At 54.4% G+C, this 115343-nt stretch carries 98 protein-coding genes, 1 tRNA gene and 1 pseudogene (2 of these 100 running past the window's edge); 45 read left to right on the top strand and 55 right to left on the bottom strand.

From position 1 onward, the window contains the following. Positions 1-571: the 5' portion of a glycosyltransferase family 4 protein gene (locus tag HMJ29_RS09610; RefSeq protein WP_171591276.1), read on the bottom strand. 632 nt of this gene lie to the left of the window's left edge; 571 of the gene's 1203 nt are visible here — the first part of the coding sequence; it begins with the start codon at positions 569-571; the stop codon falls past the left edge of the window. Positions 572-630: 59 nt separating this feature from the next. Then, on the bottom strand, positions 631-1662 hold the full coding sequence (gene gldB, locus HMJ29_RS09605; RefSeq protein WP_262922229.1) for a gliding motility lipoprotein GldB: 1032 nt from the start codon (positions 1660-1662) through the stop codon (positions 631-633). 89 nt (positions 1663-1751) lie between these two features. Between gldB and HMJ29_RS09600 the strand changes: the two genes are divergently transcribed. Further along, positions 1752-2423, top strand: a complete 672-nt coding sequence (locus HMJ29_RS09600) for a porin family protein (protein ID WP_171591274.1) — start codon at positions 1752-1754, stop codon at positions 2421-2423. 190 nt (positions 2424-2613) lie between these two features. On the opposite strand, the gene HMJ29_RS09595 is transcribed toward HMJ29_RS09600, so the two are convergent. From HMJ29_RS09595 to HMJ29_RS09585, 3 genes are all read right to left on the bottom strand, one after another. Then, a complete protein-coding gene (locus HMJ29_RS09595) occupies positions 2614-4221 on the bottom strand; it encodes an Rne/Rng family ribonuclease (RefSeq protein WP_171591273.1) in 1608 nt (535 codons plus the stop codon). Positions 4222-4622: 401 nt separating this feature from the next. Continuing rightward, positions 4623-5519: a tetratricopeptide repeat protein gene (locus tag HMJ29_RS09590; RefSeq protein WP_171591272.1), complete on the bottom strand. Its 897-nt coding sequence runs from the start codon at positions 5517-5519 to the stop codon at positions 4623-4625. 80 nt (positions 5520-5599) lie between these two features. Next, positions 5600-5905, bottom strand: a complete 306-nt coding sequence (locus HMJ29_RS09585) for an HU family DNA-binding protein (RefSeq protein WP_171591271.1) — start codon at positions 5903-5905, stop codon at positions 5600-5602. Positions 5906-6103: 198 nt separating this feature from the next. Between HMJ29_RS09585 and mutY the strand changes: the two genes are divergently transcribed. From mutY to HMJ29_RS09560, 5 genes are all read left to right on the top strand, one after another. Continuing rightward, on the top strand, positions 6104-7195 hold the full coding sequence (gene mutY / locus HMJ29_RS09580) for an A/G-specific adenine glycosylase (RefSeq protein ID WP_171591270.1): 1092 nt from the start codon (positions 6104-6106) through the stop codon (positions 7193-7195). 94 nt (positions 7196-7289) lie between these two features. Further along, entirely contained in the window at positions 7290-7718 is a 429-nt protein-coding gene (locus HMJ29_RS09575) for a single-stranded DNA-binding protein (RefSeq protein WP_171591269.1), read from the top strand. A gap of 192 nt (positions 7719-7910) precedes the next feature. Then, positions 7911-8507: a gliding motility lipoprotein GldD gene (gldD, locus tag HMJ29_RS09570; protein WP_171591268.1), complete on the top strand. Its 597-nt coding sequence runs from the start codon at positions 7911-7913 to the stop codon at positions 8505-8507. An 80-nt stretch (positions 8508-8587) separates the two neighbouring features. Next, complete coding sequence (gene recG / locus HMJ29_RS09565; RefSeq protein WP_171591267.1) at positions 8588-10687, top strand: ATP-dependent DNA helicase RecG; 2100 nt, start codon at positions 8588-8590, stop codon at positions 10685-10687. Between the two features lie 772 nt (positions 10688-11459). Beyond that, a complete protein-coding gene (locus HMJ29_RS09560) occupies positions 11460-12911 on the top strand; it encodes a hypothetical protein (RefSeq protein ID WP_171591266.1) in 1452 nt (483 codons plus the stop codon). A 97-nt stretch (positions 12912-13008) separates the two neighbouring features. Here the strand turns inward: HMJ29_RS09560 and HMJ29_RS09555 are convergent, their stop codons facing one another. The 6 genes from HMJ29_RS09555 to HMJ29_RS09530 form a co-directional block, all read right to left on the bottom strand. Then, positions 13009-14433, bottom strand: a complete 1425-nt coding sequence (locus HMJ29_RS09555; protein ID WP_171591265.1) for a Glu/Leu/Phe/Val family dehydrogenase — start codon at positions 14431-14433, stop codon at positions 13009-13011. Positions 14434-14597: 164 nt separating this feature from the next. Further along, positions 14598-16385, bottom strand: a complete 1788-nt coding sequence (locus tag HMJ29_RS09550; RefSeq protein ID WP_171591264.1) for an acyl-CoA dehydrogenase FadE — start codon at positions 16383-16385, stop codon at positions 14598-14600. 331 nt (positions 16386-16716) lie between these two features. Beyond that, on the bottom strand, positions 16717-17895 hold the full coding sequence (locus tag HMJ29_RS09545) for an acetyl-CoA C-acyltransferase (RefSeq protein ID WP_171591263.1): 1179 nt from the start codon (positions 17893-17895) through the stop codon (positions 16717-16719). Positions 17896-18065: 170 nt separating this feature from the next. Next, positions 18066-20474: a 3-hydroxyacyl-CoA dehydrogenase/enoyl-CoA hydratase family protein gene (locus HMJ29_RS09540; protein ID WP_171591262.1), complete on the bottom strand. Its 2409-nt coding sequence runs from the start codon at positions 20472-20474 to the stop codon at positions 18066-18068. 146 nt (positions 20475-20620) lie between these two features. Continuing rightward, positions 20621-21097, bottom strand: coding sequence for a MarR family winged helix-turn-helix transcriptional regulator (locus HMJ29_RS09535; RefSeq protein WP_088845435.1), 477 nt, complete (start codon positions 21095-21097; stop codon positions 20621-20623). 182 nt (positions 21098-21279) lie between these two features. After that, positions 21280-23046: an AMP-dependent synthetase/ligase gene (locus HMJ29_RS09530; protein ID WP_171591261.1), complete on the bottom strand. Its 1767-nt coding sequence runs from the start codon at positions 23044-23046 to the stop codon at positions 21280-21282. A gap of 198 nt (positions 23047-23244) precedes the next feature. On the opposite strand from HMJ29_RS09530, the gene HMJ29_RS09525 reads away from it, so the two are divergent. The 4 genes from HMJ29_RS09525 (at position 23245) to HMJ29_RS09510 (ending at position 26314) form a co-directional block, all read left to right on the top strand. Then, on the top strand, positions 23245-24396 hold the full coding sequence (locus HMJ29_RS09525) for a formimidoylglutamase (protein WP_171591260.1): 1152 nt from the start codon (positions 23245-23247) through the stop codon (positions 24394-24396). A 61-nt stretch (positions 24397-24457) separates the two neighbouring features. After that, on the top strand, positions 24458-24727 hold the full coding sequence (locus tag HMJ29_RS09520) for a cytochrome b5 domain-containing protein (protein WP_171591259.1): 270 nt from the start codon (positions 24458-24460) through the stop codon (positions 24725-24727). Positions 24728-24782: 55 nt separating this feature from the next. After that, on the top strand, positions 24783-25583 hold the full coding sequence (gene murQ / locus HMJ29_RS09515) for an N-acetylmuramic acid 6-phosphate etherase (RefSeq protein WP_171591258.1): 801 nt from the start codon (positions 24783-24785) through the stop codon (positions 25581-25583). Positions 25584-25747: 164 nt separating this feature from the next. Then, positions 25748-26314, top strand: a complete 567-nt coding sequence (locus HMJ29_RS09510) for a hypothetical protein (RefSeq protein ID WP_171591257.1) — start codon at positions 25748-25750, stop codon at positions 26312-26314. An 84-nt stretch (positions 26315-26398) separates the two neighbouring features. Here the strand turns inward: HMJ29_RS09510 and HMJ29_RS09505 are convergent, their stop codons facing one another. From HMJ29_RS09505 to era, 3 genes are all read right to left on the bottom strand, one after another. Beyond that, complete coding sequence (locus tag HMJ29_RS09505; RefSeq protein ID WP_171591256.1) at positions 26399-26656, bottom strand: hypothetical protein; 258 nt, start codon at positions 26654-26656, stop codon at positions 26399-26401. Between the two features lie 211 nt (positions 26657-26867). Further along, positions 26868-28190: a ribosome biogenesis GTPase Der gene (gene der, locus HMJ29_RS09500; RefSeq protein ID WP_171591255.1), complete on the bottom strand. Its 1323-nt coding sequence runs from the start codon at positions 28188-28190 to the stop codon at positions 26868-26870. Positions 28191-28347: 157 nt separating this feature from the next. Beyond that, complete coding sequence (gene era / locus HMJ29_RS09495) at positions 28348-29247, bottom strand: GTPase Era (RefSeq protein ID WP_171591254.1); 900 nt, start codon at positions 29245-29247, stop codon at positions 28348-28350. Between the two features lie 233 nt (positions 29248-29480). On the opposite strand from era, the gene hemH reads away from it, so the two are divergent. Beyond that, a complete protein-coding gene (hemH, locus tag HMJ29_RS09490) occupies positions 29481-30527 on the top strand; it encodes a ferrochelatase (RefSeq protein WP_171591253.1) in 1047 nt (348 codons plus the stop codon). A 66-nt stretch (positions 30528-30593) separates the two neighbouring features. On the opposite strand, the gene HMJ29_RS09485 is transcribed toward hemH, so the two are convergent. The 4 genes from HMJ29_RS09485 to glmM all read right to left on the bottom strand — a co-directional run bounded on the left by HMJ29_RS09485 (position 30594) and on the right by glmM (position 34730). After that, complete coding sequence (locus HMJ29_RS09485) at positions 30594-31082, bottom strand: PRC-barrel domain-containing protein (protein WP_171591252.1); 489 nt, start codon at positions 31080-31082, stop codon at positions 30594-30596. Between the two features lie 66 nt (positions 31083-31148). Then, positions 31149-31796, bottom strand: coding sequence for a hypothetical protein (locus HMJ29_RS09480; protein ID WP_171591251.1), 648 nt, complete (start codon positions 31794-31796; stop codon positions 31149-31151). A 215-nt stretch (positions 31797-32011) separates the two neighbouring features. Continuing rightward, on the bottom strand, positions 32012-33163 hold the full coding sequence (locus tag HMJ29_RS09475; RefSeq protein ID WP_171591250.1) for a cysteine desulfurase family protein: 1152 nt from the start codon (positions 33161-33163) through the stop codon (positions 32012-32014). A 178-nt stretch (positions 33164-33341) separates the two neighbouring features. Continuing rightward, positions 33342-34730, bottom strand: coding sequence for a phosphoglucosamine mutase (gene glmM / locus HMJ29_RS09470; RefSeq protein WP_171591249.1), 1389 nt, complete (start codon positions 34728-34730; stop codon positions 33342-33344). Between the two features lie 166 nt (positions 34731-34896). Between glmM and mazG the strand changes: the two genes are divergently transcribed. The 9 genes from mazG (at position 34897) to HMJ29_RS09425 (ending at position 43081) form a co-directional block, all read left to right on the top strand. Further along, complete coding sequence (gene mazG / locus HMJ29_RS09465; RefSeq protein WP_171591248.1) at positions 34897-35736, top strand: nucleoside triphosphate pyrophosphohydrolase; 840 nt, start codon at positions 34897-34899, stop codon at positions 35734-35736. A 281-nt stretch (positions 35737-36017) separates the two neighbouring features. Further along, positions 36018-36884, top strand: coding sequence for a MotA/TolQ/ExbB proton channel family protein (locus tag HMJ29_RS09460; protein ID WP_171593297.1), 867 nt, complete (start codon positions 36018-36020; stop codon positions 36882-36884). A gap of 114 nt (positions 36885-36998) precedes the next feature. After that, on the top strand, positions 36999-37583 hold the full coding sequence (locus HMJ29_RS09455; RefSeq protein ID WP_244678945.1) for an ExbD/TolR family protein: 585 nt from the start codon (positions 36999-37001) through the stop codon (positions 37581-37583). An 11-nt stretch (positions 37584-37594) separates the two neighbouring features. After that, entirely contained in the window at positions 37595-38122 is a 528-nt protein-coding gene (locus tag HMJ29_RS09450; protein ID WP_171591246.1) for an ExbD/TolR family protein, read from the top strand. Beyond that, entirely contained in the window at positions 38119-38952 is an 834-nt protein-coding gene (locus HMJ29_RS09445) for an energy transducer TonB (protein WP_244678944.1), read from the top strand. The genes HMJ29_RS09450 and HMJ29_RS09445 overlap by 4 nt, the downstream gene beginning before the upstream one ends. Before the next feature lie 209 nt (positions 38953-39161). Then, positions 39162-39989, top strand: a complete 828-nt coding sequence (locus HMJ29_RS09440) for an energy transducer TonB (protein WP_171591245.1) — start codon at positions 39162-39164, stop codon at positions 39987-39989. 218 nt (positions 39990-40207) lie between these two features. Next, the gene (locus tag HMJ29_RS09435; protein ID WP_171591244.1) at positions 40208-40462 is read left to right on the top strand and encodes a hypothetical protein; all 255 of its coding nucleotides are present in this window, start codon (positions 40208-40210) and stop codon (positions 40460-40462) included. After that, positions 40446-41411, top strand: a complete 966-nt coding sequence (locus HMJ29_RS09430) for a PstS family phosphate ABC transporter substrate-binding protein (RefSeq protein ID WP_171591243.1) — start codon at positions 40446-40448, stop codon at positions 41409-41411. Before HMJ29_RS09435 ends, HMJ29_RS09430 begins: the two co-directional genes overlap by 17 nt. A 50-nt stretch (positions 41412-41461) precedes the next feature. Further along, entirely contained in the window at positions 41462-43081 is a 1620-nt protein-coding gene (locus tag HMJ29_RS09425) for a tetratricopeptide repeat protein (protein WP_171591242.1), read from the top strand. A gap of 104 nt (positions 43082-43185) precedes the next feature. Here the strand turns inward: HMJ29_RS09425 and HMJ29_RS09420 are convergent, their stop codons facing one another. The 14 genes from HMJ29_RS09420 to HMJ29_RS09355 form a co-directional block, all read right to left on the bottom strand. Beyond that, entirely contained in the window at positions 43186-44256 is a 1071-nt protein-coding gene (locus HMJ29_RS09420) for an RluA family pseudouridine synthase (protein WP_171591241.1), read from the bottom strand. Between the two features lie 84 nt (positions 44257-44340). Further along, positions 44341-44970: an OmpH/Skp family outer membrane protein gene (locus tag HMJ29_RS09415; protein ID WP_253805672.1), complete on the bottom strand. Its 630-nt coding sequence runs from the start codon at positions 44968-44970 to the stop codon at positions 44341-44343. A 44-nt stretch (positions 44971-45014) separates the two neighbouring features. Beyond that, positions 45015-45692, bottom strand: coding sequence for an OmpH/Skp family outer membrane protein (locus tag HMJ29_RS09410; protein ID WP_171591239.1), 678 nt, complete (start codon positions 45690-45692; stop codon positions 45015-45017). Between the two features lie 41 nt (positions 45693-45733). After that, entirely contained in the window at positions 45734-48253 is a 2520-nt protein-coding gene (gene bamA, locus HMJ29_RS09405) for an outer membrane protein assembly factor BamA (RefSeq protein WP_171591238.1), read from the bottom strand. 9 nt (positions 48254-48262) lie between these two features. After that, positions 48263-49009: an undecaprenyl pyrophosphate synthase gene (uppS, locus tag HMJ29_RS09400; RefSeq protein ID WP_171591237.1), complete on the bottom strand. Its 747-nt coding sequence runs from the start codon at positions 49007-49009 to the stop codon at positions 48263-48265. A 165-nt stretch (positions 49010-49174) separates the two neighbouring features. Then, the gene (gene porG / locus HMJ29_RS09395; protein WP_171591236.1) at positions 49175-49948 is read right to left on the bottom strand and encodes a type IX secretion system protein PorG; all 774 of its coding nucleotides are present in this window, start codon (positions 49946-49948) and stop codon (positions 49175-49177) included. A 42-nt stretch (positions 49949-49990) separates the two neighbouring features. Continuing rightward, entirely contained in the window at positions 49991-50872 is an 882-nt protein-coding gene (locus tag HMJ29_RS09390) for a DUF6089 family protein (RefSeq protein ID WP_171591235.1), read from the bottom strand. Positions 50873-50998: 126 nt separating this feature from the next. Next, positions 50999-51892 carry an NAD kinase gene (locus HMJ29_RS09385; RefSeq protein ID WP_171591234.1) on the bottom strand — a complete coding sequence of 298 codons (894 nt, stop codon included), beginning with the start codon at positions 51890-51892 and terminating at the stop codon, positions 50999-51001. Between the two features lie 37 nt (positions 51893-51929). After that, a complete protein-coding gene (locus HMJ29_RS09380) occupies positions 51930-53240 on the bottom strand; it encodes a POTRA domain-containing protein (protein ID WP_171591233.1) in 1311 nt (436 codons plus the stop codon). A 179-nt stretch (positions 53241-53419) separates the two neighbouring features. After that, positions 53420-54097 carry a CBS domain-containing protein gene (locus HMJ29_RS09375; RefSeq protein WP_171591232.1) on the bottom strand — a complete coding sequence of 226 codons (678 nt, stop codon included), beginning with the start codon at positions 54095-54097 and terminating at the stop codon, positions 53420-53422. Between the two features lie 173 nt (positions 54098-54270). After that, positions 54271-55053, bottom strand: coding sequence for an alpha/beta fold hydrolase (locus HMJ29_RS09370; protein WP_171591231.1), 783 nt, complete (start codon positions 55051-55053; stop codon positions 54271-54273). 4 nt (positions 55054-55057) lie between these two features. Further along, positions 55058-55675, bottom strand: a complete 618-nt coding sequence (locus HMJ29_RS09365) for an anthranilate synthase component II (protein ID WP_171591230.1) — start codon at positions 55673-55675, stop codon at positions 55058-55060. Between the two features lie 70 nt (positions 55676-55745). Then, positions 55746-56267, bottom strand: a complete 522-nt coding sequence (locus tag HMJ29_RS09360; RefSeq protein WP_171591229.1) for a CvpA family protein — start codon at positions 56265-56267, stop codon at positions 55746-55748. A 97-nt stretch (positions 56268-56364) separates the two neighbouring features. Beyond that, a complete protein-coding gene (locus tag HMJ29_RS09355) occupies positions 56365-56829 on the bottom strand; it encodes a GatB/YqeY domain-containing protein (protein ID WP_171591228.1) in 465 nt (154 codons plus the stop codon). Between the two features lie 282 nt (positions 56830-57111). Here HMJ29_RS09355 and HMJ29_RS09350 point away from each other — a divergent pair, with 282 nt between their 5' ends. The 8 genes from HMJ29_RS09350 to HMJ29_RS09315 all read left to right on the top strand — a co-directional run bounded on the left by HMJ29_RS09350 (position 57112) and on the right by HMJ29_RS09315 (position 64766). Next, on the top strand, positions 57112-57825 hold the full coding sequence (locus HMJ29_RS09350; protein ID WP_171591227.1) for a pyridoxine 5'-phosphate synthase: 714 nt from the start codon (positions 57112-57114) through the stop codon (positions 57823-57825). A 121-nt stretch (positions 57826-57946) separates the two neighbouring features. Then, positions 57947-58999, top strand: coding sequence for a tRNA 2-selenouridine(34) synthase MnmH (gene mnmH, locus HMJ29_RS09345; RefSeq protein ID WP_171591226.1), 1053 nt, complete (start codon positions 57947-57949; stop codon positions 58997-58999). After that, on the top strand, positions 58989-59378 hold the full coding sequence (locus HMJ29_RS09340; RefSeq protein ID WP_171591225.1) for a VOC family protein: 390 nt from the start codon (positions 58989-58991) through the stop codon (positions 59376-59378). Before mnmH ends, HMJ29_RS09340 begins: the two co-directional genes overlap by 11 nt. Positions 59379-59404: 26 nt before the next feature. Continuing rightward, positions 59405-60463 carry a selenide, water dikinase SelD gene (gene selD, locus HMJ29_RS09335; RefSeq protein WP_171591224.1) on the top strand — a complete coding sequence of 353 codons (1059 nt, stop codon included), beginning with the start codon at positions 59405-59407 and terminating at the stop codon, positions 60461-60463. 6 nt (positions 60464-60469) lie between these two features. Beyond that, the gene (locus HMJ29_RS09330; protein ID WP_171591223.1) at positions 60470-61063 is read left to right on the top strand and encodes a PH domain-containing protein; all 594 of its coding nucleotides are present in this window, start codon (positions 60470-60472) and stop codon (positions 61061-61063) included. Positions 61064-61245: 182 nt separating this feature from the next. Next, positions 61246-63144, top strand: coding sequence for a tetratricopeptide repeat-containing sensor histidine kinase (locus HMJ29_RS09325; RefSeq protein WP_171591222.1), 1899 nt, complete (start codon positions 61246-61248; stop codon positions 63142-63144). A gap of 61 nt (positions 63145-63205) precedes the next feature. Further along, the gene (locus HMJ29_RS09320; RefSeq protein ID WP_171591221.1) at positions 63206-63988 is read left to right on the top strand and encodes an alpha/beta fold hydrolase; all 783 of its coding nucleotides are present in this window, start codon (positions 63206-63208) and stop codon (positions 63986-63988) included. A gap of 70 nt (positions 63989-64058) precedes the next feature. After that, on the top strand, positions 64059-64766 hold the full coding sequence (locus tag HMJ29_RS09315; protein ID WP_171591220.1) for an SAM-dependent methyltransferase: 708 nt from the start codon (positions 64059-64061) through the stop codon (positions 64764-64766). Between the two features lie 100 nt (positions 64767-64866). Here HMJ29_RS09315 and feoB read toward each other — a convergent pair whose 3' ends face one another. Further along, on the bottom strand, positions 64867-67050 hold the full coding sequence (gene feoB, locus HMJ29_RS09310) for a ferrous iron transport protein B (RefSeq protein ID WP_171591219.1): 2184 nt from the start codon (positions 67048-67050) through the stop codon (positions 64867-64869). A 9-nt stretch (positions 67051-67059) separates the two neighbouring features. Next, positions 67060-67323 (bottom strand): FeoA family protein, encoded by a 264-nt coding sequence (locus HMJ29_RS09305; protein WP_410780002.1) that lies wholly within the window; start codon positions 67321-67323, stop codon positions 67060-67062. A gap of 218 nt (positions 67324-67541) precedes the next feature. On the opposite strand from HMJ29_RS09305, the gene HMJ29_RS09300 reads away from it, so the two are divergent. Beyond that, a complete protein-coding gene (locus tag HMJ29_RS09300; RefSeq protein ID WP_171591218.1) occupies positions 67542-68444 on the top strand; it encodes a carboxypeptidase-like regulatory domain-containing protein in 903 nt (300 codons plus the stop codon). A gap of 213 nt (positions 68445-68657) precedes the next feature. On the opposite strand, the gene HMJ29_RS09295 is transcribed toward HMJ29_RS09300, so the two are convergent. The 3 genes from HMJ29_RS09295 to HMJ29_RS09285 form a co-directional block, all read right to left on the bottom strand. Continuing rightward, positions 68658-69308 (bottom strand): OmpA family protein, encoded by a 651-nt coding sequence (locus HMJ29_RS09295; protein ID WP_171591217.1) that lies wholly within the window; start codon positions 69306-69308, stop codon positions 68658-68660. Positions 69309-69411: 103 nt separating this feature from the next. Further along, a complete protein-coding gene (locus HMJ29_RS09290; RefSeq protein WP_171591216.1) occupies positions 69412-70830 on the bottom strand; it encodes an alpha/beta hydrolase family protein in 1419 nt (472 codons plus the stop codon). A gap of 412 nt (positions 70831-71242) precedes the next feature. After that, positions 71243-73756, bottom strand: a complete 2514-nt coding sequence (locus HMJ29_RS09285) for a bifunctional UDP-N-acetylmuramoyl-tripeptide:D-alanyl-D-alanine ligase/alanine racemase (RefSeq protein WP_171591215.1) — start codon at positions 73754-73756, stop codon at positions 71243-71245. 205 nt (positions 73757-73961) lie between these two features. Between HMJ29_RS09285 and HMJ29_RS09280 the strand changes: the two genes are divergently transcribed. The 3 genes from HMJ29_RS09280 to HMJ29_RS09270 all read left to right on the top strand — a co-directional run bounded on the left by HMJ29_RS09280 (position 73962) and on the right by HMJ29_RS09270 (position 78818). Next, entirely contained in the window at positions 73962-74855 is an 894-nt protein-coding gene (locus HMJ29_RS09280; RefSeq protein WP_244678934.1) for an EamA family transporter, read from the top strand. Between the two features lie 198 nt (positions 74856-75053). Next, positions 75054-77663 carry a YfhO family protein gene (locus HMJ29_RS09275; protein WP_171591213.1) on the top strand — a complete coding sequence of 870 codons (2610 nt, stop codon included), beginning with the start codon at positions 75054-75056 and terminating at the stop codon, positions 77661-77663. Between the two features lie 240 nt (positions 77664-77903). Further along, positions 77904-78818: a 1-aminocyclopropane-1-carboxylate deaminase/D-cysteine desulfhydrase gene (locus HMJ29_RS09270; protein ID WP_216634104.1), complete on the top strand. Its 915-nt coding sequence runs from the start codon at positions 77904-77906 to the stop codon at positions 78816-78818. Here the strand turns inward: HMJ29_RS09270 and HMJ29_RS09265 are convergent. Next, positions 78815-80020, bottom strand: coding sequence for a hypothetical protein (locus tag HMJ29_RS09265; RefSeq protein ID WP_171591211.1), 1206 nt, complete (start codon positions 80018-80020; stop codon positions 78815-78817). The genes HMJ29_RS09270 and HMJ29_RS09265 overlap by 4 nt on opposite strands. Before the next feature lie 82 nt (positions 80021-80102). Between HMJ29_RS09265 and HMJ29_RS09260 the strand changes: the two genes are divergently transcribed. Beyond that, positions 80103-80732 (top strand): DUF4230 domain-containing protein, encoded by a 630-nt coding sequence (locus tag HMJ29_RS09260; protein WP_171591210.1) that lies wholly within the window; start codon positions 80103-80105, stop codon positions 80730-80732. Positions 80733-80758: 26 nt separating this feature from the next. Here HMJ29_RS09260 and HMJ29_RS09255 read toward each other — a convergent pair whose 3' ends face one another. Beyond that, entirely contained in the window at positions 80759-81262 is a 504-nt protein-coding gene (locus HMJ29_RS09255) for a regulatory protein RecX (protein ID WP_171591209.1), read from the bottom strand. A 374-nt stretch (positions 81263-81636) separates the two neighbouring features. Here HMJ29_RS09255 and HMJ29_RS09250 point away from each other — a divergent pair, with 374 nt between their 5' ends. The 3 genes from HMJ29_RS09250 (at position 81637) to HMJ29_RS09240 (ending at position 86183) form a co-directional block, all read left to right on the top strand. Beyond that, a complete protein-coding gene (locus HMJ29_RS09250; RefSeq protein ID WP_171591208.1) occupies positions 81637-82398 on the top strand; it encodes a ferritin-like domain-containing protein in 762 nt (253 codons plus the stop codon). Between the two features lie 45 nt (positions 82399-82443). Further along, the gene (locus HMJ29_RS09245) at positions 82444-83436 is read left to right on the top strand and encodes a ferritin-like domain-containing protein (protein ID WP_171591207.1); all 993 of its coding nucleotides are present in this window, start codon (positions 82444-82446) and stop codon (positions 83434-83436) included. 128 nt (positions 83437-83564) lie between these two features. Then, complete coding sequence (locus HMJ29_RS09240) at positions 83565-86183, top strand: DUF5686 family protein (protein WP_171591206.1); 2619 nt, start codon at positions 83565-83567, stop codon at positions 86181-86183. A gap of 238 nt (positions 86184-86421) precedes the next feature. Here the strand turns inward: HMJ29_RS09240 and HMJ29_RS09235 are convergent, their stop codons facing one another. The 3 genes from HMJ29_RS09235 to HMJ29_RS09225 all read right to left on the bottom strand — a co-directional run bounded on the left by HMJ29_RS09235 (position 86422) and on the right by HMJ29_RS09225 (position 88063). Then, positions 86422-86712 carry a DUF4834 family protein gene (locus tag HMJ29_RS09235; protein ID WP_171591205.1) on the bottom strand — a complete coding sequence of 97 codons (291 nt, stop codon included), beginning with the start codon at positions 86710-86712 and terminating at the stop codon, positions 86422-86424. Further along, positions 86712-87488, bottom strand: a complete 777-nt coding sequence (locus HMJ29_RS09230; protein WP_171591204.1) for an FkbM family methyltransferase — start codon at positions 87486-87488, stop codon at positions 86712-86714. The genes HMJ29_RS09235 and HMJ29_RS09230 overlap by 1 nt, the downstream gene beginning before the upstream one ends. Positions 87489-87607: 119 nt before the next feature. After that, the gene (locus HMJ29_RS09225) at positions 87608-88063 is read right to left on the bottom strand and encodes a hypothetical protein (protein ID WP_171591203.1); all 456 of its coding nucleotides are present in this window, start codon (positions 88061-88063) and stop codon (positions 87608-87610) included. A 160-nt stretch (positions 88064-88223) separates the two neighbouring features. Here HMJ29_RS09225 and HMJ29_RS09220 point away from each other — a divergent pair. Next, a tRNA-Thr gene (locus tag HMJ29_RS09220) sits at positions 88224-88299 on the top strand. 60 nt (positions 88300-88359) lie between these two features. Here HMJ29_RS09220 and HMJ29_RS09215 read toward each other — a convergent pair. After that, positions 88360-89091 carry a hypothetical protein gene (locus tag HMJ29_RS09215; protein WP_171591202.1) on the bottom strand — a complete coding sequence of 244 codons (732 nt, stop codon included), beginning with the start codon at positions 89089-89091 and terminating at the stop codon, positions 88360-88362. A 308-nt stretch (positions 89092-89399) separates the two neighbouring features. Beyond that, positions 89400-89768 carry a hypothetical protein gene (locus tag HMJ29_RS09210; RefSeq protein ID WP_171591201.1) on the bottom strand — a complete coding sequence of 123 codons (369 nt, stop codon included), beginning with the start codon at positions 89766-89768 and terminating at the stop codon, positions 89400-89402. A 318-nt stretch (positions 89769-90086) separates the two neighbouring features. Here HMJ29_RS09210 and HMJ29_RS09205 point away from each other — a divergent pair, with 318 nt between their 5' ends. Beyond that, a complete protein-coding gene (locus HMJ29_RS09205) occupies positions 90087-90698 on the top strand; it encodes a C40 family peptidase (RefSeq protein ID WP_171591200.1) in 612 nt (203 codons plus the stop codon). A 450-nt stretch (positions 90699-91148) separates the two neighbouring features. After that, positions 91149-91227 (top strand): annotated as a pseudogene (locus HMJ29_RS09200) (YkvA family protein); the annotation flags it as partial. A gap of 382 nt (positions 91228-91609) precedes the next feature. Here HMJ29_RS09200 and HMJ29_RS09195 read toward each other — a convergent pair. From HMJ29_RS09195 to HMJ29_RS09175, 5 genes are all read right to left on the bottom strand, one after another. Then, positions 91610-91870 carry an acyl carrier protein gene (locus HMJ29_RS09195; protein ID WP_171591199.1) on the bottom strand — a complete coding sequence of 87 codons (261 nt, stop codon included), beginning with the start codon at positions 91868-91870 and terminating at the stop codon, positions 91610-91612. Between the two features lie 123 nt (positions 91871-91993). Continuing rightward, positions 91994-95407, bottom strand: coding sequence for an efflux RND transporter permease subunit (locus HMJ29_RS09190; RefSeq protein ID WP_171591198.1), 3414 nt, complete (start codon positions 95405-95407; stop codon positions 91994-91996). Positions 95408-95470: 63 nt separating this feature from the next. Beyond that, entirely contained in the window at positions 95471-96589 is a 1119-nt protein-coding gene (locus HMJ29_RS09185; protein ID WP_171591197.1) for an efflux RND transporter periplasmic adaptor subunit, read from the bottom strand. Positions 96590-96683: 94 nt separating this feature from the next. After that, on the bottom strand, positions 96684-98378 hold the full coding sequence (locus HMJ29_RS09180) for a TolC family protein (RefSeq protein WP_171591196.1): 1695 nt from the start codon (positions 98376-98378) through the stop codon (positions 96684-96686). Positions 98379-98407: 29 nt separating this feature from the next. Next, the gene (locus tag HMJ29_RS09175) at positions 98408-99022 is read right to left on the bottom strand and encodes a TetR/AcrR family transcriptional regulator (protein ID WP_171591195.1); all 615 of its coding nucleotides are present in this window, start codon (positions 99020-99022) and stop codon (positions 98408-98410) included. 220 nt (positions 99023-99242) lie between these two features. Between HMJ29_RS09175 and ispF the strand changes: the two genes are divergently transcribed. The 5 genes from ispF to HMJ29_RS09150 all read left to right on the top strand — a co-directional run bounded on the left by ispF (position 99243) and on the right by HMJ29_RS09150 (position 106144). Then, on the top strand, positions 99243-99722 hold the full coding sequence (gene ispF / locus HMJ29_RS09170) for a 2-C-methyl-D-erythritol 2,4-cyclodiphosphate synthase (RefSeq protein WP_171591194.1): 480 nt from the start codon (positions 99243-99245) through the stop codon (positions 99720-99722). A 151-nt stretch (positions 99723-99873) separates the two neighbouring features. Then, on the top strand, positions 99874-101559 hold the full coding sequence (locus HMJ29_RS09165) for a M28 family peptidase (RefSeq protein ID WP_171591193.1): 1686 nt from the start codon (positions 99874-99876) through the stop codon (positions 101557-101559). A 149-nt stretch (positions 101560-101708) separates the two neighbouring features. After that, complete coding sequence (locus tag HMJ29_RS09160) at positions 101709-103334, top strand: M28 family peptidase (RefSeq protein WP_244678897.1); 1626 nt, start codon at positions 101709-101711, stop codon at positions 103332-103334. A gap of 278 nt (positions 103335-103612) precedes the next feature. Then, the gene (locus HMJ29_RS09155) at positions 103613-105007 is read left to right on the top strand and encodes a LutB/LldF family L-lactate oxidation iron-sulfur protein (RefSeq protein WP_171591192.1); all 1395 of its coding nucleotides are present in this window, start codon (positions 103613-103615) and stop codon (positions 105005-105007) included. 87 nt (positions 105008-105094) lie between these two features. Next, a complete protein-coding gene (locus tag HMJ29_RS09150; protein ID WP_171591191.1) occupies positions 105095-106144 on the top strand; it encodes a hypothetical protein in 1050 nt (349 codons plus the stop codon). A 64-nt stretch (positions 106145-106208) separates the two neighbouring features. Here the strand turns inward: HMJ29_RS09150 and sdaAA are convergent, their stop codons facing one another. Both sdaAA and msrB read right to left on the bottom strand, forming a co-directional pair. After that, positions 106209-107114 carry an L-serine ammonia-lyase, iron-sulfur-dependent, subunit alpha gene (sdaAA, locus tag HMJ29_RS09145; protein WP_171591190.1) on the bottom strand — a complete coding sequence of 302 codons (906 nt, stop codon included), beginning with the start codon at positions 107112-107114 and terminating at the stop codon, positions 106209-106211. Positions 107115-107301: 187 nt separating this feature from the next. Continuing rightward, positions 107302-107763 carry a peptide-methionine (R)-S-oxide reductase MsrB gene (gene msrB, locus HMJ29_RS09140; protein WP_171591189.1) on the bottom strand — a complete coding sequence of 154 codons (462 nt, stop codon included), beginning with the start codon at positions 107761-107763 and terminating at the stop codon, positions 107302-107304. Positions 107764-107928: 165 nt separating this feature from the next. On the opposite strand from msrB, the gene HMJ29_RS09135 reads away from it, so the two are divergent. Continuing rightward, positions 107929-109449 carry an NAD(P)H-hydrate dehydratase gene (locus tag HMJ29_RS09135; RefSeq protein ID WP_171591188.1) on the top strand — a complete coding sequence of 507 codons (1521 nt, stop codon included), beginning with the start codon at positions 107929-107931 and terminating at the stop codon, positions 109447-109449. Here the strand turns inward: HMJ29_RS09135 and HMJ29_RS09130 are convergent. The 4 genes from HMJ29_RS09130 to pafA all read right to left on the bottom strand — a co-directional run. Beyond that, positions 109432-111717, bottom strand: coding sequence for a GH92 family glycosyl hydrolase (locus HMJ29_RS09130; protein WP_171591187.1), 2286 nt, complete (start codon positions 111715-111717; stop codon positions 109432-109434). The genes HMJ29_RS09135 and HMJ29_RS09130 overlap by 18 nt on opposite strands. Before the next feature lie 44 nt (positions 111718-111761). Then, positions 111762-112670, bottom strand: coding sequence for a UbiA family prenyltransferase (locus HMJ29_RS09125; protein ID WP_171591186.1), 909 nt, complete (start codon positions 112668-112670; stop codon positions 111762-111764). Between the two features lie 528 nt (positions 112671-113198). After that, entirely contained in the window at positions 113199-113780 is a 582-nt protein-coding gene (locus tag HMJ29_RS09120) for an inorganic diphosphatase (RefSeq protein WP_171591185.1), read from the bottom strand. A gap of 138 nt (positions 113781-113918) precedes the next feature. Continuing rightward, positions 113919-115343, bottom strand: the 3' portion of a protein-coding gene (pafA, locus tag HMJ29_RS09115; protein WP_171591184.1) for an alkaline phosphatase PafA. 291 nt of this gene lie beyond the right edge of the window; the window shows 1425 of its 1716 coding nt (coding positions 292-1716); its start codon lies beyond the right edge, outside the window; its stop codon occupies positions 113919-113921.

Raw genomic sequence — 115343 nt, 5'->3', positions numbered from 1 at the left:
TCCAGATAGTAGTGACTTTAGACTCCGGCAGGCCTAGGCCACGCACGTAGTCCGTCATGTCGGGGGAAAGCGTTACCGTATGCTGCGCCGACTCATACAGGCCCCTCTCCAGAGCAAACAAACGCTCCTGAGCCAGCTTACTCGGCACTGCTCCCATAGCAATCGGGAAGGATGGCCACAGGTCCTGCACCTCAAACACCCACGGCACCCGCCGCCACCGTGCCACCTGTGCCGCAGCCCACGCCGCCGTCAGGGGCGTGCTGATACCCCAGATTACATCGGGCTTATCTATTTTGAGCCCTTCTTTCAGGGCATACGCTGCGTACTTTCCAAAGGATAGTACACGCCGCGCAACGCCCATACGGTTGTCGTAGGCCACATCTGCGGCCCGCATTTCTACGCCATCGGGCAGCCAGGGATATTGCTGCGTAAGGCGCTGCGCCTCCCAGGTGCGCGTGGTAATCAGCGTAATGCGGTGGGTGCGGGCAATATGCTTTAGCAGCGAGTAATGCCGACTGGTAGCGGGGCAGTCGGGGTTGGTGTGATACTGGCTGAAGACGGCAATGTGCACGAGCGGTCAGGTTAACCGAAGAAAAGAGAACCGCACCAAGGTGCTGCCATTCAAGTGGCCTAGCGCTCGGCGCGGCGCGGCTTAGGCCGGTACTTCGACTGCGTAAGGATGCGTTGAGAGTTTTGCTCGGCCATCAGCTGCTTCAGCGTCACGTTGGGGTGCTCCGCCATGTATTTACGCACAATTTGCCAGCCAATCCACGCCCCTACCCTACCAGGGCAGGTTTTATCAATCTCAGGAATGTTGGGCCGCTCACCCACGTATTTCTGGATAGTAAAGGGAGCCGTATTATACAGCAGATTCTTCTCGATAAAGTGCGCCCAGATTTTACCCTCGTTAAACACTACTCCTGCCATTTCTTTATCGGTGTAGCCTATCAGCAGGGAATCAGGAGTGCAGGGCAGCATCTTTTCGGCGAAATACAGCGACTTTCCAAACTGCACCATCTCGCCCAACATGGTCTGGTTGGTGAGCTGCTTCTGATTGTATTTGCTGCTGATGGCCAGCGCTACGGTAGGCACTACGTAAGGCTTGGTGTAGCGGCGCAGAATATAGCCGGGCACATTAGGCCGATAGGCAGCCTTCGGGCCCACAAAAAAATCGGTGCTGATGACCAGCAGACTGTCATTCACAAACAAATCCTGGCTGAGCCCGCTAACGAATGTTTTCACGGGTGGCACCCGGAAATCTGGGAAGTAGAACCGGATGTGCTGAAACAGTGGCTTCAGCTCTGCCGCTAACGCGCCCGTATCCTGAAACGTGCTATCGGCCTGGTGGCCTAGCTTCCGCAGGCCTGGGTTGGTAGCCAAACGAGCAAGCGTGTTGCTGAGCACTCCGGCCGGGTACTGGCTGCTTTGCAGAAACTGCCGGGCAAAAAGGCCATTTCGCGCAATGAAGGCGTTGGCATCAGCGGGGGTTTTAATCTGAAAAAAGGGGTTTTCCAGCCGCTCAATCTGTAGCGACACATCAATTTTCGCAACCTCCGGGTTTATTTCGCACTTCTCCGTTTTGGAGGTGCAATTAGGCAAAGCCAGTATCGTTAAACTCAGGACGGCCGCCAGCCAGGGGCGTATACGGGCAGGAATGTGCATTGCGCTTCTATATTTACGGCGAAATTAGCCAAAACGAAACGCCGGATGGCTGTCTTTCGTGTTTTGCTCATCGTACTTCTGCAATTGATATGAAAAAAGCACTGCTCGCCCTCTTTTGCATCGGCGCTTCTGCCGGGGCTGCATCCGCGCAAGTTGAAATAGGGTTGAAGGTTTCGCCCTCCATTACCAGCCTCCGCACTGATTCTCCGGCCCAGTATGGCTTTCAGAGAAATGGCAGTAAAGTAGGCTTCGGAGGCGGCCTGATTGTAGACTATTTCTTTGGTCAGAACTACGCCTTCAGCACAGGCCTACAACTCACCGGTAAGGGTGGTAAGTTCTTGTTCCTCGACCCCGACACGGGCCGCCGGGTGGAGCAGAAACTAGGCATTCAGTACCTGGAGCTGCCGGTTACCATGAAGCTCTTTACCAACGACATTGCCACCGATACGAAGCTGTACTTTCAGCTGGGTGGCACAATAGGCGGTGCTATTGCGGCTAAAATCGACGGCGACAAGCGGTATACCGATCCTTCCACTGGTAAAGAAAGCAAAGCCTTCGACCACGTTATCATTCCCGACGCCGGGGTTTTGCTGGGCTTTGGTACCGAGTACCAGGTAGGCCAGAGCACCAAGGTATTTGCGGGGGTGAGCTACCACCGCGGCCTCGTAAATATTGAGAAGTACTACGACAAGCAACGTAACTTCTCAGAGGTCAGCCTGAAGAACAGCGAATTTGCCCTTGACCTGGGTATTAAGTTTTAGACCAGTCAGGCTGTTATTGCGAGTAGAGCGAGGAATCTGGGTTTGGCCTCTAGGCCTGTTGTCTGAGTACTCGCTCTGGTCGCAAAGGTAGTTTTAGGCCACTCTAGGCCACTAAACAAAAAGCCCGCGTTGCTCTCAGCAGCGCGGGCTTTTCTTCTATCAGGAGGAGTTTTCTCGCAGAAAAAATCCGTCAGTCAATTATTTCAATTTCCCGGTCCTGCAACCGGCTCATGGCCGCCGCGGCTGAGTGCAGCTCGATTTCCTCGCCGTGCTCATCCTCGATGCGGTAATCTGTGAGGCCCAGACTAGTGTCTTTCATCACTTTTACCCACTTATAATACTTCAAATACCATTTCATCTGTCTGCTTACCAAGCCTTTGGTGTAGTAAGCGTGCAGGAATGGGTGCACATTGAGCGTAATACCCGACTGATTCTGGGTTACCAGTAGGTCCTCAATGCTGTTCTCAATTTCGTCGGTTACTAGGATAGACGCCGAAATCTTACCCGTGCCGCCGCAGGTGGGGCAAACCTCACCGGTCACGATGTTTTCGACAGGCCGAACGCGCTGCCGGGTAATCTGAAGCAGGCCAAATTTCGTGATGGGTAGAATTGTGAAGCGCGCCTTGTCGTGCTTCATGATGTCGCGCACGGCATCTTCTACTTTCTTGCGGCTCTCCGCCGACTTCATATCAATGAAGTCAACGACGATAATACCGCCCATATCGCGCAGCCGAAGCTGGCGGGCTACTTCCCGGGCGGCTGAGAGGTTCACGTGCAGGGCTGTGGCCTCTTGGTCGCCTTCTTGGTTGCTCTTGTTACCGGAGTTCACGTCAATGACGTGCAGGGCCTCCGTATGCTCAATTACGAGGTAGCCGCCACCGGGCACCGTTACGGTTTTGCCAAACAGGGTCTTGAGCTGTTTCTCAATTCCCTGGCTTTCAAACACCTTCACTTTGCCGGTGTGTAGCTTCAGCAGGCCAAGCTTATCGGGCGCAATCTGCTGCAGGTAACTCCGCATTTCCTCGTACATGGGCGCCGCATCTACCGTAATGGCATCAAACGACTCGTTGAGCATGTCGCGCAACATGGAGCTGGTGCGGCCCAGCTCCCCCAGCACCTTATCGTTCGGCTTGGCTGTACGCAGGGTTTGGAAGAGCTTGTCCCACTTCTCCACCATGTTCTGCATATCCTTGTCGAGCTCAGCCACCTCCCGGCCTTCGGCCACGGTGCGGATGATTACGCCAAAATTATCGGGTTTAATAGAAGCAATGAGCCGCTTAAGCCGCTCCCGCTCCGATTTGCTGACGATTTTCTTGGATACGCTGATGGTATTGGAAAATGGCACCAGTACCAGATACCGGCCCGCCATGGAGATATCCGTGGACAGGCGCGGGCCCTTGGTAGAAATAGGCTCCTTTACAATTTGAACCAGCATCTGCTGGCCCTTCTTAAGCGTGCTGTCGATTTTACCGACTTTGTCGAGCGTCCCATCAAACTGGAAAGTTTTCAGAGGGCCGACGGTTATTTTCTGCGATTGAACGCCCTTTACCCACTTCGTCAGGGAGGGATAATTCTCTCCCAGGTCGCCGTAGTGTAAGAAGGCATCCTTTTGGTACCCAATGTCAATGAACGCGGCGTTCAGACCGGGCATAACTTTCTTGACCGTGCCCAGGAAAATGTCACCAACTGAGTAAGCGGTGTCGTTGCGGTCGAAATGATATTCGATGAGCCGCTTGTCCTGTAGCAGGGCAATCCGTTCTCCGTCCTGAGTAGAATTAATGATTAATTCGTTACTCAATGGATTAAGCGGTTAGAGCAGTATCTGGCAAGTATGGCCTAGCGGTTATGGATTCCCCCGAAACCCGCAAAGGGAAGCCAGCGCACAAGGCGCCGGCTTCCCTTTCGAGCCACGGGGAAAGCATACATCTGGCCACTCTCTGGATACTAAGTGAGAGATAGAAGAGTGCTTTTTCTATGTTAGAAAAGCACCAACGAGCAAACCCCGGAAGGATTACTTCTTCTTGTGACGGTTCTTGCGCAGACGCTTCTTCCGCTTGTGAGTGGCAATCTTATGACGCTTTCTCTTTTTACCGCAAGGCATGATGTTGTGGGTTAGATGAGTGAATTGATTTGATTTCTTTTATTGTTGACTGCTCCTGTGCAGGTACACTTACCTGCCTGAAGAATAGCTAACAAGTACTATTGCAGCTTTTGAAGTTGCTCATCCACTGAAGCGGCTAGGCCCGGATCGGTGCTGAGACTCTTGGCTTTCTGGAAGGCCTGACGGGCTCCCTCTTTCACGCCAGTTTGAGCTAACGCGACGCCAAGATAAAACTGTCCGTTGACGTTTTCAGGATTTACTTTAGTTAGCTCTTGAAAACGTTCAACCGCTTTGTCGAACTGATTGCTCTGAATAGCCAGTAAACCAAGGTTATACAATACCTTTTCGTTGCGCGGATCCACGGCCAGCACTTCGCGTAGCAACGTGATACCCTGCACCGGGTTAGAGCTAGCCATCAGCGCCATACCCAAATTGGTTTTGGCGTCGAGGTTGTCGGGGTTGTTCTTCAACACTCGCCCGTACAGTTCCTCACACTTGGCACCCAGCATTTTCTGCCGCTCCTCCGTAGTTGCAAAGCTATACGCTTCGAAATACTGATCGGCGGCCCGCTTCCAGGCCTGCTCGCCGGGGCGAGTCAGGGCTACTTGCTCCAGATAGTAGCCAGCACTGTCAAAACGCTCAATGGCTTTGTACTTGTCGGCCAGTTCAGTAGCCAGCCGTAGCTTAGCGCCTAATTCTGCTTCCGCGTTGTACTTGGCAAGCAGCGTGTTAATTTCCTGACGTTTAGCCGGAGCCACCGTCATGTGCGGCTGCTCGGCTGTTGCCCCTTCGGGCTTGCCCATCATATCCACAGAAGCCGTAGAGGGAGCTGCTGCGCCGTTATCGCGGTTAGCTGTACGGGCAGCGTCCTGAGCAAGTTCACCTTTTCCTGCTTTGGGCTTCACAATCACCTTGGGCAGCAAAAACAAACCGGCCACTAGGGCCACCGCCAAGGCGAGAAGTATTAGTTGATGCTTTGAGGAGTTACGCGCCATTAGCAGGGAAAAACGCAGACCGCCGGGCCTCCGGAAAAGGAGGCCCGGCGGCACTGCCGACATCGAATAATAAAAGCGACTTAGGCGCTAGCCAGTGCTTTGATTTTCTTGCTGTTCTTGATCTTGCCGATGAAGGTCTTGGAGGGCTTAAAGCTCGGGATGAAGTGCTCGTCGATAATGATCGACGTGTTTTTCGAGATGTTGCGGGCTACTTTCTTCGCGCGTTTCTTGTTAACGAAGCTGCCAAAGCCGCGCACGTAGATGTTGTTGCCATCGGCCATCGAATCCTTCACAACTTTGAAGAAGGCTTCTACGGTAGCCGAAACGTCTGCTTTCTCAATGCCGGTTTTGTCAGCAATTTCGGCGATTACTTCTGCTTTAGTCACGCTGGTAAGTGTACTAGGGAGGTGAAAAATATGTGCTTGGCAAATGTTGCCTTCCTCAAAACGTAAGCACTTGCCCGGTAAGGCGTTGCTTATGTTTTGAGGGGCACAAAGGTAACCCCCTTTTTTGGTTTTACAACAGATTTCGCAGCATTCGCCACCGCTTCCTAGGTTGCATCCAACTATTTCTTTCTCAAAGCCTTGAGTTCAATTCTTTCTACCTCCCCCCAACCCTGGTTTGCGCAACGTTTATTGGACTGGTACCCGCGCCACCGCCGCGACCTGCCCTGGCGGAACACGCGCAACCCATATGCCATCTGGCTTTCCGAAGTAATCCTGCAGCAAACCCGTGTGAAACAAGGGCTACCGTATTACCTCGATTTTATTACCTCCTACCCAACCGTACAGGAACTGGCAGCCGCCCCCCCGGATGAGGTGCTGCGGCACTGGCAGGGCCTGGGCTATTATTCGCGGGCCCGGAACATGCACCATACGGCCCAGCAGGTAGCGGGAGAATACAATGGCCAATTTCCTAGCTCTTATGCTGAGTTGCTGAAGCTACGCGGTGTAGGCCAGTATACCGCTGCGGCTATTGCCTCGTTTGCCTATGATGAGAAAGTAGCCGTGCTCGATGGCAACGTGTTCCGGGTGCTGGCCCGCGTGTTTGGCGTAACGCAGGATATTGCCGCTCCCGCCAGCCGCAAGATTTTCCAGCAGCTCGCCGATACGCTCATTCCGGCCGACCAGCCGGCGGAGTTCAACCAGGCTATTATGGAGTTTGGCGCTATTCAGTGTACGCCCGCCAAGCCCGATTGCCTGTTTTGTCCGCTCCAGACGGAGTGCTATGCTTTTCAGCACGGCATGGTGCAGGAGCTTCCCGTCAAGAGCAAGGCCAAAGCCGCCCGCACCCGCTATTTCCACTACCTCGTGTTGCGCCACAACGATACCGTTTATATGAGGAAGCGTGGCCCCAAAGACATCTGGGAAGGCCTATACGATTTCGCACTTCAAGAAACAGGCTCAGCGGAGTTGTCTGTGGCCTCCGTAGTCAACGCAGTAGAAGCAGTAGGGGGCCGGTTGGCTACGGATCGGGCAGAAGAGCCTACCACTGCTATGCGTCACATTCTAAGTCATCAGAAAGTAGAGGCTCGCTTCCACCCTATATGGCTTTCAGAACCCTTGGACGTAAAGGCGGCCGGGGCGGCCGGCTTAGTGGCCTACAGTGCTACTGATATTGAACGGCTGCCTAAGCCCGTAATCATCACTAATTTTATTAGCAATCTATCGTTTTAACTTGCCAAGTATATTGGAATAAAGCTGTGATTTTTGTATCTTTATACCTGACAATTATCTCTCTTTTCTCTTCTAACGACTAATTATTTACATCATGGCAAGCGTCAACAAAGTCATTCTCGTAGGCCACTTAGGTAAAGACCCCGAAGTTCGTCATCTGGAAGGTGGCAACTCGGTGGCGAACTTTACCATGGCTACTAATGAGTACTATAAAGACAAGCAAGGCACCCGAGTAGAGCGTACTGAGTGGCACAACATTGCCGCGTGGCGCAATCTGGCGGAGCTAGCTGAAAAGTACCTGCGCAAGGGCCACCAGGTATATGTGGAGGGCCGGATCCGGACTCGTCAGTACCAGGATAAGGATAATCAAACCCGCTACATCACGGAAATCATTGCGGAGGAAATTACTATGCTGAGCAGTGGTCGTGCTGCTGGCGCTGAAGCCCAGCCGGTTACTGCCGCTGCTGCCGAGGAGCCTACCACTTTCCGGCAGGAACCAGAACTGAATCAATTGCCGTTTTAGAGATCTAGCGCCCTGCATTTCATAAGCCCCGGCCTGGCGCCGGGGCTTTTTGCGTGATAAGAGCAATATATATTGTGCTAGGCCAGTTGAAGCAGCCTCTGCTTAAAGATCACGGCTAACTGGCCTAGTGAGGCTATACTGCTTCGCGCTGCAAGTGTGCTACCTTTGAGTATTCATTCTGATTTGCTTGGCATGGCCGATTTTCGAATTCTGCGCGGATGGGGCGCTGTACTTACGCTGCTAGGCTTAGCGGCGAGCTGCACCTCTGCCCCGGACTTTACGCCCAAGCCGAAAGGCTACAACCGTATTGATTTGCCCCCGCACGCCTACCAACAGCTGGCGCCCGGCCACCCGTACACGTTTCAGTATTCGCGCTACGCCAAAATCCTTCGTGATTCCTCTTATCTGGCGCAGCCGCACTGGATCAATGTGTACTACCCGCAGCTACATGCCAACGTACAGATTACCTACGCCAACCTCCAGCGCAACAAGCAGCTCAGCAATAAATTACTGGAGGATGCCCGCAAGCTTACCAGCAAGCACCAGATTAAGGCCACGGCTATTGATGAAAGCGTGCTGAAAACGCCTAATGGCATGCGGGTAGCGGTATTCGAGTTGCAGGGTGATGTTCCCAGCCAGTTCCAGTTTTACACCACCGATAGCACGAAGAACTTTTTCCGCGGAGCCCTTTACTTCCGGACCGCCACCGCCAACGACTCCTTGGCGCCGGTCATCGACTACGTGAAGAAAGACATTGTGCAACTGCTCAATACGCTGAAGTATCAATGAGCAATGGGCAATGAGTAATGAAGAGCGGCCAAATGGTACAGTTCATTACTCATACCTCATTCCTCATTCCTCACTGATTCATGAGTAACTTCTTTCAAACCAAACTCGAGTATCTGCGCGGAGTAGGATTGCAGCGGGCTCAGCTTTTGCAAAAAGAGCTAGGCCTCTTCACCTACGGCGACCTTATTCAGCGGTACCCGTTCCGCTACCTCGACCGTACTCAGTTTTATAACATCTGTGACCTGCACGACGACCTCCCCTATGTGCAGGTAAAGGGTATTCTGCGGAACCGTGAGGTGGTGGGCGAAGGCCCCAAGAAGCGCATGGTAGCCAAAATTGCCGATGCCAGTGGGGAGCTGGATCTGGTATGGTTCAAGGGCGTGAACTATCTGGAGAAGATCATCAAGAATCATCAGGAGTACATCGTGTTCGGTAAGCCCACGATGTTTAACAGCCGCCCCCAAATGGCGCACCCTGAGCTGGAGGAAGTAACGGAGGCCAAAGCTGGCCAGAGCTACCTGCAGCCCGTTTACAACACTACCGAGAAGCTCAAGAACTATCACCGCGTTGATAGTAAGGCCATTGGCCGGATGGTATTCGACCTGCTCAAGATTGCCCTGCCGCAGGTACACGAGAACCTCTCGCAGGATTTGATTCGGCAGTACGGACTGATGGATAAGGCTATGGCCTACCAGCAGATCCACTTCCCGCAAAGCACCGATTTGCTGCAGGCCGCGCGGTTCCGGCTGAAGTTTGAAGAGCTGTTTTACGTGCAGCTAAAGCTCCTGCGCCAGAAAACCCAGCGCAAGGTGGAGCTGGCGGGCCAGATCTTCAGAGAGGTACCATCTCTGGTGCACTTCTATAAGAACGTGATGCCTTTTGACCTCACTGGAGCTCAAAAGCGCGTAATCCACGATATCTACAAGGATTTCTGCTCTGGCAAGCAGATGAACCGCTTGCTACAAGGCGATGTAGGCTCGGGCAAAACCATTGTGGCCTTCATCAGCATGCTCATGGCCGCCGACAACGGCGCGCAAAGCTGCCTGATGGCCCCCACCGAGATTCTGGCCGATCAGCATTACGTGGGCCTCAAGGAATATGCTGATTTGCTAGGCCTGCGCATTGGCAAGCTCACCGGCAGCACCCGCACCGCTGAGCGGCGCGTGCTGCACGAGCAGCTGCGCAGTGGCGAGATGCACATGCTGGTGGGCACCCACGCCCTGCTAGAGGATGTGGTGCAGTTCCGCAACCTGGGCCTCACCATCATGGATGAGCAGCACCGCTTTGGGGTGGCTCAACGCTCAAAGCTGTGGCAAAAGAACCCGCACGTAATTCCGCACGTGCTCGTAATGACGGCCACGCCCATCCCGCGCACGCTGGCCATGACGCTCTACGGCGACCTGGACGTATCAGTAATTGATGAGCTGCCGGCCGGTCGTAAGCCCATTGTCACGGTGCACCGCTTTGATGCCAACCGGCTTAAGGTGTTCCAATTCCTTCGCGACCAGATTAACGTGGGCCGCCAAGTATACATTGTGTATCCGCTGATTGAGGAAAGCGAGGCCATGGCCGACTACAAGGACCTGATGGATGGCTACGAGAGTATTGCCCGCGCCTTCCCCGAGTTCCAGATCAGTATTGTGCACGGCCGCATGAGTGCCGCCGAAAAGGATGCTGAAATGCAGCGCTTCGTGAAGAAGGAGACCCAGATTATGGTGGCAACCACCGTAATCGAGGTAGGCGTGAATGTGCCCAATGCTTCCGTAATGGTCATTGAAAGCACTGAGCGGTTTGGTCTTTCCCAACTGCACCAGCTACGTGGCCGCGTGGGTAGGGGCGCTGAGCAGAGCTACTGCATCCTGATGTCGGGCTATAAGCTAAGTAAAGACTCCCGCACCCGCATTGAGACCATGGTGCGCACCAACAACGGGTTTGAAATTGCCGACATCGACCTGAAGTTACGTGGTCCCGGCGACCTGATGGGCACCCAACAAAGCGGGGTGCTTGACCTACTTATTGCTGATCTGGCCAATGATGGGCGGATTCTCACCGAGTCGAGAGCCGCAGCTCAGGCCCTGCTCAACGAGGACCCTGGCCTAGACCGCCCGGAGAATCAGCCCATTCGGCGGCACATTGAGAGTTTACCTGCTACGGCCGTCAACTGGAGCCGTATTAGCTAGTCTCTGGGTCAGCGCCCTATTCACACCAACAGCTTGCCAAGTAATATTCTCAGCAAGCCGTTGATGCGTAAAGAAGTATCAAGCATAAAAAAAGCGACCTTAATAAGTCGCTTGCCGAAGAACTACTTCAATGAAAGAGTACCGGAACTGGTTGCCTGCCAAACATTTCGGTCTATATTCTGGCTTGAGGTTTTTGGAACTGACTCACCAATAAAGTAAGAAGCACTCCGAACGGGAGCCTGCAACACCGAATGAGCCGACTTGGCAGCAGTATCAATGAGCACGCTTGACTCTTTGGTAAGCTTACCGATGACAACAAGTGAAACGAGTAGAAAAAGGCGTAGTAAAGATTTCATAGCATTCGTGCGGATAGTAGGCGGGCTACAGGCAAGCAATTATGAGGCCAGATGGGCCAATGTGAAAGAAATACTGCGGGGTAGCTGGAACTTTTTGTTTCTCTTCTTCTGCTTAACAACTAGCAAACGGAACGCGATACTGAGGAGTTTGGCACAAAATATCCAATAACCAGGATATATGTTTAAACCAAAATATTCCCTCTATTATTCTAGCCCGTTGGCATATCCTGATGCAAAGGAACAGTATTTGTATCAGTAAATGAGCTTCTTTCGCGTTAAGAAAGAATGAAGAATGACTTTGAGGGGCCAACTGCCCTACAAGAACGACGGCATATACGGAGTAGTGTAGAAGTTGGATACCTTTGGAGAGTACATTTTTCGGATTTTTTTCCTGTTCCTCCTAACTGTCTATATCTGTGCGTTTTTCTTCTGCTTTAACCACTGGTATTTTAGTGCTAGGCCTGCTCCAAGCGCCAGCGGTAGTACTTGCCCAGAAAGTAAAGTCGGCTCCGTTTAGCTATGTTCCGGAGCAATCTGATGACCGTTATAATCAGCGTGTGCTGCGTAAAACCCTGCCCCTCTCTACAGGTGGCTTTGTGATACTAGCGCATAAATCGGCCACTGAATATGCAGTAGAGCGCTACACCACCGATCTGAAACGCACCTGGAGTACCGCCTTACCCATCTCGGCGGGCCAAGCGGTAGATGCGTTTGCTGCCTCGGGCAGCCAGGCCACGGTCGTTATCCACCAAACAAGTGGGGCGGCTCAGAATCTCTCAGCGCTAACCTTTGATTTGGCTACTGGCCAGAAAGGCCCGCTTAAGAAGCTGTTAGACGCTAACGCCCGAGACAGACGTTTGGGCGTTACGTTTTCCCCAGATGGCACCAAGCTGGTAGCCTGGCGTTACCTCACCCGCGACGTACAGATTCGGGCCATTAACGCGGCAGTGTATGATGAAAAGTTAACCAAGCTGAAAGACCGCACCTATGATTTCCACGATCAGGGCGGCTTCTTCTCTACTACCATCCATGTCGGCAACGATGGCACCCAATACGTCACGCTGGTCGCCGATGAGATGAAGAAACTATCAGTACGCCGCTATCTGAACACTTCACCCGAGATTAAAGTAATGTCGGTGGCTGTGGGGGGTACGTTTGGGGGCAAAGCGGTAAACGTATTTGACTCGCGCTTTATGCTTCAGGGCAATAATACGCTGTATGCAGCGGCCATCTGCAACGAGCGGGAAACGGGGCTTTACCACAGCCTTAAACTGGTGAAGTTTGATTTTAATGGTGATGGTGACCTGAAATTTGCCCCTGAAGTTAAGTTCACCCCCGAGTACTTGGCTGACGTCAACAAGGCCAGCAACACCAGCGCTAAGCGCTTAGAAGATATTTATCTCACTGATCTGCTCCTCACCGATGAGAAGCAGCTGGTGGTGGTAGCCGAAAAGAAGTTTGAGGAGGGCGGTGATGATTCGCCGGGCCACACCCGCGAGCTGCACCTATTTGGCTACAATGAGTACCAAGCGCCTACTTGGCACAGCATTATTGCCAAAGACCAAGTGGCGCCGGCCGCTGAAGGCTTCAGCAGTATTGGATACCGCGCGGCAGTGTTTGGAGAGGATGTGCAGTTGGTAACCTGGGAGAAAATCAAAAATAAGTCTGACCTGTACTTGCGGCAGGTGAATGCCCAAACGGGCGTAGTACAAGAGCCCGAAGCCTTGGGTCTGAACGTAGCCGCTGACCAGAACCCCTCCTACGTAAAGGACTTCACGGCCTGGCTCGATTCTAAGACGCTCATTGGAGTAAGCCGGCCCAACAAAAAGTCGGCAGCCCTTATGCTCAATAAAATTGTGGTGAAATAGGCGCTAGGCCACTTCTTACTGAGCCTGCAAAAAAACAGCCAGGCCGCTCTATGATAGGGAGCGGCCTGGTTGTTTTTTTGGGAATGACACTACTGGCCTACGGGAAAATACCCAGCGACTGATAGCTCACTCCTATTTTCTCGATGGCCGCGTAGAAGGCCGCCGTGCGCAGGTCAGTAATACCTTCTACTTCATCCATCACCTTCCGGATAGATTGGTAAGCCGTAATCATGGTGTCTTCCAGGCCGGAGCGCACCAAGTCAATTTCGTCGGCGCCATGCACAATCTGCTGGCGCTCTTCGGGCGTAATGGATTTGCCTGTAGTGCGCTCAATAGTGGCTACTAAGCGGCGCATAGCACCTTCTTCAGCGCGCTTGCCCATTCGGCCAAAGCGCACATTTGAGAGATTTTTAAGCCACTCAAAGTAGGACACCGTTACACCACCCGCGTTCAGGTACAGGTCGGGCAGAATGATAATACCTTTTTCCAGCAGGATTTTCTCAGCTCCCTGCGTGGTAGGGCCGTTGGCACCTTCGGCAATAATTTTAGCCTTGATCTTGGTTGCGTTGCCTTCATGGATCTGATTTTCCAGGGCTGCCGGAATCAGTACGTCGCACTCATACTCAAGCAGATCCAGCGACTCTGCAATATCTTTCGCACCGGGGAAGCCTAGCACCGAGCCGGTTTCCTGACGGTGCTTGAACACTGCCGCTACGTCTAGGCCACCTTCGTTGTAGATGCCTCCCTCCCGCTCCGCAATGCCCGTAATTAAGGCGCCATCTTGCTGGCAGAAATGAGCCGCATAGTAGCCTACATTACCCAGGCCCTGCACAATGATGCGCTTACCGGCCACGCCACTGCTCAGGCCTACCTTTTTCAGCATTGGCTCATCTAGCAGCAGCTCACGCAAGCCGTAAAACACCCCTAGGCCAGTGGCCTCGGTCCGGCCCCGAATACCCCCCTGGCCTACTGGCTTACCGGTTACGCAGCCTAGGGCACTGGTATCGCCGTACTTGAAGGTCATATAGGTGTCAGCAATCCAGGCCATTTCGCGGCCGCTGGTGCCATAGTCAGGCGCAGGTACATCCATACCGGGGCCAATAAGGTTCTTCTTAATCAGCTCCGTGGCATAGCGGCGTGTTACGCGCTCCAGCACATGCACGGGAGTAGTACGAGGATTGATTTTCACCCCCCCTTTGGCTCCCCCAAACGGCACATCAACCAGCGCACACTTAAAGGTCATGAGCGTAGCCAGTGCCATTACCTCCTCTTCATCCACGTACACGCTGTAGCGGATACCACCTTTACTGGGCAGTTTATGGTGGCTGTGCTGCACCCTAATTCCCTCAAAGACCTGCACGTGGCCGTCTATCTCTACCGGGAAGTTTACCTTGTAAATGCTGTTGCACGCCCGAATTTGGGCAATAATGCCGGGGTCCAGCTTCGAGAAGCTTGCTGCATGGTCATAGAACCGCAGCACACTTTCATAAAAGTCTTTACCCTGTACCTGTTCGTTAGCCATATGGGTATGGAGATGTAGGTGGGAGTATCTTCCTGCAAACGCATAGCCTAGCAATCAGTTGTGCTAAAAAACAACAAAGCCGCTCCTACAAGAGGAGCGGCTTTGGTTCAAGGCGCACGCAGGATTATTCTGGGCAATCCATGAAATCCGCTTGAACGCGTGATTTAATAGGTGTACTCGTTGGCGGCAATCAGGTGGTCGGCAATACGACGACGGGCTTCTTTAGCATTGTAGAGGTCTGCCTTGGTGAAGCGCTTCAGGCCCATAGCCAGCAGGCGCTGCTCGTCGCCCTCGGTCATGGTAGCAATAGCGTCTTTACCAAACTTGTTTACCTGATCCACGGTGTCGTAGAGGTACACGCGGGCAATGTCGATCTGGGTCGAAACTGCTTCTTCGCCCTGTACGCCAGCCTCTTTCTCCACGCGCAGGAGGGTGCTCTCCGCGGTGTACACTTTGATGGCCATGTCAGCAATGTTCATTAGTACCTCCTGCTCTTTAGCGAGCGAGTTCATGTACTTCTGCACGGCCGTGCCAGCCACCATCAGAATAGCCTTCTTCAGCTTCTGAATGGTCTTTTTCTCAGTGGCAAACAAACCGGTTTCTTCCTCCAGATTGAAGTCAGGAATAGCCATCAGCTCCTGCTGCACAGCCTGGGCGGGGCCCATCAGGTCCAACTCGCCTTTCATGGCCTTCTTCAGGATCATGTCAACGGCCAGCATGCGGTTGATTTCATTCGTGCCTTCAAAGATGCGGTTGATGCGGGAGTCGCGGTAGGCGCGGTCCATGGGGTAGTCGGCCGAGAAGCCGTAGCCGCCATATACCTGCACGCCTTCGTCTACCACGTAGTCGAGTACTTCCGAGCCTTCTACTTTCAGAATGGCGCACTCCACGGCAAACTCGCGGGCGGCACCCAGTAGGGCCTCGTTGTGGCTCTGGCCTTTCGCCAGCAGTTCCTGCTCCATGCGGGCAATGTCCATACCGGCGCGGTAAATAGCCGATTCTACGGCGTAGATACGTACGGCCTGCTGGGCCAGCTTGTGCTTGATAGCGCCAAACTTGGCGATGGGCAGCTTGAACTGCACTCGCTCGTTAGCATACTTAATGCTCAGCGTAGACGCCATTTTGGTAGCACCCAGGCAAGCAGCAGCCAGCTTAATGCGGCCGATGTTCAGGATGTTGAACGCAATGAGGTGGCCTTTGCCAATCTCACCCAACACCGCTGATTTTGGCACCTTCACGTCTGACAGGAACACCTGACGGGTAGACGAGCCTTTGATGCCCATCTTGTGCTCCTCGTTGCCGAGGCTCAGGCCGGGCGTGTTGCGCTCCACAATGAAGCCCGTGAATTTGTCGCCGTCTACTTGCGCAAACACAATGAATACGTCGGCGAAACCGCCGTTCGTAATCCACATTTTCTGCCCGTTCAGTACGTAAAACTCGCCGTCTTCGGTCGGAATAGCTTTGGTTTTAGCACCCAGCGCATCAGAGCCCGAGCCGGGCTCCGTGAGGCAGTAAGCACCCATCAGCTCACCGCTGGTCAGGCCGGGCAGGTACTTGGCTTTCTGCTCCTCGTTGCCGAAGTACAGAATAGGCAGCATGGCAATACCCGTGTGGGCCGCGAAAGCAACCGGGAACGAGTGGCCACCACCCACGCCTTCGGTCACGCGCAGGGAGGTAGTGAAATCCATATCCAGTCCGCCGTACTGCTCCGGGATGCTTACCCCGAACAGGCCTAGCTGGCCAGCTTTCTCCATCAGGCCGCGCATCAGGCCTTCTTCGTGGTTATCGAGGCGCTCCAGCAGGGGCTGCACTTCTTTCTCCACGAAGTCCAGAGCCGTCTGGTGCATCATGTTCTGCTCCTCCGAAAAATCGGCGGGAGTAAATACGTCCTGAGCGTCGGTTTCTTTGATGATGAACTCGCCGCCTTTCACAAGCTTGTTGGTTACTTCCATGACCGGGTGAGATGTATGGGTTGTAAAAATCGATGTCAAAAAGAGAAAGAAGATGCTCGGCATACCTACTAATTGGCCGCCAAGAGCCCCTTCTATATGGGATACCGAAAGATAACAAATTATGTTATGCTTGCCGAGTACTTTCTGAAAAAGAAACCCCGTATGCTGGGGTTTCTAATCCTTAGAAGCAGAACAGCTTACTTAAGTAGCTGGTTCTGAAAATGGAGCGTAACCGATGGTCGGTGGCGTGGGTCAGGTGAGTTTTCCGATAGAAAACGCTGCCACGTTTCCCGAGAGACGCACGCCACCGACCATCGGTTATGCTGCCTGCTTACTTCAGCAATTCGTAGATGCCGGCTACGCCCTGACCACCGCCTACGCAGGCGGTTACCATACCGTACTTCTTGCCTCGCGCGCGCATCTCATGAAAGAGCTGAATGCTGAGCTTGGCGCCGGAGCAGCCGAGTGGGTGGCCTAGCGCAATAGCGCCGCCATTCACGTTCAGCTTGCTCTCGTCAATGTCTAGCTCGCGGGTAATAGCAATCGACTGCGACGCGAAGGCTTCGTTCAACTCAATCAGGTCGATGTCTTGGAGCTTCATGCCGGCTTGCCTAAGCGCCTTCGGAATAGCCTTGATGGGGCCCATACCCATGATGCGCGGGTCGATGCCTTCGGTGGCATAGGTAATCATGCGGGCAATCGGCTCCAGGTTTAGCTCCTTCACCATGCGCTCCGACATCACCAGCACGAAAGCCGCGCCATCAGAAGTCTGAGAAGAGTTACCCGCCGTTACTGAACCGTTAGCGGCAAAGACCGGACGCAGCTTGGCCAGCGCCTCCAGCGACGTATCGGCACGCGGGCCTTCGTCGGTATCTACTACGTAGGAGCGGTTTTTCTTCTTGCCGGTAGCCTGATCGAGGTAGGTTTCCTCTACGGTGATGGGCACAATCTGCTCCTTAAACTTGCCTTCCTGAATAGCTTTGATGGCCTTCTGGTGCGAGTTGTAAGCAAACTGATCCTGGTCCTCGCGCGACACTTTATAATCCTGCGCTACAGCTTCGGCCGTGAGACCCATGCCGAGGTAGTAGTCGGGGTGCTGCTGAGCCAGTTTATAGTTAGGCACCGTTTTCCAGCCTACGGTGGGCACCATGCTCATGCTCTCGGTGCCACCAGCCACGATGCAGTCGGCCATACCCGCCGTGATTTTGCTGGCAGCCATGGCAATGGTTTCTACACCGGAGCCGCAGTAGCGGTTCACGATGAGGCCCGACACGTTCATGGGCAGCGCCAGCAGCGAAATCAGGCGGCCCATTTGCAGACCCTGCTCTGCTTCTGGTACCGCGTTGCCTACCATCACATCGTCGATGCGCGTGGGGTCGAGAGCAGGCACAGAGGCTACTAAGTGCTTGATGACGTCGGCGGCGAGATCATCGGGGCGGGTGAAGCGGAAACCGCCGCGGGTGGCTTTGCCAACTGCCGTGCGGTAACCAGCTACGATATATGCATTCATTGTAGTGAGTCTTGAAGAAAGTAGTGGAATTAGAGCTGATCTAGGCCTAGTTCCCCTTGAAGGTTAGAGCAGTTGCTTATCCTAAAACACCTAGCACTACTAGGTTTGTTCTAAGCCAGTCAACCACCCCTAGCCCCTCCTCAGCTGAGGAGGGGAACTAGTTCTTAGCTCTAGTTTCTCAAGGGTTTGCCCGTCGTCAGAATCGACTGAATTCGCTCTAGTGTCTTCCGCTCGCCGGTTAGTGAAAGGAAGGCTTCGCGCTCCAGATCCAGCAGGTACTGCTCCGATACTTCGGTGGGGCTGCTTAGGTCGCCGCCGCACATGATGTAGGCCAGTTTGTTGGCAATCTTCACGTCGTGGTCGGAGATGTAACGGCCTTCCTTCATGGCGTGCACGCCGGTCAGGAACATGCCCAGGGCACCTTTGCCTTGCACCTTGATATTGGTTTTCTGCACGGGCTGGGTGTAGCCATCTTCGGCCAGCTCGATGGCAGCAGCTTTGGCCTGCGCGATTACGCGGTTGCTGTTTACCACTACCTCATCGCCGCGGCGCAGAAAACCCAGGTCGAAGGCCTCAGCCGCGGAAGTCGAAACTTTGGCGGTGCTGATGGTCATGAAGCTGTTACGGAGCAGGTTGTACTCGGGCTCCCCTTCTTCGTACTTGGCTGCGGTGCGCAGGGTCATTTCCTTGGTGCCACCGCCGCCCGGAATCAGGCCTACGCCAAATTCTACGAGGCCCATGTAGGTTTCCGCGGCTGCCACTACCCGGTCGCAGTGCAGGTTCAGTTCGCAGCCCCCGCCCAGAGCGAGGCCGTGCGGAGCGCCTACTACTGGAATGCTGCTGTAGCGCATGCGCATCATGGCCTGCTGGAACTGGGCAATCATCAGGTTCAGCTCGTCGTACTCCTGGTCTAGCGCGAACATGTACACCAGGCCTAGGTTGGCACCGGCCGAGAAGTTCGGCGCGTCGTTGCCGACAACCAGTCCGCGGAAATCCTTTTCGGCAATTTCCACGCCCTTCATCAGGCCCTGGATTACATCGGAGCCTAGCGCGTTCATCTTGCTGTGGAACTCCACGTTCAGGATACCGTCGCCGAGGTCGAGCACCGAAGCCCCCGCGTTTTTCCAGATGACCTTACCCGTGGCGCGCAGATTGTCGAGGATGATGAAGTTCTCAACACCCGGAATAGCTTTGTAGTCCTTCGACTCGATGTCGTAGAACTGCTTTACGCCCTGCTCGCTCACTTTATAGAAGGTAGTGTTGCCAGCGGCCAGCATCTCCTGTACCCAGGGGGCTACGGTTTTGCCTTCCGCCTGCGCCAGTTCTAAGCCTTTCTGAACACCCAGGGCATCCCAGGTTTCAAATGGGCCCATCTCCCAGCCGAAGCCAGCACGCAGCGCGTCGTCAATCTTATAGAGGGAGTCGGTGATTTCCGGAATGCGGTTGCTCACGTAGGCGAAGAGGCCCGCGAAGGTTTTGCGGTAGAAGTCGGCGGCTTTGTCTTTACCGGCTACCAGTACCTTGAATCGGTCAGCCAGCTTCTCAATCGGCTTAGTGGTTTCCAGGGTCGCGAACTTCACCTTGGCGCCGGGCTTGTACTCCAGCGTAGCAAGGTCAAGCGCCTGAATTTCCGACTTGCCTCCTTCGCCCTTTACCTTCTTATAGAAGCCCTGGCCGGTTTTGTCGCCTAGCCACTTGTTCTCCGCCATCTTCTTGATAAAGTCGGGCAGCTGGAATACCGCCTTGGCTTCGTCGTTCGGTAGGTTCTGGGCGAGGCCGTTGGCTACGTTGATCATCGTATCCAGGCCTACCACGTCGGAAGTACGGAAGGTAGCCGACTTGGCGTGGCCGATAACTGGGCCGGTGAGCTTATCTACTTCTTCTACCGACAGGCCTAGCTGGCTCATCACCTGCACCACGTCCATGATGGCGAAAACGCCTACGCGGTTGGCAATAAAGGCGGGCGTGTCTTTGGCGAGTACGGTGGTTTTACCCAGGTACAAGTCGCCGTAGTGCATCAGAAAATCCACTACCGCCTGGTCCGTGTCCGGGGTCGGGATGATTTCGAGCAGCTTCAGGTAGCGCGGCGGGTTGAAGAAGTGGGTGCCGCAGAAGTACTTCTTGAAGTCGTCGGAGCGGCCTTCCGTCATCATGTGAATTGGGATGCCGCTGGTATTGCTAGTAATCAGCGTGCCAGGCTTGCGGTATTGCTCTACGCGCTCAAACAGGCTCTTTTTGATATCGAGGCGCTCTACTACCACCTCAATCGTCCAGTCGCAGGTGGCAATATCCTTGAGGTTTTCGTCGAAGTTGCCGGTTTTGATGCGGCTGGCATCGGCCTTGCGGTACAAGGGCGAAGGGTTAGCGGCCACGGCGGCCTGCAGGGAGCTGTTTACAATGCGGTTCTTCACCGCCGGGTTGTCCAGCTTCAGACCTTTGGCTTCTTCGGCGGGCAGCAGTTCCTTGGGCGCGATGTCGAGCAGCAGCACCTGCACACCGATGTTGGCGAAGTGGCAGGCAATGCGCGAGCCCATCACACCGGAGCCCAGTACGGCTACTTTTTTGATGGTACGATTCATTCTTGGGGAGGAATGAGTGGGTGAGAAATGAAAGAATCAGACAGAAAAACCGGCAAGCCAACTACTCGTCATGCCGACTTTATAGCCACATAAAAGCTCCTTACCTAGGAGCACTTTTAAGTAGCAAAAAGCCCCGAGCTACTGGCCTAGGCCGGCGACTCGGAGCGTAAGGGTTTCGGCTTGAAGTCGTCGTAGAGGGTTTTGCCCTCAATCATGCCGGTAATCTGGCCAACCACTTTGAAGAACACGTTTAATTCGCTCTGCGGGATTTTTTCACGCACCTTCAGGTTGAAGTGACGCACCGTTTGCCGGGAAATCTCTTTTCCGCGCAGCCCTTCCTCGGTGAGGAAAATTCGCACAGAGCGTTTGTCTTGCGTATCAGCCTGCTTATAGATTAGCCCTTTTTCCTCCATGCTGCGTAAAATACGCGTCAGGGAACGGGTTTCCAGCCCCAATAAAGGTGCTATCTTGGTAGCAGGGGTACCATTCTCCTGGTCGATGTTTAGCAGCACGAAGCCAATGCTCGTGGTAATGTCGTGCTTAGCCGCCTGCGTATTGTACATGCGCGAAATGGCGTGCCAGGCAACTTTAATGTTATAATCGACGGTTTCTTCGGGTGTCATGGGTGAGGGGAGCAAGTCCGGTAAACATACAGAAATATGTTATGCTTGCATACTAAGTTATGCAAAAAAAGTTTAGCCTGCCGTGTCATGGGGTAAATGATCAGGCAGGCTAAACGTGGTGGAAGTTTTCTTGGGCGAAGACCCAACGGGACCAGCCTTACCTCAAACTAGTGGTAGGCTTCCTAGTGATAGAGGCTCTCGATGATGTCTTTGTTGTTAGCGGTGATGACTTTGCGCTTCACCTTCATGGTGGGGGTCATTTCGCCGGTTTCCACGGTCCAGAGCTGGGGCAGCAGTACCACTTTCTTCACCTGTTCCCACTGCGCAAAACCGCTGTTATACTTGTGTACCAGGTCCTGGTACATCTTCACCACCTTCTCGTTCTTAACGAGCTCTTCGTTTGAGCAATTGCAATCCACACTATTACGCTTGCACCAGCCTTTCAGGTCATCGAAGGAAGGAATAACGAGGGCCGAAGGAAATTTCTGACCGTCGCCGACTACCATGCACTGCTCTACCAGCGGCGACTCCTTGAGCTTGCCTTCAATTACCTGAGGGGCAATGTACTTACCACCCGAGGTCTTGAACATCTCCTTCTTACGGTCGGTAATTTTCAGGAAACGGCCTTCTACCATTTCGCCAATGTCGCCGGTATGGAACCAGCCCTCCTCATCAAACTCCTTGGCCGTTAGCTCGGGCTGGTTGTAGTAGCCTTTCATCACCGACTCCGACTTGGTCAGAATCTCACCATCGGTGGCAATTTTTACTTCGGTGTTGTCGATGATGGGGCCTACGGTGCCAATCATGTTGTTCTCAGGCTCGTATCCACCTACCGCAATAACCGGGGAGGTTTCCGTGAGGCCGTAGCCCTCCATTACCGGAATGCCAGCCGACCAGAATACCCGGGCCAACCGTGGCTGCAGGGCCCCACCTCCGCTCACGATGCAGCGCAGGTTACCTCCCAGGGCCTCACGCCATTTGTTAAAGATCAGCTTGTTGGCCAGCGCTAACTGCGTGTTGTACAGAAAGCCGTGGTCTTTCTGGTTGTCGTACTTCAGGCCGAGATTGAGAGCCCAGAAGAACAGCTGCTTCTTTACCCCTTCCAGCTCATGGCCCTTGGCAACAATCTTATCATATACCTTCTCCAACAACCGCGGTACGGTAGTGAAGATCTGGGGCTTCACTTCGCGCAGGTTATCGGCAATGGTTTCCATGCTCTCGGCATAGTAAATACTCACCCCATTGATGAGGTAGATATGCGTTACCATGCGCTCAAAAATGTGGCAGAGCGGCAGGAAGCTTAGGGCCCGGTCTTCTTTTGTGACGGGCACAAACCGCTGGGCATTGCGGCAGTTGCTGAGAATGTTGTTATGCGTTAGCATTACTCCTTTGGGCTGCCCGGTAGTGCCTGAGGTGTAAATGAGCGTCAGCAGGTCATCAGGCTGTACGGCAGCTTTCAGAGGCTCCAGGTCGGCGGGGTTGCCCTGCTTGCCCAGGTCCAGCAGCTCCGAGAAGTGACGGGCGCCTTCTACTTTATCAAACGTGAATACGTTATCCGACGGAATATTCAGCCCTTGCGTAGCTTCACGCACCTTGTCCAGCAGCTTTTTATCTGAGACGAAAACGGCCTTGACGCCGGCATCGGAGAAGATGTATTTGTAGTCTTCTACTGTAATGCTGGGGTACATGGGTACGCTGGTAGCGCCCAGTTGAGCAATACCAAAATCTGCGAACATCCACTCAGGGCGGTTCATAGAGATAATGGCCACTTTATCATCTTTGCCAATCCCGAGACTACGCAACCCCAGACTGACTTGGTTTATTTGCTCTATTGCTGCCTCGGTACTGACGGGAACATACTGCCCATTGCTCTTGGCAGCAAAACAGTCGGGTTTATTGTACTTCTGCTGTAACTGAGGCAGAATATCGAAGGTGCGACGAATGTCCATACGGAGATAGCACGGGGGTGGGAGAGGCAAATAGAGACGGGCAGCAGTTCCGGAAGCGTAGTAGCTGAGTACGCCAAACAGAAACCGCTGCTTAAATAACTACTTTTTTACGGTAAAGCTCCTATCTATATCCGAAACCTCATAGGCCTATGGTTGGCTTTTACGTAGCTTTGTACACGTCCGCACCTTCCGCGCCCGATGAATCTGGCCATCTTTTTTGATCCGCTCCGCGAAGAGCTGATTTCTGCTTCGTCTGCCACTACCACTACGCTAGCTGCGTACGTTTCACCTTTTCTGGATACGTTTCCGGACTGGCGCGCAGCTGACCTGGCCCTTATTGGCCTTGATGAGTGGCGGGGTAGCGCCGCCGGAGCCCCTGTTACGCATGGTGCCGATGCAGTGCGGAGCCATTTCTATCAGCTTCAGAAAGGCACCGGATCAATTCGGCTGGTAGACCTAGGCAATCTGCGCCCCGGCCTTACCCTCGAAGACACGTACCATCGCCTCCGCGAGATTATTGCGGCCCTGTTAGAGCATAACACGGTTCCTGTTCTGCTGGGTGGTTCTCATGACCTAGACTACGGTCAGTTCCTGGCCTATGAAACGCTGGACCGAGCCGTAAGCTTTGCCACCGTAGATGCCCGCGTAGATATGGGGGAGCAGGATGGCATGCCGGCGGAGAAAAACCACTTGCGCCGAATGCTGATGCATGAGCCCAGTTTCCTGTTCAACTTCGCTCAACTGGCTCACCAACAATATCTCGTGGCGCCCGATGTGCTGGCCGCCTTGGAGAAGCTGCACTTTGAAACCCTGCGCGTAGGCCAGGTGCGCGACGACATCCGGCAGGCGGAGCCCCTGCTGCGACAGGCCGACTTCGTGAGTTTCGACGTGGCAGCCCTGCGCTGGAATGATGCTCCTGGTTACTACCCACCCAACCCATTTGGGCTGACCAACGAGGAAGCAGCCAAGCTGGCCTGGTACGCCGGCCACAACGACCAGCTCAGCTCTTTTGGCCTCTACGGGTACCGCCCCGACCACGACCATCATGGCCTCGCGGCCATGGCGCTGGCTACCATGCTGTGGTATTTTGTGGAAGGGTACTACCACCGCCGGGGCGAAACCGATTTCCAAAGCAAGCGTTTCATCCGGTACGCCGTAGGCCTGCCGGGCACTCCCGCCAAGCTGGTTTTTTACAAAGGCAAGCGCACCGAAAAGTGGTGGCTGGAGGTAGAAAGCCTGGCCGACAGCGACATTAAACGCATTGTGCCATGCAGCTACCAAGACTACCTACGTGCTGCCCAAGGTGACCTACCCAACCGCTGGATTCTTACGCAGGCCCTATTGGGGTAAACGCGTATTCTCAGTTAGCAGGGAGTGATGCCAGATGGAGAATACCTGATTTGCTTTCCGCATGAGCCTGCCCCCCGCTAACCAACCTCTGGCATCATCACTTCCCACATACAGCCGCGCCCAGCTGGCTCTACGCAACGGCCAAGACCGCGACGAAGTATGGGTGGCCTACCAAGGACTTATTTATGATGTTACCCGCTCCCGGCTCTGGAAGCGTGGCAACCATTATGAGCATTGGGCCGGCCAAGACTTAACCAAAGAACTAGATCAAGACGCCCCGCATACCCCGCACGTCTTCGATAAGTTCACAGTTATTGGCCGACTGGCCTAGCCTGCATCCCTTCCAGCCTAAAACATATACTTGCCCCTCTACCACCTTTCCGCTCATGAGCACCACCGAAACTCCTTCCCTCTTCAATAATCTGGAATCCCTCTCCACGCAGGAACTGCTGGTGGGCATGAACAGCGTAGATCAGACCGTACCCCAGGCAGTTGCCAAAGCATTACCGCAAATTGAGGCTTTGGTAGATGCTACGGTGGCCCGGCTGGGTAGTGGCGGCCGGCTGTTCTACATTGGCGCTGGCACCAGCGGGCGGCTTGGCATTCTGGATGCCTCAGAGTGCCCGCCCACGTTTGGAGTACCTCACGGGGTGGTTATTGGCCTGATTGCCGGTGGCGACACCGCCATTCGGAAAGCAGTAGAAAACGCCGAAGATGACGCCGAAAAGGCCTGGCAGGACTTGCTGGCCTATGACATCACGAACCAGGACATTGTAGTGGGCATTGCAGCCTCAGGGCGTACCCCTTACGTGATAGGTGGCCTAGAGCAGGCCCGCCGGCACGGCTTAGCTACAGGCTGCATTGTGTGCAACGCAGGCTCAGCAGTAGCCGCCGTCGCCGAGTATCCGGTAGAGGTAGTAACGGGCCCTGAGTTTGTCACGGGCAGCACTCGCCTGAAAGCAGGCACAGCGCAAAAGCTGGTGCTGAATATGATCACTACCGCCACCTTTATTCGGTTGGGCCGCGTGCGGGGCAATAAGATGGTAGATATGCAGCTCTCCAACGCTAAGCTGGTTGACCGGGGTGAGCGAATGCTGATGGATGAACTGCAGATTTCTCAGCCTGAAGCGGCTGAATTGCTACGGCAGCACGGCTCAGTGCGGGCGGCTCTGGTAGCCCGGCAGTAAGGCTGTGAGTAGCAGAGGCCGGTAGAGCTGCTTTATCAGGGTTTAGGAAACCTGGCTGGTTTATCCTGAGTTTAGGGCTAAGAGTGGTTGCTTTGACAACTGCTTGCTTCACCATGGCACAAGCAGAAGCGTGTGCTTTATTCCCTTATAGCCAGCTTACGCCTATGCATACCATTGAGCCGCACTACGCCTGGATGGAGCAGTACTCGGCCTCCGAAGACCCCCGTTCTCCCTTATTCGAGGCTGAAAACAGTCTCGACAGCTACGTGAATACCATCTACGGGTATTACATCCATCCGCAGTGGGACAGCCTGGATTCTGATACGCTGTTCCTGAAAATTCTCTTCGTCGACTACGAGCTGGGCATCGCCATTATCGAGTTCATTGGAGAATGGAATGATGCCATAGAGAACGACATCATGCACCTCAAGCGCAACATTGTGGATATGATGACGCACGAGGGCATTCGTAAATTCATTCTGATTGGGGAGAATGTCTTCAATTTTCACGGTTCCGAAGACGACTACTACGAAGAGTGGTTTGAGGATGTGGAAGACGGCTGGATTGCCGCCATCAACTTCCAGGAGCATGTAACCCGGGAAATGCGCCAATACAACCTCGACAGCTACATCAACTTTGGCGGGCAGCTCGATGACTTACCCTGGCGAACCTACGCCCCTCGCAAGCTATTTACTATAGTTGATGGCTTACTCCAACGCCGGTTGGGGTAACGCTTGCTATTGCTATGTAGCCAGACATAAAAAAAGGCTTCCCGTTGCCGGGAAGCCTTTTTTTGCGTCCTAGACGCGCTCTAATTACTGAGCAGGAGTCGTAGCAGGAGCAGTAGTGGTAGCAGGAGCGTCGGTAGCGTCAGCAGCATCCTCCATTTTGTCGGCGGTAGCGTCAGCTGAGTCACGAACCATGTCAGCCTTCTCTTCCATAGCGTCAGCCTTAGCTTCGCCAGCATTTTCTACGTTGTCAGCAGCCTGCTCGGTAGCATCTTCTTTCTTGCTGTCGCAAGCGGTGAACGAGAACGAAGCGGCAGCCAGAGCGAGGAACAGTACTTTTTTCATGATGGGGGGTTGTTTGAAAATGGAATGTCTGATTAAAAAGACTTCACTGCAATCAGGAGAGAGTACCAGTGAAATTCGGGTCTTTATACTCAGCCCTGCGAAAGGTAACCCGGCAGTAGGAAAACTTTTTTTACATCCTTTTTCAACGCAAAAGTGGCCCAGCGCCTTCCCTGGGGAGGTGCTAGGCCACTTTGCTTAAAGCCAACAGAAATTATTTCTTCCGGAAGACGATACCAATAGGAGTACCCTCAAAACCGAAGTTCTCGCGTAAGCGATTCTCCAGATAGCGGGTATAGCTTTCCTTCACGTACTGGGGTAGGTTGCAGAAGAACGCAAACACCGGGTTGTGGGTGGGCAGCTGGGTTACGTACTTAATGCGCACCATTTTGCCCTTCGTGATGGGTGGCGGATATTTTTCAATCTCCCGCAGCATTACCTCGTTCAGTTCTGAGGTAGGTACTTTCTTGCGCTTGTTGTTGTACACTTCAATGGCCGTTTCAATGGCTTTGTGTACGCGCTGCTTCGTGAGTACCGACGTGAAAATGACCGGAGGATAAGCAATGGGCGCAATCTTCTCCATGATCTTCGCCTCGAACTCCTTGGCCGTGTTGGTTTCCTTGTTCTCAATCAGGTCCCACTTGTTCACCAGAATCACGATGCCCTTCCGGTTTTTGTCGGCTAGGCCTATAATGTTCACGTCCTGGGCTTCAATGCCGCGGGTAGCGTCTAGCATCACCACGCACACATCAGACTCTTCCAGTGCCCGAATGGAGCGCAACACCGAGTAGAACTCTACATCCTCGTGCACCTTGGTTTTCCGGCGAAGACCAGCAGTATCTACCAAGATAAACTCGTTGCCGAAGGCATTGTAACGGGCCTGAATAGAGTCGCGGGTGGTGCCGGCAATATCCGTCACAATGCTGCGGTCAGTGCCCAGCAGCAGGTTCACGAACGAGGACTTTCCTACGTTCGGGCGGCCTACTACAGCAATTTTTGGGATACCCGCATCGGGCTCTTCCACGCCTTCTTCCTCAAAGTGCGCTACTACCGCATCAAGCAAGTCGCCGGTACCAGAACCGCTCTGGCTGCTGATTGGGTATATTTCGCCGTCGCCCACACCTAAGGTATAGAACTCGCCGGCGGCGTGAATCCGGGCGTTGGTATCGGCCTTGTTAGCTACAATATAAATAGGCTTCTTACCCTGGTAACGGCGCAGCACGTCGGCAAATTCTTCATCCAGGTGATGAACGCCCGCATCCACGTCTACCATAAACAGCACCACGTCGGCCTCATCAATAGCCAGCTTCACCTGCTTATTGATTTCGCCTTCAAAAATATCTTCCGAGTTGTGTACGTACCCACCCGTATCAATTACAGTGTAGTACTTGCCGGTCCACTCGCCGTAGCCGTAGTGCCGGTCGCGGGTTACGCCCGACTCGTTATCCATGATGGCTTTGCGCTGGCCTACGAGGCGGTTAAATAGCGTAGACTTGCCCACGTTGGGGCGGCCTACAATGGCAATGGTATTTTTCATGTGTCTGACTCCAGCCGCCGGCCCGACCAGTTTCGGCAGTGCCCGGAGTAGTTAAGTGAGTGTGAGGTCGGAAATGGGTGAAGCTGTGAAACGTGAACTGCTAGTTAAGTGGCCTAGCAGGTACTGCCGAACCACTCATTCACCTTTCACAATTTCGCTATTGATTATAGCCGAAGCGGCTCAGGGCTTTCGGGTCGGTACGCCAGTTTTCGTTGACCTTCACGTGGATTTCGAGAAATACTTTTTTCTGAAAGAACTTCTCCATTTCCTCGCGGGCCCAGGTCCCTACTTTCTTTAAAGCGGCGCCTTGCTGCCCAATAATGATACCCTTCTGGCTGGCCCGCTCAACATAAATGATGGAGCGCATCCGGATGATATCTTCATCCTCTTTAAACTCCTCAATTTCTACCTCACAGCTGTAAGGCACCTCTTTTTTGTAGAGCTTAAAGATTTTCTCCCGAATCATTTCAGCGGCAAAAAACCGCTCTGGCTTATCGGTTAGCTCATCCTTTGGGTAATACGGTGGGTGCACGGGCAGGTATCCCAGAATCAGATCCAGCAGCTCGCCGGTACCAAACTTCTCTAGGGCCGAAATTGGCAGAACCCGCGTGGCATTAGGCAAATGCTCACGCCAGTACTCCACCTTGGCTTCTACTTCGGCCTGATCGGCCTGGTCAATTTTATTGACGAGCAGCAGAATAGGTGTATCCACCATTTTGCGCAGACGCTCTACCACCGGCTCCTCATCATGCTTCTCGTAGATATCCGTTACGAACAGAATCACATCAGCATCTTCCAACGATGAGTACACGAACGACATCATGGCGTTGTGCAGCTCATACTTGGGTTGAATAATGCCGGGCGTGTCGGAGTAAACGAGTTGGAAATCATCACCGTTCAGGATGCCTAGAATGCGGTGGCGCGTGGTCTGGGCCTTGCTGGTTACGATGCTGAGCCGCTCGCCCATCAGGGCGTTCATAAGCGTAGACTTGCCCACATTGGGCTTGCCGATAATGCTCACAAAGCCAGCGCGGTGCGGAGTTGGTTCGGTATTCACTTCAGAATCTGAAAATTGGCCTGCAAAGGTACGACTTTCCGGCGGCTAGGCCACCTGTGCTCTAAACATCCGTGAAGGCAAGATTGTCTGTAACTCAAATTGAGAGAAGAAGAAAGTCATCTCGCAATTTCTGATTCGTTGGCGACCTTTGCACTTCCGTAGAGCAACCAGTCTGCGTTCTGCTACGTTCCCGACGGCTCGCCTCAGTACCACTCACGGCGTTACAGTATTCTATGCCCACTACTCCTTCTTCTACTAAAGGGCGCATTGGCGTCCTGCTCGTGAACCTTGGTACCCCCGACTCGCCCCAGACGGGGGATGTGCGCCGCTACCTCAATGAATTCCTGACGGATGCCCGCGTGATTGATATGCCGGCCGCCGTGCGTTACCCGCTATTTCGGGGTCTGGTAGTACCCTTGCGGGCCCCTAAATCAGCCAAAATCTATCAGCAGCTCTGGACGGAACGCGGCTCCCCGCTGCTCTATCACGGCCTTGATCTGCAGAAGCTGGTGCAGGAAATGCTAGGCCCAGACTACCTCGTAGCGTTTGGTATGCGCTACCAGAAACCCAGCATTGAGAGTGCGCTACTGCAACTGCGCGATGCGGCCGTAGACCGTATCATTGTGCTGCCCTTGTTCCCGCAGTATGCCGCCGCCAGCACGGGCTCAGTGCAGGAGAAAGTAATGGAGATTGTGCGTAAGTGGTGGGTGGTTCCCAGCATCAGCTTCATTAGCACCTTCGTGGATGTACCCGGTTTCACGGGCACCTTCGCCACCTTGGGCAAAGAGGAAATGGCGAAACATACCTACGACCACGTAGTATTCAGCTACCACGGTATTCCGGAGCGCCACGTGCTAAAGGGTAGCCACAAGGGATACTGCAAACTGGCCAACTGCTGCAACAGCTACAATAAAAACAACCGCTACTGCTACCGGGCCCAGTGCTTTGAAACGTCACGCTTATTGGGGGCAGCACTAGGCCTCTCCCCCGAGCAGTATACCACTACCTTCCAGAGCCGCCTGCAAAGCCGCCTCCGCGACCCATGGCTGCAGCCTTATACCGACGAGGTAATTAAGGAGTTCCCCGCGAAAGGCATCAAAAATGTGCTGGCCTTCTCCCCCGCGTTTGTAGCCGACTGCCTCGAGACGACCATTGAGGTAGGCGAAGAGTTCAAGGAAATATTTGAGGAGGCCGGTGGTGAGCATTGGCAGCTTGTGCCTTCTCTCAACTCGCACCCGCAGTGGGTAGCCACGGTGGCCGAGATGATTCGGGAGAACTAAGCTCTCCTATAAAGCACAAACAAAGGGGCCCGCAACACTTATGCTGCGGGCCCCTTTGTTTGTGCTTTATTCATTCAGTTGCTGGCCGCGGCGCCTAAACGCATCCGATGATGCTGGCCTACGGCTTTGATAGAAGGTTTGCTCATCATAGCCCGGCTGGTCATAGAACCGCTGAACCGGTGCGGCTGGCAGGGGTAAATTCAGGGCCCTGAGCATCGCCTCTTCATAGGCCCGGGTTACCTGGATTTCATTATATGGCGGGTACTGCAGCACGGTTTCGCTGTTGAGCGAGGGCACAAATACACTGTCGCTTTCCTCATCAATGGCCGCCACCCCAATGGGTAGCAGAATGTGCCGGTCATATTTGCTGATCTTCAAGTCAGCGGAAAGCTCCACATCCAGATAACGGACTTTGAGGGCTTCTACTTCTACAATGAGTTCATACACATCACCGAAGGGTTTCCCGTCGCCCCCACGTACGGTCCAGCCGCGCACATCCGGGCTGTTATCGGCAACCTCAAACTCAGCCAGATCACGCAGACGTTGTAGGTGCATGCCTTCGCTTGAAGGAATAGATTCAGAGGTATTTTCCATTGCTACAATGCGTGAGGTGAATAATGCTTAGCGTGCCGGCTGGCTTATCTCCCCTACTATATCGGCGGCCCGGCGTAAAAACTCCTGCACCTGCTGCTGCTCTTGCGGACTGGTGGTTCTGCCGGTTAGCTCGTTGGCCCGGCCTACCAGCTCATTTGCTTTTGTTTCCAGCGCCGGATAGCCTTTTTGCTGCATGGCCTTTATAAGGTTAGCAGCGGCTACATAGCCCGGCCGTAAGCTGGTGCCCTGCTCCTGTAAGCGGCTGGTAGCACTGGTAAGGTCGTCGCGCTTTTCGCTTACGGTGGCGTCGCGTAAATCGTCGCGGTCGGCGAGGGTACGCAAAGTGGCCATGAGCATCTCTAGGCCACGTCTGCCATAAGTAGGGGTAGTAGCATCAGAAGCGGCGAAGGCAGCCAGTTCTTCAGGGGAGCCCCCCGGCTCTTCCGTGGCCATTTCTGCTACGGCCGGATCGTTGGTAGGCCTAGGCGCCGTTTCGGCACCCGTGGTGGAGTCAGCCGCCGGCTCAAGGCTAGGTACCGCAGGCGCAGTGGTTGGCTGATCACTATCGGCTCTGAAAGCATAGTACCCCACGGCCGCCAGGCCTAGCAATACGAGCAGAACAAGGAGCCACGGGCTAGGAGAAGACTTTTTTCGTTGAATATTGATATCGGCCATGAGAGCGGGTAAAAGAAGTTGGACAATGATACGGATGCCAACTCGATTACGATACGCGCTCCGTTGGTTAGGCCACGCGCAGTACGTACCCTCGTATTGCTTCTACTCACAATGAAGTTTTAGATTCTCAGCTCACGCACGCACCTATGTCAAAACACAACCGCCCCCATTAGTGCTACCTAATAGGGGCGGTGGTAGTAAAAGCATGGCCTTTCTCAGATTTTTAGGGGTTCCTTCCGGTACATTTTCGCCAGCTGCTCTACGGCGTAATCTACTTCCTCGGCAGTGTTGTACTTGCTCATGGAGAACCGGATGGCGCCCCGGTTCTGATCAGCTCCCAGCGCATGCAGCACGTGCGAGCCGGCATTGGCGCCGCTTGTACAGGCAGATCCGCCCGAGACCGATACCCGGTTGATATCAAGGTTGAAGAGCAGCATCTCGTTCATGTCGGAGGGCGGCAGGCTCACATTCAGCACTGTGTATAAGCTATGGTCGGCCTCCGCGGAGGTACCATTGAAGGCAACACCATCTATCTCAGCCCGCAGCTTCTGAATAAACCGGTCTTTCAATCCCTGAATGTGGTGCTGATGCTCTGCCATGCCCCGGCAAGCAATTTCCAGGGCTTTGGCCAAGCCTACTATGCCATACACGTTTTCGGTACCCGCCCGCTGGTTGCGCTCCTGCGAGCCGCCATGAATCAGGGAATCAACCAGCACCCCCGACCGCCGGTAGAGAAAGCCCACTCCCTTTGGGCCATGAAACTTGTGCGCCGAGCCCACCAGGAAATCAGTTTTTATTTTCTGCACATCCAGCTGGTAATGGCCCATCGTCTGCACCGTATCGGTATGGAACACCGCGTTGTGCCGCTGGCAGACTTCCCCAATGGTCTGGATGTCATTCAGATTTCCAATCTCATTGTTGGCGTGCATCAAGCTCACAAATGTGCGGCCCTGATGGCTAGCTAATAGGTCTTCGAGGTGCCCTAGGTCTAGGCGGCCTTGCTCATCATGCCGCACGTAGCTAAGTTGAATATCACCGGCTTTTTCCAGCGCTTGCAGCGTGTGCAAAACCGCGTGGTGCTCTAGCGGTGAGGTGATAGCATGACGTAGGCCTAGTGTACGAATGCTACCGAAAGCCGCATAATTATCGGCTTCAGTGCCGCAAGAGGTGAATACAATCTCCGCGGGCGCTGCATTAATCAAGTGCGCAATAGTCTTTCGAGCATTCTCAATTGCCGCCCGCACCTGTCGGCCATGCCCATGTATACTGCTAGGGTTACCAAAATGGTCACGCATAAAAGGCAGCATGGCGTCCAGCACCTCCGGATCCAGGGGAGTAGTGGCGGCATTATCGAAATACACAGTCATGGGCAAAACGGCTAAGCGGAAGGGAATAGGCAGAAAGGTTTACAAAAATAAAGGATTCCAGCGGGGTAGCCGGAATCCTTTATTTCGATAGTTGACTGTAGTTGGTCAAATAATTACGAGATGTGCAACAGCCGCAATTATTTGTTAACCCTCTTTTGCCGAAAAAGCCCTAAAGGACTTATTGGTTGATAATTTCTTTTATATCACCAATAATTTTATTGGCCAGGTGGTCAGCAGTGGCGTTAGAATCTGATTCTGCGTAAATACGGATAATAGGCTCCGTGTTCGACTTACGCAGGTGTACCCACTCTTTATCAAACTCGATTTTTACGCCATCAATTGTGTTGATGGGCTGCTTGGCGTAGCGCTTCTGCATTTGCACCAATACTTCATCGGTATTGATTTCGGGCGTCAGCTCAATCTTATTCTTAGAAATGAAGTAGTTGGGATACGTTGCCCGCAGGCGCGTCATGGTTAGCCCAGTAGCTGCCAGGTGACTCAGGAACAAGGCAATACCCACCAATGAGTCACGGCCATAGTGCAGTTCCGGATAAATGATACCGCCGTTTCCTTCGCCCCCAATCACAGCGTTGGTGTCCTTCATTTTGTTCACCACATTCACCTCGCCCACGGCAGCAGCAGCGTAGCTTCCGCCGTGCTTCTCCGTTACATCGCGCAGGGCACGGGTGCTGCTTAAGTTGCTCACCGTATTGCCACCGCCATTCTGCTGCAGAACGTAGTCAGACACGGCTACCAGGGTGTACTCCTCCCCGAACATAGTGCCGTCCTCATTTACCAGCGCCAAGCGGTCAACGTCGGGGTCAACTACAATCCCCACATCGAAGCCGCCTTTGGCCAGAATGCGGGAAATATCACGCAGGTTCTCGGGTAACGGCTCGGGATTGTGCGCAAAATCTCCGGTGGGCTCACAATACAGCTTCTCAATTACCTCTACCCCTAATGCTTCTAGCAGCATAGGTACAGCAAAGCCACCCGTTGAATTCACCGCATCAACTACCACCCGAAAATTGCGGGCCTTAATTGCCTCCTTATTTACTAAGGGTAATTGCAGAATAGCGCTAATATGCTCCTGCAAGAATGTATCGTCAGTGGTATAGTGGCCTAGCTTGGTAACGGGGGCAAAATCAAATGCCTCAGAGTCACCAAGCGCAAGCACCAGCTTGCCATCCTCATCAGATATGAACTCGCCCTTGCTGTTAAGCAGTTTCAGAGCATTCCACTGCTTTGGGTTGTGCGAAGCCGTTAAAATAATACCGCCGCCCGCCTGCTTCGCGGGAACTGCCATTTCAACCGTAGGGGTGGTGCTTAGCCCCAAATCTATCACATGAATGCCCAAGCCTTGCAGCGTGGCGGAAACCAACCGGCTAACCATGTCGCCAGATAGGCGAGCATCCCGACCAATGACAATCGTATTATTATCGGTTTGATTTAGAACCCACGTTCCGAATGCCGCGGCATATTTCACCACGTCAATGGGCGTTAAGCCATCACCGGCCACACCGCCAATGGTTCCTCGGATACCCGAAATTGATTTTATTAATGCCACAGTTCTTATCTATTTAGGAATGCGCAAAAGTAGGCAATGCCCCCTGCTTTCCCTACGAAAGTTCTGCTAGGCCGGGCTGCCCATACCCAGTACCAGAGCGCTAGGGGTGATGGTAAGCTGGAGGACTGGATTTAGTGTAAGCTTGATAAAATGTATATTTGGCTTAATGGAATACACTAATGCCACTCGACGGGCGGAGCAGCTAGCCGCCTTTGGTCGCCTTCTCGATGTGCTTGACCGTTTACGGGCGGAGTGCCCCTGGGATCGGAAACAGACGCTACAAAGCCTGCGCCACCTCACCATTGAAGAAACCTATGAGCTGGGCGATGCTATTCTGCGTAATGATTTGCCAGACCTTAAAAAGGAGTTAGGCGACGTAATGCTCCATCTGACTTTTTACGCCAAGATTGCCAGTGAACAAGGCGCATTTGATATTGCTGATGTCTTAAATGCCCAGTGTGAAAAGCTTATTTTTCGGCACCCGCACATTTACGGAAATACCCAAGCCGAAACAGAAGAAGACGTTAAACGTAACTGGGAGCAGCTGAAACTCCAGGAAAAAGGAAACACATCTGTACTAGGGGGCGTACCTGTGTCGTTACCCGCTCTCGTAAAGGCGATGCGTATACAGGAAAAAGCCCGGGGGGCAGGCTTTGATTGGGAAAAATCTGAGCAGGTGTGGGCCAAAGTGCAGGAGGAATTAACCGAATTCTCTGAAGAATTTGCTCAATCTGATCCTGCAACTATCAATCAGGAGCGGGCCACTGCTGAATTTGGAGACTTAATTTTTTCTCTGATAAATTTTGCCCGCCATGCCGGCATTAACCCGGAAGAGGCGCTGGAACGTACCAATCGAAAATTCATCCAAAGGTTTCAATACCTTGAAACTGAATCTACTCGTGATGGCCACAGTCTAAAAGACTTAACTCTTGCGCAGATGGATCGTTACTGGGAGCAAGCCAAAAAATTGGCAATTACTCCACCTGAGGATACCGCAATAAAATAGCCTTTTTTCGGGCTATGGAGCGTTTAAAAGCTTCTAAAGCCATTTTTCATTTGGCGGCACACATGTTTTTACTTAGGTTTGCCAAGGCTAGCCCTACTTTTGGAACAGGCCCCGCACACGAGCAGACCCATGTTTTAAGACCTTTTTTGGTCGAGCGTGAGGGTGAGCGGGGCTTCACTGTCTGTAGGCTTGTCAGACCAATTGTTCACTTTTTCACAGTCAACTTCAACCTTTCACCAACAACCCACTAATTCTCCGGAACAATGGAACAAAAGAATGCCATGAACAAGCCCGCGGCTCGGCCCGCCGCTGCTGCTGCGCCGCAAGGTGAAGCCAAGGGTGGTGGTTCGTCCCTATTTGCCGTACTCGCCATCATTTTGGCTTTTGTAGTAAGTGTAGTCGTTTTCATTTTCGTACTAGGTGACGGTAGCCACTTCCAAGGCGGCAACCACGACAACAACCCTCTGCCCGGTGACTACTTTGGTGTAGTATACAAAGGTGGTCCGGTAGTACCCGTACTGATTACCATGTTCCTGTGCGTAATCATCTTCTCTATTGAGCGTGCTTTGACCCTGGGCCGTGCAAAAGGCAGCAAGAGCATTGAAGCGTTCGTACGTACCATCCGTCAGAAACTGAACGTGAATGACATCACGGGTGCTATTGCCGCCTGCGATCAGCAGAAAGGTTCGGTAGCTAACGTAGTAAAAGCTGGTCTGGTGAAATACCAGGAGATGGCTCGTGAGCGTCACATGGAGAAAGACCAGAAAGTACTGGCTATCCAGAAGGAAATCGAAGAATCGACGGCTCTGGAGCTGCCAATGCTGGAGAAAAACCTGGTTATCATCTCTACCCTGGCTTCTATCGCTACGCTGGTAGGTCTGATTGGTACGGTACTGGGTATGATCAAGGCCTTCTCGGCTCTGGCACAAGGTGGTGCTCCTGACGCAGTAGGTCTGGCTAACGGTATCTCGGAAGCCCTTATCAACACTGCTCTGGGTATCAGCACCTCGGCTCTGGCTATTGTTGCTTACAATTTCTTCACTAGCAAGATTGACGAGCTGACCTATAGCATTGACGAGGCTGGCTTCAGCATCATCCAGACCTTCTCGGCCCAGCACGGCGCGACTGAACACAACACCACTGTGTAATTACTTAGTGCAGCAGTGCACTAATACACAGGTTCATTCGTTTCCGAATTAAGCCACTTAACTACACCAGCAATGCCCAAAGTAAAGCCTCATAGAACGTCACCGTCGTTGGATATGACTCCGATGGTAGACTTGGCCTTCCTGCTGGTGACCTTCTTCATGCTCACCACGAAATTTGCCCCGGAAGAGGCGGTAGTGGTGGACACGCCTTCCTCAACATCAGAAATTCGTTTGCCCGAGTCGCACGTAATCACCATTGCGGTTGACAAAGACAAGCGGGTATTCTTCGGAATGGATGATGATGAGATTAAGGCTGATTTGCTCAAGCAGGTTGGAGCCAAATACGGGGTAAGCTTTACCGCTCCCCAGGTTCAAGCCTTCCGAGGCGTAGCTTCTAGCTTCGGCACTCCCATCGAAAAGCTGCCCGCTCTCCTCAACCTGGATAGCGAACAGCGTAAGTCGGTCAAGCAGGAAGGTATTCCTTCCGATTCGCTTAATAACCAGCTTATCGAATGGATTGTCACCGCACAGTCGCTTAGCCGTAAGCAATTTGGTAAGCCCGCTTATATCGCCATTAAAGGTGATGGTAATGCGGACGTACCAACTGTGAAGAAAGTCATCAGCCTGATGCAGGACAAGAACATTAACCGGTTCAACCTAATTACCGACCTCGAAACCAAACCGGTGGCCGGTAACTAACCCGCACAGACATGGCAGAAATCCAACAACAAGCCTCCGGTGGCGGAAAAGGTGGAAAGAAGCGGGCCAAGAAAATGTCGACCAAAATCGACATGACTCCCATGGTGGACTTGGCCTTTCTGCTCCTCACCTTTTTCATGCTCACCACTACGTTCAGCAAGCCTACCGTAATGCAGGTAACCATGCCTGTGAAGGAAAAGGAGCCGAACAAAGACCCAACAGTACTAAAAGCATCTGATGCTTTTACGGTTCTTCTGGGTGAGAACAACAAGATCTACTATTACGAAGGCTTACTGGATGCTACCACGAAGCCAGAGTTGAAGTTGAGCAGCTACGATGCCAATGGTATTCGTAAAACGTTGCTAGACCGTCGGCGGGCTAACCCCGGTACTGTGGTACTGATTAAGCCCGACGACAACTCGAACTACAAGAATATGGTCGACATCCTCGACGAAATGAACATTACCGACCAAAAGAAATATGCGTTGGTTGACATTTCGAAAGCGGATCAAGATCTGATTAAAAACTCAGGGTTATGATGGACAACACGCAGTTGGCCAAGGCTTCCCTCGACGACATCGTCTTCGAAGGTCGCAATAAGGCCTATGGAGCCTACGTAATCCGGCGGGTGTATGGTAAGCACGTAACCCGTGCAGTTCTTCTTGCGGTTGCTTTCTTTGCTTTAATGATTGCGTTCCCACTTGTGGCGCGCATGATGAAGAAAGAGGAAGTAGTAGTAGACGACAAGATGCTGAAGGTGAACGAGCTTATGGAAGCACCTCCGTTGGATGCTACAAAGCCCCCACCCCCACCACCGCCGCCACCAGACGCGCCACCACCGCCGCCGCCCAAACTCACCACTGTAAAGTTTACTCCTCCCGTTGTGAAGAAGGACGAGGAAGTGAAAAAGGTGGAAGAGATTCCTGACCAGGAAGATCTGAAAGAGAAAACGGTAGCTACAGTGACCGTGAAGGGCAACACCGATAACCCAGCTGACTTGGCTGGTTTGGAACCCGGTGAAGGCACTAAGGCGGTAGAAGAAGTAGTTGAAAGCAAGCCTTACACCTACGTAGAGCAGATGCCGGTTTTCCCCGGTGGCACGGAAGCCCTGTTGGCTTACATTGGTAAGAACATCAAGTATCCTGCAATGGCTCTTCGCAACCAGGTTGAAGGTCGCGTGTTCATCAAGTTCGTGGTAGGTGCCGATGGCTCCGTTACGAACGCTGAAGTTCAAAAAGGTATTGGTGCTGGCTGCGACGAAGAGTCGCTCCGCGTTATCAAAAACCTTCCGAAGTTCACGCCAGGTAAGCAGAACGGTCGTGCAGTACCAGTTTACTACACCGTACCAGTAACGTTTGCTATCAAATAATTTCTGGTTACAGTCAGAAATAAATTAGTCCCCGAATCGAGCGGCTGCTTGGTTCGGGGATTTTTTGTATAAAAAATAGTCGGCTGACATACTATATAGTAAACTATACTCGTTCAATCATTGAAAGCCAGCGGGTAGCCGTATAGACATTGCAGGGGGTTCTGGCTTGGGGAATTGCATAGGCCATTGTTCACTTTATCTATATAGCCATGACCAACACCACGCACACCCCACTCCTCTCCCTCGACGACATTGTCTTTGAAGGGCGCAACAAAGCGTATGGCGCTTATGTACTACGCCGTATTTATGGCCGCCACTTATACACGGCCGTGCTGTTGGCCACTGCGCTCACAGCGTTGCTCATTGCCTTCCCCATTCTGATTCAGCACTTCTGGCCTAGCAAAACTGTTTCTCCGGGTATCATTGAATTACCGCCGCCCATTATTGAGCTGCAGGACATTACTTTACCCAAAGACAAGGTAGCCCCTCAACCAGCGGCACGGCCAAGAACAGTAGTAGTGCGCCCCCCGGCAGAAACGGTACCTACCGTTGTGCCCGACGCGCTTGCCAAGCCTCCTATTGAAAAACCCCAAAGTACGGTTGATGTGGAGGGCCCTGTAGTTGTAGGTCCAGTAGCTACTGATGGTACTGGCCTAGGGAATGTATCTAATGTGGGCTCTGGTAAAGATACCTTTGCAACTCCAACTGCTCCTGCCGAAGTAAAGCCCTTTATCCATGTTGAGGAAATGCCCGATTTTGTAGGAGGTCAGGCTGCCTTAGCTAAATACTTACAACGGCATTTACGGTACCCTGCTTCAGCTCTGCGCTCCAGCATTTCGGGCCGGGTGTTTGTTGCCTTTACGGTCAATTCAGACGGAACCATCAAAGACGTAGAAATTCTGAAAGGCTTAGGCTACGGCACTGATGAAGAGGCCACCCGAGTTATCAGTGCAATGCCGGCTTGGAAGCCTGGTCGCCAGAACAACCGGGCAGTTCCAGTGCGCTACACCTTGCCTATTACTTTCCGCTATGAATAAAGCGGAAAGTAGCATTCCGTCAAGCCATCAGAAATAGTCTCATTGAGTAGTATCACAAAGGCAGTTCAGCGACGTGTGATTCCGCGGAATCACACGTCGCTGAACTGCCTTTGTGATACTATTTTTATAAAATCTACGTTGGCGTAAATCCTTATTCGAACAAATAAGCCAATAAATTATGTTTGTTGAATATCATCCTGTTTACCTTGCTTCCTAGTATGCTTGATCTCACACCTACAGAAGAGCGCTTGGGCACCAGCTCAAAACAGCGCTTTACGCATTACTTCATGCTGGTAATGGCCATCATTTATATGGGCCTAGGCATTTTCTTATGGACGGAAGCGGCTAGTGTGATTACCATCTCTACTGGTAAACGCCAGTTGCTCGGAGCCATCTTTGTGATTTACGGAATCATTAGATTTGCTCGCACTTATCAGCAACACTTCAAAAAACGCCATGACGATGCACGCTAACTTCCGTAATGCCGGTGCTATGTTAGCGCTGAGCGGGCTACTGGCAGCTTGCAACGGCGGTGGATCCTCTTCTACCACCTCGGCCACCGATACTCCTACCAGCGGGTCGATACGGGTAGGGGTGGATGAGACGTTTGAGCCTATTCTGAAATCCCAGGTCGATACGTTTCAAAAGCTATATCCCGGCGCGCATATTCAAGCGGTATACAAGCCCGAGCAGCAGGTGATTCAGTCGTTTCTGGCTGATAGTACGAGGTTGGCGGTGGTATCACGTGACCTTACTGCCCAGGAGAAAGGGGTGCTTGAGAGACTCCAGCTTTCACCTCGCACCATAAAAATTGGGGTTGATGGTGTGGCCATCATTGTACATCCCAGTAACCCTGATTCGCTCTTAACGGTAGCGCAACTGAGGGGCATATTTACGGGCCAGCAGCAGCAGTGGGCTCAGGTGAGCAGCAAAAACAAGCTTGGCCCTATTACTATTGTCTTTGACAATAACAACTCCAGCACCGCACGTTTTGTGCAAGACTCCGTAACGCGTGGTGCAGCCCTGACTAAAGCAGCTTTTGCTTCGAAATCGAACCCAGCGCTCATAGATTACGTTGCTACTCATCCAAACGCTATTGGCGTCATTGGTGTCAACTGGATCAGTGACCGGGATGATGCTTCCGTGCAGAAATTTTTGAATCGAGTACGCGTTGTGGGTGTGAGCTCTAAACCAACCGGCTCCACTCCCGACGACTACGTGCAGCCTTACCAGGCCTACTTAGCCCAGAAGACTTATCCGTTGCGCCGAGAGCTTTATGTTATCAGCCGAGAGGCTCGCGCAGGACTTGGCACCGGTTTTGCATCCTTTATTGCTGGTAACAAAGGACAACTCATAATGCTGAAATCAGGCTTAATGCCTGCCACTGGCCAAGTGAGACTTATTGAAGTTAAATCTCAATAGCCTTTTTACCCCTTTCCGTTCCACACGCTTTTTCACTAATCCTCTTGCTCATGAACTTCAAGCCCTGGAAGCTAACGCTCCTCGCTGCCTTGTCTGTTTCCGGCTCTGCCGCACTCGCTCAGAATACCTCAAGTGTCCAACGGGCTTTTGATTTGGAGCGTTACGGTGAGGCCCGCTCTACGCTGCTTAAGCAAGGTGGCTCAACAGAGTCGAACTTTGAGTTAGGTCGTCTGTACCAGTTGCGTGACATGCCTGACTCGGCAGCCTACTACTTCAACCGTATTTCGCTGAATCAGAAAGACCCTGTTACGCTGATAGCAGCTGGCCGTGCAGCCTTGGCCAAAGGCAAAACTGCTGAAGCCGAAATTCAGTTTGACAGCGCTGTAAAGGCCTCTAAAGGCAAAGATGCCAAGGTCTATACAATGATTGCACAGGCCTACGCTGAGTCTGATATCAAGGATATCACAAAGGCTCTCACGTACGTAGATGCTGCGCAGAAACTCAACAAGGGAAAAGATGACCCCACGCTAATGATTGCTCGTGGCGACATCTATCTCAAGACTGAGCAAGGTGGCGGCGAGGCAATGAACAGCTACGAACGTGCCACTATGGCAGATCCTAACAACGTGAAAGCGTACGTTCGGAAAGGCCAGCTCAATATGCGCGCCCGGACTTACAACGAGGCCAAAACTAACCTCGACAAGGCTATCAGCATAGATCCTAACTATGCTCCTGCTTATAACGCTCTGGCTGAGACCTACTACTTTGCTGGTCGTTACGACGATGCGTTGGCACAGTTCCAGAAGTTTACCTCGTTGGCGGAGAAGTCTACGAACACGGATGCCAAGTACGCGTCGTTCCTGTACCTGACCAAGAAGTACCCCGAGGCCTTGACTGAAATCAACAAGGTTTTAGCCGCCAACCCCAACGATTTGACCATGAATCGTTTGAAGGCTTACTCGTTGTATGAGCAGGGCCAGAACGAGGAGGCACTAGCCGCCATGCAGAAGTACATGCAGATTGCTAACGCCAGCAATAAAGTAATCACCGAAGACAACGTGTACTACGGTAAGATGCTTATTAAGAGCGGTAAGACAACTGAAGGTGCTGCCATCATTAAGAAGGCTATTGATGCTGATCCGAAGAAAGCTTCTGAGCTGCAGAATGAGCTTGCCCAAGCTTACATTGCAGCCAAAGATTACCCCAATGCCATTGCAACCTACCGTGCTCGTATGAAAGCGAACGATGGTGGTGAGCTAACGGATAAGGTATACCTAGCCCGCGCTTACGAGCTCAACGACCAGTATGCACAGGCAGATAGCCTTTATGGCATGGTTCTCACGGAGCGTCCCACGTACGTTCCTGGCTACCAGATGCGTGCTCGTGCTAATGCCAACCTCGATAAAGACTCTAAGCAAGGGCTGGCTAAGCCTTACTACGAGAAATACATTGAAGTGGCCTCTGGTGCCGATGCTGCCAAGTATAAGACTGGCCTGATCGAAGCTAACAAGTACTTGGGTTCTTATTACCTGTTCACTAAGAACGACAAAGCCGCCTCATTGCCCTACTGGCAGCAGGTGCTTGTGCTTGACCCCGCTGATCAGCAAGCCAAAACAGCTGTGAGCGAAATCAACAAGCCAGCTACCAAAGCTCCGGCTAAGCGTAAGTAATTCGCTTTCTTATAGAAAAGCCCCGCCATTAGTTTATGGCGGGGCTTTTTTGTGTTTACCCAACTCTAAGCTATTACTTGGTAAGTGGCCTAGCTTACCTGCTGTTATCTAGTATACTGCTCCCAGGCTGCCAACAGAGCTTCAAAATCAGCTGGTAGCTCAACCTCGAATTGCAGCTGCTGGTGAGTTGTAGGGTGCACAAAGCCCAATGATTTAGCATGAAGCGCCTGGCGAGGCATCATCTCAAGAGCTTTCTCCGCAAACGCTTTATATGCGCCAGTACGTTGGCCATATACCACCTTATCTCCCCCATAGGTAGCATCACCAAACAGCGGGTGGCCTATGTGCTTCATATGAGCTCTTATTTGATGCGTACGCCCTGTTTCCAGGTTACACTGCAGCAAAGCTGCGGTACCAAATGACTGTAATACCCGGTAATGAGTCACGGCATGCTTCCCCTGCTCACCGTCAGGATATACGGCCTGCACTTTACGGTCTTTCATACTGCGCCCGATGTGCCCTCTGATGGTGCCTACTGCCTCTTTGGGCACTCCCCATACCAGCGCTAAGTATGTGCGCTCAATAGTGTGATGAAAGAACTGCTGGGAGAGGTGAGTCATGGCCCACTCCGTTTTGCCGACTACCAGCAACCCCGAGGTGTCCTTATCAATGCGGTGCACTAGGCCAGGTCGGATTTCCCCATTACGCCCCGTAGGTAAGTTCTGCAGATGGTAGGCCAGTCCGTTCACAAGGGTGCCCTGCCAGTTCCCGAAAGCCGGGTGCACTACCAAGCCAGCAGGCTTATTCACCAGCAGCAGTTCATCATCCTCATAGCGGATATCGAGCTGCATAGGCTCGGGCACCACTTTGAACTCACGCGGGGGCTCCGGTAGCGTAATGGTGATAACATCGAGGGGCTTTACCCGATAGTTGGATTTAACCACCCGATCATTCACCTGCACCGCCTCTGCCCGAATAGCATTCTGAATGCGGTTACGAGAAGTATTTGCTAGCCGGTTAAGCAGAAACTTATCTAGGCGTAAGAGCTCCTGCCCCTTATCAGCCCGAATACGGTGATGCTCATACAGTTCGTCTCCTCCCTCCTCTTCTTCATCGAGGTCAGGAGCTGAAAGGGGGTGCGTGTGCTCTTCGCTATAATCGGGCTCCGGCGTCATAGAATGTAGGTAATCATGAGGTCTTCTATAAACAAGAACAGCCGAGGCGTAGGCCTCGGCTGTTCTCATTAAAGGCATTACTGCCTATTTTTTGCTCTTCGTTTTAGTTTTGGTAGGTGCTGCTGGAGTTGCAGCAGTAGTAGCTGCTGGAGTAGTCACCTTGGGGGCTGCCTGGGCTGCGCCGGGCGTAATGCCCATTTTCTTCAGGATCAGGTCAGACACATCACCCTCCTTAGGACCATGCAGTAGCACAGGGCTAGCCCCATCAGAGTTCAGGATGTAAGTAAAGCCATTCTCTTCGGCTACAGCATCAATGTTCTTTTGCAGCTTATCCAGGGCGGGCTTAAGCAAAGCCTGCTGCTTCTGCTGCAACGAGTTTTCAGCGTTCTGCTGAAACTCTTGAATTGACTGCTGCATGTTTTGCAGTTCACGCTCCTTATCTGTGCGCACCACGTCGGTCATGGTTGCAGCACCCTTCTGGTAGGCCTCTCCTTTTGTACGGAACTCAGCAGCCTTGGCATCGAGCTGGTTTTTCAGCTGCGTGCTATAATCTTTCAGTTGAGACTCGATCTGCTTGCTCTCGGGCATCTGGCTTAATACGTACTCAACGCTGGTGTAGCCAATTTTCAGCGGTGCGGCCGTTTGAGCCATAGAAGCCGTAGCCGTAGTGAAAGTAAGAGCGGCAACAGCCAGTGCAACGCGGAATTTGTTCATGATGGTCATTAAAAGAAAAGGTCAGAGAGTAAGAGGGTACAAAGTTATTTTTTTCGGCTAGCCGGCCGCGGAGTAGTACGGGCTGGCGTTTTAGCTTTGGCAGGAGCATCTTCGGCTACTGTCTCATCGGCGCCAGCGGGAGCCTGAGGAGTAGTTACCGTGTTAACCGCTCCTTTTTGCGCCGCCTGGTTACGCTCGGGTGAGGCTAGACCTAGCTCCTCCAGTACAAACTCCGTGTAATCATGCGCCGGATTTGTGTATAGCATTGTTAGGTCACCGGACTTATCGAACACTACAGCCAGCTGCTTTTTCTTAGCCACTTTCTCAATGGCTTCAAATACCTGGTCCTGCACTGGTTTTGTCAGCTCCTGCCGCTTTTTGAAGAGTTGCCCTTCAAAGCCGAATATCTTGTTCTGGTAAGCTTTAATGTCCTGCTCCTTCTTCAAGATTTCGTCCTGACGCTTCTTCTTCATCGGCTCAGTCAGAACGACTTCTTCGGCCTGATAATTCCGGTAAAGCTTATCAAGATCTTTTTTTTGACTCTCAATGTCTTTTTGCCAGTTGGCCGAGAGCGTATTTAGCTCCTGTTGAGCCTGTCCGTACGCCGGCATTTTACCCATTATAAATTCAGAATCAACATATCCGAACTTCTGGGCCTGCGCCACCGGAGCCATTACACATAGCAGCAAGGCTGCCATCATCCACGTCAGTAACTTACGCATTGAGTATGAAGGATAGGTAGCCAACTGTTACTCCGCTGGGCTTAACGGATCTGCTGGCCAATGATGAAGTGGAAACGCCCTGTTGTCTGCTTTTGCCCCGCTGTATAAACCGGAACATTATCAAAGCCCCAACCATAATCAAAGCCAAGCAAACCAAATGCCGACATGAAAATACGAGCTCCCAGGCCTGCCGAACGGTACAGCTTATAGGGGTTGTAATCGGTGTACTTTTCAAACGAGTTGCCTGCCTCAGCAAAGCCCAGAACATAGACAGTTGCTGCCGGGTTCAAGCTCACCGGATAACGCATCTCCAGCACGTACTTATTGTACACTACGCCACCATTAGAGCTCTGGCGTGAGGCCGGCAATGACTCAGTACCATTAGGGTCATCATAACCGCGTAGGCCTACGTATTCAGTACCTACCAAGAAGTTGGAAGCTCCACCATAACCTAGGCCAGAACCGCCGAGCTTAAAGCGTTCAAACGGACCAATCTGGCGGCTGCTGTTGTAGCTGCCGATAAAGCCGAAGTGAGCCCGTGTGTTCAGAACCAGTTTGCCTACCAATGGCGAGAACCACGAGGCATCAAACATCCATTTATGGAACTCTACCCACTCGTTCACGCTTGGGTGCGAGCCTTTAAAGACAGAGTACGGAGGTGTTAGATTTACGCTTAATGAAAGCGTTGAGCCCCGGCGGGTAAAGGTGGGGTTGTCAATGCTATTACGCGCCAGGGTAGTGTTGAACGTGAAGTTATTCGCGTTGCCGTTGTTGAAGTTCTCAAAGTACGTGTAGTTCTGCAGTTTGTACTGGCTAAACGACAAGGAGTTGCTCAACGTGAAGTAATCATCTGGCCAGCGCAAACGCCGACCCAGGCTCACAGAAGCACTGTTTACTTTAATGGAGCTACCCGTTTTAGGATCGAAGTTGGTACCTAGCCGCTGGATGCTCTTGTTGAGGCTGAAGGAGAAAGAGTTAGGCTTCCGTCCGCCTAGCCAAGGCTCCGTGAAGGAGAACGAGTATGCCTGGTACTGTAGGCCGTTAGCCTGCACGTTTAAGGCTAAACGCTGCCCGTCACCAGCGGGCACCGGAGTCCAGTTGCGCAGGCTGCTGGCTTTGCGCAACGAGAAGTTGTTGAATACGAGGCCTACCGTACCAATGAAGCCAGCATAGCCACCCCAGCCACCAGAAAGCGTAATCTGGTCAGAGGGCTTTTCCTCAACCGTGTAGTTAATGTCTACGGTTCCGTCGGCCTGGTTTGGTACGGGGTTCATCCCGATCTTCTCGGGGTCAAAGTAGCCAAGAGTTGCAATTTCGCGTTGAGAACGAATTAGTTGCTCACGGCTGAACTTATCCCCCGGCAACGTATAAAGCGCCCGCCGCACTACGTGGTCGGAGGTTTTTGTATTACCCGCAATATTGATCTCCTTGATGCGCGCCTGTACTCCCTCCGTAATACGCATCTCAATGTCAATTGAGTCGCCTTCTACTTTAGTTTCTACAGGCTCAATCTGGAAGAACAGATAGCCGTCGTTCATGTACAACGACGTTACGTCTTGCCCGGTGGGGTTGTAGTTGAGTCGTTTATCCAGCGTTTCCTTGCTGTATACGCTGCCCTCTTTAATGGCCAACACGGAGGCCAGGGTTTTATCGTCGTAGAGGTAATTGCCGTTCCAAGTGATATGACGGAAGTAGTACTTCGGTCCTTCGTCTACCCGAACTTTAAGCGTCAGGCCTTTATCATCGCGCTCCAACGAGTCAGACACTACCACCGCATCGCGGTAGCCTTGCGCATTATAGAAGTCAATAAGCTTCTTCTTATCTTCTTCAAACTCTGCCCGCTGGAACTTACCTGAGTTAAAGAATTTCGGGAATTTTTTCTCCTTAGTCTTCTTGAATTTGCCTTTCAGCGTACCGTCTTTGAACGCCTCATTGCCTTCAAACACAATATCATGGATGCGGACCTTGGCACCTTTATCAACTTTGATGTCGAGCAACACGCTGTTTGACAAAGACGAATCTGGAACCTGCACAATGTTCACCTTGGTATCCAGGAAGCCTTTGTTCGTGTAGAACTTGCGCACCTGTGCCTTGGTGTTACTAAGCAACGCATCCGTTACTACTTTCCCCCGGATGAGCTTGATCTTGTTTTTCAGCTCATCTGCTTGGCTCTTACCAATGCCCGAAAACTCAAACTTAGACAGGCGCGGACGCTCTTTGAGATTGAAGTCCAGGAATATGCGCTGTCCTTCGATGTGATCAATACTAACACTTACGTCGCCCAGGATTCCTTGGTCCCAGAGCTTCCGGATGGCTTTACCTACTTCTTCACCGGGAATAGTAATAGGGTCGCCAATCTTTAGGCCAGTTAACCCGATGAGTGTATTAGCATCAAGATAGCGGGCCCCACTGATAGTGATACCGCCTAATGTATACCGTTGGGGTTCACCTTGAGCAGCTCCTACTGGTGCTGTTTGCGCCAGGGCAGCTTCGCTGGCAGCAACCCCCAGAGACAGGGTAATAGCTAAAGCCCGAAGAATAGTATGGTACGAAGAACTCATTTTCTGCTGTTACGAAACGGTTAGCTGCTCACTGGTTTTGCCGAAGCGCCGCTCACGCTGCTGATAAGCACGCAAGGCATCATAGAAATGCTCCCGCCGGAAATCGGGCCACAACAAATCAGTGATGTACAGCTCGGTGTAGGCCAATTGCCACAGCAAGAAGTTGCTGATGCGCTGCTCTCCGCTTGTGCGGATAAGCAGCTCTGGGTCGGGAATGCCTTTGGTAGAAAGATAACCTGCGATAGTCTGCTCCGTGATGGCTGATGCCTCCATGGTGCCAGCTGCTACATCAGCCGCCAGCCTTTGCGCTGCCTGGGTGAGGTCCCAACGCCCGCTATAGCTAAGAGCCAATACCAGGGTCATGCGGTTGCCTGCCTTCGTCAATTCTATTGCTTCCGCTAGTTCTCGCTGGCAGGAAGCTGGCAAACTTTCAATCTGGCCAATGGCTTGAAGGCGAATATTATTTTTTAATAGCGTAGCTGTCTCCTGCCGAATGGTATGAACCAGCAGTTGCATCAACGCCATTACTTCGTGGGCCGGACGAGCCCAGTTTTCAGTGGAGAAGGCGTAAAGCGTGAGATACTGCACACCAATTTCTGCGGCAGACTCTACTGTTTCGCGTACCGCTTTAATGGCACTTTGATGACCAAAGATGCGGAGCCCGCCTTTCTGCTTAGCCCAACGACCATTACCGTCCATAATGACGGCGACGTGCGCGGGAATATTCTGGGAGTCAATCTCGGACCGAGAGGCCATTGTTACTTTTTGCGTAAAGAGGCTGCAAGGTACGCAAATGGTTGCATACGCCTTGGCCTACCTTCAAACGATAAGTAGACCTACTACATTGCATGGAAGCCCCTGACACCTTCAGCATTGTTTGCTGCGTGTCAGGGGCTTCACTTTACAGGCTTCCTGAGAAGCCTATTTGTTCTTTTTATTTTTCTGAATCTCCAAAGTACCTTCTGGGCACCTTATTTTATAGAAGGTATACGAGACGCTTATGCCGTTATAAAAGTACCAGTCTTTAGTGTTTGGGTTGCCCAATACTCTTACTTCGGTGCTGGAAGAGGGCTGGTCTTTACCATTGTACCGGTCAATATCATCCGTAAAGGTTTTGCGCGCACCCGCATCTAGTCCTAAGTTCCAGTGCTGAGATACTGCGTACTTGAAACCCAGGCCAGCAGGTATGGCTAGGCCCACTAAGCCGTTGTACTCGTTGTTGGTGATGCCGCGGCCAACTACTTTAGTGTGAGCGTAGAAGCCCGCAACCCCAACAAATACATAAGGGGTGAAGTGTATCTTGTCTTTTCGGTTATGAAAGTCAAAGAAATTATACTCTAATGCTCCAGAAAGTTCCCACAAGCTACCCGTCATGTTGGCGTTCCGGTAAGCTGCCAAGGGAGCCGTGTCGTTGTTAACACCTTTCACGGTTGCATCAGCCGCACGGAGCAGCCCCCCGGTAACGGCTCCGCGTAGCGTAACTGGAGCCGATATGTCCTTACGATAGAAGGCGGTGAAGGCTGGCCGGTTGTTGCGAAACTGATAATTAGGCGACAATTCACCCTTGTAGCTTAGTCCACCTAGGCCGAGACCAACCTCGCTTGTATTTTGCGCTTGGGCTGAATGAACAAAAAAAACACTCCCTGCTTGCGCAACGCAAGCAAGGAGTGTTTTGAACGGAGTCGAATGCGTCATTAGACTGGCTGTTGAGTGATTAAGACAGCCAGTATCTGCTGGCTATCGGAATTTGGGGCTTCTTACTCTTGGAGCGAGAATATAGTTTACTGATACGCCTAAAGTAGTGTACCAGTCTTTCTCATTGCTCTTACCACGCATCTCGCCGCCTTGAGCTGCCCGATCATACGTACCGGGGAAGTTGCGAGTAATATCCCAGCCGAAATATTGTGCTTGAGCGGAGCCTAAAGCATCACGGCTGGGGGCATAGTTACCGCTCACGTCATCGAGGTAGTCAGTAAACGTTTTACGGAAACCGAGTTCCAAGCCTATGTCAAAGCTCTTGTTGAGCTTGTAACGGGCACCGGCACCAAAAGGAATTACAAATTGCGTCAGGCTGTAACCGGAAGCTTGAGCTTCGGTTCTCAACGGCTGCAGTGCTACAATATTGCCGTTTGCATCCGTGCCTTTGGGGTTATGGTGAATAACTCCCACACCACCAAACAGGTAAGGAACAAAGTCTGGACGACGAAGGTAGTTATTGCGGTTCTCGATCAGGTCGAAGATACCAACTGCTGACAGTTCAAGAATGTCATTACGGAAGTTCATATTCCGGTTGTAACGGAACTTAGCGTCCGGGTCGTTCTGGTCAGCGGCTTTCGAGTCATCGCCCGTGATACGGCCATAGGCCAAAGCCGCACGCACCGAAATCCGAGGAGCAAAACGGTGAGTAAACGAGAGGCCTAGGTTAGGGCGCGTTGCACCAGCACGAAAACTGGGAATGCTAGGCTTTGGAGTAATATCACCGAAGTAGTTCATGGCATTCAGCGATACTCCAACGGAGTTGTACTGTTTCCGCTTACTGAACTGCTGCGCACTCGCATCCGTAGCTACTAGTGCCAAGACCAGTAACAGGGCCAAAGTGTGTGTGAAGAATTGCTTCATTTGAGCGAGAGTTAGGAATAATCTGAGGTAGCTGAAAGCAAGTTGCCACTTAGACACGGTCGCAGTCAGTGACAAAAGTAGAGGTTGAAGGGAACTAAAAAAATATTAAGCCGAAAAACTATATTATCAAACCGGGATGCCCGCCGGATTTCGCCGGTCTAACCCCCAATTCAGCTTACTACGTAAGGTACTCAGGAAGTTGACATGGTTGAGCTTCACTAACCGAGCATTAAAGTTTTCACGGCGAACTGCAATCTGTACATTGGCTTCTACCGTGACGGAGCGGGAATCGAGTGAAAGCAAGAAGTTATTACTCCTCCCTTCAATCTCAAAGGATATTACGCTCCGGTCAGGTACGATGAGAGGCCGAACGTTCAGATTGTGGGGACATACGGGAGCTATAATGAAATTGTTCGTTTGCGGAAGCATTACTGGCCCTCCGCAGCTTAGAGAATAGCCTGTTGAGCCAGTTGGGGTGGATACAATCAGCCCGTCGGCCCAGTATGAGTTCAGGTACTCGCCGTCAATGTACGTGTGCACCACAATCATAGATGAGGTATCCCGTTTCAGGATACTGAACTCGTTAAGCCCGAAGTTGATAACTCCAAACGCCTCCGGATCGGTATCAACCCGAATAAGACTTCGATCTTCCAGCACAAAATGCCCTTTAAACAGTGAGTCTATGGCCTGCGAAATATTTTCTGGTGCGATAGTGGCTAAAAAGCCCAACCGCCCGGTGTTAATTCCCAAGATGGGTATCTGTAGGCTGCCAACGTAGGTAACTGTATCCAACAGCGTGCCGTCGCCCCCAATGCTGAGCACAAACCGGACCCCATGCAGAGAGTCGCCCCGCCGAAAGGTGGTGATACCCGCCGGTATCTGTACATGCTGGCTTAAGTGGGCATAGAAGGCTTCAACAATCAGTACCTCAGACTGCCGCCGTACTAGGTCTTCAAGCAATGCTTGTAGAAATGGGGCCAGGGCATCGTCGAAGGGCTTACCAAGAATGGCGATTTTCATAGTTGAAAGTTAACTCACCCAATTAAAGAGAGCTGAGTTATATCGGAAACTGGGTACGAAAGAAGAAACCTCCTTGGCCTTCTAATATGCGGGTATACTCAAGAGTAAATACCCAGTCGTAGTACGTAGCCAAATGCAAGCCTAGGCCAGTAGAGGCTAGCGCACGGTTAGGCAACCGGTTTGTGGCAGAAGATAGCGCCGGATTCCGGACGTACCCTACGTCCACAAAGGTATTTAAATACAGCACCAACGGGATAGAATTGATTTTGGCGTTGTTAATCCCGTTCAGCTTTACTCGGCCCGCATCAAAGAGCCGGTACGTAAGACCCTGCTGTACTAACCCGTAATGGCGACCTTCAATTACATAGGCATCGTAGCCGCGCACCAACACATCATAACCGAAGGCGCGGTTGTCGGCGTAGGCCACTTGCCGCGCAATACGCACTCTGCCTTGTACGCCTACACTATAGTACAAGGGGCCGCCTAGCGCTACATATCTGGCATAATGGCCCCAGAGAGTTGTAATGTTGGGACTACTCCCGGTTAAAAAACTGCGGTAGGCCACTCCTACTTCAGCAAACTGCCCGGTAAGCGGATAAGCAAAGGTATTGCGCTGATTAAGCGTACTGACCAAGCTCACCTCAACATATTGCCGCTGAGGCCCGCCTAGATAGTACGTGGCGTTTCGATGGTAGAGTGAGTCAGAGACCTTTTCCCGGTGATACGATACGTCGAGGGCAGTGCGATGCTGCACCGTCCGGCGCCAGCGAATCCCGGCTACAGCATACCGCCTTTCAATTGGGAAGCCATCTTCCTGACGGTAATTAACGAGCCGGTCCCGGTACGTGGCATAATCAAGGGCATGGCTTTGATAGTATGAAATGCCGCCTCCAAAGCCAATTCGCCGACGCTTGCCATAGCCTGGTGCTTCATAAAATAGCTCATACTTGCGGTTAAAGCCCAGCTGAATATTGGCCAGGATTTGCTCGTTTCGCCCTCGAAAGTTTCGCCGCACGATGTGCACGCCGTAGTCAAGGCGTTTCCACCGATCAGAGCGGTCAAGCCAGGAGCGAAAATTGCGGTCGGCGAGTGAAAAAATGGGTATTGGGAATGTGTACCAGCGTTCCTGCACGCTGAATAAGACCGTGAGACTCCCCTCCCGACACACGGCCTGCACCAGCACCTGATGGAACAGCTGCAGGTTAAACAAGCGCCGCCGGTTAAGCTCTAGGCGCCGGGCTAGGGTCGCCGTGGTTAAGGTATCGCCTTCGCGGAAATCAAGCTCAGCGCGTAATACCCGCTCATTGGTCACGGCATTGCCCGCAAACAGGAGGCTGCCTATACGCACTACCGTATACTCTGGACACTGTGTGGTGATTAAGCTATCCAGTGTACTGCGGCGCAGTGAATCTGGGAGTGCACTTGTGTGCGCCACTGCCACAGAGAAACTACCTAGCCAGATCAGCAGCAAGCAGAGGAGCCCCCTCACTGCAAAGGAACGGCGTGCTGGCAGAAGGTTTTCGGGCATTAGAGGCTCAGGTACTTGAGCAGCGCATCAAAGCGTTCCTGCTCATCTTCGCTGACTTCAGCAGTGCCACTAAACTGAGCTGTGATTGAGTAGCCAAAGCGCTCCAGCGTAGCAATAATGCGCGTTAGGTTGGGCGTGTTGAGCTTGAGCGTTAGCCGGATCTTGTACTGGTCATGCTCGTCCTGTGCTACATGAGCACTCATGATCTTGGCATTGTTTTCCTCTACGTACCGACTAATCTGGCTCAGGGAATAGTCGCGCTCCTCCATCACCAGCACAATTATCCCTTGCTGACCCGTTGCTACGGGCACTTTACCGAAGGCAGCCAGGGTGTCGCTGACGGTTACTAGGCCTAGGTACTCCTGCTGATCATCCAGCACGGGCACAAGCTGTACCCGGTTTTGCACGGCTACTTCAATGATGGAATAAAAATGCTGATCGTGCTGCACATGTACCTGCGCGTACCCAAAGGGCACGTCAGACAAGAGCTGGTTAGGTTTATCCTGATCAAGTAGGTCAGCTTCGGTAATCAGGCCCCGAAACTGGCGGTTTTCCAGCACGGGTAACTGGCCTACGTGGAATTCCTCCAACCAGCGGGCAGCCTTCTCCGTCGAGTCCGTCAGCTTTAAAGGCGGAATCATCTGGTTAAGCAAGTCTTCGGCAATCATTGAGTGCATCGGGGCGGGCGGGAAGAGAACGGAAAACGAAAACCAGAAAGTGATACCAACCTATAAAGCGCCAGGAAGTTATTGAGCCCGCAGCAGTATGGCAAGTCAAGCAGAAGAGTAACTTAAGTGCCTAAATCGTTGCATTGCGTGCCCCAAGTACCTTTTGCCCTCTGCCAAGTGTGTTAATCAACGACTTTTACGGGGGTCTGGTTTTGCACCAGGAATTGCCGCAGGAGCTGGTTGAACTCGCGTGGGCGTTCCATCATGGGCGCGTGCCCGCAGTGGTCGAGAAAGCGTAGTTCAGCTTTAGGCAGCAAACGGCTAAACTCATGCGCCACCACCGGCGGGGTAATGGTATCATTTAGCCCCCACACCAGTAGGGTAGGCACTTTAATCTTGTGCAGGTCTTTGGCGAGGTTATGCCGCTGCGCCGACCGGGCAATGCTGATAATGCGCAAGCACTTGGCATTGGAGTTTGTAACGTTGAACACCTCGTTTACCAACTCTTCAGTGGCTACTGTAGGGTCATAGAAAGTGTAGGCCACTCGCTCCTGCACGTAGCTGTAGTTGCCCCGCTTTGGGAAAGAGCCACCCATGCTGTCTTCAAACAGGCCACTGCTGCCGGTGAGAACCAAGCGACTCACCCGGCGCTGATTGCGCAGCGCATACACCAGCGCAATGTGGCCCCCAAGCGAGTTGCCGAGCACCGTGCAGGGCTCCGTGAGCCCAATTTCAGCCAGAAAGTCTTCTACAAACTGCACCAGGCCAGGTACGCCGGCTTTGGTAAGCGGCATATCATAGATAGGGAGTAGTGGAATAATCACCCGATAGTCGGTGCTAAACTCTGCTACTACATCCTGCCAGTTGCTGAGCGCACCAAATAGCCCGTGGAGGAGCAGCAGCACCTCGCCGGAGCCTTCCTCAACGTACTGAAATTCGTTCTTTTGTTTTATCTGCAATTCCATCTTTTCAGGGGTGGCTATTGCTGGAAGCAGTGGCCGGCCCAGTCTGTGCAATTATACAACTCTTGACCCAATTGCCTAGCAGGGCTAAGCCATGGGGTGTTAGCAGGGCTTCGGGGTGAAACTGCACCCCATATAGTGGCAACTGCTGGTGGCGAAATGCCATTATCTCCTGCTGTACGTCGGTGGTACGTGCCAGGACGTCAAACGTGGCGGGCAGTTGCTGTAGTATCAGGGAGTGGTAACGTGCGACGGGCATACGGGCCGGAAGGCCCTGCCACAACACGTCGGGCTGCGTCCACTCAATTTCCGAGACTTTGCCGTGCATAGGGCGGGCCCCACGGCGCAGCTCAGCTCCAAAGAACTCACCTAGGGCCTGGTGGCCCAAGCATACCCCCAACATAGGCACGCGTTGGTGCCAAGCCTCAATAACGGGCAGTAGTACACCTGCTTCCCGCGGCACGCCAGGGCCCGGTGAGAGCACAATGCCATCAAAAGCCAGTTCTTCCAGCACAGGCAAAGGCACATCGTTTCGCCGCACAATCACCTCGCACCCCAGCTGCCGGAAGTAATCCAGCAGGTTGTAGGTGAAAGAATCAAAGTTATCAAGCAGCAACAGACGCATACGCTTCGTTGGGTACTAATCTTCGGGGGTGGGGTTGAGCCGAGACTCGCCCTCTGCGCTGGCAGTGATGCTAAAAAACGGCACGCAGCTTTTCCAGCAAGGTACCCGCAAGCGGCATTACGTAGGCCACTATCTCTAGGGCCAGCGGAGTGGCTTGCTGCACCACGGGCAACACCTGCGACTGTGCAACCAAGCCGGGCGAAATCAGGTTAAGGCCTGCCAACCCGATGCCGTGCAGGAGTAAGCTCAAGCCCAGCACCCACTTAAGTACACCGCAAACGGCCCCGCTTATATTGTCCAGCACGCCCAGAGGGGTAAGGTGCACAGCCGTCCTGACGAAGCTACCTACCAGATGCACGCCCCACACAATCAGGGCAAACACGAGTAAAAACGACACTAGCGGCAGGAGCCCAAAGGCCTCGCCCACATAGTTGCGAACCAATGGGATGGCATCATTGAGGAGCGCCAGCCCCCCAATAACCCCTACTACAAAGGCCAGCAAAGAAGCCACCTCCAGCACCAGACCTCGCCGGAAGCCTTTTACAGCTCCCACCCCCAAAGCCAGCAGCAATAGCAAGTCAAAAGCAGACATGCGGGTTACGGTGAAATAGAGAGAGGAGGAGCGAAGTTGAGTACTTCCTACAATGGGCTAGGCCACTATACTACTCACCCCTCACCCTATTCGCTGGTTACACGTTGGTATTGTTGAGCAAATTGCTCACGGCCTGCGAAATGGCACGGCCATCAGCCTGCCCAGACAGCTCCCGGGCGGCTACACCCATTACCTTGCCCAGGTCAGAAGGGCCCGTGGCTCCTACCCGCTGAATGATATCCACCAGCTTTTCTACCAGGTCAGCCTCAGAAAGCTGCTGGGGCAGGTACTCCTCAATAATGGCCAGCTCGGCCAGCTCTACCTCTTCCAGATCGGAGCGGAACTGCTTCTGATAGGTTTCGGCGGCTTCACGGCGCTGCTTGGCGGCTTTAGTCAGAAGCTTAATTTCGGCGTCGGGCGTGAGGGCGGCACCGTGCTGGCCCTCGGCAGTTTCGGCCAACAGTATCTGCGACTTGATGCTGCGCAGAGCCGTCAGCCGAACTTTATCCTTAGCCAGCATGGCCTTTTTGATATCTGCGTCGATGTTTTCTTTCAGAGCCATAATATAAAGAAGAATGGAGGTGCAAGATTACGGGTTATTCCGGACTCGGGCAGCGCTAGGCCACTCCGGCGGCCGTTGGGAAATCCAGGAATGAATAAGGGCACTCGCCGTTACGCAGCTTACCCCCGTCCTTTAACGGAGCAGTTCAGGAAGAGTAGCTCTTGCCCGTAAGATTACAGCACCCACCATAGCTGCCAGCAAAGACCGGACAACCGGAAAGTGAGGCAGCCTGTTTGAGAGTGTATCTTTGACACCTAACCTCCGTTCAGCTCACCCCAAGATATGACGAAGCTCAGCGTTAACATAAACAAAATAGCCACCCTGCGGAATGCCCGCGGCCACAACCGCCCCGATCTGCTGCAAGCCGCCCGCGACTGTGAGCGTTTCGGCGCCCAGGGTATTACGGTGCACCCGCGCCCCGATGAGCGCCACATTCGCTATCAGGATGCGCGAGACCTAAAAAGCATTGTTACCACGGAGTTTAATATTGAGGGCAACCCCACCCCTGATTTTCTGGCCCTGGTGCGTGAAGTGCGGCCCGAGCAGGTGACCCTGGTGCCTGATGCTCCCGACGCTATTACGTCTAATGCAGGCTGGGACACCATTCGCCACCAGGAGTACCTGCAGGGCGTGGTGCAGGAGCTCAAAGGGCTAGGCTGCCGTGTGAGTATTTTTCTTGACCCCGACCTAGACATGATGCGGGCCGCCGCTACTACCGGCACCGACCGCATTGAGCTTTACACCGAAGACTACGCCCGCCAGTATCCCCAAGACCCCGCCGCGGCAATCCAGAGTTACCGCGCCGCCGCTGAGCTGGCCCAGGAGCTAGGCCTGGGCCTCAACGCAGGCCACGACCTCGACCTCGATAATCTGGCTTACCTGCATCAGAACCTGCCGGGCCTCGCCGAGGTTAGTATCGGCCACGCTCTCATTTGTGATGCCTTGTACCTGGGGCTGGAAAACACCATTCAGCTCTACCGCCGCCAGCTAAAGTGAAATAGCAAATAGTGAGAAGGTGAGGCTACTGCGCTACACGCGCCCGAAACGCCGCCGGAACGTCCGCTTACCATCTTACTGTTCACCTTTTTCAGTACTCACTATTTCACTTCTTCCCGCCGTGCCCCGTCTTCCCCTCCCCGACTTCCTGCAAAACTCCTCCGACGCGCCCATTCTGGATGTGCGGGCGCCTATAGAATTTCAGCACGGTCATATTCCGGGGGCGGTGAGCTTCCCGTTGTTCACGGATGAGGAGCGGGCCCGCATCGGCACTACCTATAAGCAAATCAGCCAGGATAAAGCCGTATTGCTGGGGCTTGATTTCTTTGGCCCGAAGATGGGTGAGCTGGTAAAGCAGGCTAAAAAGCTGGCGCCCCTCAAGCAGGTGCGGGTGCATTGCTGGCGCGGAGGCATGCGTAGCGGCGCTGTACTGTGGCTGCTGGAGTTGGCTGGTTTTCAGGTGCAGCTTCTTGACAAGGGCTACAAGGACTACCGCCGCTGGGTGCTGCAGGAGTTTGAGCGCCCCAGGCCATTACTGGTACTGGGGGGCCTTACTGGCTCCGGCAAAACCGATGTGTTGCACGCCCTAGCCAGCCAGAGTCAGGCTATTATTGATTTGGAAGGACTGGCCCGGCATAAAGGCTCGGCATTTGGCAGCATTGGCCTGCCGGCGCAGCCTACGCAGGAGCAGTTTGAGAATGATTTAGCGGGCGTACTGGCGGCGCTGCCCGAAGCGGGCCCCATTTGGGTAGAAGACGAAAGCCGTACTATTGGCGGCGTGCACGTGCCTACTCCCCTGTTTGCGCAAATGAGCTCAGCCCCGCTACTTGTGCTGGATATTCCGCGGGAGGTGCGGGTAAGCAAGCTAGCCGATGAATATGGCCGGCAAGACCCCGCCGCGCTGGCAGCGGCCATTCTCAAAATCCGGAAGCGCCTGGGTGGGCTGGTAACCAAAGAAGCCCTGGCTGCTATTGGCGAGGATGACATGGAAAAGATGGTGAGCCTAGTGCTCGACTACTACGACAAAACCTACAGCCACGGCATTGACAACCGCCAGGTTACTCGGGTGGAGTCTTCTACCTGCGACCCGGCCGTAAATGCCGAACTGGTACGTCAGGCCTTGGCTAAAATAGGGTTCCCTGCCAGCACTCAGCCCGTAGCGCATGGTTCCTAAGCTGAGAGTGGCGCGGCCCACCAACGACCTGGGCCCATTGTTGCGGTTTTACCGGGATGGGCTGGGCCTCACTGAACTGGGCTCGTTTGCCAACCATGACGGGTTTGATGGGGTGATGCTAGGCCACCCGCAGGCCCCTTACCACCTGGAGTTTACCACGCAGCAGGGCCAGCTGATAGCACCGGCACCCACCCCGGAGCATCTGCTCGTATTTTACTTGCCTGATCATTCGCAGTGGCTCTTGGCTGTAGAGCGAATGCAGGCCCACGGCTACGCTCCAGTAGTGTCACACAACCCGTACTGGGACCGGCTGGGCCACACCTACGAAGACCCCGATGGATACCGGGTGGTGCTGCAAAACGCCCCCTGGGAATACTAATTACTCTGTAACGCTCATTACGTCATATGTCTCTCGCCTCCGAACCTACCGACCAAATCCGCCTCACCCAATACAGCCACGGCGCCGGCTGCGGCTGCAAAATTGCGCCCAAGGTTCTCGACCAGATTCTGCATACCAGCATTCCGCAGCCCCACGATGCCCAGCTCCTGGTGGGCAACTCCTCCCGCGATGATGCCGCCGTGTATGACATTGGCGGCGGGCAGGCCATCATCAGCACCACCGACTTCTTCATGCCGATTGTGGATGATGCCTATGACTTCGGCCGGATTGCCTCCGCCAACGCTATTTCTGATGTATATGCCATGGGCGGACGGCCGGTTATGGCCATTGCCGTACTGGGGTGGCCTATTGATAAGCTGGCTCCGGAAGTGGCACGCCGCGTGATTGAGGGCAGCCGCAGCATCTGTGCCGAGGCAGGCATTCCGCTGGCCGGCGGCCACAGCATCGACTCGCCTGAACCCATTTTCGGGCTGGCAGTAACGGGCCTGCTCGACATCAACAACCTCAAGCAGAACGACACCGCCACCGCTGGCTGTGAGTTGTACCTCACCAAGCCCCTGGGCGTAGGAATGCTCACCACAGCGCAAAAGCGCGGCATTCTGCGCCCCGAGCACGAGCAGCTCGCCCCCGAGAGCATGATGCAGCTCAATAAGATTGGGCAGGAGCTAGGCCAGGTAGCAGCCGTGCGCGCCATGACAGATGTAACCGGCTTTGGCCTGCTAGGCCACCTCTCAGAGGTGTGCGAGGGCAGTAACCTCACGGCTGAGGTGGAGTTTAGCAAAGTACCGCTGCTTGCCGCCGCCGAAGAATACCGGGCGCAAGGCGCCGTACCTGGCGGCACCATTCGCAACTGGGACTCTTATGGACACAAAATCGGGGAAGTAACCGCTGAGCAGCGTCAATGGCTCTGTGACCCACAAACTTCGGGTGGCCTACTCGTGTGCGTGGAGCCAGGTGGCCGTGAGCAAGTACTGGCCATTTTTGAGCGCCACGGCCTGCAGCTAGAGCCCTTTGGCCGGCTGCGCGAGCACGTAGCCGGTGAGCCCTGGATTTCTGTGCGCTAGGTCCCTGTGAAGCTGCTTCCGTTTTTGCGGCCGCTGCTGGAAGCGGCGGCCGCCATTGCGCTGATGGCTGTGGGCCTGCGGTTTATTACAAGCTTTTTTGCCAGCAAAAGCCGGGTGTATAGGCCTACGTTCTTGCGGCAGTTTGCGCTGGCCTTCTGGCCCCTGCTCTGCCTGGGGGTAGGCTTGCCTTTTTTAGGGTCTTTCTTCTATATCGGGACCGTACCCTTATATGAGCAGGTGCTGCTTGGCTTCATTACAGCCGTAGTATTGGGGTTTTCCGTGCCGGCACTGGTACTACATGCCCAATACTACGCCCGCAACCTCGATACCACTCTGGTCTTTGATCCGAAGCAAAACATCCTGGAAGTGTACGAAGGAAGGGTGCGAATTCCCTTTGGCAAAAGTGATTTAATACGGGTTGAGCGCGTCACTTGCCAGTCAAGGCGCATGTTCTGGAGCAACTACAATTACATCAAGCTACACCTGCGCACGGGAGAGGTTTTAACCCTTACCTCTTTGCTCACCCGCCTCGACCCCGTGGCTGAGTTCCTGCGCAATACTCCCCTGGAGCATCAGCAGCGCTGGTTCTGTTTTGTATAGCTAACTCAGTGCCTGCACTATTCAAACGCTTGATCAACATACTACCCAGCGGGCACTTGCGTTATACATGTAGCAACATGCCTAATTTGCATCCCACTATTCGATGAAACCAGCTTTCAGCCAGGTAAAGCTCGGAATCAGGCATATACCTTTGCTATTTCCTACTTGCTCTTATTTAGTTGATGCAGCGGTTTTTATTTGCATGGTTGCTGCTGATTGCCTACCCCATCTTCGGGCAAACGAGTGACGAGCAAGCCGAAGTAGTTCTACTGCGCCAGCTAGCCACGCAGCCCGCCGACACCGGCCGGGTGCGGCAGCTGGCCTCGCTGTGCTACGTCCTGCATGACTCGGCTCCTACTAGAGCCATTCCGTATGGCGAGCAGGCTGTACGGCTGGCCCGCCGCTTACACGACGACCACGGCCTACTGCGCAGCCTGCTGGTGCTAAGCAGCTCTTACGCCAATATTTCTGATGGCCCGCACGCGCTGTTGCTGCAGCGCCAAGCCTTGGTACTAGCCCGGCGCCTGCACGATATGAATGGTATTGTGCGCAGCTATACGGGGATGGGTGGCGTGCACCATGAGCGCGGCGACACTGCCGCCGCGCTGCTTAACTACCAGCGCGCCCTTGATTTAGTGTACCGCCCGGGCGTGCAGGTGCGCACCCAACTAATTCTGTTCGGTAACCTGGGTAACCTTTACTTCCACCTCAAAAAGCACCAAGATGGGCTGCTTTTCACCCGTCGGGCTTTGCAACTGGCCCGCCGCACTGGTGATATAGCCGGTGAGTCACTGTACCTGGCCGACTTAGGTTCTTATTACCTCCGGCTTGAGCAGCTAGGCACTGCGGAAGGGCTTTTGCGGGAGGCCCTGGGCCTGGTGGCTCCCCTTCACCAGCCGCGCTATGAGTCCGGCCACCTGGAGCTACTGGCTAATGTTTTGTACCTGCAAGGAAATCTTCGCGAAGCAGAGCAGCTCACCCGGCGCGCTATGCAGCTGGCACGCCAGATAAATTACCATGAGCGCGTGCTGGATGCCTACAGCCTGCTGGCTGATATTAACGCCAGCCGCAAAAATTATGAGGCGGCGCTCAGCTGGCAGCAGATGTTCCGTAACCTCAACGACACGCTCAACAACCGCTCCCGCCTGCAAGTGCTAACGGCCCTGCAGGCGCGGTATGAGTCGGTGGAAAAGGAAAACCAGATTCGCCTGCTCACGGAGCGTAGCCATATGGCCCAGCACCGCAACCGTGAGCTCTGGACGGCCGTTGCCCTGCTGCTGTTGGCGTTGGGAGGTATGGGATTTATGTACGCGCAGCTACGGCGCAGTCGGGCTGCTCTTGCTGAAAACAATGCTACCCTGCAGGAAGCTACGCTTGAGCTCCGCCAGCTGGCGGCCTCCAAAGACCGGCTATACTCCATTGTGGCCCACGACCTGCGCGGACCGGTTACGTCTTTTTCTGGCGTAACGGAGCTGATTGATTTTTATCTGCAGCGCGGTGATGAGGAAGGCCTGCGCCGGTTGCCAGACATTGTACGCCAGGCCGCCCAAAACCTAAACAGCCTCCTCGATAACCTCCTTAACTGGGCCGTGAGCCAAACTGGGGAGCTAGCCTTTCAGCCAGAGCGGCTGCTGGTTGCTGATCTGCTGACTGAACTAACAGGCCTTTACAGCACTTCCGCTGAAGCTAAGCAAATAACCCTTCAGACCAGCTGCTCCCCCACCCTGGCCATTTGGGCTGATCCGCACATGACCCGCACGGTGCTGCGCAACCTCATCAGCAACGCCCTCAAGTTTACCCCGGTAGAAGGCACCATTTGCCTGGAAGCCGAAGCCCTGCCCAGAGCGCTTGTGCAAATAAGCGTGACGGATACTGGCCTAGGAATGCCCCCTAAGCAGGTAGCCGCCCTCCTGGCACCCGAGGGCCTGGTACTGCCCGCTCAAGGTCCGCGCTCAGGCACTGGCCTAGGCCTGATGCTCTGCCGGGCGTTTACGCAACGCCAAGGTGGCACCCTGCAAATCAAGAGCCTCGAAGGCCAGGGCACCACGGTTTCTGTTACGCTGCCCAACGCCCAGCGGTAAGCCGCGCGCATGTGGCGCCATCTTCCGACCTTTGCCGAACGTATCACCTGTACTTTCGGCTATGCTTCTTCACTTCCGCGAAATGGGCCAGGGCGCTCCTCTGGTAATTCTCCACGGCTTATTTGGCAATTCTGATAACTGGCAAACGCTGGCCCGGCGCTGGTCAGAGGCAGGCCACCGGGTTATTGTGGCCGATTTGCGCAACCACGGCCGCTCTTTCCACTCCGCAGAACACTCCTACGAGTTGATGTCGGGAGACATCTTGGGTTTGTTTGACCACTTGCAGCTTGACGCGGCCACTACTACTCTGCTAGGCCACAGTATGGGCGGGAAAGCCTCTATGCGCTTCGCCCTCGACCACCCTACGCGCCTGGCGCGCCTGGTGGTGGTTGATATTGCCCCCCGGGCTTCTGATATGGCCCACCAAGACGATATTCTGGCTGGCCTGAATGCCGTGCCCGTTGCCGGGCTTGAAACCCGGCAGCAGGCCGAAGATGCTCTGGCTCAGCACATCCCCCAGCCGGGCGTTCGGCAATTTCTGCTTAAAAACCTCTATCGCCTCGAAGATAACTCTTTTGCGTGGCGGCAGAACCTCGCGGCCCTCAACGAGCACATGCAGGCTATTGGCGCTGAAATCACGAGTGAGCAGCCATTCCTAAAGCCTGCACTGTTTATTCGGGGAGGCAAGTCAGACTACATTTCTACCGAGGATAAGCTCTACGGCATTCCCGCTATTTTCCCCAATTCTCAGATAGAAACTATCGTGAATGCGGGCCATTGGGTACACGCTGAGGCTCCTGACGCTGTTTTTGGGCTGGTACATGCCTTCGCTACCCAAGGCTAGTTTCTTAGCAATGGCTCCGTAGGGCCTAGGCCTACTCTCTTTCGGTTCTCACCATCTATAATCCTCCGCTTTGAAAAAAGGCACGCTGTACTTGATTCCCACCATCTTGGCCGATGATACTGCCGCGCAGGTGCTTCCTCCGCAAGTAGGCAGCCAGGTAGCCGCCCTCTCCTACTTTTTGGTGGAAAACGCCCGCACAGCCCGGCGCTTCATTAAGAGCGTAGCGCCCCAGCAGGTTATTGAGGAGCTACGCATTGGAGTGATTGACAAGGACAGCACTGAGGCGCAGATTCAGGCGGCGCTAGAGCCGGTGCTACACGGCCAACATGCGGGAGTTATCTCTGAGGCTGGTTGCCCAGGCATCGCCGACCCCGGTGCCGAGCTGGCGCGTCGGGCGCATCAGGTGGGCATTAAGGTAGTGCCCCTAGTGGGGCCCTCTTCCCTCCTGCTTGCCCTAATGGCGTCGGGCATGAATGGGCAAAGCTTTGCCTTTCATGGTTACATACCTATTGAACGGGCCAAGCGGGTTGCGGCCCTTAAAACCCTCGAAAAGCAGGCGCTAACCCAGCACCAAACGCAGCTGTTCATTGAGACGCCCTACCGCAACATGCAGCTGCTCGAAGACCTGCTGACCACGTTGCATCCTGGCACCCGTTTGTGTATTGCTGCCAGCCTAACCGCCGAGAACGAGTTCGTACGCACTGATACCATAGCCGGCTGGAAGGGGAAGCTGCCTGAGATTCATAAGCAGCCAGCCGTTTTTCTGATCGGCAAATAGCTGTTGTTGCCGCAACGCAGAAGAGCCCGTACTAGGTGTAGGCCACTTTGGCCAGCACCGGTACGGGCTCTTCTGCGTTACGAGCGACGAAGCTCACGCGTTATTTCATCAGTTGGTACACCAGCAGCGCTGAGAAATAGGCTAGGCCAGTCATGTAGAGCAACTGCATAACAGGCCATTTCCAGCCCTTGGTTTCACGGTATGTGGCAGCCAGCGTGCTCATGCACTGCATAGCAAACACGTAGAACACGAGCAGGGAAAACGACCGGGCCGGCGTGAAGAACGGTTGGCCATTGGCATCCTTTTCCGACGCTAGCTTCTGCTGCACGGTTTGCTGGTCAGCATCCTGGCCTACGCTGTAGATAGTTGACATAGTACCCACAAATACTTCGCGGGCCGCAAAAGAAGTGAGCAGCGAAATACCAATCTTCCAATCAAAGCCCAGTGGCCTAATAGCCGGCTCAATCAGGTGCCCGAAGTGCCCGGCATAGGAGCTTTCCAGCTTTTCTGAGGCCACGTGTGAGTCAATCTCAGCAGCCGTGAATCCTTTGGCTTTGCCCTCGGTTTTAGCGCGCTGCTCCGCTTGCTCCAACTCATTTGCCGGCCCATATGAAGCCAGCACCCAGAGCAGGATGGAAATAGCCAGGATTACCTTACCCGCCTGAAAAACAAAGGCTTTCACCTTCTCAACGATGGTAATACCAACGTTTTTCCAGCGGGGCCAGCGGTACACCGGAAACTCCATAATGAAGTAGCTGCGCTCCTTGGTCTTCATCAGCAGCTTCATAGCCCAGGCGGAGAGCACGGCCGCCACAAACCCCAAGAGGTAAAGCCCCATCAGCGCAAAGCCGCGCAAATTGAAAATCCCCAGAACAGGCTGATCAGGCACCACCAAGCCAATGAGCACCGTGTAAACCGGAATGCGAGCGGAGCAGCTCATCAGAGGCGTGACGAAGATGGTAATCATCCGGTCCTTCCAATTCTCAATGGTGCGCGCGCTCATGATGGCCGGCACCGCGCAGGCCACCCCCGAAATCAGAGGCACCACGCTCTTCCCGTTCAACCCAAACTTGCGCATGATGCGGTCCATCATGAACGTAACCCGTGCCATATAGCCGGTTTCTTCCAGCACCGCAATGAAGGCGAAGAGCAGGGCAATCTGCGGAATGAAGATTAATACCCCTCCCAGGCCCGCCAGCACGCCTTCGGTGAGCAGGTTAATTAAGGGCCCGTCAAAATTAGTCTGGATGAGACTATTGATCCAGGCCACTCCCTGATCAATCAGCTCCATGGGATAGCTAGCCCAAGCAAACACCGCCTGAAACATAAGAAACAGCACCCCTAAAAAAATGAGGTAACCCCACACTTTGTGAGTCAATACCTTATCGAGGCGGTTGCTGTAAGGCTCGTTGCGCTCAGTGCGCGTTACCGATACCGTATTGAGTAGGATATCGTTGATGCTGGCATAACGGGCAATAGTTTCCTGGGCCTGCCGGGGCGTGGCCTCAAACCCATATTGCTGCACCAGCTCTCCGATATACGCCCGGTCATCGGGCGAGAGAAAGCTGATTTGGCGGTACTGGTGCGCGTAGTGCAGCGCCAGGTAATCGTTATGCAGATTGAAGTAGTACCGAATCTGCCGAATCATAGGCAGCAATTCATCTTCAATCTCGTAGAAATGCGTGGCGGGCGCATCGAGCATCTGCGCCATTACAATCTTAAGTGCTGCAATACCAATGCCTTTGCGGGCATTCATCGGAATGATGGGCACGCCCAACTCCTGCTGCAGAGCTGTAATATCAATATTAACGCCGTGCTGAGCAGCCACGTCCATCATATTGAGGGCCAGTACCGCCGGCAGGCCCAAGTCGGCGAGCTGCGTGAATAGCAGCAGATTGCGCCGCAGGTTACTGGCATCGGCCGTTACTACTACAAAGTCGGGGTACTGCTCGCTGGTGCGGTCATAGAGCAGGTCGGTGATAACCTTCTCGTCGAGGCTTTTAGGATAGAGGGAGTATGTACCGGGTAGGTCAATAATCTCGGCCCTGAGTTGAGGAGTGAGCTGACTCACGCCCGTTTTACGGTCTACGGTTACCCCTGGGAAGTTGCCAACCTTCTGGTTGAGCCCCGTGAGCTGATTAAACAGGGAGGTTTTGCCCGAGTTGGGATTTCCAATCAGTGCAATTCTGGTGAGGGCACCGGGGTGCCGGGGGGCAACGGCCTCTAGTATCGCGGCCGATGCGCCCGCGCCGGCCCGGCCGGTAACAAATTCCACCCCTGCCATTCGCGTTGGTTATTTCAAAACAATAGTAGCTGCCTCGCTTACCCGCAACGACAGCGTATACTCCTCACTCTCGCCTACTACCACGGTGATTGGGCAGCCCAGTGGAGCCCGGCTGTTGAGCCGCACCTGCGTACCTGGTATGCATCCCATCTCCAGGAGCTTGAGCGCCATTTCGGGGTCTTTGAGGCAGCAGATAGTCCCACTCTCGCCCAAACGTAAATCTTTCACGCTACGGGGCATGGCGGGCGAAGCATTGGTGGGACGGATGGACACGGGCGGTAGGGATTATTTAGATTCTCTTTAAACAAAGGTACCACCCTTTTAGGTTTCGGCCAAAGCGCAGAATTCTCTAGTGGAGTTTGGCCGAAAATCTTAACTATCAAGCTTATAATTATTCTTCCAACAAATTGCACAACTATAAATATTCTGTGAGGTATTGCTTGCAGTGCCCAAAATGATTGTAATTTTGGCATAGTCTTACCTGTCTGCATATGCTCCAACGCGTACTCTCTATTCTCTTCTTGGCCTTGCTTCTCCCAGCCATAGGTTTTGCACAGGAGAACAAAATATCAGGCCGCATCGTGGACGAAAAGTCCAAAGAGCCCATTCCCTTCGCCTCGATAGGCCTACGGGAAGAACAAACGGGTGCTCTTACCAATGAGTATGGTTATTTCCAGCTGGCCATGCCAGAGAAGAATCCTCAGGACTCCCTCATTATTAATGCCCTTGGCTACTTCCGCAAGGCAGTGCTCATCAAGCCCGGCATTAAGGTGCAGGACATGATTATTGAAGTGCCTAAGCGGGCTATTGCGCTGAAAGAGGTTAAAGTGACCAGCAGTGCCAAGATCAAAAACCTTGACCTGGGCTCTAAGTCAACTACTCCCGGTGAAGGCATGATTCAAGGCATGCCAGGCAGTCAGTACGCCTTCTTCGTGAAAAACGATAAAGGCAAAAACCTGGGCAACGTTCGCTCGGTATCCTTCTACATCGGTGAAAATGGTTTCCCCCGCGAGCCATTCCGTGTGCGTCTGTATAAAGCTGATGGCAATTACAACTCACCCAACACGGACCTCCTGACCGATAACATTGTAGTATCAGCCCCGAAAGGAGGTGAGTGGTACACTATTGATCTGACCCAGTACAACATTGAAGCTCCCAAAGAAGGCTTCTTCGTGGCAATGGAGTGGATTGTAAGCGGTGACAAGTTTTACACCACTAACTTCATGGACAATTACACGCCTTATGGTCAGATCCTGCGGCCTACCTTCGAATTCAAGGAGAGCCGCACCTGGAACTACACCATCGGTCGTGGCTGGAGCCTGATTACTTTGGCTAGCAATGGCCAGCGCTACAACGCGATGATTCGGGCTGAAGTGGACATGATTAAGGATTAGTACAACTTATTGCTGCTTAGAGAATAAGAGTTACTCAGTGGCAACTCTAGGCCACTTCAAACATGCTCTAAAAGCAAAATGGCCGGCTCACTACATGTGAGCCGGCCATTTTGCTTTTAGAGCATGTTTGCTACCCAAGAATAGCTGCCTAGCTTAAAGTGTAACCAGCCCACGCAAAGGAGAACTACATTTCCTTTACGTGGGCTAGAGGCATTATTTACGCACGGCAATTTCTACCCGGCGGTTCTGCTGGCGGCCAGCGGCCGTAGCGTTAGAAGCTACTGGGGCCGTTTCGCCGAATGACTCGATGCTTACGTTTGCTGCATTCATCTGGCCGTTGGTAGTCAGCCAGTTTTTCACTGCAGCCGCGCGTTTAGCCGCCAACTCCCGGTTGTATGCTTTATCACCGCGGGAATCAGCGAAACCTAAAACCTGTACTTCCTTGCCCCGGAAACGCTGTGCCACCGAAGCGCTGATTTCAGCGAGGGCCCGAGTAGCAGAAGGCTTGATTTCAGCCTTATCAGTGTCGAAAAGGATTTTTTCTTCCAGACCGTATACGTTGTACTCATCATCACTGCGCACTGACACTTCAGGCAGGTCAATTTCCTCGAGCTTCACATCCGCAAGCTTAGCCTTGGTCATGTCCCAGGTTTTGCTGACAGCAGCGCCTGCTTGGTCGGCGGCGTTTTCCATTTTATCACCGGCGGTACCAGCTGCAGCGGCTGCGGTTTCGCCATTCCGGTACACTACGGCCGTATCAGCAGTAGCTTCCTGAGGCTGGTCTTTGGTTTCGGGGTTCTTCAGGTCGCCGCAGGCCGATAAAAGAGCGGTGGCGGCGAAAATTGAGAGGAAATGCTTTTTCATATATAGAGGAAGAGAGAAATGATGAGCTTGGGCATACGCAAAAGAGGGCCGAATGGCTAAGCCCACCCGGTCCTCTTGCTACTGTGTAAGACCAGCAGAGAGCTTATTTTTTGCCCTTGTCGGTTTGAGTTTGCTGCACAACCCACTCCCTAATGGCCTCTTGGGCGGCAGAGGAGAAAGCTGGCTTTTGTTGACCGTTTACCAGCGGCCATTCCTTCGGATCAGACTGGAAGAGGTGGTTTACTCCCAGCAGCTTACGGGGAGTTACGCTGCCGCTGCTCTTCAGGCACTTGGTTAGCACCGCCAAATTTGCATCGGCGCCTACGTCTAAGTCTGCCGTGCCATTCAGCAGCAGTACGGGGCACTTTACATCACCCATCTTGGCCGTAGGGTCAAAGCTGAGGAACGCTTTGTAACGGGCCGAAGTCATGTCAGTAGCGGCAAGCCGCACGGCGCTAGAATCCAGCGTGGGGTTGCTTTGGCGTAACATGTTAGCAATGATAGGTTTCGCTTGCGTTGGATCGGGCGTTTGAGCAATAAAGTCAAACATAGCCTGCTGGTTTTTCAGGGCCGTTTCCATTTTGGCAGCATCAGTACCTGTCGCCTTCAGCATATTGGCCTGCTGCTGGGCCTGCAATACTCTACCAGGCAAGCCAGGAGCTGCCAGCGTTACTACAAAGCTGGGGGGCAGAGGCTGGGCGGCAGCCAACAGGGCTACGTTTCCGCCTTCTCCGTGGCCGATTACGCCCAGGTGCTCCAAATCAATTTCAGGGCGGGTGCGCAGGAAGTTCAGGGCCGCCTGCACGTCAGATACCATATCTGGCACGGTGGTAGTGCTGGCCTGCCCGCCTGATTTGCCCACGCCGCGGTCATCGAAGCGCAGCACGGCAATACCACGCCGCGTCAGGTAGTCGCCTAGAGCTCCTAGCACGTGGTAGTCGCCTACGGTACCTTCCCGGTCGTGCGCTCCAGCATCGGACACTAGCACTACCGCCGGAAACGGCCCCTTGCCCGCCGGAATTGTAAGCATACCGGCCAGGCGCAAATCAACGGGAATATTGGTAAAAAGCACTTCCTCCTCGCGGTAAGGGGGCGTGAGGCGAGCTTTGGGGTTCGTGTCGATGGTGGCGGGCACGAACTCCAGCAGCATGGGCACGGTAAAGCCCGGCTGGCTCCAAGTGCCATCAATCTTCTTTCCATCGGGGGTCAGGCGGCCCATGAAACGGCTACCAGCTTCTTCAGCGGCCAGAGAAATGGTATCGCCGTGCACAGATACGGCCACCGGCATGCGGCTGACTTTCTGCAACGGCACATCCATGGCCGCGAAGTAGGTTCCGTCGCTAAGCTTTACTAACCGGAAAATCACTTCCAGTTTCCCTCCCGGCACTTGCAAAGGACCCTTCCAATAGCCATCGAGAGCATTTTGTGTTTCGCCGGCTACGCTGCGGTTGCATGTCAGAATTACAAGCAGCAAATACAATAAGGTGCGCTGCCACCAGGATACGTGTACAATTTTATTCATGCAGTAGGTGGTAAGAGTAGGAAACGAAATGCTTAAAAAGCAGAAGCGGGTAAGCAGTTCTACGTGGTAAGGACCTGTACTAACCTGAGCAAGCAGAGGGTGAAATGCTTACCATATTCATAACCCATATAGCTCAACAGTAACCCTCATAATGAAATGAGCTGATGACCAGGCAAAGTCAGCTGCCCAACTACTTATTCTACCCCATCCTGAGGCAGCCAAACTGCTCTAGCCCCTCAAAATGAAACTGTAGCGACGAGTTATGAAGGAGCAAAATTAGGGCTTGATGTTATATAAAATAGCATAGACGCTATAATTATTTCTATATCAGCCGCATCAATTACTATTCTTATATACAATAAGATATTTCTCCTCAACTACTTGCCAAAAAACCAGTAAGTGAGCACCTGTATTATTCGGTGATGAATACCCGCTTTACCCGCTCACTCACATTAGTAAGGAGTTCATAGGGAATAGTGCCCACTCGCTGGGCTAACTCGGGTAGTGTAAGTCCCTCTCCAAATATGATGGCTGTGTCGCCGGCTCGCAAGTCGGGGATGTGGGTTACATCTACCATACACATATCCATGCACACATTACCAATAATAGGGGCCCGCTGGCCGCGAATGAGCACTTCGCCCGCGCCGTTGCCGAAGCGCCGGTCATAGCCATCAGCATACCCAATGGCCAGGGTGGCAATGCGCCGGTCGTGGTCTACGGCTTGCCCGCGGCGGCCATACCCTACCGTATGATTGGCGGGCAAAGTTTTCACCTGGGAGATGGTAGTGCGCAACGTGCTGACGGGTCGCAGGGCTTCCTGCTCCTGGCCGGTGGCTTCTACCCCATACAGGCCAATGCCCAGCCGCACCATATCCAGCTGCGCCTCCGGAAAGCGCACAATACCCGCCGAGTTTAGGGCATGCTTTATAATGGAGTAGCCTAGGGCAGTTTCCAGCTGGGGCGTCATGCGGTGAAAAGCCGCGAGCTGCTGCTGAGAGAACTCGTTGTGTTGGGCCTCATCGGCGCCGGCCAAGTGGGTGAGGGCGCTGGCCACGCGCAAGTGGCCTAGGTTGCGCTGCAGAAGCTGGCAGAGCAGAGGTACGTCTTCCTCCGCAAACCCCAGACGGCGCATACCTGTGTCGAGTTTGAGATGGATGGCGGGCAAGGGGCCTTCCTGGGCAGCGGCCAGGTACGCATCCAGCAGCTCAAAGGAGTAGATTTCAGGCTCCAGATGATATTGCCGCAGTTTCTGAAAGGCATCTGGCGAGGGGTTCATCACCATGATGGGCAGGCTGATGCCGTGCTGGCGCAGATCCACGCCTTCATCGGTGTAGGCCACAGCCAGGTAGTCGGCCCGATGAAACTGGAGCAAGTTGGCTACTTCATAGGAGCCGCTGCCGTAGGCGAAGGCCTTCACCATCACCATCAGCCGCACGCCAGGCTGCAGGCGGCGGCGGTAGAAGTTGAGGTTGTGCACCAGGGCATCGAGGTTTACCTCCAGCACCGTACCATGGATTTTCTGTTGAAAAACCGCCACAATCCGCTCGAAGCCATAGCGCCGGGCGCCTTTCACCAGGATGGTTTCATGGCGAAACTGGTCGGGCTGAAAGCTGGTCAGGAAGGCTTCGGTATCAGCATAGAAAGCGGTATCCAGACCGGCGAATGCCGCTTGGTTCTGGCTGATTTCGGGGCCGATGCCAATGAGCCGCTCAACGCCATGGGCCGTAGCCTGGGCGGCTACTCGCTTGTAGAGCTCGGCAGCCGGTAACCCCGACTCCAGCACGTCGGAGAGAATGAGTGCCCGGCGGCCCCGGCGGGGCTGGCGAGCCAGGGCATCGAGGGCAAGGCTGAGGCCAGCTAAGTCATTGTTATAGGTATCATCCAGAACGTAGCAGTCGTTGAGAGCCTGCTTCATTTCCAGGCGCATAGCCACCGGCTGAAGACGGTCGAGGCGGCGCTGAATTTCGGCGGGGGCCACCTGGCGCCACAGCAGTACCGTGAGGCCGTGCAAGGCATTTTCTACCGAGGGCTCATCGGCGAAGGGCAGCGTGAAGGTATGCTCCTGGGGCAGTGGCTTAGCCCGCTCAACCCGCACCACAGTACGCTCAGCCGAGGCATCATGGATGGTGATGAGCACATCAGCCTGCTGGCCGTCGAAGAGGGTGCGTTGGCGGGTCCAGGGGAAGCGCGCGGTGCGGCGACTATCAAGCTGGGCCTGGGCTACCTCATGAATCAGGGCATGATCAGCACAGTAGAAGAGTGTGTCCACGTCTTTAAACAGCTGCATTTTCTCCTCCGCCTTGGCCCTGGCAGAGGCAAAGCCGGCATCGTGGGCCGTTCCGAGGTTAGTAAACAGGCCTAGTGTGGGCCTGATCATGTGAGCCAGGCGGGCCATTTCGCCGGGCTCCGAAATGCCGGCTTCAAAGATGCCCAAAGTGTGCGTTGGGTTTAATTGCCACACACTCAGGGGCACGCCTACCTGGGAGTTAAAGCTCAGCGGGCTTTTGCAGATGAGCTCATCGGGGCTGAGCAGTTGGGCCAGCCATTCCTTCACGATGGTTTTACCATTGGAGCCCGTGATGCCAACCACCGGCAAGCGGTACTGCTGCCGGTGGCACGCAGCCACGGTCTGCAGTGCGGTCAGCACATCGGGCACCAGTAAAAAACTAGCTTCCGGGAAGGCCGCTAGGTCACCCTCCAGGGCTGCTTCGGCATCAATTACAAAGAGCCGCACGCCTCGGCCATATAGCTCCGCCAGGTAGCGGTGGCCATCGTGGCGAGGACCGCGCAAGGCAAAGAACAAGGCCCCCGCGGGCTGGCCTACCCGCCGGCTATCAATGAGCAGCTGATGGATGGGGGCCGCCGCAGTTGGGGCTTGGAGCAAGGTACCGCCCGTGCAGGCCGGTAGATCAGTGAACTGAAGCATAGCTCCGCAAAGGTACAACGAGTGACCTAGGTGTGAGCAGCGCAGGGGCGTAGGCCACCCTGGCACCGCGCTATACGCACGGTAGACCCAAGGAATGGGTTGGCTGTCACCGATTCAGTTTACCTCTGGTCTTTATAGAGAAAAGTATATAGCGAGGGGTGCGGCGTTGTACCTTTGCGGCGCCAATATTTTTCTGGCTTTCCTGTTGAAACTTTCGCGTCATCACCTGGCCGCTTTAGCGGCTTTTCTCATCTGGGGGTTCTTCCCCATTCCATTACGCTGGTTAGCGGGTTATGCCAGCGGCCAGATCCTGTTTTTCCGCATTCTGCTTTCCTTGCTTATCCTGCTGCTATTACACGGCCTGGGTCGGCGGGCAGCCGTGCGGCAGGTATGGGCCCAGTGGCAGGCGGCCTCCAAAGCTGAGCGCCGGAGCGTAGGCTTCTCCACGGTAATAGGCGGCCTGCTGCTGACCTCTAACTGGCTGCTGTTTATCTATGTCATCAACCAGGTGAGCGTACAGGCTGGCTCATTTGCCTACCTCATCTGCCCCATTCTAACGGCTTTGCTCGGCTTTGTGGTGCTCGGCGAGAAGCTGCGCAACAACCAATGGCTGGCCATTGGGCTAAGTGCGCTGAGCTGCCTGCTGCTGGGCGCCGGCGAACTGCGCAGCGTGCTAATGAGCCTAGTGGTAGCCATTACCTATGCCTCATACCTGATCAGCCAGCGCCGCCTGCAGGGCTACGACCGGCTGGTGCTGCTCACGGTGCAGCTAGTGCTGGCCGCGGTAGTTATTCTGCCACTGGCGCCGCTGCTGGGCGCCGACCCGGCCGCGGGATTCCAGGATACCCGGTTGCTGGGCGTAGCGTTTATCCTGAGCTCCCTGTTCACAGTAATTCCGCTGTTTCTGAATTTGTACGCCCTCAATGCCTTGCCCTCGGGTACAGTAGGCATTATGATGTATATAAACCCCATTGTGAGCTTTGCCCTGGCCTTTGTGTACTTTGGGGAAGCAGCCACTGGTGTGCAAGGGGTAGCCTACACCATAATTTTTTTCTCAGTATTGCTGTATAACAGCACCTTGCGCGTGAGGCGGCGCTAGTTGAGAAACCCCCAAAGTTGATTGAGGTGTGGTGGTGGTTGGTTGATGCCTACCAGGCTTGGTAGCAGGCAGCAAGGCACACTCCTGGCTCAGAACTGCTCCTGGGAGGGAGCTAGAAACCCTGAAAACGGCTACCTTCGGGCTGCTTTGCCGGGCCAAGTGGCCTAGCAGATCGTTTTCCGACTTTCTTCAAGCCGAATGACCACACTTTCCCGTCCGGCCGCTGCGCCCCTGTGGCGGCGGGTGCTGCCGCACCTGCTGGCCGTCTTATTTTTCCTGGTGCTGGCTGCCGTCTACTTTTCGCCCATCCTGTTCGGAGGCAAAACGCTGGCGCAGCACGATATTGTACAGTTTAATGGCGGTGCCCATGAGGCGGCGGAGTGGCGGGCCAAAACGGGTGAGGAGGCCCTCTGGACGAACTCCATGTTCTCGGGCATGCCCACTTACCTCATCAGCACCCGCTTCCCCGGCGACCTGAGCATTTATCTGCACAACCTGTTCACGCTGGGCCTACCCGCTGTGGTAGCTAACCTGTTTCTGGCGTTGGTGTGCGGCTACGCGCTCTTTGTGGCGCTGGGAGTGCGGCCGTTGCTGGCCGCAGTGGGGGCCGTTGCTCTGGGCTTCACCAGCTACAACATTGTAATTCTGGCCGCGGGCCACAACACCAAGTCATTGGCCCTGGCCTACGCGCCGCTGGTGCTGGCCGGCTTGCTGGTAACGTTCCGGCGCAACCAGTGGCTGGGCGCGGCCTTATTCACGCTGGGCCTAACTATGAACGTGCGCGCCAACCACCTGCAGATAACGTATTACCTGCTGCTGCTGGTGCTGGTGTTTGGCATTGTGGAGCTGATTTTTGCAATTCGTGAGAACCGCATAGCTGACTTTCTGCGACGCACGGCGCTGCTGGGCGCGGCCACTTTAGTAGCAGTGGGCGTGAGCTTCGGCCGCCTGTACGTAACCGCCGAATACGGCAAGTATTCCATCCGGGGGAAATCGGAGCTGACCAAATCGGCTCCCACGGCACCGGGCCAGCCCGCCGCAGCAACTGAGGAAGGCGGCTCTGGTCTGGAGCGCGATTATGCCTTCAACTGGAGCTACGGCGTGGGCGAAACCATTACGCTGCTCATCCCGAACTTCTACGGTGGCGCTTCTCAGGGCAAGCTCAGCGACAACTCCGAAACCGGTAAGGCCCTGGCGGCGGCTGGTGTGCCCCCGGTGCAGCTCAGCGACTACCTGGCCCAAATGCCACTTTACTGGGGCGACCAACCCAGTACCAGCGGCCCTGTGTACGTGGGTGCCGTAGTATGTTTCCTGTTTGTGCTAGGCCTGTTAATTGCCGACCGCCGCACGCGCATCTGGTTGCTGGTGGGCACTATCCTGTCTATCATGCTGGCTTGGGGCAAGAACTTTGAGGTGTTTAACAACCTCATGTTTGACTACTTCCCCGGCTACAACAAGTTCCGCTCCGTGAGCATGGCCCTGGTAATTGCCCAGCTCGCTATGCCGCTGCTGGCCATTCTTGGGTTGGCGCGCGTGCTGCAGGGCCGAGCCACTACGGCCGCGGCTCCTAGCAGCACCCACCCCAGCTTAGCCGCCCTCACCGGCAAACCCGCCGATGATGCTACCACCACCCAGCTCAAGCGCCAGGTGCTACTGGCGCTGGGTATCACGGCCGGCATTTGTGCCCTGGCCTTTATGGCAGGCTTGGTTTCTGACTTCGCGGCTCCTATTGATGCGCAATTGCAGCAGCAGGGCTTCCCACTAGATGCGCTGCGGGCCGACCGCGCTTCCCTCATGCGCACCGATATCTTCCGCTCTCTGGTATTCATTGCCCTGGCTGGCGGCGTACTGTGGTTCTATCTGCAGCGTAAGCTCTCTATGAGCACGGCAACGGCGCTGGTAGGCCTACTCACGCTACTTGACCTGTGGGCCGTGGATAAGCGCTACCTCAACGAGGCAAACTTCCAGAACGAGACCGTGGCAGAGCAGTTTGTGCCCTCCCCCACCGATCAGCAGATTCTGCAGGATAAAGACCTGAGCTACCGCGTGCTCAACCTGACGAGCCCCTTCCAGGAGGCCAACACCTCCTACTTCCACAAGAGCATTGGGGGCTACCACGGGGCTAAGCTGCGCCGCTACCAGGAGCTGTTTGACTGGCAGATGCAGCCTCAGCTTCAGCAGATTTTTGCCCAGAGCAAGCCCGATGCGGCTCCGGTACTCAACATGCTGAACATGCGCTACCTCATTGTGCCCGCCAACCCACAGGCCAAACAGCCAGAACAGGCCGTTCGGAACCCCGGCGCGCTGGGCAACGCCTGGTTTGTGCAGAATGTGCAGCAGGTCCAGAACCCCGACCAGGAAATTCAGGCTCTGACTAATCTAAACCCGGCTACTACTGCCGTAGTAGATGCGTCTAAATTCCCGCTGCCCAAGACCAGCTTCTCAGCTGCCGGCTCTACCATTGCCCTCACCGCCTACGAGCCCAATAAGCTGACGTACCGCGCTACAGCGGCCCAGGACGGTTTTGTGGTATTCTCTGAGATTTATTACAAGGACGGCTGGAACGCTTACCTCGATGGCAAGCAAGTACCCTATGTGCGCGCTAACTACGTGCTGCGCGCCATGCAGCTGCCCGCTGGTCAGCACACCATTGAGTTCCGCTTCGAACCGCGTGAGTATGCCCTGGGTAATACCATTTCTATGGTATCGTCCATTCTCTTGTTCGGGGTAATGCTAGCAGCGCTCTACTACGCCATTAAGCACCGCCCAGAGCCTCACTCAGTGCAGGACACCCTGCTATCAGCGTAGCGGTAATCACGTGACGTGTCGTTGCGAGCCTAGCCACTTCCTTTTCGCAGTTAAAAGCTCCTGAAACCAGAAAAGCCCTTACCTCCACCACGGACGTAAGGGCTTTTGAGTGGAATAGAGCCCGCAGAAATAAGGAAGGAGTAGCTACGCTGCCCTGCGGGCACTTTGTTGGGTCTCCTCACAATGACACTTCATTCACTTACTTCATTACCCTCTTCACTAAATCGTTCCTACGCCGCTATGCTTCTGCAGCACCTACAAGAGCCAGCCGCTGACCGCGCCGGGGTGCGGCTCCTGCTCCTGCGCGACGACTTGTTGCACCCGCAGCTGCCGGGCAATAAGTGGCGGAAGCTTAAGTACAACCTTCAGGAAGCACGGCGCCTGGGTCATAGCACGCTGCTTACGTTCGGGGGCGCGTACTCCAACCATTTGGCCGCCGTAGCCGCCGCCGGCCACCTGACCGGGCTGCGCACCATTGGGATAGTACGCGGCCAGGAGCTAGGCCAATCACCCCTCAACCCCACCCTTACCCAGGCCCGCGCCAATGGCATGGAGTTGCACTTTATAGACCGGGCAACTTACCGCCGCAAGCAAGAGCCCGAGGTACTAGGCCAGTTATTGCGAACCTTCGGGCCAGCCTACTTACTACCCGAAGGTGGCTCAAATACGTTGGCGCTGCCAGGCTGCGCGGAGCTAGTGCAGGAGCTGGAAGCCGAGATTGATTTCGATTACCTCTGTGTAGCCTGCGGCACCGGTGGCACCCTAGCCGGGCTGCTGACTGGCCTACGGGGCCAACGTGAGGCTCTCGGTTTCGCGGCTTTAAAGGGGGCCGACTTTCTGCGTGACGACATCAACCAGCTTACCCAACAGGCCACCGGCACTATGTACACTAACTGGTCATTGCAAACTGCTTACCATGGGGGTGGCTACGCGCGCCTTTCGCCGGAGCTGCTACAGTTTATTCAGGCTTTTAAGCAGCGCCACCAGATACTGCTAGACCCTATTTATACCAGCAAAATGCTTGTGGGCGTGCTTGATTTGCTTGATAATGGCTACTTCCGGCGCGATAGTACTGTGGTGGCGGTGCATACGGGTGGCCTACAGGCCTGGGCTGGTTTTGAGCAGCGGCTAGGCTTAGGGGTGTACGCTACCTAGGCCTGTTGCGGGCGCGGCAGTAACGTAACCAAACGCAAGCCCACCAGTGCAAATACGCAAGGCAATACGGGCAATAGAAAGCGCACGTCCCAGTCTTCTACTGTCATCATTACTACGGCGCCCTGTATTAGCACTACCGCAACCAGAAAGGTGCGCACCGGAAGCCAGGCCCACGTGGCGCGGGCCCCTTGCCAGGCCAGCCAGTAACACGGGTAAATAAAGAGCACAATCAGCACAATGTGCGACCAAGAGTAATAACTCTTCACGTGGCTGAGAAATAATCCACCCTTCAGTAAAGCCAGCTTAGTGAAGTACACTGGGTTGCAGCAAATAAAGTAGCCCAGGCGCAGCACCGGTGCCAAACCCGGCGGCGGTAGTAACAGCGGCTCGGTGGGCTCAACTACCCAGGAGGTGTAGCCATAAATAATTTCACCGCGCAGATAAGTTTCTACCAGCGTGAAGGTGAGCAGCAGCTTATTCAGAATAACCCAGAATATGGGGGTAAGCAGCAAGAGCCCTAGCCACGCCCGCCGGTACGTACCTTGCCCCGGCTGCATGCGCAGCCCCACTAACGCGGCCACCACTCCGGCAGCGGCTACCACAAACCCATTGGGGCGCACAATGCCGGTTACTAATGCCAGCAGGCCAAATAGCAGCCAGCCGCGGGCACCGGTTTGGCGCGCCCGGCAGAGCGCCCAAAAAGAGAGAATGGTCAGGCTGGCAAACAACGACTCGGTGAGAATATACACGTTGAACTGCTGAGCATCGCGCCACCCTATCAGGGCAGCCGTAGCCAACGCAGCGGGGCGCCAGTCAAGCCTAGCAGGAGTCAGGCGGCGCAGAGTGCTATAGAAGGCTCTGGCGGCCACGCCGGCTATGGCTATTTGCCCTAAAGCAATGCCCCACCAGCCAGCTCCTACTTTCAGCCAAAAGCTAATAAACAGCGGGTAGCCTACGTAACGCAGGTTATGGTCGTGCTCAAAGTGCCACTCTTGGGCAATGCGGGTGCCGTAGGCCAGGTACCGACCGCTGTCGTTGACGTAGCGCGGGCCATGATGCTGCCAGAGCAAGGAGAGCTGCACCAGCACCCACAAGCCCACCAGTAGCCAGCCATGCCATTGGCGCAGCCAGTGGGGCCCGGGGCCAGGAGCAACGGCCTGAGTAGCTGGCGAAGCAACAGCAGATGGCGGCGTAACAAGCATAAGCAGAGACAAAGGTACTGGCAAAAAATGCACCTCAATCTGTTCGGCCCCGTAAGCTTTATACTCGTGCTTACTCTTTTCTATGCCTCTTACCCGTTTGCTCCGTCAGTTGCTCCCCTTAGCTTTCCTGCTAGGCCTAGGGTGGTTTCTCTGGACGAAAGTTCGTCCTACGCTGCTTGAGAACCCCTTAAACCCCGAGCCCCGCATCACCGTGACACATAACACGGTGCTTGAAAAGGTGGAAGACCTGGGCCGCTTGGAGCTGGTTCAGTATCAGTTTAAAGACGTTGTAGAATACAAAAAGAGCACCTACCGCTTTCTGCCCGATGCCAAAGTGGCCCTCATTGTGGCTGGTCACGCGGTGGGCTGCCTCGATTTGCGCAAAGTGCGCGCCCAGGATGTAGTACTGGAAGGCGACTCATTGGTGCGCGTGGCGCTACCGGCTCCTGAGCTCTGCACCTGGCAAGTAGACCATGGCAAAAGCCGGGTATACAGCGTAGAAAACGGCTTTTTTCAGGATGCTGAGTTGGTAGATGCGGGCTATAAGTACGCCGAAGCTAACGTGCGAACTGCTGCCCTGCAATCGGGCATCTTAGCCCAGACCCAGCAAAACGCCGAGAAAATTTTGCGGCCTATGCTAGAAACTCTCACCGGGCGGCGCGTAATTCTCACCCAACAAATGCAAAACCCGCAACGCCCCGCACGACGCTAACAGCCAGCGGTACCTATGACCTAGGCCTACTCGTCATCGTCTTCCGGTGCCTTACCCAGGTCGTCTAGGGCCATCTTGATCAGGTCTTGCTCGTAGCCTTTGTTCATCAGAAACACCTGAATTTTCTGCCGACGAGCTCGTGGGTTCTTTTCCTTCTCCAGTCGGTCTTTTTTTTCCAGCACATCTACCAGGTTCTGATAGTACTCATCACCGTCAATTTCCTTTAGCCCGGCCTTGATGCAGTACTCGGATATTCCTTTCTGCTTTAACTCCTGCACAATGCGCCGGCGGCCCCACTTTTTGTGGCGGTAGTGCCCGCGCACAAAGCTCTTAGCGTAACGCTCCTCATCAAGCAGCTTCTCCCGGCTCAGGCGAATAATGATTTCGCCGGCTTCATCCTCATCCAGCCCATAGTCCCGCAGTTTGGCTTCTACCTCTTTCTGGTTGCGCTCTTGATACGCACAGAAAGCTGCAATTTTCTGGATGGCTTCGGCGGGCGTATAAAACTTCTTTTTGGCGGGTTGCATCATAAGGAGCGTGTACTGAATAAACTATAGCCGCGGCGGCCAAGCCACCTGAATAGGACGCTTGCCCTATAAAAATCGTTCGTTGGCAGTAAGAGTAAGCACCCGCTACACCTATTAGCAACGGTTGAGGCTATAGTACTAACCCCCAGGCAACAAGTACAACCAAAGTCCCTGATTCTGCGGTTCAGATTTTGAACGGGGATAAAATGTTTGAATAAAATTTTAGCTTTTCATCTAATAACCAGTGTTTTATAAAATACCGGTTAATACGTAAAATCCAGGTACTAATACGTAAATATCTCCCAATAATGGTCGGTGCTCAACCGCAAGGACGTAAGAAGCAGATAAAATTTTCACCCTTTATTCTGTAATTACTTATGTCCAAGCTTCACGATTCGGGTGTGACGGATCAGGTGCCTAACGCCCTGGTGCAGCCCATTGAACGTCGGTCTTTTCTGCGATATACGGGAGCTGGTATGGCTCTGTCTGGTCTTTTTCTGGCTGGCTGCGACGATGACGACGACAACAACAACTCCGGCAACTTAATTGATGTGGGCAGTGGCGACAACGGCGTACTTAATTACGCCTATGCGCTAGAGCAGCTTGAAGCTGCCTTTTACGCTCAGGTAAAGACAGGTACCTACTACACCGGTCTGGCTGCCAGCACATCCGAAAAACAAATTTTTGACGACCTGGCTCTGCACGAGAAGGCACACGCTGATTTTTTCAAGACGGCCCTATCAACTAATGCTATTAAAGCCCTGGAGCCCGATTTCTCGAGCATTAACTTCAATGACCGCTCAAGCGTGCTCAACGCCGCTAAGCAGTTTGAAGACCTGGGAGTAGCCGCTTACAACGGCGCCGGGCGCTACATTCAAACTGCTGCTTACCTGGTAATTGCCGGCAAAATTGTATCAGTAGAAGCACGCCACGCCGCCCTGATTCGGGACCTAATTGGCTACAATACATTCGTAGACTCTGACGTGGTGGACCTGTTCTCTCCTACTTCCGCTACCTCGGCCCCTGGCGATGGCAACGGCACTGGCCTAGAGCGTTCCATGAAGCCCAGTGATGTACTGGCTAAGGCTAATGGCTTTTTGAAAGAAGGATCTAAACTCAGCGCTAACAACCTGAAATAGCCTTCTGCCGCCATCTAATTCATTAAAACATCTTTGCCTTTCGTCATGGACCTCTTCAAGATAATCTCAGATATAGAAAAAGTAGACCCGGAAATCTATGAGCGCCTTGATTCGCGCCGCCGGGTATTCAAGCACTTTGGCATGGCCGGCAAAGCGGTGACAGCCGCTGTACTCCCTGGCCTAGTAAGCGGACTTTTCCAGCGGGCATATGGCCAAACCAGCACGCTACCCGCTGATATTGTAGCTGTATTAAACTTGGCTCTCAGCCTGGAGTACCTAGAGTATTACTTCTATGATAGTGGCCTGAAGGCCACCAACCTCATCCCCAGTGCCGACCGCCCGGCGTTTGAAAAAATCCGGAATGATGAGTCTGGCCACATAAAAGTGCTACGCGGAGCACTAGGTTCAGCGGCTATTCCTGATCCTACTCGTGCTGCGTTTGACTATAGCGGCGGCCGTGGTACTATGACCGGGCCTTTTGCAGCAGCACTCGTAAATGATTACGCCCTGTTCCTGGGCTCTAGCCAGGCATTTGTTGACACGGGTGTGCGAGCATACAAAGGTGGTGCCCCTGTGCTAATGCCTAACAAAGACCTTCTGGAAGCCGCCCTTAACATTCATTCCGTTGAAGCCCGCCATTCTTCGCACGTACGCACTGTGCGCCGTGGCCTAGCTGCCTCGCAGAGCGGGCAGGGTGCCACCAGCATTGCCGGCGACCTTAACAACTTAGGCGGCAAAACCGGCCGCCCAAAAAGCTGGATTTCAGGTACTGATGGCGGTGGGCCGTCTCCTAGCACCACGCCTTCTACGGCCCCGGTTTATGGGCCAGGCAACCCGGCTACGGGCGCCCCAACGGCTATCTTCTATCCTGCTGAAAGCAATACTACCCAGGCCGGAGTTGATATAGTAGCCAATACCACTGGTGTAACCTTAACCACCGCCGCGGCTTCTGAGGCCTTCGATGAACCTCTAGACCCAGCAACGGTTAAATCTATTGCCCGCAACTTCGTTGTGGCCACCAGCACGTTGTTTACCTAAACCACGAAAACAAGCTTAGCTAGAGAAAGGACAGCCCAACGGCTGTCCTTTTTTTGTTTCCCGCAGGTACAGACAACCTTATAGGCCTAGATTATATCTATCTTGACCAGCCTGTGGCTACTATTCTTATGCGTTCTGTTTTACTGCTGATTTGTTTGCTTTTGTCTGCTTGTTTGGCGCAAGCTGGTGTTGTGCGGGGGCTGGTTTCTGACCCCAAAGGGCAGCCGCTAGCTTTTGCCAATGTGGCCGTGCGGGGTACTACTACCAGCACGGCTACTAATGAGCAGGGCAACTACCAACTACGCCTGTCCGCGGGCACTTATGAGCTGGTATTTCAATACGTGGGCTACAAACCCCAGCCGGCCACTATTCGGGTAGCGGGCGCCGACACGGCTACGGTGCTCAACATTACGCTTGTGCCAGAAAGCTACCAGTTGCGGGAGGTGGTAGTGCGCTCCACCGATAAAGACCCGGCCTATACCATAGTGCAACAAGCTATTCAGTGGCGTAACTATCACCAGCGGGAGGTGGCAGCATTTAAAGCCCGCACCTACATCAAAACGCTAGCCCGCTTTACCGATGTCCCGGGCAAGATTATGGGCCTCGTGAAAGTGGGCCCTGACTTTAAGCCCGGCATATTTTATCTGTCCGAAACCGTGTCGGAGATGAGCTTCCGGCAGCCTAATGTGGTGCAGGAACGCATGATTTCCTCCCGCGTGAGCGGTGATACCAAGGGCATCAGTTTCAATCGGGCCAGCGCCGGCCGTGGGCTAAACTTTTACCAGAATGTACTAAAGAGCGGGTTTTCTGAGCGCGGGTTTGTATCGCCCATTGCCGCTAATGCACCACTCTTTTACCGCTATGAGCTGGAAGGTAGTACCCAGCAAGGCAGCTTGCTTATTCATAAGATTAAGGTCACTCCTCGTCGCCGCTCCGATCCGGTTTTCTCAGGTCACATGTACATTGTAGATGGCACCTGGCGCTTGCACTCAGTCTCTCTTAACCTGACCAAAGATGCGCAGCTTGATTATGTAGATAACCTGCACATTGAGCAGCTATTCGCACCCGCGCCCGGCCCCTCCGATGTGTGGGTGATGCAGTCGCAGAAGGTAACGGTGGGCTTTACAGCACTGGGTTTTAAGGGCAACGGCTATATCACGGCCATACTATCCAACTACAAGGTTATTCCTACCTACCCCAACCGCCCGGCCCCAACTGTAGCGGTGCCGGCCAGCCCAGAGCCCGCCGATGCTCCCGTAACCCGCGAAACCGTGGCCGACGTGAAAAAGCAGAAGCCCAAACTGCAAGGCCTGAGTGCGGCCGTACGCCGCCAGGCCAAGCAAGCAGCCCGCGACACTAGTGGCCTGGGCCTGGGTAAACTCAAGCGCGGAGAGGTAATGCTAGTAGAGAAAGGTGTGAATGAGCGCGATACTAGTTATTGGGCTACGGTTCGGCCTATTCCGCTTACGGCAGAGGAGGAAAAAGACTATCAGGTGAAGGATAGCACCGAAGTAATCCGGAAGTCGAGGCCCTACCAGGACTCACTGGACCGGAAGCGCAACGAACTGGAAGTAGGCAAGCTTTTGCTCACGGGCTACGTGTACAACCAAACGTTCTATAAGCGCCAATGGTACATTGCGCCGGTATTTAACATTCTGAATTATAATACTGTAGAGGGCTTAGTAATCAATCCGCAAGCTACATTCACCCAACGCACCGACGACCGGCGCGTGTGGTCCGTGACGCCTTCCGTGCGCTATGGAGTCAGCAACCGGCTGTGTAGTCCTAGCATATCCGCCTCCTGGCAATTTGATGCAGTGAAGCTGGCCCGCGTGAGCGTGCACGCCGGCCGTACCATCGAGAATTTCGACCCCAGTAGCCAGCTCACTCCCTTTATCAACTCTTACTATACTCTTCTTAAAAACCAGAACTACGCTAAGCTTTACCGCCGCGACGGCCTGGAGCTAGGCTACCAATGGGAATTGATAAACGGGCTCACGGTGCAGGCCGCGGCCAGCTACTTTGATCGGCGGGAGTTGTACAATACTACCAGTAAGCTGCTCGTAGACAAGCCTGAAATCGGCTTCACCCCAAACGCTCCCGTTAATGAGGAGCGCCCCACGAGCTTTGGGCGTAGCCAAGCCCTGACCACTGAGTTGAGCGCCTCCTTCCGGCCGGGCCAGCGGTTTATTACCCGCCCCGATGGCAAGTTTAACCTAGGCTCCAAGTACCCTACTTTCCAGTTTCGGTGGCGGCAAGGGGTAGGCAGCGTGCTGGGCTCCGATGTGCATTACACCTTACTGGAGGCCGGTTTGCGTCACTCCGTAAACCTGGGCCTGTTGGGCACCAGCAACTACCGCGTAGCGGCTGGCTTCTTCCCCGGCTCTCCGCGCCTCGACTTCATGGACTTCCGCCATTTCAGCGGCAACCGCACTTACCTGGCCAGCGACTTCAGCCAGTTTCAGCTTCTTGATTATTACCGCTTCAGCACGCAAGACCGCTTCCTGGAAGCGCACTACAACCACCATTTTAATGGGTTCCTGCTAAACAAAATACCGGTGCTGCGCCGCTTAAAGTGGCAAGAGGTGGCGTCTTTGAACTACCTCACCACGCCAGCGGCCAACCATTACCTGGAGTTGGGGGTGGGAGTTGAGCACGTATTCAAGATCATTCGCGTCGACTTTTACACTGGCCTACAGTCGGGCCAGCGCGTAGGTACTGGCCTACGGGTGGGCATTGGGTTCTAAGATCAAGCGATGATAAAGTAAAGTGCTTTTACGGGGAGACTCAACGGCGCCTCCGCCGGATAGTATAGCAGGCCTTCCTGACCAATGAGTGAAGCATTTGAGCAGGAAAAAGCCCTTACTTCTACTATTGAAGTAAGGGCTTTTTAATCAGTCAGTGATTATAAACCGCCAAGCAAGAACTAGCTACGCTATCTGACAGGAGCTTGGTTGGCCTATTCCCTTCAGCAAGTGGCCTAGACTACTTTACTTCTTCAAAGTCAACGTAGTCGCCACCCTTGAAGTCTTTAGGTGGCTGCGGCTTTTGGCGAGGCGGCACATAATCAACGTGCACTTCACCCGTTGAGGCATTGCCATTACTGCGCGGCTGAGCTGGCTCGAAGGGAGAACCAAAAGGGCTACCTCCAGCTGCTTGCCCATAGCGGCGGGCCTGCTTCTTAATGAAGTTGCCAACTACTATACGCAACACCACGGGCAACACGAAGCGGGCAATGAAAAATACAACGAGAAGGGTGAACAGGAATGTAGCCATTAACGGGTAGCCTCCGGGAGAGCAGGGGAAATGGGTTGAAAGTAAAAGTCGGCCGTAACGGCGCTGGTTAGCTGCGCCTCAGAACACGGTACCAATTCAGAACGCTCAGAAAGCATAAATGGTTTGTAGCCTAGCGCAGCCAGCAATTTTACCACTCCCTGGCGGTTTCCCAGGCCGTTTAGCTCCGTTTGGATGAGCGGTTGAAAGCGCCGCAAAGTAGCCTGCATGTGCCGGAACACCTCATACTCGAAGCCTTCTACATCGCACTTTACAAAGTCTAGGCGCTCTAGCTGGCTAAACAGCTCATCGGGTACCCGCATGGGCACGTCATACGTGCGGGCATAATGCTCCTGCGTATTACTGGCCGCCACTTTAGTCATGCCGTGGTGTAACAGGCCGTCGCGCTCCGGTGTGCCCATTTGCACGGTGGTATTCTCCCCGCCGAGAGCGTAGGGTAGTAGCGTTAGGTTCTGGCAATGGCTTAAACGTACATTGTCTTTCCAGATAGCCTGAAAATCGGGGATGGGCTCAACGGCTAGTACTCTGCCCTGTGCCCCCACCAACCGCGACAATGCCACGGAATAGTAGCCCAGGTTAGCGCCAATATCCACGCACACATACCCTGGCCTTACCAGCTTCTCCAGGAAGAATAACTCCGGATACTTCTGGCGGCCCCAGCCCATACCCACCAGCCGCAGGTACACGCGGCTCACCAAGCGGATATACGACTCGAAACCAAGCGTGCGAACTAACAGCTTACGGAATTGCTTCATCATAACGAGCGTAAAGGTAGCAGGTCCGGCCGCGTTAGGAAGGGCTTAGCATCCATCTAGCTCGTAAGCTGTAGAGGCGGTGCATCAATGGATGCTGGCTGAATCAGCATCCACTGATGCCCTCACTCCTGCGCTTTACTCCAGGCCCACGATACCCCAGCGGTTGCTAGGCCACCTATTAGGTACCAGGCCACCGTCATGGCTTTTGTTTGAGGGGTGCGGTTGCTGGGAGCTTCTCCCAAGCCCATAGGCCCGGGCAGCACCACACCGCCCACACCAGCAGCCAGGCCTAGTGCCACCCCACGCAGCCACACTCCGCGCCCAGTGCTTACAAAGCTGTAATACAAGCCATTACTGACTAAGTCACCGAGCATAGTTAAGCCGTAGGCGGTATCTTCATCGGGCTGCGGAGCATCGGCCTTGCGCAGTAATTTACGTAGGCCCCGCTTGCCCAGCACATCCATCCGTGGGGCATCATCCGGCCTGATGTGGCGCACCGTTTCGTGCAGGATGTTAAGGACCAAAGCGCCGGCTAGGCCACTGCCTAATGCCTGTAAAAGGGATGACGTTTGTTTCATAGTGTTGGTCAGAAGAATACTCTTAGTGATGACTGCTTCTGTATACGGGCTACGGTTATAGCCTCGGCGGAATCTTGCAAAAAAGTGCGGCCACTGCTTGCGTATTGATTCCTGCACTGCCTATCTTTGCTGCCCCACCGGATACGCCGGCTTGGGAAATGCCTCTTTAGCTCAGTTGGTAGAGCAGCTCATTCGTAATGAGCAGGTCGTTGGTTCGAGTCCAATAAGAGGCTCCAAAAGGAAAGGCCCCGTGTATGATACATACACGGGGCCTTTCCTTTTGAAGTTAGCTACCCTTACAGGTCGCTGGCGTAATCCTCATCGTAGCTGCGGGTAGCGCCCCGATACACTGAGTCGCTGCTGCTATCCCACTTAGAGTCTTTATTGTTCCACTTATAGCTGAAGTTGCTGTCAGAGGAGCCGCGCTGTGAGCGGTAGGTTTCACCTTTGGATGAGCTGCTTTTTGAGCGTAGTGCCAGCCAGCTCAAGCCACTCACCAGCAACGCACCACCTACTACTTTCTGCGTGGGCGTCAGCTTGTTTACCTGGTCAGCAGCCTTGCTGCTAAGGTCCTTAATCTGCTGAGGCAGCTCATTCACATTAATATTCTTAAGCCACTGCTGCTGATCAAGCCACGATTTCTGCTGGCTACCCTGGTTTTGCTCACCCTGGTCGTTCTTCCGGCTTGTGCCTTGAGCCGAAGCCGAGGTATTGCTATTGCTGCTATTACCAGTGCCGCTATTCCGCGACGACGATGTTGAGTTCTTATCTGACGAGGCTGAAGCGCTGCTTGCGCTAGTGCCTTGCGAGCTTTGGCTTGATGCCGAGGCACCACCGTTGCCAGAGTCTGAAGTTTTACCGGAGCCTTGCTGGCTGTTGGTTTCAGAGGCTAATGCCGAAGCTGAATTACCGGGTGCTGGCGTGCCAGCAGCCCCTGCCGACATGGGGGCAGCGGTAATGTTCTTGTTAGAAGAGGAAGTTGAGTTCTGGTTTGAGCCGTTATTGGACTGGTTTTGCTTGTTTTCCATGACAGGGAGGGATTTGCGTGATAAAGAAATATAAAAGGCTGAGCCATAAGGTTCGCCTACTCTTTATTCGTTAAAACCAGCTAAATAGTTATATCAAGGCCAAATAAATGCACTACACAGACTTCATATACCCCCCTACCTCAACTGCAGTTGCTGCCCCATAAAGATGAAAACACCCCCTTATTTAGAGTACACCGACTAAAGAGCTTCTCTCAGCACTCTGAAATTTTATAATGGGCTTGTATAGCTCGCTTGCTCCATTTAGTCAGAGCACCTCTGTTTGTTGTCCCGCCTTTTCGGCAGCCGTGTTACTTTCGGCTCCCCTTTGGAGATGGGTGCCGCTGCTCAGGCAATGGCAATGGCATTCCTTGTGCGTAAAGCACGGCATCCCGCTCTCCCGCCTCACGGGCTGCTACCTCAAATGGAATATTATAGTAGCCGTGCCGAATCCAGCCCAGCAGATAACGCCACAGAAACCCCCAACGCCCATATTGCTTAAACTGCCGAATGTGTTCCATCTCGTGGGCCACCCAGTGCGGATCACGCAGGAATTGCTCCCGGGTAGCTCCACTCAGATGGATGGTATTACCCAATACCATGGCTACACTTTTAGCCTTTAACTTGGTGCGAGCCACCCGGGCAAAAGGAGAATTTTCAACAATGCGGGGCAGCTCCATACAGTTCAGTAAAATTGGCCGGATTATACGCACCTTTTAATCAAGCAGTTTGGTTTTGATGCTTGATTTTTCTCTGATATAATTGGGCTTTAAGAAGAACTTTTACCTATTTGGGGGCTAAAGCTTGGTCATCCCAGAGTTTTGGGACTAGCTTTAAGAATTGGAAGCACAAACTGTTCAGCTTGAGCCTCTGATAATAACAGCTCTTTTCATCCTCTCATTTTTTCGTTTTTCAGGTTTCACGCCTATCGAAAAAGTAAGCACACGCCAGGTTAGCCGGTTGCCCCGGTTACCTATTTTGCCACCTCCCGACGGACAATGAAAAACAGCATCCTGTATTGCCTCGCCGCGGCCTCGATGGTCCTCTCTTTTTACTTCGAAAGAACTCCCACCACATCTCAGCCCTCATCGGCTGCTCTAGCTCCCCAGGAAGCCTCCTTCCTCAGCGGTTTGCTGGCCCCTGATGATCTGCCTTCCAATGTGCTGCGTACTTCTTCTGATTCAACAGAATACAGCAAATACGCGCAGCGCCTGGGTATTGAGCCCAGCTTCGATGATAATAAAGATCTGCTGGCCACTGTGGTATCGTGGTTAGGCACTCCTTACCGCTACGGCAGCAACAGCAAAAGCGGCACCGACTGCTCGGGCTTCGTGACTCGCGTATTCAAAGAGGTGTACGGCATTACCCTGCAGCGCAGCTCCCGCTCCATGTTTGAGAAGGTGAAGCACGTGCAGAAAGCCGAAATGCAAACCGGCGACCTGGTGTTTTTCCGTCGCGGCCCCGGCCAACCCATCTACCACGTTGGCATTTACCTGAAAGACGGCAAATTTGCTCATTCGGCTTGTGGTGGTGGCGTAATGGTTAGCTCCTTGCACCAAGCTTATTACAGCCGTAATTTTTACGCCGCTGGCCGCGTAGAAAACAACTAAGCCCCCTACGCATCAGGGCACACAGAATAGAAGCCTCGTTCTCCGGAATGAGGCTTTTTTTATGGAGTTTTGCTCGGCAGTACCCGAAAACTATTTCGGCCTGAAACAGTATAGCAGAGCGCTGGTCATCCGCTGATGCCCTTCCTTTTCTACTCCTCCCTACTGCTTACCCATATGGCTAACGAAACCCCTAAAGGCGAAAACATTGCCTCGTCCCCTATTTTCAAGAAATTCGTAGGCAAAGCCGAAGAATACATTAAGAAGCCCACGCGCATGAAGCAACTGCTAAATGACGCGTACCAGAAGGCCAGCGAAAAGAACGATGTTGGCTCGCTGGCGCATGAGGCCTGGGAAACTCTCCAAACCCTGTTCCGGCTTATCCGCACCTCTGTTTCGGGCGAGTATACTGGCCTACCCACTAGCACAGTGGTAGCGGCCGTAGCCGTAACCATCTACTTCTTAAGCCCTATTGACCTAATTCCGGACTTTATTCCGGTTCTGGGGTTATTGGATGACGTAGCCTTAGTAGCCTGGTTCAGCACCACCATCAAGGAGGAGTTGGATAAATTTGCTGAGTGGGAAAAAACCCGCCCTACTGTGGTAGAAGATGAAAAACCCGTAACCTCTTCTGCTGCCACGGCTTCTACCGCTAGCATTACGCCCGTAGAAACGCCCGATGCAGCCCACCCTACTCCCGCTAACGCCGACCGCGAAGCCGCTGAAGCCAAGTTGCATGCTGATACGGCCGCTAACACCACTGACAGCAGCCGCGAGCCCAATACAACCACTGAATCGCGCCCGAGTGGCGGTAACCCTGGCGGTAACGTTCGCTAGGCCTATCTTAACCCCACAAAAAAGGCCCGGAATATGTGTTCCGGGCCTTTTTTGTGGGGTTATTGGAGGGTGTGGCTCTAGGCCGCCTTGGCATGTGAGGCTACGTATTTCACAAAGTCGCCCACGGTAGCGAGGGGAACTTCATCGGGAATGACGATGTGAAAATTACGCTCCAGCTCCAGAATAATATCAACTACATCAACCGTGTCGAAGCCCAGCTCATTGCTAAGGTTGCTCCCGATACGCAGGCGGCGGGCTTTGATAGCCTTACGCTTGCTGATGATCCGCAGCACTTGCTGCTTAATGGTTTTGGATGGGGAAGTCGTCGAGATGTTCATAGGGAAACGACAAAGAACGGGGTGCTAGATAGGTAACGACGGTGGTTTTGACACTCCCCCGCCCTTCGGGCGAAGGAGTGTCAGAGCCTGCAAAAGGGTTGCAAGCCCCACCTAAAAATTTACTTAGTATTCAGCCAATACCGGCGGACGAGCAGCTTCTACTTCTGTGGCTTCCAGCGTTTCGTCTTTCTTGAACACACGCAGCTTCAGGCTTTCCGTCAGCAGATACATCACGGGTACTACTACCAGCGTAATGCCGGTGGCAAACACCAATCCGAAGATGATGGTCCAGGCCAGCGGGCCCCAGAACGTTACCGACTCACCACCGATGAAGAAGTTGGCGTGGCCCGAGTTAAACAGCTCGTAGAAGTCAATGTTCAGACCAATGGCCAGCGGAATCAGACCCAGCGTGGCAGCCGTGGCCGTCAGAATTACTGGGTTCAGGCGAGTACGGCCAGCCAGCACAATAGCTTCGCGGAGCGGCATGCCTTGCGCACGCAGAATATCAGTGAATTCCACTAGCAGAATGCCGTTTTTCACCACGATACCTGCCAGGGCGATGATACCTACGCCCGTCATTACAATGCTGATGTTCATACCCGTAATGGCCAAGCCCAGCATTACCCCAATCACTGAGAACAGAATCTCCGTGAGAATGAGCAAGGGCTTGCTAACGGAGTTGAACTGCATCACGAGAACCAGGAAGATGAGTGCAAACGCTCCGAAAGCTGCCACGCCAAGGAAGTTGGCCGTTTCCTGCTGGTCTTCCTGCGCACCACCCATTTTTACGGAGTAGCCGGGAGGCGTTTTAAACGACTTAAGCGCGGTTTCAATCTGGGCTACCACATCGGGGCCGGTAAAGCCGTTGAGCACGTTTGAGGAGATGGTAATTACCCGCTTCACGTCTTTGCGCTTGATACCACCATACGTGGTGCCGTAGCGCACATCAGCCACCGAGGCAATGGGCACCTGCCGAATAGCGCCGGTAGCGTCACGGAAGGTGAGCGGCGAGTTCAGAATAGCATCCACATCGGAGCGGTAGGGCTCAGCGTAGCGCACCTGAATCGGATATTCATCATCAGGGGTTTTGAATTTGCTGGCTTCGGTACCGTAGATGGCCGTCCGTACTTCGGAGCCAATCTGGGCCGTGCTGATACCTTCGCGGTTGGCCCGAACCCGGTCAATGTCCACCGCAATTTCGGGGTTGCGGTCTTCCAGGTTAGAGCGCAGCTGCTCAATGCCACCAATCTTCTTCGACTCGATGAAGCGGGTTACTTCCTTTGACAGGGCAATGAGCGTAGGATAGTCGTCGCCGGCTACCTCAATGGCAATTGGCTTACCCGTAGGCGGACCGCTGGCTTCCTTGTCTACTGAAATTTCAGTACCCGGAATGCCTTTCACCGCCTCCCGAATTTTGTCCATGTAGGTGCTGGTAGCTGGGCCCTTCCGCTCGCTCATTTCTTTGAACGCCACGGCTACTTTAGCCAGGTTAGATTGCGAAGTACCCGACGCTGAGGCCTCACCAGGGTCGCTGGCACCAATGGCTACGTTGGTAATCACCGATTCTACGTCGGGGTTATCCTGGCCAATCACCCCATATATGCGCTTCTCCAGTATGCGGGCCACGGAGTCAGTTACCTCAACCCGCGTGCCTACTGGCATCTTGAGGTAGGTGTACACGAATTTAGGGTCACCGCTCGGGAAGAAGTCTACCTTGGGCTTGCGGGCCCCTACGGCAAATACGGCTACTACAAACAGCACTACCATGCTAGCCAGCACCATCCAGGGCCAGTTGAGGGCCCAGCTTACCAGGCGGGCGTAGCCATTCTGGAAGCGGGGCAACACCTTGGTCTGGAAGCCCGCAATCATGTGAATGAACACGAACTTATCCAGGAAGCAAAGCACAATTACTGTGAGTGTTAGGTTACCCACGAACGTTGAGCCTGCCACGTACCCAATCAACGCAATCAGCACCAGCACGCCCATGGCAATCAGAAAGTTTCTGGTCAGCTTGGGCTTGTTGTCTTCGGCATGGTGGTCTTCGCGCTCCATGAACGACACGGCGAATACCGGGTTCATGATGAAGGCCACAATCAGCGACGACATCAGGGTCAGGATCAGGGTTACGGGCAAGTAGAACATGAAGGAGCCTACAATACCCGGCCAGAACATGAGCGGCACGAAGGGAGCCACCGTGGTTAGCGTACCCGCTAGTACCGGAATGAACACCTCGCCGGCCGCGTACTTGGCGGCTTGGGCGGTAGTGAGGTTCGGGTGCTCGTGCAGCAAGCGGTGGGTGTTTTCGATAACCACAATGGCATCATCTACCACAATGCCCAAGGCCAGCAGGAAAGCGAAGAGCACGATCATGTTCAGGGCAAACCCGAAGCCAGGCAGCAGCACGAAAGCCAGGAACATGGAAATGGGAACCGACAGGCCTACGAACAGTGCGTTGGTAGTACCCATGAAGAACATCAGAATCAGCGTTACCAGAATAAAGCCGATGATGATGGTGTTGATCAGGTCATGCAGCGTAACGCGGGTGTCATTAGACGTGTCGCCGGTTACGGTGATGGTCAGCTCGTTGGGCAGGCTTTTCTTCGAGTCGGCGATAATCTCCTTGATCTTGTCAGAGGCATCAATCAGGTTTTCACCCTGGCGCTTGATTACGTTCAGGGTAATGGCCGTTTTGCCATCGAGACGAGCGTAAGATTCCCGATCCTTAAAGGCATCGGTAACGGTAGCAATATCACCCAGGCGTACGGCGGCGCCATTCAGGTTCTTCACCTGAATGTTGGCAATATCAGCGGCCCGTACGTACTGGCCAGCCACGCGCACGGCGCGCTTCTGGTCACCTACGTTCACGGAGCCACCCGAAATGGTAATGTTCTCGCGAGCAATGGCCGCACTGATGTCGCCAAAGCTCAGGCGGGAAGCGCGCAGGCGGTTCAGGTCCACGTCTACGTTTACCTGCTGGTCGAGGGCTCCGATGATGTCTACCCGCGTGATTTCGGGCAGGGCCTCAATCTTGTCCTGGAAGTCATCAGCGTATTTCTTCAACTGGTTCACGGGCAGGTTGCCGGCCAGGTTGATGTTCATGATGGGGAGCTCCGACAGGTTCACTTCCTGCACGGTGGGCGGCGAGGGCAAGTCGTTCGGCAGTTCGTTCTGGGCCTTATCTACGGCGTCCTTGATGAGCTGCTTGGCATACTGCACATCTACGCCGGAGTTAAACTCCACGTCCACGATGCAATAGTCCTGGTTGGAGGTCGAAGAAATTTTCTTCACTCCGTTTACGCTCTTTATCTCCTTCTCCAACTGGCGCGTTACCAGGTTCTCAATATCGGTGGGAGAAGTACCGGGGTAAATAGTGGCCACGATAATACGCGGAATCACGATATCCGGAAACTTCTCCTTACCCAGCTTGATGTAGGAGAAGATACCCGCTACGCACAGCAGCAGCGTGATAATATAAATACTGGTCTTATTGTCAATCGACCAACTGGTCGGCTTGAACTCTTTCTCTAGATCCTGCATGAGTTCTGGTTTTGACGTTCTGGTGCGGGGCGCCTGCCTACTCTAGGGAAGCCGGCAACCAACCTATAGGCTAACCGCCTGGCCTTCATTCAAATTCTGGTAACCGGCAGAAATAACCTGGTCGCCGGCCTGTAGGCCACTGGTTACTTCTACTTTGCCATTGTAGGTGTTGCCGGTTTTGATGACGCGCTTAGCCGCCACTTTGCGGCCGCCTTTGTCACCTACTACCAGCACGTAGCTGTTCTGCTCATCCTTCTGCACCAAGTCAACCGGCAGTACGGTAGCGCTCTGCTGGTTATAGTTTTGAATGCGCACATTGGCCACCATGTTGGGGCGCAGTTGGCCCGCCTTGTTGCTGTTCAGGCGCAGCTCCGTAGTGAACGTGCGGCTGGTGGGATTAATAGTGCTGGTCACCACACGAACCGTGGCGGGTATCTCTTCCTGGCCTAGGTCAGGAATGGTAACCAGAGCCTTGTCTCCAACCTTGATGCGGGAAGCGTAGGCCTCTGACACATCAACCACAATTTTGCCGGTGCTGCCGCTGCTAAGCAGCTTTACTACCGGAGCACCCGGAGCAACAGTTTCGCCCAGCTTGGGCAGCACATCATCAACGGTACCGCTGAAGGGTGCTACTACATTATAAAGGGCACGCTGCTGGTTAAGTGTAGCCATGTTGCGCTGCAGGGCCTGGTAGTTGTTCTTGGCTTGCAGATACTGAATCTCGGTGCCAATTTCCTGTTTCCAGAGGCGCTCTTGCTTTTCAAATACCACCCGAGCCAGATCCATGCGAGTGCGAAGCTCCGCAATATTGGCGTCGAGGATGGAGGCATCTACCGTAGCCAGCACCTGGCCTTTGCGCACGTTGTCGCCGCGCTGCACGCGCAGGCTGGTGAGTGTGCCGGCAGCCCGGGCGCCCACGGTAGCGTTCTGGTCAAAATCTACGCGGCCCTGCAGCTCCAGGTAGCTCGTGAAGCTTTCGGGGGCTACTTTAATTACAGATACGGGCGTGGTTATTACCGCCGACGAGTCGTTGGCGCCGGTTTTGGCTTCCAGCGCGGCAATTTTAGCTTGGTTAGCGGCTTGTTCCTGTTTCAGCTTGGCCAGCTCAGCCTTGGGGTCTTTGTCGCCGCAAGCGGTCATCAGGCCCAAAGTCAGTAACAAGGCAGAAGTAACGTATTTCATGAGTGAAATGAGTAGCAAAGAGTTTTGCGCTGGAAGAGAAACAGTGCTTGTACTGCAGGGGCCAGCTTCCAACATCCGGCTTCTGCATGCTGCCTTACTTTTTGGCTTGGTTATACAGTTCACCCGTAGCCTTGTCGCGGTCTACTTTAGCCACCAGCACATCATAAAGGGCAGCGTAGTAGTTGGTCTGGGCTTCGCGGAGGGAAGTTTCGGCCGTAACCACTTCAATGTTAGAGCCTACGCCTTCCTTGAACTTGATGCGCGATACGCGGGCCACTTCATCGGCCAGCTCCAGGTTGGCCTTTTGGTTATCCAGCACATCCAGGGCATTAACAAGGGTAGTGCGGCTCTGCGCTTCTTGTAAGTCGATGCTCTGGCGCAGGGTTTCAAAGCCTTTCTCAATGGTTTGCTGCGCAATGCGCGCCTGCTGCACCTGGTACTTACGACGGAACCCGTCGAATACCGGAATCTGCAGGCTTAGGCCCACGTTGCCGAAACCAAACCAGTTTTGGTTGGGGAAGCCATTAGAAGCGCGCGAGTCGGGGCCCCGGAAGGCAAACAGGTTACCGGCCGTTTTAGCCGACCCCGAGAAACCGTAGGCGGCCGTAGCCACCAGCCGGGGGTAAGCCCCGGCCCGACGGTTAGCCAGGTCTAGGCCAGCTAACGCCTGCTGAGTTTCCAGGGTGCTAAACTCAATGCGGTTATTATAGTTGAAGGCAGCGGCCAGCTGCCCAACCCGGGCCCCGCTAAGCGCGGTTTGCTGGTCTTGGCGCGCCTGCTCGGCTCCGTTGCCCGAAGTGGGAGCGGGGGCAGTAGGCACACCTGCTAGGCCACTTACCCCACCACCCGTTGTGGGGCTGGCCACGCCTAAGCGCTGGCGGAGCGCCCCGGCATCAATCACTGCTGCACTGAGCGAGTCAGTGAGCTGCACGGTTTGCTCCTGTTGCAAGCCCATCTGAAATTTGAGTAGAGCCACGCTCAGCTCCGTGAGGCGCTGGGCTTTCTGCTGCTCTACTACCAGGTTATTGCGCTGCACCTGCAGGCGTTGCACATCCAGCTTCTCAGCAAAACCAGCCTTGAAGGTTTGGTTGGTTTGAAACAGAATGGTGTCGAGGCGCTGCACATTGCGGCTCAGCAGCTGCAGCCGCTCGCGCGCTACCAGCGTGCTGTAGTAGGCTTTGCTTACCTGCTCTACCACATCAATTTCGGCTTGTTGGGTTTGCTTCTGGGCTAGCTGCTCGTACACCTTCGCGGCCTTCAGGCCAATCAGGTAAGAGCCATCAAACAGCAGCTGCGATACCGAGGCACTGGTATTGCCGGCGTACTGCAAGCCAAAGGCAAAGGCCTGTGGGGGCACGGGCTCTGAGGGCAAAGTAACCGTGCCCAGATTTACAGTCTGCCCGTTCTGGGCTGCTGCAATATCCGCTTGCGTAAGGGTAGTAGCTGAGCTTCCACCTCCCAACGAACCAAAGTCAACCAAGCTTTTTTGCAGCTTGAAGTTGTCGGCTAGGTTGGCCGCTACGTTCACCTGTGGCAAACCAGCCGATTTAATTTCCCCAACGCGGGCCTTGGCTGTCTGCTCAGCCAGGCGCGTAGCCAGCAACGACGACTTGTTCTTAATTGCGTACTCAATGGCTTGCTGCAGCGACAAGGGCATATTGTCGACTACAGCCGACTGGTTGCTCAATGCCGGCCGGGCGGCCGTGGGCGTTTGCGCCAGGGTAGCACCGGCGGGGGCCAGCAGGCCCGGCCCGGCGGCCAGTAGCAAAACGCGGAGGTTCTTTTTCATATGGAAACAAACTCTGGTGTCGGGAGCGGTTATTCTTCTTCCGTCACATGACGGTATTCATTAATTAGCTTGTGGCCTTTCAGCGTGACCATTCCCAACAGAAAATGCTCGCTGCAAGCCGTTTGCACGCGCCCGTGCTTGAACTGGGTGGGCGGAAACAGGGTATAATCGAAGAGGATATCTATTTGGGCCAGGCGCAGGCGCGAGAGCACTTCAATGTCCAGGTCGGCGCGGTAGAGCCCTTCGGCTACTCCGCGGCGCAGGTTATCCTGGATTTGGGTCAGGATGTAATTGTTCTTGTGGGCGTGGAACAGGCTCCAGGCCTCGGGGTAGTATTTGCGCAGATCGTGAATGGCATTGGGGTTAACCTCCGCGAACTGGCGTTCGGCCCAGTCCATCATCTGCACCATCTCATCTACCGCGTTCTGGGTTTTGCCAATGATGCCTTCGCACTCCCCTTGTACCCCATTCAGGTGGCTGGCAATAACCGCCGATACAATCTGGTCTTTGTTCTCAAACCACTTGTAGAGGGTTTTCTTGGAGATGCCTAAATGCGTGGCAATGTCATCCATTGACACGCTCTTGATGCCGTTGCGGGTAAAAAGGCCCAGGGCGGCTTGCAGGATTCTATCTTTCACTTCCATGACTTCGAGGCAAAGGTACTATGGAAACTTTAAATGATTCCTAAGTTTCCATTAGTATTTTGCTATCAAATATTGGCTACAGATAGTTCCCCCTTCTTCCTGACGATTAGCCGCACCTAATACTTTAGCCAACGTCAACTTTTTTTGCCTTGCCGGCTGGTATGGGCTGGTCCGCGGCGTTGGCGTACCTTGCTGCTCTGTTCTCCAAACTTTTGCCTCTATGAAAATCCGTACCGGCTTCGGCTACGACGTTCACCAACTCAAGGAAGGTTTGCCGTTCTGGCTCGGCGGCATTCAGGTTCCGCACACCCACGGCGCGCTAGGCCACTCCGATGCCGACGTGCTCATTCACGTTATCTGCGACGCGCTGCTGGGCGCCGCTAACCTGCGCGACATCGGTTTCCACTTCCCCGACACCGACCCGCAATACAAAGGCATTGACAGCAAGCGCCTGCTGGCCGAGGTGGTGCGCCTGCTCACGGAGCGCGGCTACAGCATCTCCAACATCGACTCTACGATTTGCCTGGAGGCACCCAAGGTGAACCCCCACATTCCGCAGATGCAACGCGTGCTGGCTGAGGTAATGGGCATTGCAGAAAACGACATCAGCATTAAGGCCACCACTACCGAGAAGCTTGGCTTTGTGGGGCGCCGCGAGGGCGTAGCAGCCTATGCCTCGGTGCTGATCATGGGGTCTTAGGAACCTGATGGTGTAGGGACTTGGTTAATTTTCTGACGTTTTATTTTCCAGGATAGCAACCAAGCTCTGAGCCCCGCGACCTTAATACACCTATTTCCTAGGCCACTCACTACTCAACCGCCTAAGTTCCCAAGCCCCAATAGCCCAACGTATGTACAAACCCTCCCTCCTAGCTCTGCTGCTCGCGGCTAGCTGCATGACTTCGGCGGTGGCCCAAGAGGCCCCCGAGAAGATTAAAATTAAGACGAAGCGCAAACACAAGACGGAGGCACCAGTAGCCACTCCTGAGCCCACTAAGCAGGCTCCGGTAGATGCCGACTGGGCTCTGAACTACGGCCAAACTATTACCCAGGCCGACCTGCGCCAGCATCTTTCCATTCTCGCCTCGGATGCTTACGAAGGCCGCGAAACTGGCGAAAAGGGCCAGAAGATGGCGGCTGACTACATCAGCCAGCAGTTTAAGGCGCTAGGTCTCACTGGCCCCGTGCAGGGTTCCGACAACCCGTACCTGCAGCATTTCACCATGGAGCGCAGCACCTGGGCGGATGGCGCTACTCTGAAAGTAGGCGGTCAAACCTACAAGTGGCTGACCGATTTCTATGGTGCCGGCAACTCCCCCTTCCAGAACGAAGCTGCCATTCAGCCGGTATTTGCGGGCTACGGCATTGAGCAAGACGGCTACTCCGACTATAGTGGCCTAGGCGATGTGAAGGGCAAGGACCTGATCATTCTGCTGGGTGAGCCTATGAATGACAAAGGCACGGCGGTGCTTGGCAAAGACGGGCAGCCCAGCAAATGGGGCACCGACTACCGGGCCAAAGCTGCACTGGCTTCTCAGAAAGGCGCCCGCTCGGTGTTCTTTGTGGACTTCAACCCCAACAGCAACTTCGAGAAGCTGGCGGCCCGCATGACGCCGTACATCAGCCGGCCCAGTATCACCTTCAAAGATGCACAGCAGGCACCCCGCACTACAGCTTTCTTCGTGTCGCCGGCGGTGGGCTACAAAATGCTGGGCACCACCGCTGCCAGCGTAACTAAGTACACGGCTGCTGCCGGTAAGACCGGCAAGCCCGCGGCCAGCAGCTTCAAGCCGGCTAACGTGCTGCTGAAAGCGCCCAAGAAGCACGAAGACTTCACCACCGAAAATGTGCTGGGTTTCCTGGAAGGCTCTGACCTGAAAAATGAGGTATTGGTGCTCTCAGCGCACTATGACCACATTGGCATTATCAACGGCGAGGTAAACAACGGTGCCGACGACGATGGCTCGGGCACGGTTACGGTGCTGGAAATGGCGCAGGCCTTTACCAAAGCAAAGGCAGAAGGCCATGGCCCACGCCGTAGCATCCTGTTCCTGACGGTAACGGGTGAGGAAAAAGGCCTGCTGGGCTCAGAGTACTACACCGACCACCCCGTTATTCCGCTGGAAAGCACTATTGCTGACCTGAACACCGACATGGTGGGCCGTACCGACAAAGACCACGAAGGCAAAGGGGACTATGTGTACGTGATTGGCTCTGATAAGCTCTCCTCGGAGCTGCACACCATTCTGCAGGGCGCCAACCAGAAGTACACCCAAATGGACCTCGACTTCCGCTACAACGACCCGGAAGACCCGAACCGCTTCTACTACCGCTCCGACCACTACAACTTTGCTAAGCACAAGATTCCGGTGGCTTTCTTCTTCAATGGCGTGCACGATGACTACCACGGCCCCGGAGATGAAGTAGAGAAAATTGAGTTTCCGAAGATGGAGAAGCGCGCCCGCCTGGTGTTCTTTACCGCTTGGGACCTCGCCAACCGCGACAAGCGTATCATCGTTGACTCAAACAAAAAGTAAGTAATCTGTAGAAAGCTGTCATTTGGGGTGCTGCGAGGCTAGTGTTTGCCAGAACGAGGTTGTGCTGCACAACGCGTTGCAACAAAGCTTTATCGCAGGCCCCGAATGGCAGCTTTTTTGTGCCCTTTTCTTTACTGCTACCCTGCGCCGTGAACAGATTTTTACTACTCGTTATAAGTATTATTTACGCTGCACCTGGGGCGTGGGCCCAGGGCGCACCCGCTGCGGCTGCCACTGATCCGGCCGTACGCTTTGCCACCACCATCACTGCCTCCACTCTGCGGCGCCACCTCACGGAACTGGCCTCTGATGCCTACCAGGGCCGCGAAACGGGGCAACCTGGTCAGAAAAAAGCAGCTGAATACATTGCCCAGCAGTTTGCCAGTTTAGGCCTACGCGGCCCAGTAACCGACGCCAGCAACCCCTACCTGCAGTCGTTTGGGCTGGTGAAAACCACTCCGAACGGGTACGCATCCATCAGCATCAATGGGCGCTACTTTGACCTGATGCGCGACTTTATCGGGTTTGGCATTTCTCCTTTCACTACGCCTACCGCCGCCGACCCGGTGTTTTTGGGTTTTGGCATTGAAACGGCCCGTTACAACGACTACGCTTCTCAGCCTGATGTGCGCGGCAAGGATGTGCTGGTATTGCAGGGTGAGCCCACCGATGGCCGTGGTCATTACCTACTTTCAGGCTCTTCGCAGGAAAGCTCCTGGGGCTCTGGCTACCGTAAGGCAGCCCTGGCCCGCGACAAAGGCGCCCGTAGCGTGGTGGTTATCACGTTTGCCGGCACCACCCAATTTGAAGCCATGGGCGCGCCGATAACCGAAGAGCTGGCAGAACCTGCCTTTGCGCTGGCCGCACCAGTGCCGCAGGATGAGCGCACGCTGGCGGAAACACCCCCGGAAGGAATCAGCCTGTACATTACGTCTTTTGATTTAGGCCTCGCGATGTTGGGCGCCAAGGTTGAGGCTCTGCAGAACTACGTGCTCAGCAGCTACAGCACGGGCAAGCCGCCTAAGCCGCTGCAACCGGTGCCATTTACGTTTTCTATTCCGCAAAAGCAGGAGGCAATAACCTCGGAGAATGTACTGGGCTTGCTGGAGGGTACCACCAAAAAAGACGAGCTCGTGGTGATTTCCGCTCACTATGACCACCTGGGTACTCAGCACGACACCATTTATAACGGCGCCGACGATGATGGCTCAGGCACCAGTGCCGTGCTGGCCCTGGCGCAGGCGTTTGCCCAGGCCAAAGCTGCGGGGCAAGGCCCTCAACGTAGCCTTCTGTTTCTGCTGAACACGGGCGAAGAAAAGGGCCTCCTCGGCTCGGAGTACTACACCAGCCACCCCGTAGTACCGCTGCAAAGCACCATTGCCGACCTGAACATTGATATGGTGGGCCGCACCGACCCGCGCCATAACAGCAAGAGTGAGTATGTGTACGTCATCGGCTCCGATCGGCTCAGCCCGGAGCTGCATGCCCTGAATGAGGCCGCCAACAAGCGCTACACGCACCTAAAGCTCGACTACAAATACAACGAGCCCAACGACCCTGAGCAACTCTATACCCGCTCCGACCATTACAACTTCGCCAAGCACCGCATCCCCGTCATCTTTTATACCAGTGGCCTACACCAGGACTACCACAAAGCCACCGACGATGTGGAGCAAATTGAATTTGATAAGCTGGAACAGCGGGCCCGCCTGGTTTTTTACACCGCCTGGGACCTGGCCAACCGCCCCCGGCGGCCAGCCGTGATGGTGAAGTAAAGCTGTGGTAGCCGAGGTTACTACCAGCCACAAAAATGGCCGCTTATTCCTTGCTGTAGAGGGATGAGCGGTCTTGTTTGTGGCTGGCAGGAAACAGCTCGTCCTGCTTGATCTGGCGTCCGCGCAGCCGAAGCAGGACATTTTTTTAAATTTTAGGCGGCCTTGTGTACTACCCAACTACGCCCTGGGCCATTGTTGCCCCTATAAGTGGCCTAGAAACTATTTGCCAACGGCAGGTTTTATCTTTGTTGACCTGCCAGCGCTACACTTTCCTTGCCATGAACCCGACCTCACCCTCGCCGACTAAGTCAAAGCAGTTTCTGGCCGATGCCGATGCCAAGGCATTTGACCTGGAGCACCGGCGCAAAATCAGGTTCAATATTGGCAAGTACAATGCGGCGGTGCAGACTGGCCTGGGCTTCTACGAGAACCACGAGTTGGCGCGGGCGCGGGCTTCTTACCTGAAAGCACAGGTTATCAATAACCTTGATCAGTACCTGCTGCAGTGGGAGGAAAACTTCACGGCCCGGGGTGGCAAGGTCATCTGGGCGCAGAACGCAGAGGAGGCCCTGTTTGAAATCGGGAAGATTATGACCCGGCGCCAGGCCCGAACTGTAGTGAAGGCCAAAAGCATGACCACTGAGGAAATCCACCTCAACAAGTACCTGGAGAAGAACGGGATTGAGTCGGTGGAGACGGATTTGGGTGAGTTTATTGTGCAGCTGAACGGGGAGCGGCCCTACCACATCGTGACGCCAGCCATGCACCTGAGCAAGCTCGATATTGCCGATATCTTCGTGAAGCACCTCGGCATTGAGTACACCGACGATGCCCAGAAGCTGGTACTCACGGCCCGCCACCTGTTGCGCGATAAGTACACGGCAGCAGAAGTAGGCATCACGGGTGGCAACTTTCTGATTGCTGATTCCGGCGCTATTGCCGTGACAGAAAATGAAGGCAATGCCCGTTTATCGGCGGCTTTCCCCAAAACCCACATTGCTATTGTGGGCATCGAGAAGATGATTCCGCGGTTGCAAGACCTCGATCTGTTCTGGCCTCTGCTCAGCACCAGCGGTACCGGCCAGCAGGTAACGGTATACAACACCATCTATACTGGCCCGCGCCAACCCCTGGAAAAAGACGGCCCGGAGGAGATGTTTGTGGTGCTGCTGGATAATGGCCGCACCAACCTACTGGCCCAACCCGATAAGCGCGAGGCCCTGCACTGCATCCGGTGTGGCGCCTGCCTGAATGTGTGCCCGGTGTACAAGAACATTGGGGGCCACACGTACGAGGCTACGTACTCGGGGCCCATTGGCTCAGTGATAACGCCTCACCTGAGCGGCATGGCCGAAAACAAGCACTTGAGCTTTGCCAGCAGCCTGTGCGGGGCCTGCTCATCGGTGTGCCCCGTGAAGATTAATATTCATAACCTGTTGCTCAAAAACCGGCAGCAAAGTGTGCAGGAAGGCCACTCCGACAAGGAAGAGCAGCGCGCTATTACCCTGTGGCTGCACGGCATGAAACGGCGCTGGGTGTGGGATTTAGCTCCTGCGTCGGCGAAGAACTGGGTGTTGAGCCGCTTGCTGGGCCAAACCGGCTGGAGCAAGCGCCGGGAAGCCGTGCAGATTGCCCCCAAGTCGTTTAAGCAGCTCTGGAAAGCGCGGAAGTAAGCATTACTCTACTTCTGGCCCAACCCCCAGTTCCTTAACCAAGTACAAGGCAAGCGCGGCAGTTCAGCCGCCGGTTGCTACGTATACATGCTTGAAACTGGGATCAATGCACTAGCCTTCACGGTTGGCTCCTTTATGGTGGGCATCACCGTTTTGTCGGCTATTCGGTCTTTCGTGTTGCCCCGCAACGAGTCGGTGCTGCTCAACAACTGGGTGTTTCAAGGCATCCGGAAGATATTTGAGCTTCTGGCCTCCTTGGGCAAAACCTATGAGCAGCGCGATAAGGTAATGGCGCTGTATGCTCCCGTAGGCCTAGTGGCACTGCCCATTGCCTGGCTAGGAGTGGTAAGCTGCGGATACATGATTATTTACTGGGCCTTAGGCGAAGGCGACCTGGAGCGTTGCTACCGCATCAGCAACAGTTCATTGCTCACCCTAGGCTCAGAAGAACCCAGCAAATACGGCATGGCCAACGTGATGTCGTACTCAGAGGCTACGCTGGGCTTGCTGCTGCTCACGCTGCTGATTTCCTACCTACCCACCATTTACCAGGCTTTTTCGCGACGGGAGCAGACGGTGGCGCGGCTAGAGCTGCGGGCTGGGCCCAGAGCCTCAGCCGTTGAGCTACTGATTTGGCTGCACGAGGCCGAACTGCTCCATCATGGCCCCCAGTGGCAGAACTGGGAGCAGTGGTTCATTGAGATTGAAGAAACCCATACCTCCCTGCCCATTCTGTCGTTTTTCCGCTCCCCACAGCCGGGGCGCTCCTGGATTACGGCGGCTGACCTTATCCTGGATGCTGCCTCTTTAATGATCAGCACCGTAGATGTCCCCCGCGACGCGCATCTGGTAATGTGCCTGAAGGCAGGCAGCGTAGCCATCAACCGCGTATCGCGTTTTTTTGAGATGTCGGCCAAAACTCAGGCCTCTGATGCCATTGGTGAGTACCAGCCGGATATTAACCCGCACCATTCCGCTTTCCGGGATGCCCGCCAGCAGCTGGCAAAGGCCGGAATCCCAATTCAAGCAGATGAGGAGGCCGCCTGGAAGAAATACCAGGAGCTTCGGGCTCACTACAGCCCCGCCGTACTATATCTGGCCAAGCTCACTATGGCGCCGGAAATTAAGCCCATCTAACCTCGGTGTTGGGTTGGCAGTGGCCTAGCAGGCTTGTGGGCACCTTAACTCAGTAGCAAGGCAGCTACTGGTCGTCCTCATCAGGCAGTATCTGCACATCCTGCACCAGCACCATCTTCTCGATTTCGCGGCCGCGGGTAGTGTTAGCCAGGCCCCCCAGAGCGGTTTCCTTGTAACGGGTTTCCATGCTCTGACCTACCTCGCCGAGGGCAGCTACGCACTGATCAACAGGAATCACCGGATCGACGCCGGCAATGGCAATTTGGGCGGAGCTGAAGGCAATAGCTGCTGCTGAGGCATTACGTACCACGCAAGGCACCTCCACCAGCCCCGCCACGGGGTCGCAGATGAGGCCCAGCATACACTGGATGGTGATGGCCACGGCAGCAAATACTTCCTCAACGGAGCCCCCCAGGCAATACACAATAGCGCCCGAGCCCATAGCAGCCGCCGAGCCGGTTTCGGCCTGGCAACCACCTACGGCGCCGGCCAACGAGGCATTCTGCTCAATAATGAGAGCAATACCGGCGGCTACCAGCAGGCCTTCCAGAATCTTGCGGTCGTCGAGCTTATGCAGATCCTGGAGCGTGACCAGCACCCCGGGCAAAATACCGGAGGCGCCCGCCGTGGGGGCGGCCACTACACGGCCCATGCAGGAGTTTACTTCTTTGGCGCCCAAAGCGCGGGTAACCAGCTGCTTGAACTCCGGCGAAAGCACGGTTACGGGGGAGGCGGCAATCTTTTTGGCCCCATTGTTCACCATACCCGAGCGCGAGGTCATGTCCTGGGTCAGGCCAGTGTGCACGGCGTCGCGCATTACATCATATGCCCGCTGCAGGCCATTCCATATTTGCTCCTCGGTGCGGCCCTTTTGTTCAATCTCGTAAGCCAATACGGGCTGATAAAGGGGCTCCTGAGTGGCGGCGCAATGGGTCTGCCAGCTAGCGAAATTATTGAAGAGCAATGACATGGGTGGGGTGGGCGAATGGTGGGAGAAACGGGTGGTATTGCCAGTAACAAGTGTTAGCAAAAGGGGGTGCGAAAATCGTCATTTTTTCCGGTGCGGCACCCTATTTACGCTGGCTCATGCTAAAAGAAGAACAGCCTCCTTACCAGTGGCAAGGAGGCTGTTATTTACTACCCTAACTAGGTAAGCGCTAGGCCACTTTTTCGGGCTCACTCACTAGCTTCACCGAAGCCGAGTTAATGCACAGGCGTAGGCCACTTGGTGGTGGCCCGTCAGGGAAAACGTGGCCCTGGTGGGCGTCGCAGGTGTTGCAGAGCACTTCTACGCGGGTCATGCCATAGCTAGTATCTTTCTTGTATTTGAGGGCGTTGTCTTTCACTGGCTGCGTGAAGCTAGGCCACCCCGTACCCGACTCGAACTTGGTGCGCGAGTCGTAGAGCGGTGTTCCGCAACACACGCAGGCGTACAGGCCGGCTTCGTGGGCTTCGCAGTACTCCCCGCTAAAGGCCCGCTCGGTGCCGTGCTCCCGCGTAACGTGGTATTGCTGAGGCGTGAGCTGAGCGCGCCATTCGGCATCCGTTTTTTCTACCCGCTTATCGGGGGCCGGGCTGCCGTGGTTGGCCAGCCGGATAACATCATTCCAGGTTTGCATGGGTTGTGAAGCTTAGTTCAGAAGAATCAGATGGTAGTGCAAACGCGCTGAGCTGTCGGGAAGTTTTCACCCGTTGAGTTTAGTGCAGCTGCTCTGCACCTATCATTCCGCCAGTGGGTCTCGTATGCAGCAAGTGCTCTGCTCTCTTCTCCCGCTCGCTTTCCTATGAAAATCCTGTCCGCCGATCAGACCCGCCAAGCCGACCAAGCTACCATTCAAGCCGAAGGCATCCGCTCCGAGGAGCTGATGGAGCGCGCCGCCACTGCCCTCAGCAGCTGGCTTATGGAACGCGTAGAGCCCGATGAGCCCGGCGAAATTCATATCTTCTGTGGCCCCGGCAACAATGGCGGCGACGGGCTGGTAGTGGCCCGCCAGCTGCATGAAGCGGGCTATGCCGTGCGCGTGTGGCTGCTGCCGGCCCCCAAACACTCCCCCGATTTTACCCTCAACCGCCAACGCCTGCCTGAAGAGCTACCCTGCGCTGAACTGAACCCGCAGAAGCTGCCGCGCCTGCTCCCGCACACTATCGTGCTCGATGCCCTGTTCGGGACTGGCCTACGCCGCCCGCTAACAGATGTGGCGGCCAGCGTGGTACAGCACCTCAACAAGGCCCAGGCACGCGTTATAGCCGTAGATGTACCATCAGGGCTATATACCGACGCTCCTCAACCCGCCGACAGCGTAGTGGTACAGGCACGCTACACTATCAGCTTTGAGCTGCCGAAGCTGGCTTTTCTGCTTCCCCAAAACGCGCCCTTCGTAGGCCAGTGGCATGTGCTGCCCATTGGGTTGAACGAGGAGTTTATCCACACTAGCTTGGTGGATACTTACTATGTCGATGCCGTGTTGCTGGCCGGTCGTTTGCCCCAGCGCCCCCAGTTCAGCCACAAGGGCACATTTGGCCACGCGCTGCTTTTGGCAGGCAGCCGCGGAAAATTAGGAGCCGCCGTGTTGGCCTCCCGCGCCTGCCTGCATGGGGGCGTGGGGCTGCTCACCGTGCGGGTACCAGCCGCAGGCTACGACATCTTGCAGATTTCGGCTCCTGAAGCCATGGCCCTCACCGATCCGGCTACCGACTTCGTGACTGAGCTGCCCGACCTGAAGCCATACGCAGCCATCGGGATTGGGCCGGGGATAGGCCAGGAGGCTGCCACCCGAGATGTGCTGGAGCAGCTGCTCCGCGAAGCCGACGTGCCGCTGGTACTTGATGCCGACGCCCTCAACCTGCTCGGAGCCAACCGGGAACTGCTGGACCTGCTGCCGCCCGATACACTGCTAACGCCCCACCCCAAGGAGTTTGAGCGCCTCACCGAGCCGGCCCGCGACGACTACCACCGCCTGGAGCTGCTCCGCAACTTTGCCCGCCAGCGCCGCTGCTACTGCGTGCTTAAGGGGGCCTATACCGCTCTAGCCACACCCGACGGTACTCTCTACTTCAACAGCACTGGAAACCCCGGTATGGCCACCGGCGGCAGTGGCGATGTGCTAACGGGCCTGCTGCTGGCCCTACGCACCGACCAGCGCCTCTCCCCGCTCGATGCGGCCTTACTAGGCCTCTACGCCCACGGCCGTGCCGGCGACCTAGCCGCCGAAGAAACCGGCCAGGCGGGCCTCGTAGCCGGTGATATTGTGCGCTACATTGGGCCGGCGCTACAGAAGCTTACCACGCTACCGGCGCGGCTTTGAGAAGGAGTAAGGCGCAGCTTCCTGAGTGGTGCCCCGGCCAGTGTTGGGCGTGGGGGCCATGTCAAAATTGAGCGTGGCGCCCTGCATGAGGGTCTGGTAGCTCAGCCAGTTCTCGTTGTAGGCCTGTCCGTTGAGGGTGAGGTTCTGGATATACCGGTTCTCGGCGCTATTGCTGGGTGCGTTGAGCACTACCTGCTTGCCGTTTTCTAAATTCAGCGTGATTTTTTTGAAGAGGGGCGCGCCCAGTACGTACTGGTCGGTGCCGGGGCAAACCGGGTAGAAGCCCAGGGCCGAGAAAACATACCACGCCGATGTTTGGCCGTTGTCTTCGTCGCCGCAGTAGCCGTCGGGGGTGGGCTGGTAGAGGCGGTTGAGCACTTCGCGGGCCCAGTACTGCGTTTTCCAGGGCTGGCCGGCGTAGTTATAAAGGTACACCATGTGCTGAATGGGCTGGTTGCCATGGGCGTAGTTGCCCATGTTGGCAATCTGCATCTCCCTGATTTCGTGAATCACGCCCCCGTAGTAGGAATCATCAAACACCGGCGCCAGCGTAAATACGGTATCCAGGGTAGCCACGAAGGGCTTGCGGCCGCCCATTAGGTCCATCAAACCCTGCACATCATGAAACACCGACCAGGTGTAGTGCCAGCTGTTGCCCTCCGTGAAGGCATCGCCCCACTTAAAGGGGTTGAAAGGTGTTTGGAACTTGCCGTTCTGATTTTTGCCCCGCATCAGGCCGGTTTGCTTGTCGAAGAGATTACGGTAGTTCTGGCTGCGCTTGGCATACACGTTGATTTCCTTCTGAGGGCGGCCCAGTGCCTTGCCTAGTTGGTAAATCGTGAAGTCGTCGTAGGCGTATTCCAGCGTGCGAGCCGCGTTTTCGTTGATTTTCACATCGTAGGGCACGTAGCCGAGCTTGTTGTAGTAGGCCACTCCGGCCCGGCCCACGGCCTCCATGGGGCCGGCGTTGTTGGCCCCGTGCAGCAGCGCCTCGTAGAGCTTGTTGATGTCGTAGCCGCGCACGCCTTTCAGGTAGGCATCGGCCACCACCGAGGCCGAGTTGTTCCCGATCATGATGTTGCGGTAGCCGGGGCTGCCCCACTCCGGCAACCAGCCGCCTTCCTCATACGCATGCACCAGCCCCTCCTGAATTTGGGCGTTTACGCTCGGGTACATCAGGTTCAGGAAGGGAAAAAGCGCCCGGAACGTGTCCCAGAAGCCGGTATCGGTGTAGAGGTAACCGGGCAGCACCTGCCCGTTGTAGGGGCTGTAGTGCACGGGCTTGCCGGCCGCATCCAGCTCATAAAATTTGCGCGGAAACAGTAGGGAGCGGTACAGGCACGAGTAGAAGGTGCGCAGTTGATCATCGGAACCCCCTTCTACCTGAATGCGGCCAAGCTGCTCATTCCAGACTTGCCGGGCCTTTTGCTTTACAGCCTCAAAATCATCCTGCCCAATTTCCCGCAAGTTGATTTCGGCCTGCTCAGGGCTGATGAAGGAGGAGGCCACTCGCACGTTTACCTGCTCGCCCTTACGCGTCCGAAAACCCACTACCGCACCGGTATGGTTAGCCTGGGCCTCTAGAGCAGTAGCATCGAGCTTTTTATCCTGGTAGATGGTAGTGCTGGTGAAAGGATGATCAAACTCCAGCACGAAGTAGTTCTTAAAGTTTTGCGGTACGCCCTTGCTGTTGCGGGTGGTGTAGCCAATGATTTTGTTCTGCTGGGGCAGCAGCTTCACGTACGAGCCCTTATCCAGTGCATCGAGCACCACGTAGGCGCTATCGGTCTTGGGGAAGGTGAAACGGAAACGAGCCGCACGCTCCGTGGGCGTTATTTCCGTTGTTACGTCGTGGTCGGCCAGGTACACGCTGTAGTAATAGGGCGTGGCGGTTTCGGCCTTATGTGAGAACCAGCTGGCGCGGGCATCTTCCTCAAAGCGCAGCTTGCCGGTAATGGGCATAAGAGCGAATTGCCCGTAGTCATTCATCCAGGGTGAGGGCTGATGGGTTTGCTTGAACCCTCTGATCTTATCGGCGCTGTACTGGTAAGCCCAGCCGCTGCCCATTTTGCCGGTTTGCGGCATCCAGAAGTTCATGCCCCAGGGCAAGGCAATGGCTGGGTACGTGTTGCCATTGGAAAGCTCCGGTTTAGAGTCGGTACCCATCAGGGGGTTTACCCAGTGCACCAAGTCAGTTGACTGGCCTAGTACAGGCTGGGCAGCAACAAGAATTCCGAGAAAAATGAGGAACGAGAGTAATCTGGGCATAGCGGCAGCGGATGTGACTCGGCTGCAAACTACACCTTCCTACCTTAATGCAAAAACGTATTAGCTGCCCATACTACCAAGAACTGTACTATCATTACTCCATCGGCCAGTAACGCAAAAAAATAATCCGACCGCGACTCATCAGCCCACCAAATTACCCCGGCCGCTAGCAGCAATGGGAGCAGATACACTACCTGGTTGTGTACAGGCATGCCAATAGGTACTAGCAGGGCGGCAGCTACCAGCGCCGCTAAGGCTACTAGCTTAGTAGCGCGCACCCCAAATACTCCCGGAAACGTGTGGGTACCAATTAGGCGGTCTTTGCTGTAGTCGCGAATATCAAACACGAAAGCCAGCGCCAGGATGAACAGAAAGCGGCGCGCAAACAATATCAGCACCACTGGTTCTGGCAAAGAGAAATGCAGATAGAGTGCCGGAATCCAGACCGTAACGGCGGCCCACACATACGCTATCAGAAACACCTTCAGCAGCGGAAAATCGCGTAGCGCCCACCACCGATCTTTTACTTTCACTACGGGCAGGGAGTAGAGCAGGGAGATAACGGCCAGGTGCCCGATAAAGCCCACCAGCTGCTGCCAGCCATCCCACAAAAACAAGCCACCGGCTACCGCCAGCGCTACCATGGCCAGGGCGAACAGGCTTTGGCGGTGGGCCCGCATCCAGCTTTTGCGGCCCGACAGGGCCACCGGCTGCTTATGCTTATAAGGCAGCACGCTATCGAGATTATACAGGAACAGCGTGGCGGTAAAAATCATGGTACCCAGCCGCCATGGAATATGCACCTGCCAGAACAGAAACGTGGCCCAGGTGAGGCTTAGCGCCGCCAGCGCCAGCCAGGTGCTACTGTACAGCACGGCATCCAGCGCGCTCCGTACCCAAGAATGGCTGAGCTGAGGAATTGGTACAGGAGCCGATGAGCGCGCGGAGGACATGAGACTAGTACGTGGCAAACACCTATGCCCGATGTGCCAGCACGAAGATAGAAGGCCGCAGGGCTATTTGCCGGTTTCGCCATGCGAGGCACCCACTGGTTTTGAATCCGATAACCCGTGCTGGCACAGAAAGGTATAGAAGCCTACAATGGAGAAAACTCTATTCTGCCAGCTCTAAAAAGTAACTTTCAGAAAACGCTCCGACCACAGATACCAACCCAACAGTAATGGCCGCAAGCATAGTAATTCTAACTCAAGGTGGCAGCCCCACCATGCAGGAGCACTTGTCTAAGCTCCTTACTAGGCAGCAGCGCTACACCACTAGCAGTGGGCTATTCTTACTCAACTGATAATATACAAGCGAAGACCAGAGTCCTTTGGTGGAGTGGCTTAAGGACGGCTCAGCAGTAGCAGCCGCCACACTGACCCATACCTGTACCTGTTCCACCCAAAAAGCAGCCTCTCAAGCCCATTATAGGTCAAGAGAGGCTGCCTCTTAAATTCGCTGCGACTGGGCCGCTAGGCCACTTAGCTGATTACTTCCTTAAGGCTGGCAGCATCCTGCTCATTACCATTGGGAAACGTTTCATTGTAGAGCTTGATGCTCTCCTCAATGATGCGGTAGGCGTCTTCGCGGCCCATGAAGCGCTCTACGCTCACATGTTTGTGCTCCAGCGCTTTGTAATCTTCAAAGAAACGCTGCATCTCCAACAAAGTGTGTGGGGGCAGATCAGAGATATCATTATAGTGGTTAACCGACACGTCGTTGGCGGCTACAGCAATGATTTTGTCGTCCTCTTCGTCCTGGTCAATCATCTGCATCACACCAATCACCTTAGCTTCTACCAGGCACATGGGTACAATGTCAACTGAGCACAGCACCAGAATATCCAGTGGGTCTTTGTCGTCGCAATAGGTCTTAGGAATAAAGCCGTACGCGGCGGGATAGTGCACTGCCGAAAACAGCACGCGGTCCAGCTTCAGGAGGCCACTGTCTTTGTCCAGCTCATATTTGCCCTTAGAGCCTTTAGGAATTTCAATAATGCCGTTGACAACAGCAGGAGCGTTTTCGCCACGCTCAACGTCGTGCCAGGGGTTAAAATGAGCCATGTGAGAGGAAAGTAGGCGCGCGGCCGTGTGCCGCGCAGTAAGTAGTGGTAGTTAAAGAAGTGTGTATACGCAGCTGGTGCGTTTGATGGTGCAAATCGGCAAGAGGCCTACGTTGTTCTGCTTTTTACGTTGCCAGGGCTACCTCTGCGACAATACCTCCTGCAGAGGCTGCCCCGTGCAGCCATCGGGCTCCTGAATGTGCAGCCAGCGAGCCAATGTGGCCGCAATATCGGTGATTTTAGCCGGAGCTGATGACTCGCCGTGCTTTACATGCCAGCCCCAGAATACCATGGGAATGTGCGTGTCATAGTTGCCCGAGGAGCCGTGCGTGGTGCCTTTGTTGATGGGGTATTGGTATGACTCTAGCCAGCCGGGCGCCAGCACCACCATCACGTCGCCGGAGCGCTTGGGGAAGTAGCCATTTTCCAGATACATCAGCATCCCGCTCTCCCAGTGCGATTTCTGCAGGTCTTCGGCCGTAATAGCCCGGGTTACGCCGGCAAAGCCAGTCATTAGTTTGGCTACTTCCCGCTGCATCTGGTAGAGGTCAAGCTTTTTCTCCTCAATCAGGGGTCGGTTCAAATACACCTGCTGGTTCTCATAGCTGAGTACCCACTTGCCGGCGCCGTGCAGCTGCACCAGCTTCCGCTGCAGTGAGTCGCGCATGATACCAGGGCCCACGGAGCCTGCCGGAATCCGCTTGTCGCGCAGGAAATCAGGGGAATGGGCCGCGCCGTGGTCGGCACTCAGGAACACCAGCACCTGTTTGCGGCCTACTGTCTTATCCAGGTACTGAAACAGGCGCTCCAGGTCCCGATCAAGGCGCAGGTAGGTATCTTCGGTTTCAATGGCATTGGGGCCGAACTGGTGGCCTACGTAGTCGGTGCTGGAAAAGCTCAGGGCCAGGAAATCAGTCTGACCGCGCTGGCCTAGCTGTTCTGCCCGCAAGGCTTCCAGCGCAAACTCCAGCGTAAGCGTGTTCCCAAAGGGGGTTGAGCGAATCAGATCGAGGTTGCGCGGTGTAGTGGCGGGTGCCTTCTCCCCTTCTGCCTGCATGTTCTGCTTTACAGCCGTAATGGGCGTGGCACTCAGGGTTGGCAAATCATGCGGAAATACCGGCTTGGCTTCGCCCCTGAATGCGCCTTCCCATGCTACATCATCGGGTGAGCTTTCGGTGTACTGGCCTATGGGCAGCAGCGTTTCCCAGGGCTTGCTCAGGTACTGCGCCGCCAGCTGTTTCTGGTTGAACTGCTGCACCCACTCGGGCAGCGTGGCCTGGTAGAAGGTACTGGAGATGAAAGCACCGTTTGAGCCATCGTACCAGTAGGCGGCATTGGCCGCGTGGCCGGCGGGCAGAATGGAGCCACGGTCCTTTATGCACACGCCTATTACCTTGCTCTGGAAATTGGTGGCCAAGCGCAGCTCATCGGTAATAGTGCTGGTGAGCATGTGGCGCGGCGACTGTTGCCCAGCCGCGGCCGTCCCTCCCACCGACTGCACGGTGTTGTCTTCAGTAACGTAGGTACCCTTGCCTTCTTCGCGCACGAGCCAGTTGTTACCTAC

Source organism: Hymenobacter taeanensis (genome assembly GCF_013137895.1).
In the GTDB taxonomy this organism is placed as follows: domain Bacteria; phylum Bacteroidota; class Bacteroidia; order Cytophagales; family Hymenobacteraceae; genus Hymenobacter; species Hymenobacter taeanensis.
Note: the sequence above shows the minus strand (reverse complement) of the source record. Positions and strands in the feature narration are given on the sequence as shown.

Coding starts and splice junctions, on each gene's coding strand:
- HMJ29_RS09215 (WP_171591202.1), bottom strand. CDS start 89,091: ATGGAAAACAAGCAAAACCAGTCCAATAACGGCTCAAACCAGAACTCA.
- HMJ29_RS09455 (WP_244678945.1), top strand. CDS start 36,999: ATGACTCCGATGGTAGACTTGGCCTTCCTGCTGGTGACCTTCTTCATG.
- HMJ29_RS09440 (WP_171591245.1), top strand. CDS start 39,162: ATGACCAACACCACGCACACCCCACTCCTCTCCCTCGACGACATTGTC.
- HMJ29_RS09120 (WP_171591185.1), bottom strand. CDS start 113,780: ATGGCTCATTTTAACCCCTGGCACGACGTTGAGCGTGGCGAAAACGCT.
- der (WP_171591255.1), bottom strand. CDS start 28,190: ATGAAAAATACCATTGCCATTGTAGGCCGCCCCAACGTGGGCAAGTCT.
- gldD (WP_171591268.1), top strand. CDS start 7,911: ATGGCCGATTTTCGAATTCTGCGCGGATGGGGCGCTGTACTTACGCTG.
- HMJ29_RS09320 (WP_171591221.1), top strand. CDS start 63,206: ATGCTTCTTCACTTCCGCGAAATGGGCCAGGGCGCTCCTCTGGTAATT.
- recG (WP_171591267.1), top strand. CDS start 8,588: ATGAGTAACTTCTTTCAAACCAAACTCGAGTATCTGCGCGGAGTAGGA.
- HMJ29_RS09360 (WP_171591229.1), bottom strand. CDS start 56,267: ATGTCTGCTTTTGACTTGCTATTGCTGCTGGCTTTGGGGGTGGGAGCT.
- HMJ29_RS09430 (WP_171591243.1), top strand. CDS start 40,446: ATGACGATGCACGCTAACTTCCGTAATGCCGGTGCTATGTTAGCGCTG.
- HMJ29_RS09275 (WP_171591213.1), top strand. CDS start 75,054: ATGACCACACTTTCCCGTCCGGCCGCTGCGCCCCTGTGGCGGCGGGTG.
- selD (WP_171591224.1), top strand. CDS start 59,405: ATGTCTCTCGCCTCCGAACCTACCGACCAAATCCGCCTCACCCAATAC.
- HMJ29_RS09295 (WP_171591217.1), bottom strand. CDS start 69,308: ATGAAAAAGCATTTCCTCTCAATTTTCGCCGCCACCGCTCTTTTATCG.
- HMJ29_RS09525 (WP_171591260.1), top strand. CDS start 23,245: ATGAATCTGGCCATCTTTTTTGATCCGCTCCGCGAAGAGCTGATTTCT.
- HMJ29_RS09355 (WP_171591228.1), bottom strand. CDS start 56,829: ATGGCTCTGAAAGAAAACATCGACGCAGATATCAAAAAGGCCATGCTG.
- HMJ29_RS09245 (WP_171591207.1), top strand. CDS start 82,444: ATGGACCTCTTCAAGATAATCTCAGATATAGAAAAAGTAGACCCGGAA.
- HMJ29_RS09520 (WP_171591259.1), top strand. CDS start 24,458: ATGAGCCTGCCCCCCGCTAACCAACCTCTGGCATCATCACTTCCCACA.
- HMJ29_RS09130 (WP_171591187.1), bottom strand. CDS start 111,717: ATGCCCAGATTACTCTCGTTCCTCATTTTTCTCGGAATTCTTGTTGCT.
- HMJ29_RS09325 (WP_171591222.1), top strand. CDS start 61,246: ATGCAGCGGTTTTTATTTGCATGGTTGCTGCTGATTGCCTACCCCATC.
- HMJ29_RS09300 (WP_171591218.1), top strand. CDS start 67,542: ATGCTCCAACGCGTACTCTCTATTCTCTTCTTGGCCTTGCTTCTCCCA.
- msrB (WP_171591189.1), bottom strand. CDS start 107,763: ATGCAAACCTGGAATGATGTTATCCGGCTGGCCAACCACGGCAGCCCG.
- HMJ29_RS09555 (WP_171591265.1), bottom strand. CDS start 14,433: ATGGCTAACGAACAGGTACAGGGTAAAGACTTTTATGAAAGTGTGCTG.
- HMJ29_RS09250 (WP_171591208.1), top strand. CDS start 81,637: ATGTCCAAGCTTCACGATTCGGGTGTGACGGATCAGGTGCCTAACGCC.
- HMJ29_RS09485 (WP_171591252.1), bottom strand. CDS start 31,082: ATGCACCTACAACGTCTGCGTGATCTGGCTGAGTTTGAGGTTGCCGAT.
- HMJ29_RS09230 (WP_171591204.1), bottom strand. CDS start 87,488: ATGATGAAGCAATTCCGTAAGCTGTTAGTTCGCACGCTTGGTTTCGAG.
- HMJ29_RS09385 (WP_171591234.1), bottom strand. CDS start 51,892: ATGAAAATCGCCATTCTTGGTAAGCCCTTCGACGATGCCCTGGCCCCA.
- HMJ29_RS09475 (WP_171591250.1), bottom strand. CDS start 33,163: ATGACTGTGTATTTCGATAATGCCGCCACTACTCCCCTGGATCCGGAG.
- HMJ29_RS09240 (WP_171591206.1), top strand. CDS start 83,565: ATGCGTTCTGTTTTACTGCTGATTTGTTTGCTTTTGTCTGCTTGTTTG.
- HMJ29_RS09410 (WP_171591239.1), bottom strand. CDS start 45,692: ATGCGTAAGTTACTGACGTGGATGATGGCAGCCTTGCTGCTATGTGTA.
- hemH (WP_171591253.1), top strand. CDS start 29,481: ATGCCCACTACTCCTTCTTCTACTAAAGGGCGCATTGGCGTCCTGCTC.
- HMJ29_RS09540 (WP_171591262.1), bottom strand. CDS start 20,474: ATGAATCGTACCATCAAAAAAGTAGCCGTACTGGGCTCCGGTGTGATG.
- HMJ29_RS09265 (WP_171591211.1), bottom strand. CDS start 80,020: ATGCTTGTTACGCCGCCATCTGCTGTTGCTTCGCCAGCTACTCAGGCC.
- HMJ29_RS09375 (WP_171591232.1), bottom strand. CDS start 54,097: ATGCACTCAATGATTGCCGAAGACTTGCTTAACCAGATGATTCCGCCT.
- HMJ29_RS09575 (WP_171591269.1), top strand. CDS start 7,290: ATGGCAAGCGTCAACAAAGTCATTCTCGTAGGCCACTTAGGTAAAGAC.
- HMJ29_RS09450 (WP_171591246.1), top strand. CDS start 37,595: ATGGCAGAAATCCAACAACAAGCCTCCGGTGGCGGAAAAGGTGGAAAG.
- sdaAA (WP_171591190.1), bottom strand. CDS start 107,114: ATGTCATTGCTCTTCAATAATTTCGCTAGCTGGCAGACCCATTGCGCC.
- HMJ29_RS09205 (WP_171591200.1), top strand. CDS start 90,087: ATGAAAAACAGCATCCTGTATTGCCTCGCCGCGGCCTCGATGGTCCTC.
- HMJ29_RS09390 (WP_171591235.1), bottom strand. CDS start 50,872: ATGAAGCAATTCTTCACACACACTTTGGCCCTGTTACTGGTCTTGGCA.
- uppS (WP_171591237.1), bottom strand. CDS start 49,009: ATGGCCTCTCGGTCCGAGATTGACTCCCAGAATATTCCCGCGCACGTC.
- HMJ29_RS09420 (WP_171591241.1), bottom strand. CDS start 44,256: ATGACGCCGGAGCCCGATTATAGCGAAGAGCACACGCACCCCCTTTCA.
- HMJ29_RS09260 (WP_171591210.1), top strand. CDS start 80,103: ATGCCTCTTACCCGTTTGCTCCGTCAGTTGCTCCCCTTAGCTTTCCTG.
- feoB (WP_171591219.1), bottom strand. CDS start 67,050: ATGGCAGGGGTGGAATTTGTTACCGGCCGGGCCGGCGCGGGCGCATCG.
- HMJ29_RS09535 (WP_088845435.1), bottom strand. CDS start 21,097: ATGACACCCGAAGAAACCGTCGATTATAACATTAAAGTTGCCTGGCAC.
- HMJ29_RS09290 (WP_171591216.1), bottom strand. CDS start 70,830: ATGAATAAAATTGTACACGTATCCTGGTGGCAGCGCACCTTATTGTAT.
- HMJ29_RS09460 (WP_171593297.1), top strand. CDS start 36,018: ATGAACAAGCCCGCGGCTCGGCCCGCCGCTGCTGCTGCGCCGCAAGGT.
- HMJ29_RS09135 (WP_171591188.1), top strand. CDS start 107,929: ATGAAAATCCTGTCCGCCGATCAGACCCGCCAAGCCGACCAAGCTACC.
- bamA (WP_171591238.1), bottom strand. CDS start 48,253: ATGAGTTCTTCGTACCATACTATTCTTCGGGCTTTAGCTATTACCCTG.
- HMJ29_RS09210 (WP_171591201.1), bottom strand. CDS start 89,768: ATGGAGCTGCCCCGCATTGTTGAAAATTCTCCTTTTGCCCGGGTGGCT.
- HMJ29_RS09195 (WP_171591199.1), bottom strand. CDS start 91,870: ATGAACATCTCGACGACTTCCCCATCCAAAACCATTAAGCAGCAAGTG.
- HMJ29_RS09125 (WP_171591186.1), bottom strand. CDS start 112,670: ATGTCCTCCGCGCGCTCATCGGCTCCTGTACCAATTCCTCAGCTCAGC.
- ispF (WP_171591194.1), top strand. CDS start 99,243: ATGAAAATCCGTACCGGCTTCGGCTACGACGTTCACCAACTCAAGGAA.
- HMJ29_RS09590 (WP_171591272.1), bottom strand. CDS start 5,519: ATGGCGCGTAACTCCTCAAAGCATCAACTAATACTTCTCGCCTTGGCG.
- gldB (WP_262922229.1), bottom strand. CDS start 1,662: ATGCACATTCCTGCCCGTATACGCCCCTGGCTGGCGGCCGTCCTGAGT.
- HMJ29_RS09510 (WP_171591257.1), top strand. CDS start 25,748: ATGCATACCATTGAGCCGCACTACGCCTGGATGGAGCAGTACTCGGCC.
- HMJ29_RS09165 (WP_171591193.1), top strand. CDS start 99,874: ATGTACAAACCCTCCCTCCTAGCTCTGCTGCTCGCGGCTAGCTGCATG.
- HMJ29_RS09155 (WP_171591192.1), top strand. CDS start 103,613: ATGAACCCGACCTCACCCTCGCCGACTAAGTCAAAGCAGTTTCTGGCC.
- HMJ29_RS09285 (WP_171591215.1), bottom strand. CDS start 73,756: ATGCTTCAGTTCACTGATCTACCGGCCTGCACGGGCGGTACCTTGCTC.
- HMJ29_RS09550 (WP_171591264.1), bottom strand. CDS start 16,385: ATGGAAGTAACCAACAAGCTTGTGAAAGGCGGCGAGTTCATCATCAAA.
- HMJ29_RS09545 (WP_171591263.1), bottom strand. CDS start 17,895: ATGAATGCATATATCGTAGCTGGTTACCGCACGGCAGTTGGCAAAGCC.
- HMJ29_RS09600 (WP_171591274.1), top strand. CDS start 1,752: ATGAAAAAAGCACTGCTCGCCCTCTTTTGCATCGGCGCTTCTGCCGGG.
- HMJ29_RS09150 (WP_171591191.1), top strand. CDS start 105,095: ATGCTTGAAACTGGGATCAATGCACTAGCCTTCACGGTTGGCTCCTTT.
- HMJ29_RS09255 (WP_171591209.1), bottom strand. CDS start 81,262: ATGATGCAACCCGCCAAAAAGAAGTTTTATACGCCCGCCGAAGCCATC.
- HMJ29_RS09445 (WP_244678944.1), top strand. CDS start 38,119: ATGATGGACAACACGCAGTTGGCCAAGGCTTCCCTCGACGACATCGTC.
- HMJ29_RS09480 (WP_171591251.1), bottom strand. CDS start 31,796: ATGGCCGATATCAATATTCAACGAAAAAAGTCTTCTCCTAGCCCGTGG.
- HMJ29_RS09415 (WP_253805672.1), bottom strand. CDS start 44,970: ATGAACAAATTCCGCGTTGCACTGGCTGTTGCCGCTCTTACTTTCACT.
- HMJ29_RS09365 (WP_171591230.1), bottom strand. CDS start 55,675: ATGCGTCTGTTGCTGCTTGATAACTTTGATTCTTTCACCTACAACCTG.
- murQ (WP_171591258.1), top strand. CDS start 24,783: ATGAGCACCACCGAAACTCCTTCCCTCTTCAATAATCTGGAATCCCTC.
- HMJ29_RS09340 (WP_171591225.1), top strand. CDS start 58,989: ATGGTTCCTAAGCTGAGAGTGGCGCGGCCCACCAACGACCTGGGCCCA.
- HMJ29_RS09350 (WP_171591227.1), top strand. CDS start 57,112: ATGACGAAGCTCAGCGTTAACATAAACAAAATAGCCACCCTGCGGAAT.
- mazG (WP_171591248.1), top strand. CDS start 34,897: ATGGAATACACTAATGCCACTCGACGGGCGGAGCAGCTAGCCGCCTTT.
- HMJ29_RS09505 (WP_171591256.1), bottom strand. CDS start 26,656: ATGAAAAAAGTACTGTTCCTCGCTCTGGCTGCCGCTTCGTTCTCGTTC.
- HMJ29_RS09180 (WP_171591196.1), bottom strand. CDS start 98,378: ATGAAAAAGAACCTCCGCGTTTTGCTACTGGCCGCCGGGCCGGGCCTG.
- HMJ29_RS09185 (WP_171591197.1), bottom strand. CDS start 96,589: ATGAAATACGTTACTTCTGCCTTGTTACTGACTTTGGGCCTGATGACC.
- HMJ29_RS09530 (WP_171591261.1), bottom strand. CDS start 23,046: ATGGACATTCGTCGCACCTTCGATATTCTGCCTCAGTTACAGCAGAAG.
- HMJ29_RS09270 (WP_216634104.1), top strand. CDS start 77,904: ATGCTTCTGCAGCACCTACAAGAGCCAGCCGCTGACCGCGCCGGGGTG.
- HMJ29_RS09370 (WP_171591231.1), bottom strand. CDS start 55,053: ATGGAATTGCAGATAAAACAAAAGAACGAATTTCAGTACGTTGAGGAA.
- HMJ29_RS09435 (WP_171591244.1), top strand. CDS start 40,208: ATGCTTGATCTCACACCTACAGAAGAGCGCTTGGGCACCAGCTCAAAA.
- HMJ29_RS09175 (WP_171591195.1), bottom strand. CDS start 99,022: ATGGAAGTGAAAGATAGAATCCTGCAAGCCGCCCTGGGCCTTTTTACC.
- HMJ29_RS09190 (WP_171591198.1), bottom strand. CDS start 95,407: ATGCAGGATCTAGAGAAAGAGTTCAAGCCGACCAGTTGGTCGATTGAC.
- HMJ29_RS09425 (WP_171591242.1), top strand. CDS start 41,462: ATGAACTTCAAGCCCTGGAAGCTAACGCTCCTCGCTGCCTTGTCTGTT.
- HMJ29_RS09225 (WP_171591203.1), bottom strand. CDS start 88,063: ATGAAACAAACGTCATCCCTTTTACAGGCATTAGGCAGTGGCCTAGCC.
- HMJ29_RS09235 (WP_171591205.1), bottom strand. CDS start 86,712: ATGGCTACATTCCTGTTCACCCTTCTCGTTGTATTTTTCATTGCCCGC.
- porG (WP_171591236.1), bottom strand. CDS start 49,948: ATGACGCATTCGACTCCGTTCAAAACACTCCTTGCTTGCGTTGCGCAA.